At 60.0% G+C, this 113,877-nt stretch carries 101 protein-coding genes and 2 pseudogenes (1 of these 103 running past the window's edge); 47 read left to right on the forward strand and 56 right to left on the reverse strand.

Annotated features, from left to right (window positions below):
- A pseudogene (locus E3O56_RS05705) lies at positions 1-134 on the reverse strand (polysaccharide lyase family 7 protein); the annotation flags it as partial.
- Positions 135-444: 310 nt separating this feature from the next.
- On the opposite strand from E3O56_RS05705, the gene E3O56_RS05710 reads away from it, so the two are divergent.
- From E3O56_RS05710 to E3O56_RS05720, 3 genes are read left to right on the forward strand one after another with little or no spacing between them, the layout of a single operon-like run.
- A complete protein-coding gene (locus E3O56_RS05710; protein WP_248127967.1) occupies positions 445-2,550 on the forward strand; it encodes an EAL domain-containing protein in 2,106 nt (701 codons plus the stop codon).
- A 43-nt stretch (positions 2,551-2,593) separates the two neighbouring features.
- Positions 2,594-3,094 carry a M48 family metallopeptidase gene (locus tag E3O56_RS05715; RefSeq protein ID WP_032879017.1) on the forward strand — a complete coding sequence of 167 codons (501 nt, stop codon included), beginning with the start codon at positions 2,594-2,596 and terminating at the stop codon, positions 3,092-3,094.
- A 17-nt stretch (positions 3,095-3,111) separates the two neighbouring features.
- Positions 3,112-3,408: a winged helix-turn-helix domain-containing protein gene (locus tag E3O56_RS05720; protein ID WP_005792184.1), complete on the forward strand. Its 297-nt coding sequence runs from the start codon at positions 3,112-3,114 to the stop codon at positions 3,406-3,408.
- Positions 3,409-3,444: 36 nt separating this feature from the next.
- Here E3O56_RS05720 and E3O56_RS05725 read toward each other — a convergent pair whose 3' ends face one another.
- On the reverse strand, positions 3,445-3,897 hold the full coding sequence (locus E3O56_RS05725) for a GNAT family N-acetyltransferase (protein ID WP_248127968.1): 453 nt from the start codon (positions 3,895-3,897) through the stop codon (positions 3,445-3,447).
- 197 nt (positions 3,898-4,094) lie between these two features.
- Here E3O56_RS05725 and E3O56_RS05730 point away from each other — a divergent pair, with 197 nt between their 5' ends.
- Entirely contained in the window at positions 4,095-4,832 is a 738-nt protein-coding gene (locus tag E3O56_RS05730) for a transporter substrate-binding domain-containing protein (RefSeq protein WP_032879022.1), read from the forward strand.
- A 110-nt stretch (positions 4,833-4,942) separates the two neighbouring features.
- On the opposite strand, the gene yccS is transcribed toward E3O56_RS05730, so the two are convergent.
- The 9 genes from yccS to E3O56_RS05775 all read right to left on the reverse strand — a co-directional run bounded on the left by yccS (position 4,943) and on the right by E3O56_RS05775 (position 18,053).
- Positions 4,943-7,126: a YccS family putative transporter gene (yccS, locus tag E3O56_RS05735; protein ID WP_248127969.1), complete on the reverse strand. Its 2,184-nt coding sequence runs from the start codon at positions 7,124-7,126 to the stop codon at positions 4,943-4,945.
- 216 nt (positions 7,127-7,342) lie between these two features.
- The gene (locus tag E3O56_RS05740) at positions 7,343-8,521 is read right to left on the reverse strand and encodes an NAD(P)/FAD-dependent oxidoreductase (RefSeq protein ID WP_032879024.1); all 1,179 of its coding nucleotides are present in this window, start codon (positions 8,519-8,521) and stop codon (positions 7,343-7,345) included.
- Positions 8,522-8,680: 159 nt separating this feature from the next.
- Entirely contained in the window at positions 8,681-10,018 is a 1,338-nt protein-coding gene (gene dbpA, locus E3O56_RS05745; RefSeq protein ID WP_232289440.1) for an ATP-dependent RNA helicase DbpA, read from the reverse strand.
- Positions 10,019-10,148: 130 nt separating this feature from the next.
- Positions 10,149-11,576, reverse strand: a complete 1,428-nt coding sequence (mdtD, locus tag E3O56_RS05750; protein ID WP_032879027.1) for a multidrug transporter subunit MdtD — start codon at positions 11,574-11,576, stop codon at positions 10,149-10,151.
- 53 nt (positions 11,577-11,629) lie between these two features.
- Positions 11,630-12,502 (reverse strand): alpha/beta hydrolase, encoded by an 873-nt coding sequence (locus tag E3O56_RS05755; RefSeq protein ID WP_032879030.1) that lies wholly within the window; start codon positions 12,500-12,502, stop codon positions 11,630-11,632.
- Positions 12,503-12,716: 214 nt separating this feature from the next.
- Positions 12,717-13,454: a hypothetical protein gene (locus E3O56_RS05760; RefSeq protein WP_050549381.1), complete on the reverse strand. Its 738-nt coding sequence runs from the start codon at positions 13,452-13,454 to the stop codon at positions 12,717-12,719.
- A gap of 75 nt (positions 13,455-13,529) precedes the next feature.
- Positions 13,530-15,047, reverse strand: a complete 1,518-nt coding sequence (locus E3O56_RS05765; protein ID WP_248127970.1) for a hypothetical protein — start codon at positions 15,045-15,047, stop codon at positions 13,530-13,532.
- 247 nt (positions 15,048-15,294) lie between these two features.
- Positions 15,295-16,611 carry a TldD/PmbA family protein gene (locus tag E3O56_RS05770; protein ID WP_223017707.1) on the reverse strand — a complete coding sequence of 439 codons (1,317 nt, stop codon included), beginning with the start codon at positions 16,609-16,611 and terminating at the stop codon, positions 15,295-15,297.
- A complete protein-coding gene (locus tag E3O56_RS05775) occupies positions 16,611-18,053 on the reverse strand; it encodes a TldD/PmbA family protein (RefSeq protein WP_032879033.1) in 1,443 nt (480 codons plus the stop codon). The genes E3O56_RS05770 and E3O56_RS05775 overlap by 1 nt, the downstream gene beginning before the upstream one ends.
- A gap of 257 nt (positions 18,054-18,310) precedes the next feature.
- Here E3O56_RS05775 and E3O56_RS05780 point away from each other — a divergent pair, with 257 nt between their 5' ends.
- A complete protein-coding gene (locus tag E3O56_RS05780; protein WP_146097895.1) occupies positions 18,311-18,898 on the forward strand; it encodes a hypothetical protein in 588 nt (195 codons plus the stop codon).
- Between the two features lie 97 nt (positions 18,899-18,995).
- Here E3O56_RS05780 and betA read toward each other — a convergent pair whose 3' ends face one another.
- The 3 genes from betA to betI all read right to left on the reverse strand — a co-directional run bounded on the left by betA (position 18,996) and on the right by betI (position 23,019).
- Entirely contained in the window at positions 18,996-20,699 is a 1,704-nt protein-coding gene (gene betA / locus E3O56_RS05785; RefSeq protein WP_032879035.1) for a choline dehydrogenase, read from the reverse strand.
- A 143-nt stretch (positions 20,700-20,842) separates the two neighbouring features.
- Positions 20,843-22,315 carry a betaine-aldehyde dehydrogenase gene (gene betB / locus E3O56_RS05790; RefSeq protein WP_032879038.1) on the reverse strand — a complete coding sequence of 491 codons (1,473 nt, stop codon included), beginning with the start codon at positions 22,313-22,315 and terminating at the stop codon, positions 20,843-20,845.
- 110 nt (positions 22,316-22,425) lie between these two features.
- Positions 22,426-23,019 carry a transcriptional regulator BetI gene (gene betI, locus E3O56_RS05795; RefSeq protein ID WP_032879040.1) on the reverse strand — a complete coding sequence of 198 codons (594 nt, stop codon included), beginning with the start codon at positions 23,017-23,019 and terminating at the stop codon, positions 22,426-22,428.
- 390 nt (positions 23,020-23,409) lie between these two features.
- On the opposite strand from betI, the gene E3O56_RS05800 reads away from it, so the two are divergent.
- Positions 23,410-25,344, forward strand: a complete 1,935-nt coding sequence (locus E3O56_RS05800) for a BCCT family transporter (protein WP_228309931.1) — start codon at positions 23,410-23,412, stop codon at positions 25,342-25,344.
- A 73-nt stretch (positions 25,345-25,417) separates the two neighbouring features.
- Here the strand turns inward: E3O56_RS05800 and choV are convergent, their stop codons facing one another.
- The 3 genes from choV to E3O56_RS05815 all read right to left on the reverse strand — a co-directional run bounded on the left by choV (position 25,418) and on the right by E3O56_RS05815 (position 28,455).
- Entirely contained in the window at positions 25,418-26,596 is a 1,179-nt protein-coding gene (gene choV, locus E3O56_RS05805; protein WP_248127971.1) for a choline ABC transporter ATP-binding protein, read from the reverse strand.
- Complete coding sequence (choW, locus tag E3O56_RS05810; RefSeq protein WP_003194913.1) at positions 26,593-27,438, reverse strand: choline ABC transporter permease subunit; 846 nt, start codon at positions 27,436-27,438, stop codon at positions 26,593-26,595. Before choW ends, choV begins: the two co-directional genes overlap by 4 nt.
- 69 nt (positions 27,439-27,507) lie before the next feature.
- A complete protein-coding gene (locus E3O56_RS05815) occupies positions 27,508-28,455 on the reverse strand; it encodes a choline ABC transporter substrate-binding protein (protein ID WP_032879044.1) in 948 nt (315 codons plus the stop codon).
- A gap of 416 nt (positions 28,456-28,871) precedes the next feature.
- Between E3O56_RS05815 and E3O56_RS05820 the strand changes: the two genes are divergently transcribed.
- Complete coding sequence (locus E3O56_RS05820) at positions 28,872-30,248, forward strand: L-serine ammonia-lyase (protein WP_005792168.1); 1,377 nt, start codon at positions 28,872-28,874, stop codon at positions 30,246-30,248.
- 497 nt (positions 30,249-30,745) lie between these two features.
- Positions 30,746-31,849, forward strand: coding sequence for a GlxA family transcriptional regulator (locus E3O56_RS05825; RefSeq protein WP_005792167.1), 1,104 nt, complete (start codon positions 30,746-30,748; stop codon positions 31,847-31,849).
- A gap of 88 nt (positions 31,850-31,937) precedes the next feature.
- Here the strand turns inward: E3O56_RS05825 and E3O56_RS05830 are convergent, their stop codons facing one another.
- The 5 genes from E3O56_RS05830 to E3O56_RS05850 all read right to left on the reverse strand — a co-directional run bounded on the left by E3O56_RS05830 (position 31,938) and on the right by E3O56_RS05850 (position 35,838).
- A complete protein-coding gene (locus tag E3O56_RS05830; protein ID WP_032879047.1) occupies positions 31,938-32,201 on the reverse strand; it encodes a hypothetical protein in 264 nt (87 codons plus the stop codon).
- Positions 32,202-32,426: 225 nt separating this feature from the next.
- The gene (locus tag E3O56_RS05835) at positions 32,427-32,918 is read right to left on the reverse strand and encodes a thioesterase family protein (RefSeq protein WP_248127972.1); all 492 of its coding nucleotides are present in this window, start codon (positions 32,916-32,918) and stop codon (positions 32,427-32,429) included.
- 12 nt (positions 32,919-32,930) lie between these two features.
- Positions 32,931-33,896, reverse strand: coding sequence for an L-carnitine dehydrogenase (locus E3O56_RS05840; protein WP_078822524.1), 966 nt, complete (start codon positions 33,894-33,896; stop codon positions 32,931-32,933).
- A gap of 36 nt (positions 33,897-33,932) precedes the next feature.
- A complete protein-coding gene (locus E3O56_RS05845) occupies positions 33,933-34,820 on the reverse strand; it encodes a 3-keto-5-aminohexanoate cleavage protein (protein WP_248127973.1) in 888 nt (295 codons plus the stop codon).
- 73 nt (positions 34,821-34,893) lie between these two features.
- Positions 34,894-35,838: a choline ABC transporter substrate-binding protein gene (locus tag E3O56_RS05850; RefSeq protein ID WP_032879054.1), complete on the reverse strand. Its 945-nt coding sequence runs from the start codon at positions 35,836-35,838 to the stop codon at positions 34,894-34,896.
- 193 nt (positions 35,839-36,031) lie between these two features.
- Between E3O56_RS05850 and E3O56_RS05855 the strand changes: the two genes are divergently transcribed.
- The gene (locus E3O56_RS05855; RefSeq protein WP_005792161.1) at positions 36,032-36,976 is read left to right on the forward strand and encodes a GlxA family transcriptional regulator; all 945 of its coding nucleotides are present in this window, start codon (positions 36,032-36,034) and stop codon (positions 36,974-36,976) included.
- 68 nt (positions 36,977-37,044) lie between these two features.
- Complete coding sequence (locus E3O56_RS05860; RefSeq protein WP_103735270.1) at positions 37,045-38,223, forward strand: hypothetical protein; 1,179 nt, start codon at positions 37,045-37,047, stop codon at positions 38,221-38,223.
- A 31-nt stretch (positions 38,224-38,254) separates the two neighbouring features.
- Here E3O56_RS05860 and E3O56_RS05865 read toward each other — a convergent pair whose 3' ends face one another.
- The 3 genes from E3O56_RS05865 to E3O56_RS05875 all read right to left on the reverse strand — a co-directional run bounded on the left by E3O56_RS05865 (position 38,255) and on the right by E3O56_RS05875 (position 39,819).
- A complete protein-coding gene (locus tag E3O56_RS05865; protein ID WP_248127974.1) occupies positions 38,255-38,671 on the reverse strand; it encodes a DUF3010 family protein in 417 nt (138 codons plus the stop codon).
- A 37-nt stretch (positions 38,672-38,708) separates the two neighbouring features.
- Positions 38,709-39,323: a hypothetical protein gene (locus tag E3O56_RS05870; RefSeq protein WP_032879060.1), complete on the reverse strand. Its 615-nt coding sequence runs from the start codon at positions 39,321-39,323 to the stop codon at positions 38,709-38,711.
- Positions 39,324-39,417: 94 nt separating this feature from the next.
- The gene (locus tag E3O56_RS05875; RefSeq protein WP_005792155.1) at positions 39,418-39,819 is read right to left on the reverse strand and encodes a lysozyme inhibitor LprI family protein; all 402 of its coding nucleotides are present in this window, start codon (positions 39,817-39,819) and stop codon (positions 39,418-39,420) included.
- 218 nt (positions 39,820-40,037) lie between these two features.
- On the opposite strand from E3O56_RS05875, the gene E3O56_RS05880 reads away from it, so the two are divergent.
- The 6 genes from E3O56_RS05880 to E3O56_RS05905 all read left to right on the forward strand — a co-directional run bounded on the left by E3O56_RS05880 (position 40,038) and on the right by E3O56_RS05905 (position 47,789).
- On the forward strand, positions 40,038-41,015 hold the full coding sequence (locus E3O56_RS05880) for a dipeptidase (RefSeq protein ID WP_005792153.1): 978 nt from the start codon (positions 40,038-40,040) through the stop codon (positions 41,013-41,015).
- A gap of 52 nt (positions 41,016-41,067) precedes the next feature.
- A complete protein-coding gene (locus E3O56_RS05885; RefSeq protein ID WP_005792152.1) occupies positions 41,068-41,598 on the forward strand; it encodes a DUF5943 domain-containing protein in 531 nt (176 codons plus the stop codon).
- Between the two features lie 15 nt (positions 41,599-41,613).
- Positions 41,614-43,674 (forward strand): dimethylglycine demethylation protein DgcA, encoded by a 2,061-nt coding sequence (gene dgcA / locus E3O56_RS05890; protein ID WP_032879068.1) that lies wholly within the window; start codon positions 41,614-41,616, stop codon positions 43,672-43,674.
- A gap of 173 nt (positions 43,675-43,847) precedes the next feature.
- A complete protein-coding gene (dgcB, locus tag E3O56_RS05895; RefSeq protein ID WP_248127975.1) occupies positions 43,848-45,788 on the forward strand; it encodes a (Fe-S)-binding protein in 1,941 nt (646 codons plus the stop codon).
- Positions 45,788-47,008 carry an electron transfer flavoprotein subunit alpha/FixB family protein gene (locus tag E3O56_RS05900; protein WP_103735266.1) on the forward strand — a complete coding sequence of 407 codons (1,221 nt, stop codon included), beginning with the start codon at positions 45,788-45,790 and terminating at the stop codon, positions 47,006-47,008. Before dgcB ends, E3O56_RS05900 begins: the two co-directional genes overlap by 1 nt.
- A gap of 10 nt (positions 47,009-47,018) precedes the next feature.
- Positions 47,019-47,789: an electron transfer flavoprotein subunit beta gene (locus tag E3O56_RS05905; RefSeq protein ID WP_223017703.1), complete on the forward strand. Its 771-nt coding sequence runs from the start codon at positions 47,019-47,021 to the stop codon at positions 47,787-47,789.
- 778 nt (positions 47,790-48,567) lie between these two features.
- On the opposite strand, the gene gbcA is transcribed toward E3O56_RS05905, so the two are convergent.
- Positions 48,568-49,863 (reverse strand): glycine-betaine demethylase subunit GbcA, encoded by a 1,296-nt coding sequence (gbcA, locus tag E3O56_RS05910; protein ID WP_032879076.1) that lies wholly within the window; start codon positions 49,861-49,863, stop codon positions 48,568-48,570.
- Between the two features lie 281 nt (positions 49,864-50,144).
- On the opposite strand from gbcA, the gene gbcB reads away from it, so the two are divergent.
- The gene (gbcB, locus tag E3O56_RS05915) at positions 50,145-51,245 is read left to right on the forward strand and encodes a glycine-betaine demethylase subunit GbcB (RefSeq protein ID WP_032879077.1); all 1,101 of its coding nucleotides are present in this window, start codon (positions 50,145-50,147) and stop codon (positions 51,243-51,245) included.
- Between the two features lie 94 nt (positions 51,246-51,339).
- Here gbcB and E3O56_RS05920 read toward each other — a convergent pair whose 3' ends face one another.
- Both E3O56_RS05920 and E3O56_RS05925 read right to left on the reverse strand, forming a co-directional pair.
- A complete protein-coding gene (locus E3O56_RS05920; RefSeq protein WP_078822512.1) occupies positions 51,340-51,540 on the reverse strand; it encodes a hypothetical protein in 201 nt (66 codons plus the stop codon).
- A gap of 193 nt (positions 51,541-51,733) precedes the next feature.
- The gene (locus E3O56_RS05925; RefSeq protein ID WP_032879081.1) at positions 51,734-52,774 is read right to left on the reverse strand and encodes a low specificity L-threonine aldolase; all 1,041 of its coding nucleotides are present in this window, start codon (positions 52,772-52,774) and stop codon (positions 51,734-51,736) included.
- Between the two features lie 90 nt (positions 52,775-52,864).
- Here E3O56_RS05925 and E3O56_RS05930 point away from each other — a divergent pair, with 90 nt between their 5' ends.
- The 8 genes from E3O56_RS05930 (at position 52,865) to fdhA (ending at position 62,697) form a co-directional block, all read left to right on the forward strand.
- Positions 52,865-53,593: a TraX family protein gene (locus E3O56_RS05930; RefSeq protein ID WP_148854074.1), complete on the forward strand. Its 729-nt coding sequence runs from the start codon at positions 52,865-52,867 to the stop codon at positions 53,591-53,593.
- Between the two features lie 235 nt (positions 53,594-53,828).
- Positions 53,829-55,082, forward strand: a complete 1,254-nt coding sequence (glyA, locus tag E3O56_RS05935; protein ID WP_032879086.1) for a serine hydroxymethyltransferase — start codon at positions 53,829-53,831, stop codon at positions 55,080-55,082.
- A 22-nt stretch (positions 55,083-55,104) separates the two neighbouring features.
- The gene (locus E3O56_RS05940) at positions 55,105-56,355 is read left to right on the forward strand and encodes a sarcosine oxidase subunit beta (RefSeq protein WP_003176546.1); all 1,251 of its coding nucleotides are present in this window, start codon (positions 55,105-55,107) and stop codon (positions 56,353-56,355) included.
- Positions 56,356-56,370: 15 nt separating this feature from the next.
- On the forward strand, positions 56,371-56,673 hold the full coding sequence (locus E3O56_RS05945; RefSeq protein ID WP_027605979.1) for a sarcosine oxidase subunit delta: 303 nt from the start codon (positions 56,371-56,373) through the stop codon (positions 56,671-56,673).
- Entirely contained in the window at positions 56,670-59,687 is a 3,018-nt protein-coding gene (locus tag E3O56_RS05950) for a sarcosine oxidase subunit alpha (RefSeq protein WP_032879087.1), read from the forward strand. Before E3O56_RS05945 ends, E3O56_RS05950 begins: the two co-directional genes overlap by 4 nt.
- Positions 59,688-59,810: 123 nt before the next feature.
- Complete coding sequence (soxG, locus tag E3O56_RS05955; RefSeq protein ID WP_032879088.1) at positions 59,811-60,443, forward strand: sarcosine oxidase subunit gamma family protein; 633 nt, start codon at positions 59,811-59,813, stop codon at positions 60,441-60,443.
- Between the two features lie 10 nt (positions 60,444-60,453).
- Positions 60,454-61,311 (forward strand): formyltetrahydrofolate deformylase, encoded by an 858-nt coding sequence (gene purU / locus E3O56_RS05960; RefSeq protein ID WP_005792124.1) that lies wholly within the window; start codon positions 60,454-60,456, stop codon positions 61,309-61,311.
- A 186-nt stretch (positions 61,312-61,497) separates the two neighbouring features.
- Positions 61,498-62,697: a formaldehyde dehydrogenase, glutathione-independent gene (gene fdhA, locus E3O56_RS05965; protein WP_248127976.1), complete on the forward strand. Its 1,200-nt coding sequence runs from the start codon at positions 61,498-61,500 to the stop codon at positions 62,695-62,697.
- A 394-nt stretch (positions 62,698-63,091) separates the two neighbouring features.
- Here fdhA and E3O56_RS05970 read toward each other — a convergent pair whose 3' ends face one another.
- Positions 63,092-63,361, reverse strand: coding sequence for a hypothetical protein (locus tag E3O56_RS05970; protein WP_248127977.1), 270 nt, complete (start codon positions 63,359-63,361; stop codon positions 63,092-63,094).
- Between the two features lie 205 nt (positions 63,362-63,566).
- Here E3O56_RS05970 and E3O56_RS05975 point away from each other — a divergent pair.
- A pseudogene (locus E3O56_RS05975) lies at positions 63,567-63,701 on the forward strand (formaldehyde dehydrogenase, glutathione-independent); the annotation flags it as partial.
- Between the two features lie 89 nt (positions 63,702-63,790).
- On the opposite strand, the gene E3O56_RS05980 reads toward E3O56_RS05975, so the two are convergent.
- From E3O56_RS05980 to E3O56_RS05990, 3 genes are all read right to left on the reverse strand, one after another.
- Entirely contained in the window at positions 63,791-64,216 is a 426-nt protein-coding gene (locus E3O56_RS05980) for a DUF3757 domain-containing protein (RefSeq protein ID WP_103735260.1), read from the reverse strand.
- Between the two features lie 152 nt (positions 64,217-64,368).
- Positions 64,369-64,629 carry a hypothetical protein gene (locus E3O56_RS05985; protein ID WP_248089971.1) on the reverse strand — a complete coding sequence of 87 codons (261 nt, stop codon included), beginning with the start codon at positions 64,627-64,629 and terminating at the stop codon, positions 64,369-64,371.
- A 402-nt stretch (positions 64,630-65,031) separates the two neighbouring features.
- On the reverse strand, positions 65,032-65,490 hold the full coding sequence (locus E3O56_RS05990; protein ID WP_005792120.1) for an anti-sigma factor: 459 nt from the start codon (positions 65,488-65,490) through the stop codon (positions 65,032-65,034).
- A 136-nt stretch (positions 65,491-65,626) separates the two neighbouring features.
- Between E3O56_RS05990 and E3O56_RS05995 the strand changes: the two genes are divergently transcribed.
- Complete coding sequence (locus E3O56_RS05995; RefSeq protein ID WP_032879089.1) at positions 65,627-66,199, forward strand: DUF2780 domain-containing protein; 573 nt, start codon at positions 65,627-65,629, stop codon at positions 66,197-66,199.
- A gap of 194 nt (positions 66,200-66,393) precedes the next feature.
- Entirely contained in the window at positions 66,394-67,314 is a 921-nt protein-coding gene (locus E3O56_RS06000) for a hypothetical protein (protein WP_248127978.1), read from the forward strand.
- Positions 67,315-67,406: 92 nt separating this feature from the next.
- Here the strand turns inward: E3O56_RS06000 and E3O56_RS06005 are convergent, their stop codons facing one another.
- Positions 67,407-68,315: an acyltransferase gene (locus E3O56_RS06005; RefSeq protein ID WP_032879094.1), complete on the reverse strand. Its 909-nt coding sequence runs from the start codon at positions 68,313-68,315 to the stop codon at positions 67,407-67,409.
- Positions 68,316-68,488: 173 nt separating this feature from the next.
- Here E3O56_RS06005 and E3O56_RS06010 point away from each other — a divergent pair, with 173 nt between their 5' ends.
- From E3O56_RS06010 to creD, 4 genes are read left to right on the forward strand one after another with little or no spacing between them, the layout of a single operon-like run.
- On the forward strand, positions 68,489-68,989 hold the full coding sequence (locus tag E3O56_RS06010) for an ATP-dependent zinc protease (protein WP_103735255.1): 501 nt from the start codon (positions 68,489-68,491) through the stop codon (positions 68,987-68,989).
- Between the two features lie 8 nt (positions 68,990-68,997).
- The gene (gene creB / locus E3O56_RS06015; RefSeq protein ID WP_078822503.1) at positions 68,998-69,666 is read left to right on the forward strand and encodes a two-component system response regulator CreB; all 669 of its coding nucleotides are present in this window, start codon (positions 68,998-69,000) and stop codon (positions 69,664-69,666) included.
- Positions 69,666-71,105 (forward strand): two-component system sensor histidine kinase CreC, encoded by a 1,440-nt coding sequence (creC, locus tag E3O56_RS06020; RefSeq protein WP_032879096.1) that lies wholly within the window; start codon positions 69,666-69,668, stop codon positions 71,103-71,105. Before creB ends, creC begins: the two co-directional genes overlap by 1 nt.
- A gap of 52 nt (positions 71,106-71,157) precedes the next feature.
- Entirely contained in the window at positions 71,158-72,507 is a 1,350-nt protein-coding gene (gene creD, locus E3O56_RS06025) for a cell envelope integrity protein CreD (protein WP_248127979.1), read from the forward strand.
- A 186-nt stretch (positions 72,508-72,693) separates the two neighbouring features.
- Here the strand turns inward: creD and E3O56_RS06030 are convergent, their stop codons facing one another.
- The 8 genes from E3O56_RS06030 to E3O56_RS06065 form a co-directional block, all read right to left on the reverse strand.
- Positions 72,694-73,323: a glutathione S-transferase family protein gene (locus E3O56_RS06030; protein WP_032879098.1), complete on the reverse strand. Its 630-nt coding sequence runs from the start codon at positions 73,321-73,323 to the stop codon at positions 72,694-72,696.
- Between the two features lie 162 nt (positions 73,324-73,485).
- Positions 73,486-73,668, reverse strand: coding sequence for a hypothetical protein (locus tag E3O56_RS06035; protein ID WP_078822500.1), 183 nt, complete (start codon positions 73,666-73,668; stop codon positions 73,486-73,488).
- The gene (locus tag E3O56_RS06040; protein WP_248127980.1) at positions 73,665-74,768 is read right to left on the reverse strand and encodes a PepSY-associated TM helix domain-containing protein; all 1,104 of its coding nucleotides are present in this window, start codon (positions 74,766-74,768) and stop codon (positions 73,665-73,667) included. Before E3O56_RS06040 ends, E3O56_RS06035 begins: the two co-directional genes overlap by 4 nt.
- Before the next feature lie 63 nt (positions 74,769-74,831).
- The gene (locus E3O56_RS06045; protein ID WP_248127981.1) at positions 74,832-77,261 is read right to left on the reverse strand and encodes a TonB-dependent siderophore receptor; all 2,430 of its coding nucleotides are present in this window, start codon (positions 77,259-77,261) and stop codon (positions 74,832-74,834) included.
- Between the two features lie 207 nt (positions 77,262-77,468).
- Positions 77,469-78,437: a FecR family protein gene (locus E3O56_RS06050; RefSeq protein ID WP_248127982.1), complete on the reverse strand. Its 969-nt coding sequence runs from the start codon at positions 78,435-78,437 to the stop codon at positions 77,469-77,471.
- Positions 78,434-78,952: an RNA polymerase sigma factor gene (locus E3O56_RS06055; protein ID WP_078822496.1), complete on the reverse strand. Its 519-nt coding sequence runs from the start codon at positions 78,950-78,952 to the stop codon at positions 78,434-78,436. The genes E3O56_RS06050 and E3O56_RS06055 overlap by 4 nt, the downstream gene beginning before the upstream one ends.
- 100 nt (positions 78,953-79,052) lie before the next feature.
- A complete protein-coding gene (locus E3O56_RS06060; protein WP_005792102.1) occupies positions 79,053-79,760 on the reverse strand; it encodes a 3'-5' exonuclease in 708 nt (235 codons plus the stop codon).
- Positions 79,757-81,679 carry a putative nucleotidyltransferase substrate binding domain-containing protein gene (locus E3O56_RS06065; protein ID WP_032881191.1) on the reverse strand — a complete coding sequence of 641 codons (1,923 nt, stop codon included), beginning with the start codon at positions 81,677-81,679 and terminating at the stop codon, positions 79,757-79,759. Before E3O56_RS06065 ends, E3O56_RS06060 begins: the two co-directional genes overlap by 4 nt.
- A 245-nt stretch (positions 81,680-81,924) precedes the next feature.
- On the opposite strand from E3O56_RS06065, the gene E3O56_RS06070 reads away from it, so the two are divergent.
- Positions 81,925-82,371: a response regulator gene (locus E3O56_RS06070; RefSeq protein WP_032879104.1), complete on the forward strand. Its 447-nt coding sequence runs from the start codon at positions 81,925-81,927 to the stop codon at positions 82,369-82,371.
- Between the two features lie 162 nt (positions 82,372-82,533).
- Here E3O56_RS06070 and E3O56_RS06075 read toward each other — a convergent pair whose 3' ends face one another.
- A complete protein-coding gene (locus E3O56_RS06075) occupies positions 82,534-84,711 on the reverse strand; it encodes a malate synthase G (RefSeq protein WP_248127984.1) in 2,178 nt (725 codons plus the stop codon).
- A 267-nt stretch (positions 84,712-84,978) separates the two neighbouring features.
- Here E3O56_RS06075 and E3O56_RS06080 point away from each other — a divergent pair, with 267 nt between their 5' ends.
- The gene (locus E3O56_RS06080; protein WP_005792098.1) at positions 84,979-85,491 is read left to right on the forward strand and encodes an ACT domain-containing protein; all 513 of its coding nucleotides are present in this window, start codon (positions 84,979-84,981) and stop codon (positions 85,489-85,491) included.
- Positions 85,492-85,713: 222 nt separating this feature from the next.
- On the opposite strand, the gene rarD is transcribed toward E3O56_RS06080, so the two are convergent.
- The 5 genes from rarD to E3O56_RS06105 all read right to left on the reverse strand — a co-directional run bounded on the left by rarD (position 85,714) and on the right by E3O56_RS06105 (position 91,398).
- Entirely contained in the window at positions 85,714-86,598 is an 885-nt protein-coding gene (rarD, locus tag E3O56_RS06085; protein ID WP_005792097.1) for an EamA family transporter RarD, read from the reverse strand.
- Positions 86,599-86,725: 127 nt separating this feature from the next.
- Complete coding sequence (locus E3O56_RS06090; protein ID WP_103735247.1) at positions 86,726-87,700, reverse strand: serine/threonine protein kinase; 975 nt, start codon at positions 87,698-87,700, stop codon at positions 86,726-86,728.
- Positions 87,701-87,869: 169 nt separating this feature from the next.
- On the reverse strand, positions 87,870-89,768 hold the full coding sequence (locus E3O56_RS06095; RefSeq protein ID WP_248127985.1) for a PhoX family phosphatase: 1,899 nt from the start codon (positions 89,766-89,768) through the stop codon (positions 87,870-87,872).
- A 70-nt stretch (positions 89,769-89,838) separates the two neighbouring features.
- A complete protein-coding gene (locus tag E3O56_RS06100) occupies positions 89,839-90,603 on the reverse strand; it encodes a TOBE domain-containing protein (protein WP_103735246.1) in 765 nt (254 codons plus the stop codon).
- Positions 90,604-90,660: 57 nt separating this feature from the next.
- On the reverse strand, positions 90,661-91,398 hold the full coding sequence (locus E3O56_RS06105; protein WP_148854063.1) for a ComF family protein: 738 nt from the start codon (positions 91,396-91,398) through the stop codon (positions 90,661-90,663).
- 92 nt (positions 91,399-91,490) lie between these two features.
- Between E3O56_RS06105 and bioB the strand changes: the two genes are divergently transcribed.
- From bioB to E3O56_RS06150, 9 genes are all read left to right on the forward strand, one after another.
- Entirely contained in the window at positions 91,491-92,546 is a 1,056-nt protein-coding gene (gene bioB, locus E3O56_RS06110) for a biotin synthase BioB (RefSeq protein WP_005792092.1), read from the forward strand.
- An 11-nt stretch (positions 92,547-92,557) separates the two neighbouring features.
- A complete protein-coding gene (gene bioF, locus E3O56_RS06115) occupies positions 92,558-93,739 on the forward strand; it encodes an 8-amino-7-oxononanoate synthase (RefSeq protein ID WP_248127986.1) in 1,182 nt (393 codons plus the stop codon).
- On the forward strand, positions 93,732-94,463 hold the full coding sequence (locus E3O56_RS06120) for an alpha/beta fold hydrolase (protein ID WP_032879110.1): 732 nt from the start codon (positions 93,732-93,734) through the stop codon (positions 94,461-94,463). Before bioF ends, E3O56_RS06120 begins: the two co-directional genes overlap by 8 nt.
- Positions 94,456-95,268, forward strand: coding sequence for a malonyl-ACP O-methyltransferase BioC (gene bioC, locus E3O56_RS06125; RefSeq protein WP_248127987.1), 813 nt, complete (start codon positions 94,456-94,458; stop codon positions 95,266-95,268). Before E3O56_RS06120 ends, bioC begins: the two co-directional genes overlap by 8 nt.
- Positions 95,265-95,945, forward strand: coding sequence for a dethiobiotin synthase (gene bioD / locus E3O56_RS06130; RefSeq protein WP_078822489.1), 681 nt, complete (start codon positions 95,265-95,267; stop codon positions 95,943-95,945). Before bioC ends, bioD begins: the two co-directional genes overlap by 4 nt.
- Before the next feature lie 105 nt (positions 95,946-96,050).
- Positions 96,051-96,332: a hypothetical protein gene (locus E3O56_RS06135; RefSeq protein WP_032879113.1), complete on the forward strand. Its 282-nt coding sequence runs from the start codon at positions 96,051-96,053 to the stop codon at positions 96,330-96,332.
- Positions 96,333-96,666: 334 nt separating this feature from the next.
- The gene (locus E3O56_RS06140; RefSeq protein WP_032879115.1) at positions 96,667-98,472 is read left to right on the forward strand and encodes a phenylacyl-CoA dehydrogenase; all 1,806 of its coding nucleotides are present in this window, start codon (positions 96,667-96,669) and stop codon (positions 98,470-98,472) included.
- Between the two features lie 218 nt (positions 98,473-98,690).
- Complete coding sequence (locus E3O56_RS06145; RefSeq protein ID WP_032879116.1) at positions 98,691-99,980, forward strand: GGDEF domain-containing protein; 1,290 nt, start codon at positions 98,691-98,693, stop codon at positions 99,978-99,980.
- Between the two features lie 143 nt (positions 99,981-100,123).
- Positions 100,124-101,902: an acyl-CoA dehydrogenase C-terminal domain-containing protein gene (locus tag E3O56_RS06150; protein ID WP_078822486.1), complete on the forward strand. Its 1,779-nt coding sequence runs from the start codon at positions 100,124-100,126 to the stop codon at positions 101,900-101,902.
- A 226-nt stretch (positions 101,903-102,128) separates the two neighbouring features.
- On the opposite strand, the gene E3O56_RS06155 is transcribed toward E3O56_RS06150, so the two are convergent.
- Positions 102,129-103,028 carry a LysR family transcriptional regulator gene (locus tag E3O56_RS06155; protein WP_005792083.1) on the reverse strand — a complete coding sequence of 300 codons (900 nt, stop codon included), beginning with the start codon at positions 103,026-103,028 and terminating at the stop codon, positions 102,129-102,131.
- A 209-nt stretch (positions 103,029-103,237) separates the two neighbouring features.
- On the opposite strand from E3O56_RS06155, the gene E3O56_RS06160 reads away from it, so the two are divergent.
- The 4 genes from E3O56_RS06160 (at position 103,238) to E3O56_RS06175 (ending at position 105,653) form a co-directional block, all read left to right on the forward strand.
- Positions 103,238-104,506, forward strand: coding sequence for an aminotransferase class III-fold pyridoxal phosphate-dependent enzyme (locus E3O56_RS06160; protein ID WP_103735241.1), 1,269 nt, complete (start codon positions 103,238-103,240; stop codon positions 104,504-104,506).
- A gap of 225 nt (positions 104,507-104,731) precedes the next feature.
- Positions 104,732-105,097, forward strand: coding sequence for a type II toxin-antitoxin system RelE/ParE family toxin (locus E3O56_RS06165; RefSeq protein ID WP_032879120.1), 366 nt, complete (start codon positions 104,732-104,734; stop codon positions 105,095-105,097).
- Positions 105,081-105,401: a DNA-binding transcriptional regulator gene (locus tag E3O56_RS06170; protein ID WP_032879122.1), complete on the forward strand. Its 321-nt coding sequence runs from the start codon at positions 105,081-105,083 to the stop codon at positions 105,399-105,401. Before E3O56_RS06165 ends, E3O56_RS06170 begins: the two co-directional genes overlap by 17 nt.
- A gap of 93 nt (positions 105,402-105,494) precedes the next feature.
- Positions 105,495-105,653, forward strand: a complete 159-nt coding sequence (locus tag E3O56_RS06175) for a YqaE/Pmp3 family membrane protein (RefSeq protein ID WP_003194776.1) — start codon at positions 105,495-105,497, stop codon at positions 105,651-105,653.
- Positions 105,654-105,658: 5 nt separating this feature from the next.
- On the opposite strand, the gene pqqE is transcribed toward E3O56_RS06175, so the two are convergent.
- From pqqE to E3O56_RS06215, 8 genes are all read right to left on the reverse strand, one after another.
- On the reverse strand, positions 105,659-106,810 hold the full coding sequence (pqqE, locus tag E3O56_RS06180; protein WP_005792079.1) for a pyrroloquinoline quinone biosynthesis protein PqqE: 1,152 nt from the start codon (positions 106,808-106,810) through the stop codon (positions 105,659-105,661).
- On the reverse strand, positions 106,782-107,057 hold the full coding sequence (gene pqqD / locus E3O56_RS06185; RefSeq protein WP_032879124.1) for a pyrroloquinoline quinone biosynthesis peptide chaperone PqqD: 276 nt from the start codon (positions 107,055-107,057) through the stop codon (positions 106,782-106,784). Before pqqD ends, pqqE begins: the two co-directional genes overlap by 29 nt.
- Positions 107,054-107,806: a pyrroloquinoline-quinone synthase PqqC gene (pqqC, locus tag E3O56_RS06190; protein WP_248127988.1), complete on the reverse strand. Its 753-nt coding sequence runs from the start codon at positions 107,804-107,806 to the stop codon at positions 107,054-107,056. Before pqqC ends, pqqD begins: the two co-directional genes overlap by 4 nt.
- 11 nt (positions 107,807-107,817) lie before the next feature.
- Positions 107,818-108,729 (reverse strand): pyrroloquinoline quinone biosynthesis protein PqqB, encoded by a 912-nt coding sequence (gene pqqB / locus E3O56_RS06195; protein ID WP_103735240.1) that lies wholly within the window; start codon positions 108,727-108,729, stop codon positions 107,818-107,820.
- 71 nt (positions 108,730-108,800) lie between these two features.
- Positions 108,801-108,875: a pyrroloquinoline quinone precursor peptide PqqA gene (gene pqqA, locus E3O56_RS06200; protein ID WP_003194766.1), complete on the reverse strand. Its 75-nt coding sequence runs from the start codon at positions 108,873-108,875 to the stop codon at positions 108,801-108,803.
- Between the two features lie 158 nt (positions 108,876-109,033).
- The gene (gene pqqF, locus E3O56_RS06205) at positions 109,034-111,409 is read right to left on the reverse strand and encodes a pyrroloquinoline quinone biosynthesis protein PqqF (protein WP_248127989.1); all 2,376 of its coding nucleotides are present in this window, start codon (positions 111,407-111,409) and stop codon (positions 109,034-109,036) included.
- Between the two features lie 48 nt (positions 111,410-111,457).
- A complete protein-coding gene (locus E3O56_RS06210; protein ID WP_032879127.1) occupies positions 111,458-112,252 on the reverse strand; it encodes a carbon-nitrogen hydrolase family protein in 795 nt (264 codons plus the stop codon).
- A 10-nt stretch (positions 112,253-112,262) separates the two neighbouring features.
- Positions 112,263-113,877, reverse strand: the 3' portion of a protein-coding gene (locus E3O56_RS06215) for an NAD(P)/FAD-dependent oxidoreductase (RefSeq protein WP_032803990.1). 68 nt of this gene lie beyond the right edge of the window; the window shows 1,615 of its 1,683 coding nt (coding positions 69-1,683); its start codon lies beyond the right edge, outside the window; it ends in the stop codon at positions 112,263-112,265.

Consider the following 113,877-nt stretch of genomic DNA (forward strand, 5'->3'; position numbering starts at 1 on the left):
GTCCAGAACTGCACATCGCTGCCTTCGGCCTGGAAGTATTGATCGTTGAAGCCACTCAGCAGCCTTGGGGTGTCGATGGTCGTGGGCGGGGAGCCGACCGGAATGCTCAGGTTCCAGGTGGAGAGGTCGATCATGGTGTTGGCCTTTTACAGAGGGTGAAAACGTTGGCCCAGAGGCCTTACCGGTTCTTTATAGGCGGTGCTGGTGAAATTGTTAAACAATCGCTGGCAATTAATTGGCGTCAGAGGAATGCCAAAAAGCCATGTTGCCCATGAGCCGCGGGCTGTAGGGCCTTACCGTTAGTCGGCTTCCTGGCTTTTGTTTCAATGAGGGCATCCACGTCACTTCTGCTTTTTTGGAACCGAGGCTAGAGTGAGCCCTCAGTATTTATCCGGGTTTGGTAACAGAACTGACCGGTGCAGCTCCCCAAGGAAGAGACGTAGCATGGATTGCGCTCCACACCCAGGCGATGCCAGTTCGGTCCTTTTGGTGGTCGATGACTACCCGGAAAACCTCGTCAGCATGCGTGCGCTATTGCAGTGTGAAGACTGGCGGGTAATGACCGCCGCTTCCGGCCTGGAAGCCTTGGAATTGCTGCTGGCCCACGACGTCGACCTGGTGTTGCTGGACGTGCGCATGCCCGGTATGGATGGCTTCGAGGTGGCACGCCTGATGCGTGGCAGCCAACGCACGCGCATGACGCCGATTATCTTCCTGACAGCCACTGCCCATTCACCCGACGCGGTACTTGAAGGGTATGCCAGCGGTGCGATCGACTACCTGTTCAAGCCGTTTGACCCACTTATCCTCAAGCCCAAGGTGCAGGCGTTGCTGGATCACCAGCGTAATCGCCGCGCTTTGCAGCGCCTGAGCCATGACCTGGAACTGGCCCGCGCCTTTAATGCCTCGGTGCTGGATAACGCCGCCGAGGGCATTCTGGTGGTGGGCGAAACCAGTGTGATCGAATACGCCAACCCGGCCATTTCGCGGCTGCTCAATGCCACGATGGCCGAGTTGCAGGGGGAGAGTTTTCTCAGTTTTCTGCAAAAACCTCATGTGCCCACTTGGCTGGGCTTCCCGATGTACGAGGCGTATCGCAAGGGCCAGACGTGGCGCCAGCACGATGCCATTTTGCGTACGGGTCGCGGGCAGCAGGTGCCGGTGGCGTTATCCTGCGCGCCCTTGCCTGCCGAGCAGCAGGCGATGGTGGTGACAGTGCTGGACATGTCTGAAGTGCGCCACCTGCACCAGCAGCTGGAGTTCCAGGCCGTGACCGACCCGTTGACCGGGCTGCTGAACCGGCGGGGTTTTCATCAGGCGGTGGAGAATACGTTGCTGCGCGGCGAACGCAGTGAGCAGGCGCTGGTATTGCTGTACCTGGACCTTGATGGCTTCAAGCGAGTCAACGATACGTTGGGCCACGACGCCGGTGATCGCGTGCTGCGTTGGGTTTCTGAACAAATGCAGGCATGTCTGCGTTCCTACGACATTCTCGGACGCATTGGCGGGGACGAGTTCACCGCCTTGCTGGAGCTTGAGTTCCCCGAACAGGCTGCGAAGATCGCGGAAAAGCTGATCGAGCGAGTGTCTGTGTGCCAGCAGGTCGACGGTCTGGATGTGATGCTCGGCGTCAGTATTGGCATTGCGACGTTTCCGGATTGCGGCTCGGACCTGAGCGGTCTGTTACGGGCAGCAGATATCGCTATGTACGAAGCCAAGCGCGCCGGACGTCAGCAGTATCGTTACTACGACCAGGAAATGAACGGCCGCGCCCGTTCGCGGCTGATGCTCGAAGACAGCGTACGCACAGCCATTGCGAACAAGGATTTCACCTTGGTGTACCAACCCCAGATGTGCCTGGATGATGGGCGTCTGCGCGGTGTCGAAGCACTGTTGCGCTGGCAGCATCCGAGTGTCGGCGATGTGCCACCAGGTTTGTTTTTGCCGCTGTTGGAAGAGGCGCGCTTGATCAGCCAGTTGAGCACCTGGATCTACCAGCAAGTCGCTGCTCAGCGCCAGGCCTGGCAAGCTACCTTCGACCCTGAGCTGGTGCTGAGCGTGAGCCTGAGCAGTAGCCAGTTCAATATGCCCAACCTGGCCAACCAACTGCAGCAGGTACTGGAGCGACATGGGCTGCGTGGGCGGCAGTTGGAGGTGGAAATCGGTGAAGACTGCCTGATGAATAATCTTGAGGAGTCGACCAAACAGTTGCAGTTACTGCGCCGCATTGGCGTGCGTATAGCCCTGGATGACTTTGGTGCTGGCCACTGCTCCCTGGCCCATTTGCGCGATCTTGCGTTCGACACCCTCAAGCTTGACCCGCAGTTGGTGGCGCGCCTGCCAGGCTCGTCGCGGGATGCCGCAATGGCACGCAGCATCATCCAGTTGTGTGGGCATTTTGATGTGTTGGTGATCGCTGAAGGCGTAGAGACCCTTGAGCAAACAGAATGGCTCAAGGCCAATGGCTGCACGTATATCCAGGGGCCGTGGGCGGCGTTGCCGTTAATGGCCGAGGACGTTGCAGGCTGGTCGTACCCTCGCGGGCGTTGAATTCGCTACACTGGCGCCCGTCCCATTTGCGTTGCACACCCCCATGACTGCGTTGAAATACCTCCAGGCCTATCCCGCTGCGCTTCAGGAGCAAGTGCGTCAACTGATCGCCAAGGACCAGTTGGGTGCCTATCTGGAGCAGCGTTACCCCGAACGCCACGCCGTGCAGAGCGACAAGGCGCTGTACGCCTACGCGCTGGCCCTGAAGCAGGAACACTTGCGCAACGCACCGTCCATCGACAAGGTGCTGTTCGATAACCGGCTGGACCTGACTCATCGCGCCTTGGGTTTGCACACCACGATTTCGCGGGTACAGGGCGGTAATCTCAAGTCCAAGAAAGAGATTCGCATCGCTTCGCTGTTCAAGGAGGCCGCCCCGCAGTTTCTACGCATGATCGTGGTGCATGAACTGGCGCACTTCAAGGAATCGGACCACAACAAGGCGTTCTACAAACTCTGCCAATACATGATGCCGGACTACCATCAGGTGGAATTCGACCTGCGGGTGTACCTCACCTGGCGCGATTTGCAGGGCAAGCCCTAACCACAAGGCGACAGACCATGGATGTGAGCAAGACCAAAAGCAGCTTCTATCGCCGCCTGTATGTGGCGTATTTGATCGACAGCCAGTTGGCCAGCAGCGTCCCGGCGCTGACCGAGGCCACTGGCATGCCACGGCGCACGGCCCAGGACACGATTGCGGCGTTGGCCGACCTGGATATTGTGTGTGAGTTCGAGCAGGAAGAGGGGGCGCGTAATCACGCTGGGCATTATCGGATTCGTGATTGGGGTGCGATTGACCGGGGGTGGATCGCGGCCAATCTTGCGATGATCAAGCAGGTGTTGGGTTACCCCTGACACAGGTTGTGGCTGGACTTGCCCCCGATGAGGCCATCAAGCCCGCCGCATACCAATATGTGGAATATCGTCTTCCAGGTATTCCTCGCCCGCCACTACGAACCCATAGCGCCCGTAATACCCCTGCAAATGCGCCTGGGCTGAGAGAAAAATCGGCATTTCTGGCCAGATACTCTCAATGCGCTTGAGCGCTTCCTCCATCATTTGATGCCCCAGCCCGGTGCCCCGTGCCACCTTTGCTACGATGACGCGGCCGATCACTACGTCGTCGCCCTGGGACTCAGGGTCCAGTAACCGCAGGTAGGCCACCAGCTCATCATCTTGCCAGGCCATCAAGTGGTGGGTATCGCCCGCCAGATCCTGGCCGTCGATGTCCTGGTAAACGCATTGTTGCTCGACGACGAAGACCTCGCTTCGCAGGCGCAGGATGGCGTACAGCTGTTCCTTGCCCAAGTCGTCGTGATGTTTGCAGACCCAATCAACCGTCATGATGTGTGCTCGTATAAAGACGTGCCAAGAATAGTAAGCGCGGCGGGCGCTGGTGTCTAAAATGGTAATTTTGTGAATGGCATCAATTTGCCATCATTTGGCGCGGGCACCGCGGGTTTCTTTGTGTAATCTGCAGTGCACGCTCATTGATGAGCTACTGTTATCAGGCCACTGCCTGCCCGCCAAGGACTTTGAGCATGCCGCGATTGACTCGTGCCGTTGCTTTGATCGCCGTGTTGTTACTGGCCCAACCGGTGTTGGCACAACGCCTGCGCCTGGTGGCGGATAGCTGGCCGCCGTTTACCGATGCCACCCTGATCAATGGCGGCCTGGCCACGGATATCGTCAGCACGGCCCTGGCCCGTGCGGGGTATGCCAGTGATTTTGACCAGGTGCCTTGGGCTCGCGCCTTGAAAGGGGTGGGGGACGGACGCTACGACGTGCTGATCAACGCCTGGTACGACGAGGCCCGTACGCAGTTGGGGCAGTTTTCCGGCGAGTATTTGCTTAACCGTGTGCGCTTTCTCAAGCGTAGCGACGATCCCATTGCTTATCGCAACCTGACAGAACTGCACGACGAGACGATCGCCGTGGTGCGCGGTTACGCCTACTCGGCAGCGTTTGACCAAGACACACTGTTGCAGAAAGTGCCGGTGCACAACTTTGCCATGGCCGTGCGCATGTTGGCGGCCCGGCGCGTGCGGTTGACGCTGGAGGATGAATACGTAGCGCGTTACTACCTGGCGCGGGAATCGCCGCGGGTGCGCAATGCCGTGGCGTTTGTGGGCGAGCCCTTGAGCCAGAACAGCTTGCATATCCTGGTCAGCCTGAAGAACCCCGAACACGCGCAGATTGTTGCCGGTTTTGATCGGGAGATTGCGCGGATGAAGGCGGATGGCAGTTATGCGCGGTTGATGAAGGCGCATGGGATGTAGCGTCTGTGCGGGCCTCATCGGGGGCAAGCCCCCTTCCACAAGGGACCGGCATACACCAATCGAATGTGGGAGGGGCGGTGCGACGATTCGACTTGCCCCCCGATAGCGGCCTAAGCCGCGCTGGTGTCTTTGATCAAGTGCGCGGCCAACGTGCGCAACGGCCCCAACTGCCGACAAATCAACGCCAACTGCGTTTGCACCAACCGCTGCGCCTCATCGATCTCATCCGGCATTTGCTCCAACTCTGCCGCCAACCCTTCCTCGGCATCACTCTGGATCGCAATCGGCTGTTTGTTGGCCAGGCCGCTGGCGATCTCATCAATGCTTGCCGCCAGGCTGTTGCCTGCGCCTTCGATCAAATGCTCACGCACGTCGGCCGGTAGCTGGGTTTCGCGGTGCGCACCCAAACCCGACAAATAGCTGAGCAAGGTGTGTGACAGCACCAGAAAGCGAAAGCCTACGTCGGCCTCCTTACGAAAGTGCCCAGGCTCCATCAGCATATTCGCCAGCGTAGTGGATAGTGCGGCATCGGCGTTATGCGCGTTGCGCCGGGCCAGGCGGTAGGCCAGGTCGTCGCTCTTGCCGGCGGCGTATTGCTGCATGATCTGGCGCAGGTAGATGCTGTTGCAGGTCAGTGTATTGGCCAGCACTTTGTTCAGGCGCCGGCCTTGCCAGTCCGGCAGGAACAGGAATACCGCCAGCCCCGCGATCAGGCTGCCAAGCAGGGTATCGAACAGGCGAGGCAGAAACAGCCCGTAGCCATCGCCCACCTGGTTGAAGCAGAACAGCACCATCAGAGTGATCGCTGCAGTCGCCAGGGTGTAGCGCGTGGTGCGGTTGATAAAGAACACCAGGCCCGCAGCGATGGCGAACATCGATTGCACGACCGGGTTGGGGAACAAATCGAACAGCGCCCAGGCCACGGTCAGGCCGATGGCGGTGCCGATGATCCGCTGGCCGAGTTTGCGGCGGGTGGCGCCGTAGCTCGGCTGACAGACGAACAGGGTGGTGAGGATGATCCAGTAACCTTGGGACGCGTGGATGGCGTGTAGGGTGCCATAGCCGATGGTCAATGCCAGTGACAGGCGCAAGGCGTGCCGAAACAGCAATGACGTCGGCGTGAGTTGGGTGCGCAGGCGCGTCCACATTTCCTTGAAGTTACGCGGGGCGCGGTCCAACAGGTTGCTGTCGGTAGCGTCGGCCAGGGCATCGGGGTTGCTGGCGTCGCCCAGCAGGCGGTCAAGGGTGGACAGGTTGGCGGCCAAGGCGCGCAACGAGCGCAACAGGCCACGCCAGGCGGGGTTGCTCTGGATGCGCAGGTGCTCCAGGGAGGCGTTCAGGTCGCCCAGGGCCTCGGCGAAGCTGTCGTCATAGATGAACGGTTGGCGCAGTTGGATCGATTCGGCCAGGGTCTGGCAGGCTTTGCCTTGCTGGCGCAGCAGGCGCTGGCAGCGAAACAGCACATCGCTGTGGAAAAAGGCATCGGTCAGGGCGTTGTACGGGTAGTGAGACGAACTGGCGCGTTCGTGGATGTCCTGGGCCAGGAAATACAGCTTCAGGTAGCGGCTGACCTTCGAGCCCGGTCGGCCATTGCCGACACGGTGCAGAATGATTTCCTTGGCCGCATTCAGCGCGGCGACCACCCGGCCATTTTGCTGGGCCAGTTCCAGGCGCCGGGCTTCCACATCCAGTTGGCGGATCGGCTCGAACAAGGATGACTTGAGCTTGAGATAGCGCCCCAGCTCACGGAACAACCGCGCCAGGCTTTGCTGCACCGGCTGGTTGGAAAACAACGCCTGCCACAGCACCGACAGCACGCCGTACCAGGCGGCGCCGGCCACCAGCAGCAGCGGCTCATGCCAGAAGTCGGTGACGGCGCCGCCGCGCTGGTCCACGCCGATCATGGTATAGACCGACAGAATCAGGGTGGCCGAGGCAATCGCGCCATAGCGTTCGCCCAGCGCACCGAGCATGGTCAGGGAGAAACTGGCCAGGGCCAGGGCGATGGCAAAGATCCAGGGGGAGGGGAACAGCAATTCCACCGACAGCGCGGCGATGCTGAAACACACCAGTGTCACCGCCAGGGCGTTGAGGCGGCCCTGCCAACTGTCATCAGTCTCGGCCAGGGCACTGGCGATAATCCCCAGGAACAGCGGGATCAACAGCGTCATTTCATCCTGGTACCAACACAGCGCCATGCTGCCGGTGAGGGCGATGAACACCCGTACGCTGTAGCTGAATTTATCCAGCGCCCACAGGCGCCGCATGGACTGCTTGAACGAGGTCGATGACATGAAGTCTGGAGTCTTCCGGGACGTTGTCGCTAAATTGAGCTATCAAGGACGCCACGGCAAGTGTGCTGATCACATCCAACAGCAAATTTTTCAAGATCACTACAAAACCAATGTGGGAGGGGGCTTGCTCCCGATGGCGGTGTATCAGTAACAGATGTACTGACTGATACACCGCCATCGGGAGCAAGCCCCCTCCCACATTTTTACTGCGTTGTGTCAGGCGTATTGCGCGGCTGCGTAGCCCGACGCCCAGGCCCACTGAAAGTTGAACCCGCCCAAGTGACCGGTCACATCCAGCACTTCGCCGATGAAGTACAGGCCAGGGCTTTTCAGTGATTCCATGGTCTTGGACGACACTTCCCGCGTGTCCACTCCACCTAAGGTTACCTCGGCAGTGCGATAGCCCTCGGTGCCGGCCGGTACGAGTTGCCAGCTCCCAAGCTTTTGCGCGATATCGGCAATTTCAGCGTGGGTGTACTGCTTCATCGGTTTGGATTCGAACCAGCTTTGGGCCAGCAGGTTGGCCATCTTCTTGGTGAAAATCTCCCCCAGCAGGGTCTTTAGCTCGCTGTTGGGATGCTCGGCCTGTTGCTGTTGCAGCCAGTCATGGGCGTCATGATCGGGCAACAGGTTGATTTCCACCGTGTCGCCGGATTCCCAGTAAGACGAGATCTGCAAAATCGCCGGCCCGCTCAGGCCGCGATGGGTGAACAGCATGTTCTCGCGAAAGCTCTGGCCGTTGCAGCTCACCAGGCAATCCACTGAAGTGCCGGATAACTCACTGCACAATGGCTTGAGCTGGTCGGTGATGGTAAACGGCACCAGCCCGGCGCGGGTTGGCAGCAGTTCGTGGCCAAATTGCTTGGCCACTTGATAGCCAAAACCGGTGGCGCCCAATGTGGGGATCGACAAGCCACCGGTGGCAATCACCAGCGACTCGCAGTGCAACTCGCCGAGCGTGGTCTGCAATTGGTAGCCGCTATCGAGCCTGGCGATTTCCTCGATGGAGGTGTCCAGGTGCAGGCTCACGCCGGTCTGGATGCACTCATCGAGCAACATGCCGAGGATGTCGCTGGACTTGTTATCGCAGAACAGCTGGCCGAGTTTTTTCTCGTGGTACGGCACACCGTGCTTGGCCACCAGCCCAATGAAATCCCACTGGGTGTAGCGCGCCAGGGCCGACTTGCAGAAGTGCGCGTTATGCGAGAGGAAGTTGGCAGGCTCGGTGTACATATTGGTGAAGTTGCAGCGGCCGCCACCGGACATCAGGATCTTCTTGCCGGCCTTGTTGGCGTGGTCAATCAGCATCACTTTGCGCCCACGCCCGGCGGCGGTCAGTGCGCACATCAAGCCTGCCGCGCCGGCGCCAATGATCACAACTTCGGTCGAGCGCAAAACGGTGTCCTCATACAAATTCTGAATTGAAATACAGTCAAATGTGGGAGGGGGCTTGCTCCCGATGGCGGTGGTTCAGTCACATCTATATTGACTGAGACTCCGCTATCAGGAGCAAGCCCCCTCCCACATTTGAATCTCCATTGGTGTGCGAGATATTTACAGGATCCGCACGCGCAACGAACGGCCTTTGATCTTGCCGTCATTCAAGCGCTGCAACGCCTGCTTGGCGATCCCGCGTTCCACGGCCACGAATGCCTGGAAGTCAAAGATCGCAATCTTGCCGACCTGGGCGCCCGGAATGCCGGCTTCACCGGTCAATGCACCCAGAATGTCGCCTGGGCGGACTTTGTCTTTACGCCCGGCGGCGATGCACAGGGTGCTCATCTGCGGCAGCAGCGGGCCACCGCTTTGTGGCTTGAGGTTGTCCAGTTGGTCCCAGTTCAGCGGCGACTTCTGCAGTTGCTCGATGGCCTGGGCGCGGTGCGCTTCGGACGGCGCCACCAGGCTGATGGCGATACCGGTCTCGCCAGCACGACCGGTACGGCCAACGCGGTGGATGTGGATTTCCGAGTCGCGGGCCAGTTCGACGTTGATCACCATGTCCAGCGAGTCGATGTCCAGGCCACGGGCAGCCACGTCGGTAGCCACCAGCACCGAGGTGCTGCGGTTGGCGAACATCGCCAGTACCTGGTCACGGTCGCGTTGTTCCAGGTCGCCGTGCAGGCCGACGGCGGAAATGCCTTTGGCTGTCAGGTGGTCGACAGTTTCCTGCACTTGCTGCTTGGTGAAGCAGAACGCCACGCAGGAAGCCGGGCGGAAGTGCGCGAGCACCTTGGTCACCGCGTCCATGCGCTCTTCCGGTGAGATTTCGTAGAAGCGCTGTTCGATCTGGTCATCGGAGTGGAACGCCTCGGCCTTCACCTGCTGCGGCGCACGCATGAACTTGGACGCCAGTTGCTTGATGCTCACCGGGTAGGTGGCCGAGAACAGCAGGGTCTGGCGGCGTGGTGGGGTCTTGCTGATGATGTCTTCGATGGCGTCGTAGAAGCCCATGTCGAGCATACGGTCAGCTTCGTCGAGGATCAGGGTGTTCAGGCCGTCCAGTACCAGCGAGCCTTTGCGCAGGTGCTGCTGGATACGGCCCGGGGTGCCGACGATGACGTGAGCGCCATGCTCCAGGGAGGCGATCTGCGGGCCGAGGGACACGCCGCCGCACAGGGTCAGCACCTTGATGTTGTCTTCGGCACGGGCCAGGCGACGGATTTCCTTGGCGACCTGGTCGGCCAGTTCACGGGTGGGGCACATCACCAGCGCCTGGCAACCGAAGTAACGTGGGTTGATCGGGTTCAACAGGCCGATGCCGAAGGCGGCGGTCTTGCCGCTGCCGGTCTTGGCCTGGGCAATCAGGTCCAGCCCCTTGAGGATCACCGGCAAGCTTTGCGCCTGGATCTGCGTCATCTCGACGTAACCCAGCGAGTCGAGGTTAGCCAGCATGGCGGCGGACAGGGGCAAAGTATTAAAAGCGGTGGCGATGGTAGTCACGGGACTGGCTCTGCAAAACAAAATGTCGCGCAGTGTACCAGCCCTGTGGGATTTTCCCCGCAAGTTCTCGACGAGAAGCCCGTCAGTGCTCGATATCGTGCTCGCGGCTGACCACGCGTTTGCCGTCTTTTGGCGACAATTGCAGGAAGATCGCCGCCGCCAGCATCGCCATGATGCCCACGGTGAGGAAGGTCAACTGGAACGCGCCGAGGACACTCTCCACACCGTCATTGCCGGCCTCGGCAGTAAACCCGCCAAGCAACGCGCCGGCGCAGGCTACGCCGAGGCTGAGGGACAACTGCGCCACCACCGACAACAAACTGTTGCCGCTGCTGGCCTGGGCGTCGTCGAGGTCGATCAGGGTCACGGTGTTCATCGCGGTGAATTGCAGGGAGTTGATCGCCCCCAGCACCGCCAGCATTGCCAGCAGCAGCGGGTAGGGCGTGTGCTCGCTGACCAGGCCCATGCTCGCCAGCATGATGCCCAGAGCCAAGGTGTTGCCGGTCAGCACGATGCGATAACCGAGGCGCTCGATCAGCGGCCTTGCCACGGATTTGGCAAACATCGCCGCCGCCGCGAGTGGCAACATGCTCATCCCGGCTTCCGATGGCGAGTAACCCAGTGCCACCTGCAACAGCAGCGGTACCAGGAACGGCAGTGCGCCGCTGCCCAGCCGCGCAAACAGGTTGCCCAGAATGCCGACGGCAAAGGTGCGGGTCTTGAACAGCACCGGCGAGAACAACGGGTTATCAATATGCCCGGCGCGCAGCCAGTACGCCGCCAGGCAGGCGAACCCGCCGAACAGCAGCAATATGACCCGCAGGTGCGGCAGGTGCAGTTCGCCCAGGCCCTCCATCGCGATGGTGATCAGCACCATTGCCGCGCCGAACAGCAGGAAACCCAGGCCGTCGAAGCGCGTGCGTTCGCTGCCGCGCAGGTCGGGAATGAATTTCCACACGGCATAGCAGCCGATCATGCCCACCGGCAGGTTGATCAGGAAGATCCAGTGCCAGGTCAGGTATTGCACCATCCAGCCGCCCATGGTCGGGCCCAGTAATGGGCCGAGCAGGCCGGGGATGGTGATGAAGCCCATGATGCGCACCAACTCGGAACGTGGATAAGCGCGCAGCACTACTAGCCGCCCGACCGGCAGCATCAGCGCACCGCCCAAGCCCTGGATCACCCGTGCGCCCACCAGCATGGTCAGGCTGCTGGACAACGCGCACAGCAGCGAGCCGAGGCTGAACAGCATGATCGCGCCAAAGAAAATCTTCTTGGTGCCAAAGCGGTCGGCGATCCAGCCCGATGCGGGGATCAGCAGGGCGACGGTGAGCATGTAGGCGATCACCACCCCCTGCATGCGCAGCGGGTTCTCCGCGAGGTCCCGGGCCATGGCCGGCAGAGCCGTGTTGAGGATCGTCCCATCCAGCGATTGCATGAAGAAGGCAATCGCTACCACCCAGGGGAGCCAGCGGGCGGTCTTGGCATCGAGAGGGGCACGATTCGGCATGGGGACCCTTTTATTAGCAGGCTATGTGTTGGCGATTATGCGCCATTCGTCGCTCATTTTCCCACTGGCGGTTCGTCTAAGTCCGACAACGTTGCGTGCTCTCCGACCAGGAAATCCAGCAATGCACGGTGAACTGCCAGCGCCGCCTCCCGAGACTCCAGGTCCAGCAGGTGGCCGGTATGCTCGGCCACCGCAAAGCTGCTGCGGCCTACATATTGTTTGAACAGCTGGGCCTCGGCGGCCGGGGTGTATTCGTCCAGGGCACCGTTAAGAAAGTGCACCGGCGTCTCGATCTGTCGCAGCGCCGGCAAGTAGTTGCCATCGCCCAAGGCCAGGACCTGGTGAATGTGAAAGCGCGCCTGGCGGTACTCGGTAGTGGCCATGGTCGACAGGTGCCGATGGTTGTTGCGCTTGAGGCGCGGCGACAGGTATTTGCCGACCGTCTCGTTGAGCAGGTGGCCGACCGCAGATTTGTCATCGGCCTCGATCAACACGCGCACGCGCTCCACGTATTCGAGCATGGCCTGGTTGAGGTTGGGCGCCAGGGCCATCACCACCGAGCTTTCGATGGAGGGCGGGTTGTGCGCCAGGGTCAGCAGCGTAGAGATGCCGCCCCACGAGGCCGACACCAGATGGTTGACCTCAAAGCGTTCCACCAGGGCACGCAGGATTTGCACCTCGTCGTCCTTGGTGACCAGGTCAAGGTCGGTGTTGTGCTCGCGCGAGTAGCCGGAGAACGGCAAGTCGAACAGCAGCACATTGAAATGCTCGGCCAGGCATTTGCTGGTGCGGGCAAAGGAGCGCGTGGTGGACAGCGCGCCATTGACCATCAGTACGGTTTTTCTATGCGGATGGTTACCGAGCTGCTCTACGTGAACGTTGTAGTGTTTGAACAGCTTCTCTATGACAAAACTTCCATGGTTCATCTGAAGGCTCCAGCTTGCCCAGTCCAGGCAAGGTCATGCATCACGTGCGGGCACGTGGGTGGGGTGGCGGGATGCCATCAAGCCTTATAACGAGGAATCAGGGAGGGGACAATAGGCGGATTCGCCAAATGAGAGCACCGCAGAAAGTTTACCAGTGGGAAGGGATTTGCCTGACAGATGAGTCCACTTACAGGCAAGTCAGGCAAAGATTGATTTAAGCCAACACCAATACGGTATTTTCTTTACTGTCGAATGGTGAGTCGCCAAGAGGAACTTTGATACTCCACAAGTCGATATGGCCATCAATGACGGCGACAGAATGGCTGGAGTTGGCAAGGGTACCTATCGCTCCATTTTTTAATTCCTCAAGAGTGCCGCTGCGCATAGAGTGCTTGAGCCCAAGGCGTGTTAACGCTTCACCAGGGTGTTCTCCGTCGTTCAAGGTGTCCATTGCGGTCTTAAAGTTCTGGCTGGCCCGGTGGTCATTGTTTTCGTTCTGCGCCCGCTTTGCGCTGGCCGCATATAGAAAAACGGCATGTCGCAAGACCTTGCCGCTACCAGCGAATCCTGTGTGCTCCATGGCTTGAAGCAGTTCTTGATGGGTCAGGGTGATGCGGACATCGTCGCGCATCACTACGTCATAACCTTCAGGTGTCCGGGTTATCTTTTTATAAATACCCTCTGGATGGCTGCCGAACTTGGCCATCGCCGCCTTGATGGCTGACACCGTGACACAGTTACCTTCGGTGACTTGAAAGAAATCTCGCCATATGTTTTTTGGTCTGATGCCCGAGTCGGTGGTCGAGCGAACAATTGTACGGGCGGGGGCATCATCTTTGCGGGTGTAGGCAGCATTGAATTCGCCTTTTTCCAAGTGGCGATTGTTGATGCGACTATTATCGTAAGGGGTTGGATAGTTGAGGCCATTCAGTGGAGAGAAACCGATATTCATAGTAATTGACTCGGGGTACATAAAGGAGACTGTCGGTGAACAGGTTGTCTGAGAACTGACGGTGAGGATTTATTATTATGCGAGTTGATATCCGTGGGTGTGTACCTTCTCATCCCCAGGAAGATTTTTACCTTCCTTTATGAGCCTGCCGTTGTAGAACAGCCCACCAGCGTTACTGCCGATCAACACGGTCAGGCCATCGGCATCGCCCGCTCTTTCCATGTATTTAATAGATGAGCTCACGCCCATCCCTTCCAGAACATTTTTTACCGTACGGCCATCAATGTTGCCAATCAGTGCTGCTTCGAAACTCTGCCCAAAGGAACGCACGGGGGGCTGGAGTTGTTGACGTTTGATGTAGGCTGCGAAGATGAAGTTGGCGTCCTTTATCATGCCATCATCGTGCCCGATGAATAAGGAGTGTTGTTGGGCTTGCTCAAGTTCGTCCCGCGAGAGGGTCAATTCAAATCCGTCCCTAAAGGTGACCTGATAGGCGTTATGGGCGAATTTTACATTTGAAAAAACATCAGTTGGGCTCTGCCCGAACTTGGACATCAGCAATTTTATGACATCGGCGTGGGTTGAAGTCTCACCTTGAAAGACAAAAGGTCTTTGCGTATAAAACCCGGTGACCAGGTTATCTGGTTTCTGTCCATTTCGTTTGGCAGAAAGCTCCGGAAGTTCATGGTCGGCCTGAACATCACCTTCAGTGGGAAGGGGTTCGAGCGTGAAGGTGGGAGGTGTTGATATCTGAGGGACCGCAATAGGCGTGGGCATGGAGGTGTGGGGGGCCTTGAGGACAATAAAGCTTTCTATCCATTGTGGTACTTTTTTCTTGTGCCCGTAGTTTTCCATAAAGCCGTCATTAATCATGCCGCGCTTACTCGAAAATACCTTCATTGCCGGTACGGCTACCTGGTTCCCTACGTCCTGAGACCACACATGCTGTAGTTGGTAGTCAAGCCCTAAAAGCTTTAAACCCTCGTACCCGCTGATCCCGTAATCAGAAGAGCTCAGAACAGCACCAAAGCTGTGTTGGTGAATATGGGTGCGATAATCGATTTTTCTGTAGTTGTATTGTGCTTCAAGGTGCTTGCGTTTATTCATGATCGCAAAAATAAAGCGTGCATCTTTTAGCATGCCCTCATCGTCGCCCGCAAACTTGGCATGGTGGGTAGCCAGTGCTAGTTCATCGTTGGATATATGCAGTTTGAAGTCGTCTTTCATGGTGATGTTGTAGCCGTTTCCGGTGTCCTTGACTTCATCAAAAATACTCAAGGGGCTCTGGCCGAGGCCCGACATGGCGGCCTTAATTACCGCCACCCAGTCATCGTGGTCATAACGGCCAAAGTAGGGGTATTTTTCATAGGTGGCATACAAGCCAGTCCACAAGTTACTGGGTGGGGCGCCTCTATCTTTTCCTGACATGACATGTGTTGCGGATGTTTCGGTAGGCACGGCGCGGAGGAGGTGTGAAGACAATAGTTTGTTTTCAGCGCTCGACGTGTTATTTGCGGATTTGCCCCTTGTTTGTGAATAGCTATTTACGCTCGACCGATGACTGCCGGTGGGCGTCGAAATGCTCAGGCTCATAAGTATGCTCCGCAGTTGATAGTGGGTTGCCCGCAAATGAATCACTGTTGTAAGTGTCCTGTTGCTGCAATGCGTTCCCGCTATAGGTGAGAGGATAGGTTACAGAGAGTGACCTCGATTGGTTTTGGATGCAGGATAAATCCGGCCTTGGGTCGGTTTGTACGCAGGAAGGGAAATAGCCGGACACTTATATAACTAATGGCAGCCGGAGTGGCTGCCATTAGTTTTTACGCGGGCTGTGAAAGTTTCACAGCGTCAAGGTCAGGCGCTTGACCAAGGCACCCGGCAGCAGGTTGGAGGCGGTATTGCGCTGGCTGTAAGTGCTGGCCGAGAGCAACAACTCCCGATCAGCGGTCAGGGCCTCAAGTTGCGAGCCGAGCAACTGATAGACACTGTCATCAAAACGCATGGTGCTGACCGGCGCCTTGATTTCGCCGTTTTCCACCCAGAACGTGGCGAAGCGCGTCATGCCGGTCAGGCGCGCCGCTGGCAGGTCGGAATAGTTCAGGTACCAGAGGTTGCTGATATATAACCCGGTGCCCAACTGCTTGAGGATATCGGCCTGGGCCAGGCTGCCTGCCGCCATTTGCAAGGCGCTGGGCGACTCGTCGCTGCTGGCGCCGTTGGTGCTCAAACCGTATTCGGCGGCGCTGCGAGAGTTGATCAACTGGCCCTCGGCCTTGCCTGCCCGGATCAGGGGCACATCCCCGCGCGGGTAGCCTTCGGTGGAAAACGCCTGGCTCAGGGAACCGCTGATCTGTTCATTGATTGTCACCAGCGGGCTCAGTGATTGTTCACCGGCATACAGGCGCTGCAACGAACTGCCTTTGCTGGCGATGGCCTGGGCCGAAAAACCACCCCAGGTAATGATGCTGATGATTTCTTCCAGCGCTGGCGGTGCAAGGTAGGCACGGTATTGGCCGGGCGCCAGCTTGTGCAGCGGCCGCCCCAGAAACGCCAGTTGCTCGCGGGCCTGTTGAAAGCGTGCGGCAAATTCGGCGCTGTCCCAAGTGTGCCCGGCGTAGCTGGCCTTGACCGCTTCGCCATTGGCGTGGAACAGGCTGAAATCGAAGTTGAAGCTGTTGGCGCAATGCCAGCCGAACGCGCCCGAGGAACTGGCGAAACCACGGCTGATGGGGCCGGCAGCGTAGAAGCCGACCAGGTCGACGCCGTCGGCAGACTGGCTGATATCGTCCAGCACCTGGTCCAGGGCCGGCAGCGGCCGTCGCTGTTCGTTGCTGCTTTGCCAGGCGTTGTGGTTGAGCAGCAGGTACGGATCACGTGGCAGCAGCGGCAGGGTTTCACGCAGCTGTTGCAGGGCATCGGCCAGACGCTGGCGATCCAGTGCCGCCTCGCCGGACAGGGTGATGCCCAGGTCGGCGTGGCGGCCATCGTTGATTAGCTTGAGGTTCAGGCTGGCCTGTTGCACTTGGCCGGCCTGGCGCACCTGTGCGTGGTTAAAACGCACGAACTCGGACGATTCATCCGCGTAACCCAGGTGGAACTGCTCCTTGTCGGTGACGGCCTGCTTGAGCCAGTCCACCAGTGCCTTGAAGTGGTTCATCAGGCATCGCCCCCAAATACGTCAATGTTACTGAATACACAGGCCGGCGACGCATGGCCGACGCGGATCACCTGGTTGGGCTCGCCCTTGCCGCAGTTGGGCGTGCCCAATACCTTGAAGGTGCTGGCGTCGCCGACCGCGCTGAGGTTGCGCCAGAATTGCGCGGAAATTGCCCGATAGTTGGGGTTCTTCACCACGCCCTTGAGTTCGCCGTTTTCGATCAACTGGCCCCACTCGCAACCGAACTGGAACTTGTTGCGCGCATCGTCGATGGACCACGAACGGTTGGTCGACATCAGGATGCCGTTTTCAATGCCACCCACCAGTTGCTCCATGCTTTTATCGCCGGCCTCGATATTCAGGTTGGCCATGCGGTCGATGGGCGGGCGGTTCCAGCCGCAGGCGCGGCTGTTGGCAACGCCTGGCAAGTCGGCGCGAAATTGCGACAACGCACCGCCCAGGGGCTTGAGCAGCAGGCCATCGCGGATCAGGAATTGCTTGCTGGCGCGGGTGCCGTCGTCGTCATGGCTGTAGCTGGCGAGCTGTTCGGGGATGTCCGGGTCGAAGGTCACGTTAAGCAGCGGTGAGCCGTATTGCAGATGGCCGAAGTCGCTGGCCTTCACAAAACTGGTGCCGGCGTAGTTACGCTCGTCACCGAGGATGCGGTCGAGTTCCAGCGGATGGCCGATGGACTCGTGGATCTGCAGGATCATCTGGTCGGGCATCAGCAGCAGGTCACGTTGGCCGTGGGGCGTATTGGGTGCGAGCAGCAATTGCAGGGCTTCGTCGGCCACCTTGCGGGCGGCGCCCACCAGGCCAAAGCGCTGGATCACACCGGCACTGCCTTGCTGGCCGAAGTTGGTACCGCCCAGGGTGCGGGTCTGGCTGTCGTTGCCGTCGAAGGCGGTGACACTCAGGCCAGGGAAGACGAAGCGCTGAGCCTGGCGCAATTGCGCGCCGGCGCTGTTGAGGTAGATCTGCTCAACATGGGTGGTGCCCAGGCTGACTTCCCAAGTCACCAGGCGTTCATCCTTGGGCACGGCGGCAGATTCATCGCCGAGCAATTGGTAGCAGTCGCTCAGGGGTGGGAAGGGCTGATCAAGGTCCGGAGACAGGTAGTCGGCGACTTCATTGGAAACCGGCTGCTGGTGCAGGTCGAGCAGGGCGTGGGGCTGGATCATCCGGGCTTGCTGTTCGGCGCGCTCAAGGGCCGCTTGCAGGCCGGCAAGGGAAATGTCGTTGGTCGCGGCATAGGCTTCCACGCCATTGAGACGCACGGTAAGCATGGCGCCTTCATCGTGGCTCAGGTGTGGTGGCTCGGCGACGTTCTTGCGTACCGACAGGTACTGACCGGATTCGCGTACGTAGCGCAGGGAGAAGAATTCGGCACGGGTGCGCAGGGCACTGAAGTGCTGTTTGAGCCGCTGGTGGTTGTCGAACATTCGGAGAACCTCCTTGTAGTGGAGCGCTGAGGCAGCAGTGGCAGCGTGGGGTGTGAGTGCGGCATCAGGGTAGGCGGGTGTGGAGGAGGTATCAAGTTTGGGGCTTCGGCTTAGATAATTATGTGCTTTCTTATTGGGTTCTTATTCGTAAATAGACTACCTGGCTGTTAGTTTTCACAGGTGGCGGCATCTGTTTAATTATGTAGCTTTAAGATGTGCGGCAGAGATTGCCGCGTTTATTTAATAAGGTGAATTTTATGAGCACGGATCGTGGAAAGTCATTTATAGCTTCGGTGTGGGTAGAAGGCGTGCCCGTAAGTTTTTCTAAAGTCGAAGATAGTCACGGAACACCTCGTAATAAAGAATGGAAATATATGTGCGCGAATTCTCACGCTGATGAGCCTGCGCAGATATATTTCAGGTATAGACATGATCACTATGTTTTATTTTTTAGGGGGGGTGGAGCAGCCGGTGCTGGGTGTATCGGCTCGGTCAGGGAGACATCAGGAACGACCCTGGGTGGCGCTTCTACACATGATTTCCTCTGTGGGGGGGAGCCGGATGATGATTCTATGTATGTTTATTTGCTCAACTCTGCTGGGGAGCATGTCACACTCGATCACCTTAGCCAAGATGAAGTAAAAGTGGGTATGCATTTCCATTTTCCGAAAACCTTTGCCAAGACTACTTATTCACTTTGTTTGAAGGAGAAAAAGAATGTTTTATCACAATGGTGGGCCCACCTAGTGGCCGTAGGCGCAGGTATAGTTCCAAGTAATCCAATTTTTACACTGAAAATTTTGGAGCGTAACGCCGCTTATTTAAGCCAACCCAATGAAGTATGAAGTCTTGGCAATTTTCACATAGCCCGAAGGGGTTAGTGGCCGTGGTGTTGCAGGAGCGAGTAAGACCAGATGTCCCCTCGCTCCTGCATTAGCAGTATCAGTGCGCAGCCGGCCCTACTTCACGCATCGGCTTGCCACGCACCGGCGCATCGCCTGCCACGTAGTAGTCGGCGGTGCTGCGCGGCAGCGGCTTGCGGCCACGGATCTTGTCGGCGATTTTTTCGGCGATCATGATCGTCGGCGCGTTCAGGTTACCGGTGGTGATGATCGGCATGATCGACGCATCGACTACACGCAGACCCTGCATGCCATGCACGCGGCCTTCGCCATCCACTACGGCCATCTCGTCGGTGCCCATCTTGCACGAGCAGGACGGGTGGAACGCTGTTTCGGCGTGCTCGCGGATGAACTTGTCGAGCTGCTCATCGGTTTGCACTTCAATACCCGGGCTGATTTCGCGGCCACGGTATTGATCCAGTGCCGGCTGCTGCATGATTTCACGGGTCAGGCGGATGCCATCGCGAAACTCCTGCCAGTCCTGCTCGGTGGCCATGTAGTTGAAGAGGATGCTCGGGTAGTCCCGTGGGTTCTTCGACTTCAGTTGCACGCGGCCACGGCTTGGCGAACGCATGGAGCCCATGTGTGCCTGGAAACCGTGCTCTTTCACACCGTTGCTGCCGTTGTAGTTAATCGCGACCGGCAGGAAGTGGTACTGGATGTTCGGCCATTCGAATTCCGGACGCGAACGGATAAAACCGCCGGCTTCGAACTGGTTGCTGGCGCCAATGCCAGTGCCGTTGAACAGCCACTCGGCACCGATGGCTGGCTGGTTGTACCAGAGCAGCGACGGGTACAGCGACACCGGCTGGGTGCACGCATATTGCAGGTACAGCTCAAGGTGATCCTGCAGGTTTTCGCCGACGCCCGGCAGGTCGTGGACCACCGGGATGTCGAGGCTTTCCAGCAGCTTGGCCGGGCCGACACCGGAGCGTTGCAACAACTGCGGCGAAGCGATTGCACCGCTGCACACCAATACTTCTTTACGCGCACGGGCTTCAACGCGCTCTTCGGCGGCGCCGATCAGGTAGCGCACGCCAACGGCACGCTTGCCTTCGAACAACACTTTGTCGGTAAGGGCATGGGTGACGATGGTCAGGGTCGAACGCTTTTTAGCCGTGTCCAGGTAACCGCGTGCGGTGCTGGCGCGACGGCCATTCGGCGTGACGGTACGGTCCATCGGGCCGAAGCCTTCTTGCTGGTAACCGTTCAAGTCTTCGGTCCGCGGGTAACCGGCTTGTACGCCGGCTTCGACCATGGCGTGGAACAACGGGTTGTTGCCCGCTTTCGGCGTAGTCACGCTGACCGGGCCTTCGCCACCGTGGTAGTCGTTCGGGCCAATATCGCGGGTTTCTGCCTTGCGGAAATACGGCAGGCAATCGAGGTACGTCCAGTCTTCCAGACCGGGCAGCTTCGACCAGTTGTCATAGTCCATGGCATTGCCACGGATATAGCACATGCCGTTGATCAGCGAAGAACCACCCAGGCCCTTGCCGCGCCCGCACTCCATCCGGCGACCGTCCATGTGTGGCTCTGGATCGGTTTCGTAGGCCCAGTTGTAGCGGCGGCCTTGCAGCGGGAAAGCCAGGGCGGCGGGCATCTGGGTACGGAAGTCGAGGCGGTAGTCCGGGCCACCGGCCTCCAGCAGCAAAACGGTGACGCCTTCGTCTTCGGTCAGACGGGTCGCCAGGGTGTTACCGGCGGAGCCGGCACCCACAATGATGTAATCGTATTCTTGGGACATTGGATGCACCCTCTTTGAAGTCTAGTCAGGTCGGGCCTCATCGGGAGCAAGCCCCCTCCCACATTTGATCGGGTTCACACAGTCAAAGGTGGGAGGGGGCTTGCCCCCGATGGCGGCCTTACAGGCAATACAAGGCTCGGGTGTTAGAACACCGAGGCGTAATCGCCCAGCTCAACCTGTACTGATTTGATGCGGGTGAAGTTGTTCAGCGAGCTGATCCCGTTCTCACGGCCCACACCGGATTGCTTGTAGCCACCGACCGGCATCTTGGCGTCGGACTCGCCCCAGGCGTTGATCCAGCAGATACCCGCTTCCAGTTGATGAATCACGCGGTGGGCGCGATTCAGGTCCTTGGTCACCAGGCCGGCAGCCAGACCGAAGTCGGTGTCGTTGGCGCGACGGATCACTTCTTCTTCGGTCTCGTAGGTGAGGATGCTCATCACTGGGCCGAAGATTTCTTCACGCACGATGGTCATGTCATCGGTGCAGTCGGTGAACACGGTCGGAGCCACGAAGGCGCCTTTGGCGAAGTCGCCATCGGTCAGGCGATCGCCGCCGCACAGCAGGCGGGCGCCTTCTTCCTTACCTTTGGCGATGTAGCCCAGCACGCTTTCCATGTGGGCGAAGCTGACCAGCGGGCCGAAGTTGGTGTTGTCGTCCTGCGGGTCGCCGACACGGATGCGCGCAACGCGCTCGACAATCTTGGCTTCAAACGCAGCTTGCAGATGCTTGGGCACGAACACACGAGTGCCGTTGGTGCAGACCTGGCCGGAGCTGTAGAAGTTGGCCATCATCGCGATATCGGCGGCGCGATCCAGGTCGGCGTCTTCGAACACGATCAGTGGCGACTTGCCGCCCAGTTCCATGGTCACTTCCTTGAGCGACGAGCTCGAGGCGCTGGCCATGACTTTCTTGCCGGTGTCGGTGCCGCCGGTGAACGAGACTTTCTCGATGCGCGGGTGCTCGGTCAACCAGGTGCCGACTTCACGGCCGCTGCCGGTCAGTACGTTGAACACACCAGCCGGAACGCCGGCTTCGGTGTAGATCTCGGCCAGTTTCAGGGTGGTCAGCGAGGTGACTTCGCTTGGCTTGAAGATCATCGCGTTGCCTGCGGCCAGGGCCGGGGCGGATTTCCACAGGGCGATCTGGATCGGGTAGTTCCACGCGCCGATACCGGCGACTACACCCAGCGGCTCGCGGCGAGTGTAGACGAAGGAGGTGTCGCGCAGCGGGATCTGCTCGCCTTCGATGGCTGGCACCAGGCCTGCGTAGTATTCCAGCACGTCGGCGCCGGTGACGATGTCGACGTACTTGGTTTCGGAGAAGGCTTTACCGGTGTCCAGTGTTTCCAGGGCGGCCAGTTCATCGTTGCGCTCGCGCAGGATGTCGACAGCACGACGCAGGATGCGCGAACGCTCCATGGCGGTCATGGCAGCCCAGATTTTCTGGCCCTTTTCAGCGCTGACCACGGCACGCTCGACGTCTTCTTTCGTGGCGCGTTGCACTTGGGCGAGAACTTCACCGTTAGCCGGGTTGATGGCTTCGAAGGTGGCATCGCTGCCAGCGTCGCTGTAGCCGCCGTCAATGTAGAGTTTTTGCAGGTCGAAACGGGCCATAAAGTCCTCGCAAGTGCATAAGTGGTTGGCGTTACCCGCCGTACAGTGGGCCATGGAGTTGTGGCAACACTGAGCGACGGACGTTCAGGGGTTGAGCGTTTATAAGTGCTCTAACTCACCTGCTTGGCCAATTGGAAATCCATGTATTCGTAAGCGATCCGTTGCGCTTGCTCCGTGTCGAAAGCGTCTCCCGACAGGGCGCCGCGCAACCACAAACCGTCGATCAAAGCCGCCAGGCCGCGGGCTGCGCTGCGTGCCTCGGGTAACGGCATCGCACGGCGGAACTGGCAACACAGGTTGGAATACAGACGGTGATCGTTGATCCGCTGCAACCTGTGCAATGACGGGTGGTGCATGCTGGTGGCCCAGAAGGCCAGCCAGGTTTTCATTGCCGGGCCATTGACCTGGCTGGCGTCGAAGTTGCCTTCGATGATCACCTGAAGGTGTGCCCGTGGGCTGTCTTCCTTCAAGGCACGCCTGCGTTCGTGGACGTTCTCGATCAACGCATTCATCAGGTAGCGCATGGTCGCTGCGATCAGGCCGTTCTTGTCCTGAAAGTAGTGACTGATGATGCCGTTCGAGACGCCGGCCAGCCGCGCAATCAGCGCAATGCTGGCATCTCCCATTCCGACCTGATCGATGGCCGTCAAAGTGGCTTCGATCAACTGCTGGCGGCGTATGGGTTGCATACCGACCTTGGGCATGTAGCACCTCTCCTTAGGCCTGCCGATGGGCGATCCACGTCCGTCGGCTTGAGGGCCAGTCTATTTTGTTTTGATTGAACGTTCAATCAACAAAGAATAAGATCTGCGACAAATGGTCGCTGCCTACAGATATTTCCTACCTGCGAGCTGCAACCTCTGACACCTGCAAAAACCCTTGAAACAGGCCACTTCAGAGCCTGATCACCGCTTCGGCGGGCTCAAGAATTTTCGGGGTGTCTTTATAACACCCGTCCGTCGACTGCCGAAAAATCGATGTCCCGGGATAACCGTTGCCTTGTGTTTCTCTCTCGCACTGCCTGGAGCATCTGCGCCATGAGTTCTGCCTCTCTTATAAAGACCCCGCCGGAAAAGGTCCGGGTCAACGGTTGGGTGTTCTACACCTCCACCGCGCTGATTCTGATATTGACCGCCATTCTGATCATCGCCCCGCAGGAGGCCGGGCGCCTGCTCGGCGTAGCCCAGGCGTGGCTGTCGAAAAGCTTCGGCTGGTACTACATGGTGGTTATCGCCGCCTACCTGGTGTTTGTGGTCGGTCTGGCGTTTTCGTCCTACGGGAAATTGAAACTGGGTAGTAAGGACGACACCCCGGACTTCAGCTACGGCGCCTGGGCCGGCATGTTGTTCTCGTCGGGCATCGGCATTTCGCTGTTGTATTTCGGTGCGTCCGAGCCGTTGGACCACTACTTCAACCCGCCCGAAGGCGCAGCGGCCAGCAATGGCGCGGCACGCCAGGCGCTGCAACTGACCTTTCTGCACTGGGGCCTGCACGGCTGGGCGATCTATGCCCTGGTCGGTTTGGCCGTGGCGTACTTTGCCTACCGCCATAACCAGCCGCTGGCCTTGCGTTCGGCGCTGTACCCATTGGTGGGCGAGCGTTGGGTGAAGGGCGCGGCCGGCCATGCGGTAGACGGCTTCGGCATGTTCGTCACCTTGCTGGGGCTGGTGACCAACCTGGGTATCGGCTCGATGCAGGTGTCGTCGGGGCTGGAAAACCTGTTCGGCATGGAGCACAGCAACACTAACTTGCTGATCGTGATCATCGTGATGAGCACCGTAGCGACCATCGCTGCTGTATCGGGCGTGGAGAACGGCATTCGCCGCCTGTCCAACCTCAACATCGTGCTGTTCAGCGGCTTGCTGATTTTTGTGCTGCTGTTCGGCCCGACCCTGCACCTGCTCAACGGCCTGGTGCAGAACACCGGCGATTACCTCAACGGCATCATTCTGAAAACCTTCGACCTGTATGTGTACGAAGGCGACGCCGACAAGACCGAGCGCTGGATGGGCCTGTGGACCCTGTTCTACTGGGCCTGGTGGATTTCCTGGGCGCCATTTGTGGGCATGTTCATCGCGCGTATTTCCCGTGGCCGTACCGTGCGTGAACTGGTGGCGGGCGTATTGCTTATCCCGCTGGGCTTTACCCTGGCGTGGCTGTCGATCTTCGGTAACTCGGCCCTGGACCTGGTGTTGAACCACGGGGCGGTGGAGTTGGGCAAGACGGCTCTGGAGCAGCCGTCCATGGCCATCTACCAACTGCTTGAGCATTACCCAGCATCGAAAATTGTTATCGGCGTATCGATCTTCGTGGGCTTTGTGTTGTTCCTGACCCCGGCGGATTCCGGCGCGGTGATGATGGCCAATCTGTCCTGCAAAGGCGGCAATGTGGACGAAGATGCGCCGCACTGGTTGCGGATCTTCTGGTCGGCGGTCATTACGCTGGTGACGATCGGTCTGTTGTTTGCCGGCAACTTCGAAGCCATGCAAACCATGGTAGTGCTGGCAGGGCTGCCGTTCTCGGTGGTGCTGATCTTCTTTATGTTCGGTTTGCACAAGGCGATGCGCCAGGACGTGGCCATCGAACAGGAGCAGGCGCAACTGGCTGAACGCGGGCGTCGTGGGTTCAGCGAGCGCTTGACGGCGCTGGACCTGCAACCGAGCCAGGCCACCGTGCAACGCTTTATGGACAAGCACGTAACGCCGGCGCTGGAAGAAGCGGCGGTTGCGCTGCGTGAGCAAGGTTTGGAAGTGCAGACACTGCTGGGCAAATCCAAGCGCTGCATTGGTGTGCGCATCGAGATGGAAGAGGGCAACCCGTTTGTCTACGAAGTGAGCCTGGATGCTTACTCGTCGGCGCCGGCTGACTTGCCTGAAGAAGAGCGCACCCGTTATTACCGTGCCGAGGTGTACCTGCACAACGGGCCTCAGGAATACGACCTGATGGGCTTCACCCAGGAACAGATCACCCGGGATGTGCTCGATCAGTTTGAAAGCCATCGGCAGCTCCTTGGCCGTGTCTATAGCTGATAGTTGAAGCCTGGTGGTGCTTTGAATGTGGGAGGGGGCAAGCCCCCTTCCACATTTTGCTTTGCAGTGTTTGCTAGCCCAGGTTCTTGCCTAAGAGGGCATGGTAGAGCTCACTGTCACCCAAGATCCCCACCACCTTGTTGTTGTCATGCAACACCAGCTTGTTCCCCGTCTGGTAGCGAATCTGCAACGCATCGCGCATACCGATGTTGGAGTCCACCAGCGTCGGCACCCGGCCCAGACCTTCCACCGCTTGCCCCGGCGCCCAATTCTGCAGGCTCATCGCCACGCCATTCTGGCGTGCGCCCTGGATGGTGTTGCCTTCGGCCAGGTCCAGCCACGAGTCACCACCCGGATCAAGGCACACCGAACCGTTCACGCGCTTGCAGTTGTCCAGCGTGCGCATCAGGCTGCGTCCGCACAGCACGTTCAGTGGGTTGGTGTGGGCGACGAAGGTGCGCACATAGTCGTCCGCCGGGTTCAGCACGATCTCTTCCGGCACGCTGTACTGGATGATCTTGCCGTCTTTCATGATCGCGATACGGCTGCCCAGTTTCAGCGCTTCATCCAGGTCGTGGCTGACGAACACGATGGTCTTGCTCAACTTGCGTTGCAGCTCCAGCAGCTCATCCTGCAAACCTTGGCGAATCAGCGGGTCGAGGGCCGAGAAGGGTTCGTCCATCAGCAGGATATCGGCGTCCATCGCCAGGGCGCGGGCCAGGCCGACGCGTTGCTGCATACCGCCGGACAGCTCGTCGGGCTTCTTGTTGCGCCATTGGCTCAGGCCCACCAGTTCAAGCTTTTCATCCACCAGCGTGCGCCGTTCCTTCTCCGGACGGCCCTGCATTTCCAGGCCGAAGCTGATGTTCTCGCGCACCGTCAGCCAAGGCATCAGGGCGAACTTCTGGAACACCATGGCGATGCGTTTGGTGCGCATCATTTTCAACTCGGCGGGGGTGCAGGAGGCGATGTCGATCTGGCGACCTTCATGCTCTACAAACAGTTGGCCACGGCTGACGGTGTTGAGGCCGTTGATGCAGCGCAGCAGGCTTGACTTGCCGGAACCCGACAAGCCCATCAGCACACAGATCTCGCCTTTCTCGATATCCAGGCTGGCCTTTTCAACGCCGACAATCTGCCCGGTCTTCTTCAGAATTTCGTTACGGCTCATGCCCTGGTCCAGCAGCTTGAGCGCTTCGCGTGGGTCTTTGGAAAAGATCACGTCGACATTGTCGAATCGGATAATGCTCATGCATCACCCCCTACTTTAGCGTCGGGTTGTTTGCAGATACGGTCGAGCATGATGGCCAGCAAGACGATCGCCAGGCCCGCTTCAAAGCCCAGGGCAATGTCAGCGGTGTTCAGTGCGTTGACCACCGGCTTGCCGAGGCCGTCGGCACCCACCAGGGCGGCGATCACCACCATCGACAACGACAGCATGATGCATTGGGTAATGCCGGCGGCGATGCTCGGCATGGCGTGGGGCAACTCGATGCGCGAGAGCAACTGGCGGCGCGAGCAGCCAAAGGCTTTACCGGCGTCCATCAGCTCTTGCGGCACATCGCGGATACCCAGGTAAGTCAGGCGGATCGGCGCGGCAATCGCGAACACCACCGTGGAAATCAGCCCGGGCACCACACCCAGCCCGAAGAGGGTCAGGGTAGGGATGAGGTAGACGAAGGTCGGTACGGTCTGCATCAGATCGAGCACCGGCCGCATCATGGTGTAGAACATCGGCTTGTGCGCGGCAACAATACCCAGCGGCACGCCGATGACCACGCAGACCAGGGTGGCGAACAGCACCTGCGCGAGGGTTTCCATGGTTTCCTGCCAGTACCCCAGGTTGAGGATCAGCAGGAAGGAGGCAATGACAAACACCGTCAGGCCCCATTTGCGTTGAATAAAGTGAGCCAGCAGCGCAATCAGACCGATCAATGCCAGCGGATTGAACCAGGTCAGCGCAAACGTCACGCCGTGGATCATCGTTTCCAGTGTCGATGCGATTGCGTCGAAATAGTTGGCACCGTGTTGGGTCAACCAGTCGACGAAGGCAGCGATGTACTGGCCTAGAGGGATTTTCTGTTCAGTCAGCATGGTAGTGAATGTCCACATGCGAAGGGGAAAACATCCCGTGCCAGCGCACCGGCCCGGGGTCAGCGGGTGCTATTTGGCGAGGTAAGCTTTGACGGCATCGAGCCCTGGTTTGCCATCGACGGTGGTGACACCGGCGAGCCAGGTGTCGAGCACTTGCGGGTTCTTCTGCAGCCAGGCCTTGGCGGCGGCGTCGGCCTTCATCTTGTCGTCCAGGACGTTACCCATCAGGGTGCTTTCCATGTCCAGCGTGAACACCAGGTTTTTCAGCAACTGGCCGACGTTGCTGCATTCCTGGGTGTAGCCCTTGCGGGTGTTGGTGTAGATGGTGGCCTGGCCATAGTTGGGGCCGAACGAATCGTCGCCGCCGGTCAGGTACTTCATCTTGAAGCGGGTGTTCATCGGGTGCGGTTCCCAGCCGAGGAACACAATGGCCTGGTTGCGCTTGGAGGCGCGTTCAACCTGGGAGAGCATCCCGGCTTCGCTGGACTCGACCACCTTGAAGCCGGCGGTCTTGAGGCCGAAGGCGTCTTTGTCGATCAGTGTCTGGATAGTGCGGTTGCCGTCGTTGCCCGGCTCGATGCCGTAGATCTTGCCGCCCAGCTCATCCTTGAATTTGGCGATATCGGCGAAGTCTTTCAGGCCCTTGTCGTACAGCGCCTGTGGGACCGCCAGGGTGTACTTGGCGTTTTCCAGGTTGGCGCGCACGGTTTCCACGGTGCCGGCATCACGGTACTGCTTGATGTCGTTTTCCATGGTCGGCATCCAGTTGCCGAGGAATATGTCCATGTTCTTGCCGTCGGCCAGGGACTTGTAGGTCACCGGTACCGAAATCATCGTGGTGCGCGGTTTGTAGCCCAGGCCCTTGAGGATTTCGCTGGTGGTCGCGGTGGTGACGGTGATGTCGGTCCAGCCGACATCGGAGAAGTTGACGGTCTTGCACTGTTCCGGTTCTGCGGCGTGTGCCATGACGGGCAGACTCAGCATGGCGGCCAACAACAACGAGGGTGAACCTTTCATCGGGGTAGACTCCTGTGTCTTTTCTGGCGGCATTCGCCGCGCTTTATAAGTGTTGCGGTTGGAGCGTGCGAGAACAGCTCTGGCGCGGTGCCTTGCAAACGAGTCGAGACTGATCATGTACTAGTGAAAATCTGACGCCTACAGGGGGCGTCGTATCCAGTACAGGGAGGGTCGCATCCAGTACCGATGACGTCGCTTACAGCTTTTTCCCAAGGTAAAACTGCTGTTTTTACCCATCTGCACCGCAAAAAACGGCCACAACAGGCGTTCGCACGCGAGCGACGCTGGTGAGCATGGATGCGTCGGTGTGAGACGCCGGGGCGAGCAACAAAAGCTTGATGATGCCGCCATCTGGGCGATCTGAGCGTAGCACCTCGTTCAAGCCCGGCCCGCGCTTATCGAGGAGTTACACGTTAATGGCTATCAGCGTTTTCGACCTGTTCAAGATCGGCATCGGGCCTTCGAGTTCTCACACCGTGGGCCCCATGCGCGCCGCGGCGTTGTTCGTGCAGGCGTTGCGTGAGCGTGAACTGTTGGAACGGGTTCGGCGTGTCGAAGTGCAACTGTACGGCTCGTTGTCTGCCACTGGCATCGGCCATGGCAGTGACACCGCAACCATCATGGGCCTGATGGGCGAGTGGCCGGACGCAATCGACCCCTCGCAAATCGGCGTACGCATTCAAACCTTGCGTGAAACCGACACCCTGTTGCTGGACAGCCGCTTGCCGGTGCCATTTGTGTGGGCGCGGGACATGCGCTTGCTCGACGAGAACCTGCCGTTCCACCCCAACGCCATGACCCTGGTGGTATGGGGCGATGACGGCGAACTGCATCGCGATACCTACTATTCGGTCGGCGGTGGCTTTGTGGTGGATGAGGCCCAGGCCCGAAGCGGCGTGGCCGATATGGACCGCACCGAATTGCCTTACGATTTTTCCAGTGCGGTGGAGCTGTTGCAGCTGTGCAAGACCCACAACCTGCGCGTCGCCGAACTGATGCTGGCGAACGAAAAGACTTGGCGCTCCGAAGAAGAAATCCGCAGCGGCCTGATGAAACTCTGGCGCGCCATGCAGGATTGCGTGGAGCAGGGCCTCAAGCACGAAGGCATCCTGCCCGGCGGCCTCAATGTGCGCCGTCGCGCCGCCAAGTTGCATCGCAGTTTGCAAGAGCTGGGCAAACCCAATGTGATCGGCTCGACCTTGAGCGCCATGGAGTGGGTCAACCTGTTCGCCCTTGCGGTCAACGAAGAAAACGCCGCCGGTGGGCGCATGGTGACGGCGCCCACCAATGGCGCGGCGGGGATCATCCCGGCAGTGCTGCACTACTTCATGAAGTTCAGTGAGGAGGTCACCGAAGCCAACGTGGTCGACTATATGCTCGGCGCGGCGGCGGTAGGTATCTTGTGCAAGAAGAACGCTTCGATCTCCGGTGCTGAAGTCGGCTGTCAGGGTGAAGTAGGCTCGGCTTGCGCGATGGCCGCAGCTGGCTTGGCGGAGATTCTAGGTGCCACGCCGGAGCAGGTGTGCAACGCCGCTGAAATCGGCCTGGAACATAACCTCGGCCTGACCTGCGACCCGGTCGGCGGCCTGGTACAGGTGCCGTGTATCGAGCGCAATGCGATTGCGGCGGTGAAGGCCATCAACGCGGCGCAAATGGCCCTGCGCGGCGACGGCCAGCACTTTATCTCCCTGGACCGGGTGATCCGCACCATGCGTGATACCGGGGCCGATATGCATGACAAGTACAAAGAGACATCACGCGGTGGGTTGGCGGTGAGTGCGGTTGAGTGCTGAGACCCAGTCGCCTGCATCGGGGCTTGCCCCCTCCCACACTTGATTTGTGAACACCTTCAAAATGTGGGAGGGGGCTTGCCCCCGATAGCAATAGTGCAGACACAATTGCTCATAAAGTGAACACCAGATCAAAAAACGCCACCTTTTAGCGCGTCGCAAACAGATAAGTAGCTACCAAACGATTTCCCTCTCGTCACCTGCGCATTGTGCTTTGGGTGACAGACACGTCCTACGCCCGCAAAGCGCCTTCCCACAAGTGCTACCGATTTGCTCACACGCTTTGAGTAGCACCCTTCTCACGTCATATCCCGCACCCCACGCGCGGGCTTATATAGACGCATCAACAGGTCGTTTTCAGGAGTTATTGAATAGCCATTCAATTTTCGGCATGGCATTTGCTCTGTCAATTCAAAGCCTCTCTCCCCTCGCAGGGGATGAGCGCAATAACAAGAGCCTCGCCTGAGGCCATCACCCGCTTTGTGTGAGGAGATACCGCGATGACGTCGTTCAACTCCGGGGCCCAACCCCAGAACCGTGCGCCTCAATCCATCGGCTTTTTGCTGCTGGACAATTTCACGCTGATTTCACTGGCGTCGGCTGTGGAACCCCTGCGCATGGCCAACCAGTTGTCCGGCCGCGAGCTGTACCGCTGGACAACCCTGAGCGTGGACGGCAACCAGGTATGGGCCAGCGACGGCCTGCAAATCACCCCGGACGCCTCCATGCACAAAGCGCCGGCGTTGGACACGGTCATCGTCTGCGGCGGTGTGGGTATCCAGCGCACGGTCACCCGTGAGCATGTGTCGTGGCTGCAAAGCCAGGCGCGTCAATCCCGTCGCCTGGGTGCCGTGTGTACCGGCAGTTGGGCGCTGGCTTGCGCGGGTTTGCTCGACGGTTTTGATTGCAGCGTGCATTGGGAATGCCTGGCGTCGATGCAGGAAGCCTTCCCGCGCGTCGCGATGAGCACGCGTCTGTTCACGCTCGACCGCAACCGCTTCACCAGCTCCGGCGGCACTGCGCCGTTGGACATGATGCTGCACCTGATCAGCCGCGACCACGGCCGTGAATTGTCGGCTGCCATCTCCGAGATGTTCGTCTACGAACGCATCCGCAACGAACAGGATCACCAGCGCGTGCCGCTCAAGCACATGCTCGGCACCAACCAGCCGAAGCTGCAGGAAATCGTCGCGCTCATGGAAGCCAACCTGGAAGAGCCGATCGACCTGGATGAACTGGCGGTGTATGTCGCCGTGTCGCGCCGCCAGTTGGAGCGGCTGTTCCAGAAATACCTGCACTGCTCGCCGTCGCGTTATTACCTCAAGCTGCGCCTGATCCGTGCACGGCAGTTGCTCAAGCAAACACCGATGTCGATCATCGAAGTGGCGTCGGTGTGCGGGTTCGTGTCCACGCCGCACTTCTCCAAGTGCTACCGCGAATACTTCGGCATACCGCCACGCGATGAACGTGTCGGCTCCAACACTACCCAGCAAGTGGCGATGATGCCGATTCCGCAGGCACTGGTGTTGTCACCGTTGTCGGGGCCGATGTCGGCGTTGAGCCAGGCCAGAAACGAGTCGACGTTTGCCAGTGTAAGGCTCTAAACCGAGTCGTCTGCATCGCAGGCAAGCCAGCTCCCACCTTGGAATGCGTTCTCCTGTGGGAGCTGGCTTGCCTGCGATAGCTCTATTTTCAGGCGCCGGAGTTCTGTTTGAATTGCATCAGCGCCGGCAACAACTGCTTGTCGATCGCCTGGCGTACCGCCGGCAAAATCGTCGCACTGCCGCTGTACATTTTTTCAACCATGCCCTTGAGCGCCTTGGCCCGCGCCTCGCTCAAACCGCGCACCGCACATTCACACGCCTGCTCGGCGGTGGTACCGCTGGATACTTCAAAACCCAGCGAGCGCAGTTGGCTCAGCAGGTCATCCTGGTCAATCAAATCCGCGTGCATCATGACGTTTATCCTAGTGTAGGGAACAGGGATTGACCTGGATTCTGGTTGGCCCCCGCTGGGTGGGCAAGAGCAGAATCGAGCAATGGCTTGGATGGCTATGAACAGGTCGTTTTCGGGTCACTTGGCAATACGGTTAATAGGCACACTGATCCCAGGCACGCAGCTTGACGGTTTGGTCACCCTCCAGATGCACAGCTCACACAAGGCCCCTCTGCCCCGATCCAGTCACGGCTGGCCCGGGGCTTTTTTTGCCGGTAAACCGATGACACGGCCAAGCAGGGCGGGCCTTGGCAGCTCGGCCTGTGCAGCGCTGATCGCGGCGAGCCGTTGCAGCGTGGCCTCGGTGAACGGCGTAGCTTGCGGCCCGGCCAGATCGACGTGCAGCAGCATCTGTTCATTGCCGGCCAGTTCCTTGTCATCGTGCACCCGGTGCAGGCTGTGATACAGGTGCAGGCGCTTGGCGTCATGGGCGATCAGTTGGGTGTGCACTTCAACCTCGGCGCCCAGTTTCACTTCGTGCAGGTAGTTCAGATGCAGCTCCAGGGTGAACAATGAGTGGCCGCTGGCTTCACGGTTGTCGCTGTCCAGGCCCAGGGTGTCCATCAGCGCGTCGGTGGCGTAGCTGAAGATCAGCAGGTAGAACGCGTCGCGCAGGTGGCCGTTGTAGTCCACCCAGTCGGGAAGGACTCGGGTGGTATAGGTGGTCAATGCGGGCATTATCGGTTCCCTTTATTCGGCGAAGGTCATGCCGTGCCGGGCCTTGGTGGTTTTCACCGCCTCAAGCACTGCCAACAGGCAATCATCACGATAGCGCTCCAGCGCCGAAATGCTGTGTTGGCCCAACTGATCGCTAGTGCCATCGACAACGTCGTCAATCAGCTTGTCGGTCAGCTCCGGTGCTGGCAGGTAGGTCCATGGCAACTGCAACGCCGGGCCGAATTGCGCCATGAAGTGCCGCATACCGGCATCACCGCCTGCCAGGGTGTAGGTGAGGAAGGTACCCATGAACGACCAGCGCAAGCCGGCGCCAAAGCGAATCGCGTCATCGATTTCGCCGGTGGTGGCCACGCCGTCATTGACCAGGTGCAGCGCCTCGCGCCACAACGCTTCGAGCAGCCGGTCGGCAATAAAACCGGGCACTTCCTTGCGCACATGCAGCGGGCGCATACCGAGGGATTCATACACCTTGATGGCCGCCTGGATCGCTTCAGGCGCAGTGCGCTTGCCGCCCACCACCTCCACCAAGGGCAGCAGGTAAACCGGGTTGAACGGGTGGCCGACCACGCAGCGTTCCGGGTGGGTCGAACCTTCATAGAATTCGCTTGGCAACAGCCCGGACGTGCTCGAACCGATCAACGCATTCGGCTTGGCCGCCGCGCTGATCTGGCTGTGTAACTGCAGCTTGAGCTCCAGGCGTTCCGGGGCGCTTTCCTGAATGAAGTCGGCGTCCTTGACGCACTCCTCGATGGTGCTGACAAAGCGCAGCCGATGCTGGGAGGCACCCGCTGCCAGGCCTTGTTTTTCCAGCGCACCCCAAGCATTGGCGACGCGTTTGCGCAAGGCTGCTTCGGCACCGGGGGCAGGGTCCCAGGCGACCACATCCAGGCCGTGGGCGAGGGCACGGGAGACCCAGCCGCTGCCGATAACACCGCTGCCCAAGGCAGCGAAGGTTTTGATGTCAGTGATAAAGCTCATTGGCACATTCCTAGAGAGTTCGGGGATCCCACATGTTTAACCGCGTTTGGTCAGGCCCATCTTGATTCGCCCCTCGGCCGGGGTCATGACCCGCGCACCCAGCCGGCTGAGGATTTCAATGGCGCGTTCCACCAACTGGCCGTTGGTGGCGAGCACGCCTTTGTCCAGCCACAGGTTGTCTTCCAGGCCCACCCGTACATTGCCGCCCAGCAGCACCGCTTGCGCGGCCATCGGCATTTGCATGCGACCAATCCCGAACCCTGCCCACACCGCGTCGGCGGGCAGGTTGTCGACCATGGCTTTCATGGTGGTGGTGTCGGCCGGCGCGCCCCAGGGAATGCCCAGGCACAGTTGGAACAGCGGGTTATCGAGCAGCCCTTCCTTGATCATCTGCTTGGCGAACCACAGGTGGCCGGTGTCGAAAATTTCCAGCTCGGCCTTTACGCCCAGGGCCTGGATACGCTTGGCGCCGGCCCGCAGTTGCGCCGGGGTGGACACGTAAATGGTGTCGCCGTCGCCGAAGTTGAGGGTGCCGCAGTCCAGGGTGCAGATCTCCGGCAGCAGCTCCTCCACATGCGCCAGGCGGGTCAGTGGGCCGACCAGGTCAGTGTTGGGGCCGAAGTCCATCGGGTTCTCGCCGCCACCGATTTCCAGGTCGCCGCCCATGCCGGCGGTGAGGTTGACGATGATGTCGATGTCGGCCTCGCGGATGCGTTCCATCACTTCACGGTACAGGGCTACATCGCGGCTGAATTTTCCGGTGTGCGGGTCGCGCACATGGCAGTGCACCACGGTGGCGCCGGCCTTGGCGGCTTCTACTGCGGCGGCGGCAATTTGTTTGGGGGTGACCGGCACGTGCGGGCTTCTGGCGGTCGTGTCGCCAGCACCGGTGAGTGCGCAGGTGATGATGACGTCGTGGTTCATGAGGCGGTTCCTTACAGGCGTGGTGGTGCCGTTCGCGGTCGCAAGTGGCCGCGAAACGGTGATTCGGAGAAGGTTATTTGCTGGTGAGTTTCAGGTTGGCGGCCGCGGGTTTGCCATCGAACGTGGTCACGCCCTCCAGCCAGCGCTGCTGGTCTTGAGGGTGATCCTTGAGCCACTGCCTGGCGGATTCCAGGGCATCCTTGTGATCGAGCAGCGGCTGCATCATGCGGCTCTCGTCGGCGGCGGTGAACGTCAGGTTGGTCAGCAGCGTGTGCACGTTGGGGCACTGCTCGGCGTAGGTTGGCGACGTGACGGTCCATACGCTGGCCCGGCCTTCGTTCGGCCCCAGGGCGTCTTCGCTGCCGGTGAGGTAGGTCATCGCCACATTCACGTTCATCGGGTGCGGCGCCCAACCAAAGAACACCACGGCTTCCTTGCGGCGCACGGCGCGGTCCACGGCGGCCAACATGCCGGCTTCGCTGGACTCCACCAGTTGGAACTTGCCCAGGCCAAACTGGTTCTTGGCAATCATCGCCTTGATCTGGGTATTGGCACCCGAGCCAGGCTCGATGCCGTAGATCTTGCCGCCCAGCTCTTTCTGAAACCTGGCGATGTCAGCGAAGGTCTTCAGGCCCTTGTCCGCCAGATAAGTCGGCACCGCCAGGGTGGCGCGCGCGTCTTCCAGGCTGGGTTTATCCAGGACCTTGACCTGCCCGGCCTCGACAAACGGCGTGATGGTCTGGGTCATCAGCGGGTTCCAGTAGCCCAGGAACAGGTCCAGGCGTTGGTCGCGGATACCGGCGAAGATGATTTGCTGGGAGGCGCTGGTTTGTTTGGTCTTGTAGCCGAGGCCGTCGAGCAGCACTTGAGTCATGGCGCTGGTGGCGATCACGTCGGTCCAGTTCACCACGCCCATGCGTACGTTCTGGCATGAAGCGGCATCCGCTGCCATGGCGTTAGTGCTCAAAACGGCGCTGGCGCTGAGTGCAAGTACGCAACGGCGGATCAGTCGGTTCATGGTGGGTCCCTCGGCAGGTCGTTATTGTGGGGGCCGGTGTCTTTGTGCACCGTGACGCCACGTTACGCAGCTTGGCGAACCACAAAGCGCACGACGGCGACCGGCTCTTGCACTGCAGCGACCTGTCCCCTTGAATCCGTGCATCAACGGGAGTATCACAGTGCCACGCTGCCCGCCCCACGAGAGCGCCACCATGTCCCAGGATTTCTACTTCTTGCTGATGCCGGGTTTTTCGGCCATCGGTTTTATCTCGGCCTTGGAACCGTTACGGGTCGCCAACCGCTTTCGTGGCGAGTTGTACCGCTGGCACATATTGAGTGCAGATGGCGGTGCGGTGCTGGCGAGCAACGGTATGTCGGTCAACGCCGACGCCGCGCTGGAGCCGCTGGAAAAAGGCGCCACATTATTAGTGGTGGCCGGTTTCGAGCCTTTGCAATGCTCTACCCCGGCGCTGGAGCATTGGCTGCGTCGCCTCGATCACGACGGCGTGACCTTGGGCGCCATCGACACCGGCGCCTGTGTGCTGGCCGAAGCGGGGCTGCTCGATGGCCACCGCCTGACCCTGCACTGGGAAGCCATCGACGCCTTCAAGGAAGCCTATCCGCAGTTGAGCGTGACTCAGGAACTGTTCGAGATCGACCGTCGCCGCATTACCTGCGCCGGCGGCACCGCGTCCATCGACTTGATGCTCGATCTGATCGCCCAGGCCCACGGCTCGGAACTGGCGGTCCAGGTCTCGGAGCAATTCGTGCTCGGCCGTATACGCCCACGCAAAGACCACCAGCGCATGCAGATCGCCACGCGCTACGGCATCAACAACAAGAAACTGGTGCACGTGATCGGCGAAATGGAGCAACACACCGAACCGCCCCTGAGCACCCTGGCCCTGGCCGACGCGATCAAGGTCACCCGGCGTCAACTGGAGCGCCTGTTTCGTCTGCATCTGAACGACACCCCGAGCAACTTCTATCTCGGCCTGCGCCTGGAGAAAGCTCGGAAACTGCTGCGCCAGAGCGACATGAGTGTGCTGGAGGTGAGCATTGCGTGTGGGTTTGAGTCGCCGTCCTATTTCACCCGCAGCTATCGCGCCAGGTTTGCCAAGTGTCCTAGGGAGGATCGGCGACGGGAGGTGGTTTGACGGACAATTATAGTCAATTATACTTATCGCTATAATTTATAGTCCTTTCCATAATTGAGTATAAAATCATGTCCACGCACAGCGGCTTTGTGTTTCGCCGCCCCACCCTGGCAAGCAGTATTGCCGATGGCCTGGTGGGGGCCGGTATTCAGGATTTCACCTCCGGCCTGTTTCTTGCGGCGCCCCGACGCACGGGCAAAAGCACCTTTCTGCGCGAGGACCTGATTCCGGAATGTCAGCTCCGGGGCTGGCTGGCGGTGTATGTCGACCTGTGGGCCAACAAGGAAAAAGACCCCGCCGAGCTGATCGCGAGTGCCATTGCGGGGGCGTTGGTGCCGTTTGAAAAGGGCATTCGCAAACTGGCAAAGAACATTGGCATCGAGAAACTAAGCTTTCTGCGTACGCTTTCCTGGGACTTTACCAAGCCACAATTGCCTGTCGGTGCGACGCTGACCCAAGCGTTGGAATTGCTCCATAGGGCTGCAGGAAAACCCGTTGTGCTGGTGATTGACGAAGCACAGCACGCATTAACCACCGAATCAGGTATCAATGCGATGTTCGCGTTGAAGGCTGCCCGGGATCAGCTCAACCAAGGCCGTTACGAGGAGGGCAGCGGTTTGCGCCTGGTGTTTACCGGATCCAATCGCGACAAGCTCGCCCATTTGGTATTGGGTAAAAGCCAGCCATTCTTCGGTTCCAGCATCACGCCGTTTCCGCTGCTGGGCAAAGCGTTCACCCAGGCCTACACCGTGCACCTCAACGCGCACCTGGCCAAGAACAACCAATTCAACGCGGCTGATATTGATGAGGCGTTTGAGCGGGTAGGTCGGCGTCCCGAGATGTTGCGCACGATCATCGGTGAAGTCGCATTGGAGCTGGGCGAGGCGAGCAATCTGGGCCAACTGCTGCACAGTCGTGCAGAACTGCTGCGCGCGGGTGTATGGACCGAGTTCGAAAGCGCCTGGAACGCCCTGACCATCCCTCAGCGCGCCGTGCTGGAGGTGATGGTGGAGCGTTCTCAAAACAACGAACCCTTCGCGCCATTCACCGATAGCACCCTCACGGCTGTCAGCAAGGCGCTGGAAAAGATGGGTAGCGACGTGGTGCCGGGTACCCAGACCATCCAGGCCTGCATCGATGCCCTGCGCGATAAGGAACTGGTGTGGAAGTCGAGCCGAGGCGGCTATGCCCTGGAGGACAAAACCTTCGGTGACTGGCTGCAACACAAAAGCCCTGCACCGCGCTAAAAGGCCGGCTCCTAAAGAGAGCGGGTGTGGCTTATTTCTTTACCAGGGCCGAGCATGCCGCCTTGTAGGCTTCATGCTGGTACTTGTTCAGCGTCGCGGGCAGATCAAAGGTGTGCTTCTTGTTCTGTGCATTGATGGTCTGCGGCGACAGCAGCATCACCTCCACCCCGTCCAGCAACTGAAACACCCCTTCAATCTTGAACGTCGTCGGGCCGCCGGCAAACTCGCCTTTTTTGCTGCGCTTCTTGATCGCGATACGGGTAATGGCGTTCGCCTGCACGAAGGCCTTTACCTGGGCGGCGAAGGCTTTGACGTTGGCCGCTTCATCGTCGTCATCAAGGGCGATTTTCTTGGTGGCCAGGGCGATGTGGGTCAGTGCCTGGTTGTCCAGAGCGGCGAGGGCGATGATGGCTTCGCTGCCTTTGATTTCGATGCCGCAAGTAGTCATGGAATGCTCCGCGCCCCAGAAAATGCTCATGGGTAAGTTATTTATCGGGGCGCATGATACCGCCAAGCTCAAACAGCTTCTTTACGGTTTCGCTCATGGGCTGCATTTGAGAGATCTCAATGTGCAATTTCAACAAACTGGCTTTCTTGATTTCTTCGTCGAGTTCATTTTGGCGCTCGTTTGGCCCGTGGATTTTTTTGCGCCAGCCGCTTAGGCCAAATACGGTTAGCCATGATGCGACGAGGGCGTATATGACGAGGGCGATCAATGAAAGCGCCTCTCGAGCACGTACGAAGTTAAATACAAGATCGAGGGTGTCAGGATCAGCAGGTTTGTAGCCGGCCTTCAGCTCTGACTGGATTTTCAATGCAGCTGCTAAAAAATCCGGATCGTTATTTAATTTCTTTGAAAGCTGCGGGATATAGTCTTTCTCGGTGTCACCCTCTTTAAGAGCGGTGATGCGGTTTTCGAATAATCTCTGATTATGCTGGTTTGAAAAGTTGTCCAGAGACGCGTTGGTCTGTACTTCGATTCGATAATCCAGGTAAGCCAATGACAGGATGGCAAACAGCGCGCCGCCGAGCATCAGCAAGCCGCAAACAGCGGCAAATTTGTACAGGTTGTCGGTGGGAGGGGTAGGAAACCATTGCATTGTTCAGTACTCATCCTTGAGAGGGAAAGCATCGTTAAATTTGACGAGCGCGCAAAAGCAGCGTGGGACTTGCTTGGCCAATAGGGTGCGCAAATCACTCCTGCCCAATCGACTCCAAAAACTCCGACCGCTCATCACTCATCCGCGCCAGGCAATCATTCTGCGCAATCGCATACTCCTTGCTGCCATTGACCGCCGGGAAGGTGTCCACCGCGCAATCGGCATCGCGCAGTTTTTCCCATTTCTGCTGGGCGTCCTTCAGACGGGCGGTAATGTCGGCCAGTTTGGTCTTGTCGCTGCCGTAGGTTGAAGCCATGCGCTCCAGCAGGCCCTGATAGTTATCCTTGAGCAATTGCTCGGCGGTGGTTTTGTTGTAGGCGGCGCAGGCCAGGGTCTGTTTGTCGTTTTCGATGCCGTCGCACGGCGTGCTGTCGGTGTCTTCGGCTGCGTGAACGCCGGTTGCGATGAGTGCCAAAGCCAGGAAAATCGATTTCATTGCGCCGTCTCATATCACGTGATGCGCAATTCTGGCTCAAGCGTAAGACAAAGAACAGTCGCCCGTCAGGCATGTCTGCACAGCCTTTGTCGTGGATTGACGCTTTCGGCAATTCCCCTGTCGTTTTTGCACCCGGCTCGGGTTGTCCCTGGGCATATGCTGGCCCCAAAGCGCCGGCAGACGATTCGGCGCATGAATCGCCAATAAGGGGACGCCTGATGAGCCCAGCCGAGTTGCACGCCGACAGCATCGTTATCGACGGTCTGATTATTGCCAAGTGGAACCGCGACCTGTTCGAAGACATGCGCAAAGGCGGCCTCACCGCCGCCAACTGCACGGTGTCGGTGTGGGAAGGCTTCCAGGCCACGATCAATAACATCGTCGCCAGCCAGACCCTGATCCGCGAGAACAGTGACCTGGTGATCCCGGTGAAAACCACCGCCGACATCCGCCGTGCCAAGGAACAGGGCAAGACCGGCATCATCTTCGGCTTCCAGAATGCCCATGCGTTTGAAGACCAGCTCGGCTATGTCGAGATCTTCAAGCAGCTCGGCGTTGGCGTGGTGCAGATGTGCTACAACACCCAGAACCTGGTGGGCACCGGCTGCTACGAGCGCGACGGCGGGTTGTCGGGCTTCGGGCGCGAAATCGTCGCCGAGATGAACCGTGTCGGCATTATGTGCGACCTGTCCCACGTTGGTTCCAAGACCAGCGAAGAAGTCATCCTCGAATCGAAAAAGCCGGTGTGCTATTCCCACTGCCTGCCGTCCGGGCTCAAGGAACACCCGCGCAACAAGTCCGATGAAGAACTCAAGTTCATCGCCGACCACGGTGGGTTTGTCGGCGTGACCATGTTCGCGCCGTTCCTGGCCAAGGGCATCGATTCGACCATCGACGACTACGCCGAAGCCATCGAATACACCATGAATATCGTCGGCGAAGACGCCATCGGCATTGGCACCGACTTCACCCAGGGGCATGGCCAGGATTTCTTTGAAATGCTTACCCATGACAAGGGCTACGCCCGCCGCCTGACCAGCTTCGGCAAGATCATCAACCCGCTGGGCATCCGCACCGTGGGTGAATTCCCCAACCTCACCGAGACCCTGCTCAAGCGTGGCCACCCCGAGCGCGTGGTACGCAAGATCATGGGCGAGAACTGGGTCAACGTCTTGAAGGACGTCTGGGGCGAATAAGCCAGACACCTATCGGCAACACCACAACGAATTTTTCTGGAGTTAAGTTTCCATGGCCAAGATCGCCCCGCAATTGCCAATCGAAGTCGACAGCGAAACCGGTGTCTGGACCTCCGACGCCCTGCCCATGCTGTACGTGCCGCGCCATTTCTTCGTCAACAACCACATGGGTATCGAAGAAGTGCTGGGCGCTGATGCCTACGCCGAGATCCTCTACAAGGCCGGCTACAAATCCGCCTGGCACTGGTGTGAGAAAGAAGCCGAGTGCCACGGCCTGGAAGGCGTCGCGGTGTTCGAACACTACATGAAGCGCCTGTCGCAACGTGGCTGGGGCCTGTTCAAGATCCAGGACATCGACCTGGATAAAGGCACCGCCAGCGTCAAGCTTGAGCACTCGGCGTTCGTCTACGTGTACGGAAAGGTCGGGCGCAAAGTCGACTACATGTTCACCGGCTGGTTTGCCGGTGCCATGGACCAGATTCTTGAGGCCCGTGGCAGCAAGATCCGCACTGTCGCCGAACAAGTCTACGGAGGCTCCGAAGAGGGCCACGACGATGGCCTGTTCACCGTCAAACCGTTGTAAGCCGAGGACCGTGCCATGGCTTTCGAAGCAATGTTTGCGCCGATCCAGATCGGCAAGCTGACCATCCGCAACCGCGTGCTCAGTACCGCCCACGCCGAGGTGTATGCCACCGACGGCGGCATGACCACCGACCGCTATGTGAAGTACTACGAAGAGAAAGCCAAGGGCGGTATCGGCCTGGCGATCTGCGGCGGGTCCTCGGTGGTGGCCATCGACAGCCCCCAGGAGTGGTGGAGTTCGGTGAACCTGTCCACCGACCGCATCATCCCGCACTTTCAGAACCTGGCCGACGCCATGCACAAGCATGGCGCCAAGATCATGATCCAGATTACCCACATGGGCCGTCGCTCACGCTGGGACGGCTTCAATTGGCCGACCCTGATGTCGCCGTCCGGCGTGCGTGAGCCGGTGCACCGTGCCACCTGCAAGACCATCGAGCCGGAAGAAATCTGGCGCGTGATCGGCAACTACGCCCAGGCGGCGCGTCGTGCCAAGGCCGGTGGCCTGGATGGCGTCGAGCTGTCTGCCGTGCACCAGCACATGATCGATCAGTTCTGGAGCCCGCGGGTCAACAAGCGTACCGACGAATGGGGCGGTAGCTTTGAAGGCCGCATGAAGTTCGGCCTGGAAGTACTCAAGGCCGTGCGTGCCGAAGTGGGCGATGACTTCTGCGTGGGCATGCGCCTGTGCGGTGACGAGTTCCACCCGGACGGCTTGTCCCATGAGGACATGAAGCAGATCGCCAAGTATTACGACGACACCGGTATGCTCGACTTCATCGGCGTGGTGGGCTCGGGGTGCGACACCCACAACACCCTGGCCAACGTGATCCCGAACATGAGTTACCCACCGGAGCCGTTCTTGCACCTGGCAGCCGGGATCAAGGAAGTGGTCAAGGTTCCGGTGCTGCACGCGCAGAACATCAAGGACCCGAACCAGGCCACGCGCATCCTCGAAGGCGGCTATGTGGACATGGTCGGCATGACCCGTGCGCACATCGCCGACCCGCACCTGATTGCCAAGATCAAGATGGGCCAGATCGACCAGATCAAGCAATGCGTGGGCGCCAACTACTGCATCGACCGCCAGTATCAGGGCCTGGACGTGCTGTGCATCCAGAATGCCGCGACCTCCCGTGAATACATGGGCGTGCCGCACATCATCGAGAAAACCACCGGGGCCAAGCGCAAGGTGGTCGTGGTGGGCGCAGGCCCCGCTGGTATGGAGGCAGCACGTGTCGCCGCCGAACGCGGCCACGACGTAACCCTGTTGGAGAAAAAAGAGTTCATCGGCGGGCAGATCACCACCGCTTCGAAAGCGCCGCAGCGCGACCAGATCGCCGGTATCACTCGCTGGTACCAGCTGGAGTTGGCGCGCTTGAAAGTCGACCTGCGCCTGGGCGTGGCGGCGGATGCCGAGACCATTCTGGACCTGCGTCCGGACGTGGTGGTGCTGGCGGTGGGCGGGCATCCGTTCATCGAACAGAACGAACATTGGGGCGCCGCCGAAGGCTTGGTGGTGAGCAGTTGGGATGTGCTTGACGGCAAAGTCGCGCCGGGCAAGAACGTGCTGGTGTACGACACCATTTGCGAGTTCACCGGCATGTCGGTGGCGGACTTCCTGGCGGACAAAGGCTGCCAGGTGGAAATCGTCACCGACGACATCAAGCCCGGTGTGGCAATTGGCGGTACGTCGTTCCCGACTTACTACCGCAGCATGTACCCCAAGGAAGTGATCATGACCGGCGACATGATGCTGGAAAAGGTCTATCGCGAGGGCGACAAGCTGGTGGCAGTGCTGGAAAACGAATACACCGGCGCCAAAGAAGAGCGGGTGGTCGACCAGGTGGTGGTGGAGAACGGTGTACGCCCGGACGAGGCCCTTTACTACGGGCTCAAGGAAGGCTCACGCAACAAGGGCCAGATCGACGTCGAAGCCTTGTTTGCGATCAAACCGCAGCCGTGCTTGAGCGAGGCGGGCGAGGGGTACTTGCTGTTCCGCATTGGTGACTGTGTGGCCCAGCGCAACACCCACGCTGCGATCTACGACGCCCTGCGCCTGTGCAAGGATTTCTAAGCCGACACCGAACCAAAAAGTGGACTCGGTTCAAATGTGGGAGGGGGCTTGCCCCCGATAGCGGTGGGTCAGCTACAACAGTATCAACTGACACTCCGCCATCGGGAGCAAGCCCCCTCCCACATTCAAGGCCAGTTTCACAGTAGACCTGTGTGGTCTGTGGGAGCTTCATCATGTTGAACACCTTGTTGCCAATTCTCTTGTTTGCCGCTTTGGGGCTCGCCGTCCTCGGCGCCTTGCGCCGCATGAGCATGTGGCGCCGTGGGCGTGCATCCAAAGTCGACTTGCTTGGCGGTCTTTTGGCTATGCCCAAGCGCTACATGGTCGACTTGCACCACGTGGTCGCCCGCGACAAATACATTGCCAATACCCACGTCGCCACGGCGCTGGGCTTTGTGCTGTCGGCGCTGCTGGCTATTGCGGTGCACGGCTTCGGCCTGCAGAACCGCATTCTCGGCTATGCCTTGCTGCTGGCTTCGGCGTTGATGTTTGTGGGCGCGATCTTCATGTACCTGCGCCGCCGCAATCCGCCTGCGCGCCTGTCCAAGGGCCCATGGATGCGCCTGCCGAAAAGCCTGATGGCGTTCTCGGTGAGCTTTTTCCTGGTGACCTTGCCGGTGGCCGGGATTCTGCCCGCTGACTTTGGCGGCTGGCTGCTCGCTGCGCTGCTGAGCGTGGGCGTGCTGTGGGGCGTATCGGAAATGTTTTTCGGCATGACCTGGGGCGGGCCGATGAAGCACGCCTTCGCGGGTGCCCTGCACCTGGCCTGGCACCGCCGCGCCGAGCGCTTCGGCGGTGGCCGCTCCACTGGTTTGAAGCCGCTGGACCTCAGTGATAAAACCGCGCCGCTTGGCGTGGAAAAGCCCAAGGATTTCACCTGGAACCAGTTGCTCGGCTTCGACGCCTGCGTGCAATGCGGCAAGTGCGAAGCAGCGTGCCCGGCGTTCGCTGCCGGCCAGCCCCTGAACCCGAAAAAGCTTATCCAAGACATGGTCGTCGGCCTGGCCGGTGGCACCGATGCCAAGTTCGCCGGTAGCCCATACCCAGGCAAACCGGTGGGCGAACACGGCGGTAACCTGCATCAGCCGATCGTCAATGGCCTGGTGGATGCCGAGACGTTGTGGTCGTGCACCACATGCCGCGCCTGCGTGGAAGAGTGCCCGATGATGATCGAGCACGTTGACGCCATCGTCGACATGCGCCGCCACCTCACCCTGGAAAAAGGTGCCACGCCGAACAAGGGCGCCGAAGTCCTGGAAAACCTGATTGCCACCGACAACCCTGGCGGTTTCGCACCGGGCGGTCGCCTCAACTGGGCGGCGGACCTGAACCTGCCGTTGCTCAGTGACAAGGGCAGCTGCGAGGTGCTGTTCTGGGTCGGCGACGGTGCCTTCGACATGCGCAACCAACGCACCCTGCGGGCGTTTGTCAAAGTGCTCAAGGCGGCGGGGGTGGACTTTGCGGTACTTGGCCTGGAAGAACGCGACAGCGGTGACGTAGCGCGGCGTCTGGGCGATGAAGCAACTTTCCAATTGTTGGCCTCGCGCAATATCCAGACGTTGGGCAAATATAGCTTCAAGCGCATTGTTACCTGCGACCCGCACAGTTTCCATGTGCTGAAAAACGAGTACGGCGCCTTCAACGGCAATTACTTCGTACAGCATCACAGCACCTTCATGGCCGAGTTGATCGGCGACGGCGCGCTCAACCTGGGCCAGCACAAAGGCAGCAGCGTGACCTACCACGACCCTTGTTACCTGGGCCGCTACAACGGCGAATACGAGGCACCGCGCCAAGTGCTGCGGGCGTTGGGCATCGAGGTCAAGGAAATGCAACGCTCAGGCTTCCGTTCGCGCTGCTGTGGCGGTGGCGGCGGCGCGCCGATCACTGACATTCCCGGCAAGCAACGTATCCCCGACATGCGCATGGAAGACATCCGCGAAACCGGTGCCGAACTGGTGGCCGTGGGCTGCCCGCAATGTACGGCGATGCTTGAAGGTGTGGTCGAGCCGCGGCCATTGATCAAGGATATTGCCGAGCTTGTGGCCGACGCTTTGCTTGAAGACCCTGTGCCGGCAAAAGCGCCTAAACGTGAACCCGCGGAGGTGCATTGATGAGCGACATTATTCGCCGTGACCCTCGGGCCGAATGGATCGCCCGTAACCGTCTTCACCCCTTGCACGCGGCCATGCAGCCCGTGCAGCAGAGCTGGATGGGCCCCAACGGCATCATTCGTAAAAACGTGCACGGTGTCGGTTTTATCGGCCCCAACGGCATCAAACGTATCGACCGCAGCGGCGCCCAACAGGGCGGTGCGGCCAAGCGTACGGCGGCGGTGGAGGTACAGTTGCCACTGCATCAGGTGCCAACGCCCGCGTTCTACATCAGTGTGGTGCCGGACATGGTCGGTGGCCGCTTGAGCAGCCACGACCGTGACTTGCTTGGCCTGGCCAGGCAACTGGCTGGCAGCGACGGCGCGGTGCTGGCCGTGGTGTTTGGCGAACACAAGGAAAACACCTTCGCCACTGCCGGTGTCGATCGCCTGCTGGTACTGGACGGCCACGCGTTCGACGGTTATTCACCGGAGCAACGCGTACAAGGCCTGCGCGCTGTGGATAACCAGTTCAATCCGCGCCACTGGCTACTGCCGGACAGCCGCAGCGGCGGCGGTGAATTGGGTCGGCGCTTTGCCGCCAGCCTCAAGGAACGCCCGGCGACACGCGTTTGGCAAATCAAGGGCGATGAGTGCATCGGCCGTGCGGGGGCGGGCCAGCAAGATTTGGCCCGGCCGCTGCCGCGCCTGATCCTGGCGGCCGTTGAGTGTGCCGACCCGGTCAGCGAGACCCGGCATGAGGTACTGCCCGTAGAGTTATCCACAAGCCTGGCGCGCAGTTTGTCGCGTATCGAGGACCTGGGGGCGGTGGCGGTGGATCCTGCGGCGATTCCCATGGCCGAAGCGGAATTCATTTTCTCCGGTGGCAATGGCGTGAAGGACTGGGCGCTGTTCCACCAGACCGCCGCAGCCCTGGGCGCCACCGAGGGCGCGTCGCGGGTGGCGGTGGACGATGGCTTCATGGCGCGTGATCGTCAGGTCGGCGCCAGCGGCACCTGGGTCACGGCGCGGGTGTACGTGGCCGTGGGTATTTCCGGGGCGATCCAGCACCTGCAAGGCATCGGGGCCTGCGACAAGGTGGTGGCGATCAACCTCGACCCGACCTGCGACATGATCAAGCGTGCCGACCTGTCGGTGATCGGCGAAAGCGCCGCGATTCTGCAAGCCTTGATCGATGCGGTGCAGGCCTACCGCAACGGCGCCAAGCGCGATGCAGCTTAGGGACATGACCATGACAACCACTGTAATCAGCTTGGTATCCATCGGCGCCCACCCCACTTCCGGGCGCCCGCGCCGTGCGGAGCAGGACGCCCGCGCTGTCGAGCTGGGCCTGCAAATGGCTGGGGATAAGTTGCAGGTGCTGCACGCCGGCGATATCAACGAGCCGACCTTGCGTAGCTACCTGGGGATGGGGCTGGCGCAACTGCATGTATTGGAACAGCCGCCCGGCGCCGATGCCTTGCCGGTACTCAGTGAATACCTGCATGACGCCGGCGCCCAGGTGGTACTCACCGGCAGTCAGGCGGAAACCGGCGAAGGCTCGGGCATGTTGCCGTTTTTGCTGGCAGAACAATTGGGTTGGCCGTTGATTGTAGGGTTGGCCCAGGTGGAATCCATCGACGCGGGCGTCGCCCATGTACTGCAAGCCTTGCCTCGCGGCCAGCGGCGGCGCCTTAAAGTGCGCCTGCCGTTTCTGGCCACCGTGGATAACGCTGCGCCCAAACCGCGCCAGAGTGCATACGGCCCGGCGCAACGTGGCGAACTGGCGGCCCATGAGGTGGAGATCGAACAGGACGAGTTATTCACAGGCGCCCTGCTGCAACCGGCCAAGCCAAGGCCCAAGCGTCTTAAGGTGATCAAGGCCAAGAGCGGCGCCGACCGTATGAAGGCTGCCACGGCCAAGGCCAGTGGCGGTGGTGGGCAGGTGCTCAAGGGTGTGAGTGCTGAAGAGGGCGCTCAGGCGATTCTCAAGCTGTTGATTGAAGAGGGTGTCGTACGCTGATCCGCTGTGGGAGGGGGCGCGCTCCCTCCCGCATGAGTTCTGCGGTTTACCCACAATCGCTGTTGATCCGCTTGTGGATAACCTGTTCGCGGTTGTCCACACCCCCTATGTATCAAGCCTTGCAGCCCTCTGTACGAAAAATAGCCAGCCTAAACTGCGGTTTTTCCAGGAGTTTTCCCGGTTGGCAGTACTGACTTGCCCCCAAAGTCTGTTGGCGCATCTGTGGATAAGATGTTCGCTATCTTCTGTAAGCCATGTAAACAAAGGCTTTCAGGAGGTTGATCGAAATTCGATCAGTTTCGGCTTTTTTCTGCATTGAAACCCCGGGAAGCCCGATTTATGCAGGGTTTGTGCGCTTTTCCACAGGTTGGATAAAGTTGCCCCCAAAGTCTGTTGGTGCATCTGTGGATAAGGTGTTCGCTTAGTGCTGTAGGCCATATGAATCAAGGTCTGCACAGATATGATCAATAAATGATCAGGTAAGGATGGATCCCTTGGTTTCAAATAAGTCACGGATTTTCTTGATTTAATTTAAGCCGCACACCGACTTGCCCACAATTGCTGTGGGTGGCTTTGTGGATAAGTTGTTGGACAAAGGCTGGAGGGCAGGGTGTTAGCGGTCTGCGCGAGAGTTGATCAAATAGTAGGCAGCGTCTGCTTGAAGTGTGGGAGGGGGGGCTTGCTCCCGATAGGGATGGCTCAGCTTGCACATGCATTGGCTGATACTCCGTTATCGGGAGCAAGCCCCCTCCCACATTTTTGATCCATAGGGCGTCAGTTACTCGTGTGCAGCCACACCTTTGAGGTACGGAGCAGGCGCGGCCCCCAAGTTGTTCAACATGCGCTCGCTGTACCAGTCCACAAAGTTCACCACGCCAAACTCATAGGTCTTGGAGTACGGGCCAGGCTGGTAGGCGGTGGAGTTGATGCCGCGCTGGTTCTCCTCGGCCAGGCGACGGTCCTGGTCGTTGGTGGCGTCCCACACCTGGCGCATGCGCTCCACATCGTAGTCCACGCCTTCCACGGCGTCCTTGTGCACGATCCACTTGGTGGTGACCATGGTTTCCTGGGCGCTGATCGGCCACACGGTGAACACGATGATGTGGTCGCCCATGCAGTGGTTCCACGAATGAGGCAGGTGCAGGATGCGCATCGAGCCCAGGTCCGGGTTCTTGATGCGGCCCATCAGTTTGGCGCAGCCCTGCTTGCCGTCCAGGGTCATCGACACTGTGCCCTTGAGCAGCGGCATACGCACGATGCGGTTACGCAGGCCGAAGCTGGCGTGGGCGTAAGGGATCTTCTCGGCATCCCAGGCGGCGGCGGAGGCGGCTACGTGGTCCTTGAACGCCTGGTCGGCGCGCGGGTCGGTGACGTCGTCCCATTCCAGCAGGGTTTTGAGCAGTTCCGGGTGCGACGCGTTGCAGTGGTAGCACTCGCGGTTGTTTTCCAGCACCAGCTTCCAGTTGGCTTTTTCGAACAAGGTGGTCTGGATCGCCACCTTGGTGTTTTCCATGTCGTAGGGTTCCATGTAATGGCTGAGCGTCGACAGGAAGTCATCGATGGCCGGCGGGGTCTCGGCCAGGCTGATGAAAATGTAGCCGCCGGCGGTCTTCACGTTTACCGGTTTCAAGCCGTACTGCTTCATGTCGAAGTCGGCGCCCATCTCGGTACCGGCGAACAACAGGCGACCGTCCAGTTCGTAGGTCCATTGGTGGTAGTGGCAAACCAGTTTGGCGACCTTGCCCTTTTCGCTGGTGCACAAGCGCGAACCACGGTGGCGGCAGACGTTGTGGAATGCATGCACCACGCCTTCGGCGCCACGGATCACGATGATCGGGTTCTTGCCCACTTGCAGGGTCAGGTAGTTGCCCTTGGTGGGGATTTCGCAGGTCATGCCGGCAATCAACCACTCTTTCTGGAAGATCTCCTGCATGTCGATATCAAACAGCCGCTCATCAGAGTAGAACGGCTGTGGCAGCGAAAAGGTGCGCTCGCGCTCGTGCAGCATTTGCGCGGTGGCCTTGCGTGCGGGTTCCAGCGGATCGCCCAAGCTTAAGGTTGCGGTGACGTCCATCGTGTGTGTCCTCATGGCCATTCTGTGTGGCCGGCGAATAGTGGCTGATCAGGTTTGCAGCAAGGCGTAAAGAACGCGTCTTTGTTGGGAGCGAGTGTGGGCCCGGCGTTGGGTCGAACCTTATCCATGGGCGACATGGCCCAATCTGATCCCGACGCGCAAGGCCCTGTCTTTGGGGGCTGGTCGCCGTAAGTATGTGAATGTCGCAGATAGGTAAATGGGTGGCCCCGGCGTTACGCAGAATCGCCACCATAAGGCCGACGTCGGCGGTGGAGAACAACATGTCTAGCAATTTCCTGAATCCGGTAACCACCCAGACCTGGGCCAATGGTCGGCACATCGTCCGTTGCGTCAAAGTCATCCAGGAAACCTGGGACGTGCGCACCTTCTGTTTTATGGCTGACCAGCCGATCCTGTTCTTCTTCAAGCCCGGGCAATTCGTCACCCTGGAGCTGGAAATCGAAGGCCAGCCGATCATGCGCTCCTACACGATCTCCAGTTCACCGTCGGTGCCTTACAGCTTTTCGGTAACCATCAAGCGTGTACCGGGCGGGCGTGTGTCCAACTGGCTGCATGACACGCTGCACGAGGGCCAGGAGCTGGCGGTGCACGGCCCGGTCGGGCTGTTCAACGCGATCGACTTCCCCAGCCCGAAAGTGCTGTACCTGAGCGGCGGGGTGGGGATCACCCCAGTCATGTCCATGGCGCGCTGGTTCTACGACACCAACGCTAATGTCGACATGACGTTTGTTCACAGTGCGCGTTCACCCAAGGACATCATCTACCACCGCGAGCTGGAGCACATGGCGTCGCGGATCGACAATTTCAGCTTGCACCTGATTTGCGAAAAGCATGGCCTGGGTGAACCCTGGGCCGGCTACCGCGGTTATCTGAATCACAAGATGCTGGAACTGATGGTGCCGGACTTCCTGGAGCGCGAAGTATTCTGTTGCGGCCCGACGCCTTACATGAGCGCAGTGAAACGCCTGCTGGAAACCGCCGGTTTCGATATGGCGCGTTATCACGAAGAATCCTTTGGTGCTACGCCGCCGGAAGCGCGGGCTGACGCCGTGGAGCAGGCCGAGCAAGCGGCGGATGCGCCGGAAATCGACCTCGCGGATCTGCACCAGGTGGAGTTCATCGCATCGGGCAAAAGCATTCGGGTGGCCCCCGGCGAGACTGTCCACGCAGCAGCTGCCAAGCTTGGCCTGTTGATCCCCAAAGCCTGCGGCATGGGTATCTGCGGCACGTGCAAGGTGATGAAGCTGGGCGGGGAGGTGGAGATGGAACACAACGGCGGGATCACCGAGGAAGACGAAGCTGAAGGCTACATCCTGTCGTGCTGCAGTGTGCCGAAGGGCGATGTGCGCATCGAGTTCTAATACCTCGCACATTCCCACGCAGGAACGTGGGAATGTGCGGTCGGCTGTGCGCCGAGGGTCATGAGTCTTCGGCGCGTGCTTCCAGGAGTAACGGTTACTGCGCGTAGATATGCACGACGAAATGCTGGCCTGATGCTGTCAATTCATAGGCTTTATCGTAGATCCTCAACGTCCTCGAAGGTTCGCGGATGGTGTCCCCGACTTTGGCGTACTTCCTGAACTCATCCCAGTCAATCACCGTGGTGCTGATAGTGCCATCGCTTTGCAGGGTGTTGCCGTTGCTTTGATATTCCATGATTAAGCTCTCCATTGGATTTACGTTTCCAGCCGATTATTCGGCGGGTAGCGAACCCGGAAAGTGGCGGTTATGACTGCGTTTTCCTTCCGGGTACCAAGAGGCTAGTCAACGAATATCCAGCGCGCAGCTGTCAGAAATATCAAAAAACAGACTCGGCAATCGGCCAGTATTCGCTGGCCGAATTCCCACGTTAAGCCCTCATGACTTCCCTGATATCGGCGGCTAATTCTCGTACACGCTCTTCTTCTGTGTCCCACGCACACATGAATCGCGCCCCACCTTTACCGATAAAGGTGTAGAAGCGCCAACCCTTGGCTGTAAGCCCCGCAATGGCTGGCTCCGAGAGTTGCAGAAATACGCCGTTGGCTTGCACAGGGAACATCAATTCCACGCCGGGGATGTCCGCAACCAGGCTGCTGAGCAATTGCGCGCAGTGGTTGGCGTGGCGTGCGTGCTTGAGCCAGGCATCGTTTTCCAGCAAGCCTACCCACGGGGCGGACAGGAAGCGCATCTTTGATGCCAACTGGCCGGCCTGTTTGCAGCGGTAGTCGAAGTCTTCGGCCAGCTTGTGATTGAAGAACAGGATGGCTTCACCCACCGCCATGCCGTTCTTGGTGCCGCCAAAGCACAGCACGTCCACCCCGGCTTTCCAGGTCAGGTCGGCCGGTGAGCAACCCAGGAACGCGCAGGCGTTGGAGAAGCGGGCACCGTCCATGTGCAGGTTCAGGCCCAGCTCTTTGCAGGTGGCGCTGATGGCGCGGATTTCTTCCGGGGTGTACACGCTGCCGACTTCGGTGGCCTGGGTCAGGGTGACCACGCGCGGTTTGGGGTAGTGGATGTCCTGGCGCTTGAGGGCGATCTCGCGGATCGATTCCGGCGTCAGCTTGCCGTTCTCGGTGCGTGCAGTGAGCAGCTTGGAGCCATTGGAGAAAAACTCCGGTGCGCCGCATTCGTCGGTTTCAACGTGGGCGGTTTCCGAGCAAATCACGCTATGGTAGCTCTGGCACAGCGAGGACAGTGCCAGGGAGTTGGCGGCGGTGCCGTTGAAGGCGAAGAACACTTCGCAGTCGGTTTCGAACAAATTGCGGAAACCGTCGGCGGCGCGATGGGTCCACTCGTCATCACCGTAAGCGCGTTGATGGCCGTGGTTGGCTTGTTCCATGGCGGCCCAGGCTTCCGGGCAGATGCCGGAATAGTTGTCGCTGGCGAATTGTTGGCTCTTGTCGGTCATGGCCCATTCCTGTGGTCGATGTTGGTGCGCACTTTAACCAAGATTGTCAGGGGCGCGCACGCTCTGTAAATGCAAAGTCGTTGGGGAATTATGCACGGTACTCATACCTTGCCTGTCGGACGTGTCCGAGATGGCGCTTTGGACTTACTCAAGTGGCTGGCGCTGCTGAGCATGGTGCTCGATCACCTGCGCTATGTGGGGTTGAGCCTGGATGGGCTGTATGTGCCTGGGCGCCTGGCGTTCCCGTGGTTTTGCCTGGCGATTGCGGCCAATTTGCACAGGGCCCGGAACGCTCCGGTGACCGGCCATCGGCGCTACCTGGGGTGGTTGCTGCTGTTCAGCGTGATCAGCGAAGTGCCTTATCGGATGTTCATCGAAGATGCCGATACCTTGAACGTGTTGCCGACTCTGGCGCTGGGCCTGCTGGTTGCCCGAGGTTGGCAGCAGAAGGCGTTGGTTGATCGAGGATTGGCGCTGATCGCTGTCACAATAGCAGCTGTGTTTTCAACCCAGTTGATGTTCGGTTTCTTTGGTGTATTGCTGCCACTGGCGATGCTGTTGGTGTTTCGCCGGCCCTGGTATTTCAGCGTGCTGCCGGGTTTGGTCTGCGTCGCCGCGAATCAATGGCAGATTCTGCTCAATAGCGGCACGCCTGTGGCGCAGTTGGGGTTGGCTGCATGTCTGATTGCGCCGCTGGCAGGATTGGTCTTATTGCGACATGGCAAAAACGCCAAGCCACCCGCCATGCGGCGCTGGGCCTATGCCCTGTATCCCATGCATTTTCTTCTGTTGCTACTCGTTCGCAAGCTCATCGCCTGACCCCTGTGGGAGCTGGCTTGCCTGCGATGCAGACACCTCGGTCTGCCAGTTGCACCGCAGCGATGCCATCGCAGGCAAGCCAGCTCCCACACAAGCTTTGCACATTCTTCAGTCCATGTCGTAAACGCACCTTTGCGTGGCGTGCGCAGGCATTTGACCTGTACGCGCCAGCCCTACCATCGCATCAAAGGGCCCTGCGAGGGCTTCAACAATACGAAAGGCTGGGAGAGACGCGATGTTCAGCAAACAAGACCAGATCCAGGGATATGACGACGCACTGCTGGCGGCCATGAATGCCGAGGAGCAGCGTCAGGAAGACCATATCGAGCTGATCGCGTCGGAGAACTACACCAGCAAACGCGTGATGCAAGCCCAAGGCAGCGGCCTGACCAACAAGTACGCCGAAGGCTACCCGGGCAAGCGCTACTACGGTGGCTGCGAGCATGTGGACAAGGTCGAGGCCCTGGCCATCGAGCGCGCCAAGCAGCTGTTCGGCGCCGATTACGCCAACGTGCAGCCGCACTCCGGTTCGTCCGCCAACAGCGCGGTGTACCTGGCGCTGATCAATGCCGGCGACACCATTCTGGGCATGAGCCTGGCCCACGGCGGTCACCTGACTCACGGTGCCAAAGTGTCGTCCTCGGGCAAGCTGTACAACGCAGTGCAATACGGCATCAACACCGACACCGGCCTGATCGACTACGACGAAGTCGAGCGCCTGGCGGTCGAGCACCAGCCGAAGATGGTGGTGGCCGGTTTCTCTGCCTACTCCAAAACCCTGGATTTCCCACGCTTCCGTCAGATTGCCGACAAAGTGGGCGCGCTGCTGTTCGTCGACATGGCCCACGTCGCCGGCCTGGTGGCCGCCGGCCTGTACCCCAACCCGCTGCCCTACGCCGACGTGGTCACTACCACTACCCACAAGACCCTGCGCGGTCCTCGGGGCGGCCTGATTCTGGCCAAGGCCAACGAAGCGATTGAAAAGAAACTCAATGCTGCGGTGTTCCCCGGTGCCCAGGGCGGCCCGCTGATGCATGTGATCGCCGGCAAGGCGGTGTGCTTCAAGGAAGCGCTGGAGCCCGGCTTCAAAGCGTATCAGCAACAAGTGATCGACAACGCCCAGGCGATGGCCGAGGTGTTCATCAAGCGTGGCTACGATGTGGTCTCCGGCGGCACCGATAACCACTTGTTCCTGGTCAGCCTGATCCGTCAGGGCCTCACCGGCAAAGACGCGGACGCCGCCCTCGGTCGCGCCCACATCACCGTCAACAAGAACGCCGTGCCGAATGACCCGCAGTCGCCGTTCGTGACCTCGGGCCTGCGCATCGGCACTCCGGCGGTGACCACCCGTGGTTTCAAGGTGCCGCAGTGCATCGAGTTGGCTGGCTGGATCTGCGACATCCTCGACAACCTCGGCGACGCCGATGTCGAGGCCAACGTGGCCAAACACGTGTCTGCCCTGTGCGCTGATTTTCCGGTTTATCGCTGAGCGCGGTTTTGGAGTAATGACTATGCAACGCTACTCAGGCTTCGGCCTCTTCAAGCACTCCCTCAGCCATCACGAAAACTGGCAGAAAATGTGGCGCACGCCCACGCCGAAAAAAGTCTACGACGTGGTCATCGTCGGTGGCGGCGGGCATGGTCTGGCGACCGCCTACTACTTGGCCAAGGAGCACGGCATCACCAACGTGGCTGTGGTCGAGAAAGGCTGGCTGGGCGGCGGTAACACTGCGCGCAATACCACCATCGTGCGTTCCAACTACCTGTGGGACGAGTCCGCGCATTTGTACGAACATGCGATGAAACTCTGGGAAGGTTTGTCTCAGGACCTCAACTACAACGTGATGTTCTCCCAGCGCGGCGTGTACAACCTGTGCCACACCCTGCAAGACATCCGCGACTCCGAACGCCGTGTGAGCGCCAACCGCCTCAACGGCGTGGACGGCGAACTGCTCAATGCCCAGCAAGTAGCTGACGAGATTCCATACCTGGACTGCTCGAAAAACACCCGCTACCCCGTGCTGGGCGCCACCGTGCAACGTCGCGGCGGCGTAGCCCGTCACGATGCCGTAGCCTGGGGCTTTGCCCGTGCTGCCGATGCCTTGGGCGTGGACTTGATCCAGCAAACCGAAGTGATCGGGTTCCGCAAGGAAAACGGCGTGTGCATCGGTGTGGAGACCAACAAGGGCTTTATCGGCGCCAAGCGCGTCGGCGTCGTCACTGCTGGTAACTCCGGGCACATGGCCTCGCTGGCCGGTTTCCGCCTGCCGATCGAATCCCACCCGTTGCAAGCGTTGGTGTCGGAGCCGATCAAGCCGATTATCGACAGCGTGATCATGTCCAACGCCGTGCACGGCTACATCAGCCAGTCCGACAAGGGCGACCTGGTGATCGGTGCCGGTATCGACGGCTACAACGGCTACGGCCAGCGTGGTTCGTACCCGGTCATTGAGCACACCATTCAGGCCATCGTCGAGATGTTCCCGGTGCTGTCGCGGGTGCGCATGAACCGCCAGTGGGGCGGCATCGTCGACACCACGCCGGATGCCTGCCCGATCATCTCCAAGACCCCGGTACCGAACATGTTCTTCAACTGCGGTTGGGGCACCGGTGGCTTCAAGGCCACGCCGGGCTCAGGCAACGTGTTTGCTGCGAGCCTGGCCAAGGGTGAAATGCACCCGCTGGCCGCACCTTTCTCCATCGACCGTTTCCACAACGGTGCGTTGATCGATGAACATGGCGCTGCGGCCGTCGCCCACTAACAGGAGAAATTCCCTATGTTGCATATCTTCTGTCCTCACTGCGGCGAACTGCGCTCCGAAGAGGAATTCCACGCGTCCGGCCAAGCGCACATCCCGCGCCCGCTGGACCCGAATGCCTGCACCGATGAAGAGTGGGGCGACTACATGTTCTTCCGCGACAACCCTCGCGGCCTGCACCACGAACTGTGGATCCATGCTGCCGGTTGCCGCCAGTACTTCAATGCCACCCGCGACACCGTCACCTACGAAATTCTTGAAACCTACAAGATTGGCGAAAAACCCCAGTTCACCGCCAAGGCTTCTGGAGAGAAGGTATGAGCCAGATCAATCGCCTGTCCAACGGTGGCCGCATCGACCGCAATAAAGTCCTGACTTTCAGTTTCAACGGCCAGACTTACAAAGGCTTTGAAGGCGATACCCTGGCCGCCGCGTTGCTGGCCAACGGCGTCGACATCATCGGCCGCAGTTTCAAGTACTCGCGCCCTCGCGGCATCTTTGCCGCCGGCGCCGAAGAGCCGAACGCAGTGCTGCAGATCGGTGCTACCGAAGCCACGCAAATTCCTAACGTGCGCGCCACCCAACAGGCGCTGTACCAGGGCCTGGTTGCCACCAGCACCAACGGCTGGCCGAACGTTAACAACGACGTGATGGGCATTCTCGGCAAGGTCGGCGGCAAGCTGATGCCGCCGGGCTTCTACTACAAAACGTTCATGTATCCGCAATCGTTCTGGATGACCTACGAGAAGTACATCCGCAAGGCCGCAGGCTTAGGCCGCTCGCCGACCGAGAACGACCCGGACACCTACGACAACTTCAACCGTCATTGCGACGTGCTGGTCGTGGGCGCAGGCCCTGCCGGCCTCGCGGCTGCATTGGCCGCTGCGCGCAGCGGTGCGCGGGTGATCATCGCCGACGAGCAGGAAGAGTTCGGTGGCTCGCTGCTCGATTCCCGCGAAAGCCTCGACGGCAAGCCGGCCACCGAATGGGTTGCCAGCGTCATTGCCGAATTGAAAGCCCTGCCGGACGTGGTACTGCTGCCCCGCGCCACCGTCAACGGCTACCACGACCATAACTTCCTGACCATTCACGAGCGCCTCACCGATCACCTCGGTGACCGTGCGCCGATTGGCGTGGTGCGTCAGCGTATCCACCGTGTGCGCGCCAAGCGCGTGGTGCTGGCCACCGGCGCGTGTGAGCGTCCGCTGGTGTACGGCAACAACGATGTGCCGGGCAATATGCTGGCCGGAGCGGTCTCTACCTATGTGCGCCGCTACGGTGTGGCGCCGGGCAAAAAGCTGCTGCTGTCGACCAACAACGACCATGCCTATCGCGTCGCACTGGACTGGTTTGATGCGGGCCTTTCGGTGGTGGCGGTGGCTGATGCCCGTCACAACCCACGTGGCGCGCTGGTGGAAGAAGCCCGCGCCAAAGGCATTCGCATCCTCACCGGCAGCGCCGTGATCGAAGCGCGTGGCAGCAAGCATGTGACCGCTGCCCGCGTGGCCGCGATCGATGTGAAAGCGCATAAAGTCACCAGCCCCGGCGAGTGGCTGGACTGCGACCTGGTCGCCAGTTCAGGCGGTTACAGCCCGGTGGTCCACTTGGCCTCGCACCTGGGCGGCAAGCCGACCTGGCGTGAAGATATCCTCGGGTTTGTACCGGGCGAAGCACCGCAGAAACGCGTGTGCGTCGGCGGTATCAACGGTGTCTACGGCCTTGGCGATTCCCTCGCCGATGGTTTTGAAGGTGGCGTGCGTGCGGCCAGTGAAGCCGGTTTTGCGCCGGTGGAAGGTGTGCTGCCTAAAGCCTTGAGCCGTCTGGAAGAGCCGACGCTGGCGCTGTTCCAGGTGCCCCACGAAAAAGCCACTGCACGGGCGCCGAAGCAATTTGTCGACCTGCAAAATGACGTCACCGCAGCCGCCATCGAACTGGCCACCCGCGAAGGTTTCGAATCGGTCGAGCACGTCAAACGCTACACCGCGCTGGGCTTCGGTACTGACCAGGGCAAGCTGGGTAACGTCAACGGCCTGGCCATCGCCGCCCGTTCGCTGAACGTGACCATCCCGCAGATGGGCACCACCATGTTCCGTCCCAACTACACGCCAGTGACGTTCGGCGCGGTGGCGGGCCGTCACTGTGGGCACATTTTCGAACCGGTGCGCTACACCGCGCTGCAAGCCTGGCACGTGAAGAACGGCGCCGAGTTTGAGGATGTCGGCCAGTGGAAACGCCCATGGTATTTCCCGCGTAACGGTGAAGATCTGCACGCCGCGGTGAAGCGCGAATGCCTGGCGGTGCGTGACAGCGTCGGCCTGCTGGATGCCTCCACCCTCGGCAAGATCGATATCCAGGGCCCGGATGCGCGTGAGTTCCTCAACCGCATCTACAGCAACGCCTGGACCAAGCTCGATGTGGGCAAGGCGCGCTACGGTCTGATGTGCAAGGAAGACGGCATGGTCTTCGACGACGGCGTCACTGCCTGTCTGGCCGACAACCACTTCCTGATGACGACCACCACCGGCGGCGCCGCCCGCGTTCTCCAGTGGCTGGAAATCTACCAACAGACCGAATGGCCTGACCTCAAGGTGTACTTCACCTCGGTCACGGACCATTGGGCGACCATGACCCTGTCTGGCCCCAACAGCCGCAAGCTGCTGGCGGAAGTCACCGACATCGACCTGGACAAGGATGGCTTCCCGTTCATGACCTGGAAGGAAGGTTTGGTCGGCGGTGTACCGGCGCGGGTGTTCCGTATCTCGTTTACCGGTGAGCTGTCGTACGAAGTCAACGTGCAGGCCGACTACGCCATGGGCGTGCTGGAGAAGATCGTCGAGGCCGGCAAAAAGTACAACCTGACCCCGTACGGCACCGAGACCATGCACGTCCTGCGCGCCGAGAAGGGCTTCATCATCGTCGGGCAAGACACCGACGGCTCGATGACCCCGGACGACCTGAACATGGGCTGGTGCGTAGGCCGTACCAAACCGTTCTCGTGGATCGGCTGGCGCGGCATGAATCGCGAAGACTGTGTGCGTGAAGAGCGTAAGCAACTGGTGGGCTTGAAGCCGATTGATCCAAACGTATGGCTGCCGGAAGGCGCGCAGTTGGTGTTCGATCCAAAGCAGACGATTCCGATGAAGATGGTCGGTCACGTCACTTCAAGCTATGCGCACAACTCCCTGGGTTATTCGTTTGCCATGGGTGTGGTGAAGGGTGGCTTGAAGCGCATCGGTGAGCGGGTGTTCTCACCGCAGGCCGATGGCAGCGTGATCGAGGCGGAGATTGTGTCTTCGGTGTTCTTTGACCCGAAAGGTGATCGCCAGAACATTTGATAGACCGCGTCGCGGCCATCGCAGGCAAGCCAGCTCCCACAGGGGAATGCATTCCAAGTGTGGGAGGGGGCTTGCTCCCGATGAGGCCAGAACAGTCACCACAGAATTCAGGAAAGGTGCTTTATGACAGCAGCCAATGTTTACCAACAACGCCCCACCACCAGCGCCAAGGCCGAGTCGTCGCTGCACCATGCAGACCTCGCCAGCCTGGTCGGCAAGGGCCGCAAGAACGCCGGCGTGACCGTGCGTGAAAAGAAACTCCTCGGCCACCTGACTATCCGTGGCGATGGCCATGATGCCGCCTTCGCCGCTGGCGTACTCCAGGCCGTCGGCATTGAACTGCCCGGCCCGCTAAGCGTGACCGTCAACGGCGAGACCAGCCTGCAATGGCTTGGCCCGGACGAGTGGCTGCTGATCGTGCCGAGCGGCGATGAATTTGCCGCTGAACAAAACCTGCGTGCCGCCTTGGGGGATTTGCACATCCAGATCGTCAACGTCAGCGGCGGCCAGCAGATTCTCGAGCTCAGCGGCCCTAACGTGCGCGATGTGCTGATGAAGTCCACCAGCTACGACGTACACCCCAATAATTTCCCGGTGGGCAAGGCGGTGGGCACGGTGTTCGCCAAGTCGCAATTGGTGATCCGCCATACCGCTGAAGACACCTGGGAACTGCTGATCCGTCGCAGCTTCTCCGATTACTGGTGGTTGTGGCTGCAGGATGCCTCGGCCGAATTCGGTCTGAGCGTTCAAGCCTGAGGAATCGCCCATGAGCCGCGCACCCGATACATGGATTTTGACTGCCGACTGCCCCAGCGTGCTCGGCACGGTGGACGCGGTCACCCGCTACCTGTTCGAGCAGGGCTGCTATGTCACTGAGCACCACTCGTTTGATGATCGTCTCTCGGGCCGGTTTTTCATTCGTGTGGAGTTTCGTCAGCCTGACGGTTTTGACGAGCAGGCGTTCCGCGATGGCCTGGCGACCCGTGGTGAAGCCTTCGGCATGATCTTCGAGCTGACGGCGCCGAACTATCGGCCGAAAGTGGTGATCATGGTCTCCAAGGCCGATCACTGCCTCAACGACCTGCTGTACCGCCAGCGCATCGGCCAGCTGTCGATGGACGTGGTCGCGGTGGTGTCCAACCACCCCGATCTCAAGCCGTTGGCCGACTGGCACCAGATTCCCTACTACCATTTCCCGCTCGACCCCAACGACAAACCGTCCCAGGAGCGGCAGGTGTGGCAAGTGGTGGAAGACACCGGCGCCGAACTGGTGATCCTTGCGCGCTACATGCAGGTGCTGTCGCCGGAGCTGTGCCGCAAGCTGGATGGCAAGGCCATCAACATTCATCACTCGTTGCTGCCGGGGTTCAAGGGCGCCAAGCCGTATCACCAGGCGTACAACAAGGGCGTGAAACTGGTGGGGGCCACGGCGCATTACATCAACAATGATTTGGATGAGGGGCCGATCATCGCCCAGGGTGTGGAGGTGGTTGATCACAGCCACTATCCCGAGGATTTGATCGCCAAGGGCCGTGATATCGAAGGGCTCACATTGGCGCGTGCGGTGGGGTATCACATTGAGCGGCGGGTGTTCTTGAATGCCAATCGCACCGTCGTTCTTTAGATCGCTATCGCAGGCAAGCCAGCTCCCACATTCCAGGATGTGTGAACCCGATCCACTGTGGGAGCTGGCTTGCCTGCGATGAGGCCCTTACAAGCAACACAAGAAACAGCATCTGTACCCGAGCACTAACGCGCTGCCCACCCAAGCGGCAACGCAGTTCCATAAAAACAACAGCGAGGTGAAAGCATGTCTGGTAATCGTGGTGTCGTGTATCTCGGCAACGGCAAGGTCGAAGTACAGAAAATCGACTATCCCAAAATGCAGGACCCGCGCGGCAGGAAGATTGAGCACGGCGTCATCCTGCGCGTGGTCTCCACCAACATCTGCGGCTCCGACCAACACATGGTGCGTGGCCGCACTACTGCCCAGACCGGCCTGGTGCTGGGGCATGAAATCACCGGCGAAGTGATCGAGAAGGGCAGCGACGTCGAGAACCTGAAAATCGGCGACCTGGTTTCCGTGCCGTTCAACGTCGCGTGCGGCCGCTGCCGCTCGTGCAAGGAGCAACACACCGGCGTATGCCTGACCGTCAACCCGGCGCGTGCCGGTGGTGCCTACGGCTACGTCGACATGGGCGACTGGACCGGCGGCCAGGCCGAGTACGTGCTGGTGCCGTACGCCGACTTCAACCTGCTCAAACTGCCGGACCGCGACAAGGCCATGGAGAAAATCCGTGACCTGACCTGCCTCTCCGACATCTTGCCCACGGGCTACCACGGCGCCGTCACTGCCGGCGTTGGCCCGGGCAGCACCGTTTACATTGCTGGTGCCGGCCCGGTCGGTCTGGCCGCTGCTGCCTCGGCTCGGCTGTTGGGTGCAGCCGTTGTAATCATTGGCGACGTCAATTCCATCCGCCTGGCCCACGCCAAGGCCCAGGGTTTTGAAATCGTCGACCTGTCCACCGATACGCCGCTGCACGAACAGATTGCTGCGTTGCTGGGCGAACCGGAAGTGGATTGCGCCGTCGACTGCGTAGGCTTTGAAGCACGCGGCCATGGCCACGACGGTGTCAAGGCCGAAGCCCCGGCCACCGTGCTCAACTCACTGATGGGCGTGGTGCGTGTGGCAGGCAAGATCGGTATCCCTGGCCTCTACGTCACCGAAGATCCGGGTGCTGTCGAGGCCGCCGCGAAAATGGGCAGCCTGAGCATTCGCTTCGGTCTGGGTTGGGCCAAATCCCACAGCTTCCACACCGGGCAGACGCCGGTGATGAAGTACAACCGCCAACTGATGCAGGCGATCATGTGGGATCGGATCAATATCGCCGAAATCGTCGGTGTGCAGGTGATCAGCCTGGACGATGCGCCACGCGGGTATGGCGAGTTCGACGCGGGTGTACCGAAGAAGTTTGTGATTGATCCGCATAAGTTGTTCAGTGCGGCGTAATGACACCGTGTCCAGTCTGAAATAGGTTTACACCCATTTCAACCTCAAAACGCCTGATGCACCGCATCGGGTGTTTTGTATTTCAGTGCCATCGTTCATTGAACATCTGACATAGTGTTTTTGGCGTGCAATCGCAGGTAAAGCTCTGAGCAGTATCGGACTCTACGATCCGAGTGATGAACCAGGTGCTGCTTCTTGCCGCGCCTGAAATACTTTTTTAAGGGCGGTGAGCACGACAACTACCCTGACACCAAAGGGCTGCGTAAAGCCAAAGCTGAAAAATGGCGACTCTAGGGGGCAAGAGTCGCCGATTCTGTGCGTTGAGTGTCTCTGTTTCACACTGTCGTAGACTTTTAATGCTGCAAGTTGTGTTGAGCCAGTGTGTTGCATTTAACTATTTTTGTAATTTTTCTAGTTGGTGTTTGAGGATGTTTATCATTTGCGGGTTCGTTTCGGTCTTTAATTCTTCTTCTATCTTTGCTATATCTGCCTTTGTCTCAGCTTCTCCCGAACGAGTGCAGGTGATAACATCGCGGGAGTCGTTGTACTTTTGTTTCATCTTCTCAAACGCTGCCGCCTCGCTAGCTGCAGTTATAGTTTCATATTGTACGTTGCGGTAGCCAGTTGTCGAACCTATGCGGAAATCAAAGTTATATTCTTTCATTGCGGTATTCCTTATGAATGCTTGGTTTAGGGTTTGAGTGGTAATGGTATTAAGAATGCGCGTTATGGGAACCTGTCAAGGTTGACAGGTTGTTATATTTTTTTTGGAATGATGTATTGTGTTTTTACTGGAAAAAAATTTTGCTTATCTCATTGAAGATGTTTGCGGCAGTATTTTTCAAAATAAATAGCTTAGGCAGTGCGGGCGCATCTACATTGCCGAAATCGTCGGCGTACATGTGATCAGCCTGGACGATGCGCCACGCGGGTATGGCGAGTTCGATGCAGGTGTACCGAAGAAGTTTGTGATTGATCCGCATAAGTTGTTCAGTGCGGCGTAAGTGGAAAATGAACGGCGACCTTCAGGTCGTCGTTCTTGTTTGACATTCCAGGCATTCGGTGCAATTACACTATTGCTGCACCACGCTGATCAATTGAAGGTGCAGCCTGACGGTTCTTTGGCCTGGCAATCAACAGTCCAATTGCCTTCAACTGGGAGCAGTGCTTTACCTGTCTTTAGCACCATGACGGTGTTGGCTTCGCCATCCCTGCTGTTTTCTCCGGTTCCCTCGTATCGGCAGATGACAGCTGAGTCTTTGCTCTTCTTAGTGACCGGGTCGAAGCTTGCTTTTTGAAGGCGTACCGATGTGAAGACGTAGCTTGATAGATCGTTTTTTTCAGTCCATTTATCTCCGCCCACCCACTCGTTGCCGTCTGGCCCTGCGGCGGTGTAGCTGAAACCACCTCCGACCATCGGCTTTTGCTCAATTTTGGAAACTTCCGGGCAGGTAGTGGCGTACGCGGTGTTCGCAAGGAGAAAAAGTGTCATCAGACAAAGGGTGTTGTAGGTGTTCATTTTTCATACTCCTTTATGTCGTTTCGGAAAGAGTATGAGAAAGAGAAGGAGGAGGATACTGTGAAAGATGACAGTTTTTAGAAGTCGTTCTGATTAACCAATCCGAGGTTATTTCGAAGGATGATAAAAGTCGCCCTATTTGTTTTTGGAATTTACGCCTGCAAACGCCGGCTGATCACATCCAGCAAATCGCATCCATCGCGTAATGGAATGGCGCACAGCAGGGCGAAGTCCTGGAGGACGATGTTGTCGGTTTGCAGGCCCTCGCGAAACGCCAGGTTTTCCATGACTTGGGTGACCGCGCGGATGCGGTAGACGGCGGCGTCGTGGAGCACGTCAAGCGGGACCTGGGTGTCGATGAGTAGGGAGGGAGTGGTGGCGTCGTGGCCGGTGAGCGGCATGTATCGGTTCATGTTTTAAAACCCATTCAAGTAGAGGTGGGCTACACACTTGTTCGTCGCCAAACGAACTGGGTGGCAGCTGTACGCAGGTTGGCGAACCGGGAATGGAACTGGCAGACCCGAAGGTCTCCCGCGCACAGCCACCATGAAGGCAGCTATTGCGGACGCAAAAGAACCTGCAAAAAAGCAGAAGCTTTTGCACCATTCACCGGGTCGCCAAACCCGTGTCGCCATGTGGACGACGGCCGAACTATAAGCGCCATCCCTTGCCATGAGTAAGCCACCCAGGCACTGAATATCAAAATGTGGGAGGGGGCTTGCTCCCGATAGCGGTGGCTCAGTCGGTACTGCTGTGACTGGCCTGCCGCTATCGGGAGCAAGCCCCCTCCCACAAGGGTTTATGGTGTTTAGGAATCAGCGAGTGGCCAGTGCGCCCTGGTATACAGTCGGGCCTGTCGGTTGTTTGCTGATGGAGCCACCCTTGGTCTCCGAACTCACCATCAACTCCACCGGCTTGCTGATGGTTTCCTGCTGACGCGGGTTCAGGCCGATGATGCCCTCGCCGTCTTCCGGCAACAGGCCCAGCGACACCGGTGTGCCATCTTTAGGGATTGCCCACAGCTCCAGGCTTTGGTCTGGCGCCGGCGCCGTGGAGGCAATCGGCTGCACTTCAAGATAATCCTTGTGGGCCATGATTTGCGCGGCCGGCTGCTGGGTAGTGTTCACCAGCGTTGCCGCGGATTTGACGCTGTCCTGGGTGTAGAGGGCGCCGCCGATACCGGCAACCACCACCACACAGGCGCCGATGAACAGGCGTGGGCGGCTCCAGAATGGAGGCTTTTGCTCAATCACTTGGGGTTGGATCGCAGTCATAAGTCTCTTCTCGACAAATTTTGTAGTCTGTCCATGGACCCGATTATCCCGATTGGGTTCCGGGCATGGCCTGGAACAACCGACGGGATACCTAGTCCAACGCTTGCTTTTGCATCCATCTCCTGAGGTTGTATTGATGAAGATTTCACGCGGTTTTGCCCTTTCCTGCCTGCTGTCCATGGCCGCCGGCCCGGTGTTCGCCGCAGGTTTCAGCCTTGGCGATGCAGCCAACGCGATTTCCGGTATGCAGGGTGGCAACAACAAAGCCGCTGCCGCCGCACCCTCGTCCGAAACGGCCGGCCTGCTGAGCGCCCTGACCTCGCAACTGAACATCACCCCCGAGCAAGCGGTGGGCGGCACGGGCGCCATGCTGGGCCTGGCCAAGAACAAACTGAGCGGCAACGACTATTCGCAACTGGGCAACAGCGTGCCGGGCCTCGATCAATTGTCGGGTAACAACGCATTGGGCAGTCTCGGCGCTTTAAGCGGGATGCTCGGCCAGAGCGGCGGCAGCAAGACCAGCGGCCTTGATGGTTTGTTGGGTAACGTGAAGAACACCAACGACCTGAATACCGCGTTCAGTGCCTTGGGCATGGACAGTGGGATGGTAAGCCAGTTTGCCCCGGTGATCCTCAAATACCTGGGCGGGCAAGGCGCCAGCGACTCGGTGCTGGGCAAGCTTGCCCAGGCTTGGGGGGCCAGCAGTTAAGCGGCCTTCTCCAAGAGTCGCGTTTCCTATAGTTATTTCTGAATCATCTTTCATGATGCGTTGGATGTGGACGAAATAAATTGTAGTGAACCAGTAGGAACGGCAGGAAAGTTGGGTGCCACGTAGTAGTAACTTTCGCAGCATCACGTGGTGCTGTTCGAAGGTCAATCGACGAACTAACTACATGGTGCCTGATGAGTTCTATTAACCAGCTGCAAACCACACTCCAGAATATATACAACCAGGTTGGCGCCAATGTGCCGGCCAGCAAGGCTGGGCTGATCGACCACAATGTGTTGCATAACCTGGGGTTGAGCGCGAATTTGTTGCAGAACTTGCGCAACGATCTGAGTGCCGTCGCTAATGGATCGAATCCTGAGCGGGCACTCAATAACTTGATGTCTGGGCTGCAACAAATCTCGGGTTCTACCAATGCTCGGGCCAAAGAGTGGCCGGCAGACAAACTGTTGCCTGAAGGCGGCGTGCACCTTGTAAAGGGGGCGGACGGTCAACCAGAAGCAGTCACTGCTGCTAAAGAGTGGCCGGCAGGCAAACCGTTGCCTGAAGGCGGCGTGCACCTTGTGAAGGGTGCGGACGGTCAACCAGAAGCAGTCACTGCTGCTAAAGAGTGGCCGGTAGACAAACCGTTGCCTGAAGGTGGCGTGCACCTTGTGAAGGGGTCGGACGGTCAACCAGAAGCAGTCACTGCTGCTAAAGAGTGGCCGGTAGACAAACCGTTGCCTGAAGGTGGCGTGCACCTTGTGAAGGGTACGGACGGTCAACCAGAAGCAGTCACTGCTGCTAAAGAGTGGCCGGTAGACAAACCGTTGCCTGAAGGTGGCGTGCACCTTGTGAAGGGTGAGGACGGCCAACCAAAAGAGGTTGATGCATCCGGAGTGCCGCGCAGCGATTTGGCAAATGTGCCCTCGTCTGTGCAGGCTTCCGCTGACGCAGTGATTTCCAATCTCGTTGAGGTGTTGGGCGCCCAGGCTGCTGGAGGTGATATCTCGCAAGCATCAGCAAAGATGCGCACGGCTTTGGATTCCCTTTTTGACAGGACCAACCCTACGCAGGTACGAGATGCTCTGCGCAACAGCATAAATGAGCTGGCTTGAGCGGTAGCGTCGAAACAGTAGGGAGCTGCAGGAAGCAAGACACCACTATGGATTACCTTTCAAGGTCTCGTGTATGACCTTGGAAGGTTCCATCATCGTTGGCTTTCGCATTGCATGCCGTCGTTTTCCAGCAGTTCATGGATTCGACGGTCCTTTTCCGCCCAGAGCTGGTTGACCCAGTTCTGGACGGTCTGGCGAAACGCCGGATCATTCTCGTAATCCCCTTGCCACAACGCCGGGTCCAGCTCGCGGGTGCGGATATCCACAATCACCTTCGGCACCGCGCCACTGATCAAGTCCCAGAACCCCGGGATCTTGTGTTGCGGGTAGACCACGGTGACGTCGAGTACCGCGTCCAGCTGTTCACCCATCGCCGCCAGTACAAACGCGACGCCGCCTGCCTTGGGCTTGAGTAGCCGGGTAAAGGGTGAATCCTGTTGCGCGCGCTTGGCCTCGCTGAACCGCGTGCCTTCCAGGTAATTGACCACCGTCACCGGCTGGCGCTTGAATAGCTCGCAGGCCTCCTTGGTGATTTTCAGATCCTGCCCTGCCAGTTCAGGATGCTTGGCCAGAAATGCTTTGGTGTAGCGCTTCATGAACGGGTAATCCAGCGCCCACCAGGCCAGGCCGAGGAAGGGCACCCAGATCAGCTCTTTTTTCAGGAAGAATTTGAAGAACGGCGTGCGCCGGTTCAGCGCCTGGATCAGCGCCGGAATATCGACCCAGGATTGGTGGTTGCTGATGACCAGGTAGGAGGTGTCACTGCGCAGGTTCTCACCGCCGCGGATATCCCATTGGGTTGGAATGCACAGCGAGAAAATCAACTTGTCGATCTCGGCCCAGGTCTCGGCGATCCACATCACCGCCCAGGACGCATAGTCACGCGAGCGGCCCGGCGCCACCAGCTTGAGCAGGGCAAACACCATCAAGGGGCCGATCAGGATCAGCGTGTTGAGTAACAGCAGCAGTGTGACCAAACAGCCGGTGAGCAGGCGGCGCATAAATAACTCTTGGAATCTTGTGGGTGGGCCATGATAAGCAAGGTGAGTCTAGAGGCCAAATCGCAAATCAGCGGACGAATGTTTCACAATGTGCCGTGTAGGGTGGCAGTCACTAACCAAGTGCCGCGTTTGCGGTCTAGAATCCGCCTACTTCTTTCCGAGGAACTCACTTCGTGAAACTGTTATTTGCCTCCCTCGCTCTGCTGGCCCTGCCTGTCATGGCTGCCGAACCGACCCTTTATGGTCGCTACGAATACATCCAGTTGCCGGAGATCGGCGAAACCTTCAAGGCCAAGATGGATACCGGCGCGCTGACCGCCTCGCTGTCGGCCCGGGACATCGAGACCTTCACCCGCGACGGCGATGATTGGGTGCGCTTCCGCCTCGGCGGCAAGGACGCCGGCAGCAAGGTCTACGAGCACAAGGTGTCGCGCATCAGCAAGATCAAGAGCCGTGCCGACGAAGATGACGACAAGGACGAAGCCAGCGTGGCCAAGCGTCCGGTGATCGATCTGGAGATGTGCCTGGGCGACGTCAAGCGCACCGTCGAGGTTAACCTCACCGACCGCAGCAGCTTCAACTACCCGCTGTTGATCGGCGCCAAGGCCCTGCGTGAATTTGGCGCGGCGGTGAACCCGGCACGTCGCTACACTGCCGACAAACCGGACTGCTGATTGAACCCATGCCGCACATCCTGATTGTCGAAGACGAAGCGGCGATAGCCGACACGCTGATCTTTGCCCTGCAAGGCGAGGGCTTCACCACCACCTGGCTGACCCTTGGCCAGGCGGCGCTGGAGCATCAGCGCCAGAGCCCGGCCGACCTGATCATTCTCGACATCGGTCTGCCGGACATCACTGGCTTTGAAACCTGCAAGCACCTGCGCCGGTTCAGCGAAGTGCCAGTGATGTTCCTCAGTGCCCGGGATGCCGAGATCGACCGGGTGGTGGGGCTGGAAATCGGTGCCGACGATTATGTAGTCAAGCCCTTCAGCCCTCGGGAAGTAGCGGCGCGGGTCCGGGCGATTCTCAAGCGTGTTGGCCCGGGTGCGGCCCCGATGCTGTTCCAGGTGGACCTGGAGCGCATGCAGATCCACTATCGCGGGCAACCCCTGAGCCTCACGCGCCACGAGTTCCGCCTGCTGCAAAGCCTGTTGGAACAACCCGAGCGCGTGTTCAGCCGCGAGCAACTGCTGGACGCCGTCGGTGTGCCCGCCGATGCCGGCTACGAGCGCAATATCGACAGCCACATCAAAAGCCTGCGCAGCAAATTGCGTAGCGTGGCGGCACAGGCCGAGCCGATCCAGACCCATCGCGGCCTGGGCTACAGCTACAGCCCGAGCCACAGCTGATGCGCCTGGGGCTGCGGATTTTCCTGGTGTATGCGCTGTTTATCGGCCTGACCGGCTACTTCGTACTCAACACGGTGATGAAGGAAATCCGCCCCGGCGTGCGCCAGTCTACCGAAGAAACATTGGTAGACACCGCCAACCTGCTGGCTGAAATCCTGCGCGAAGATGTGAAGAACGGCACCCTGGGCCAGAGTCATTGGCCAGCGCTGCTCAAGGCTTACGGCAATCGCCAGCCGGGTGCGGTGATCTGGGGCCTGCCGAAAAACCAGGTCAACCATCGTATTTATGTGACCGACGCCAAGGGCAGGGTCCTGCTTGACTCCAGCGGTGAAGCAGTGGGCCAGGACTATTCGAAGTGGAACGACGTGTACCTGACCCTGCGCGGCGAATACGGTGCGCGCTCCACCCGCAGCGACGTGGACGATCCCGCGTCATCCGTGATGCACGTTGGGGCGCCGATTCGCGATAACGGCCAGATCATCGGCGTGGTCACCGTGGCCAAGCCCAACAGCTCGTTGCAACCCTACGTGGATCGCACTGAGCGCCGCCTGCTGTGGTACGGCGCGGGGCTGGTCATTCTGGGCCTGCTGCTGGGCGCGCTATTGTCGTGGTGGCTGACCGTCGCCCTCCGACGCCTTACTGCCTATGCCGAAGCCGTGAGCGAGGGCCGCCGCGCCGAGTTGCCGCATTATCGCGGCGGCGAGCTCAAGCAGTTGTCCACCGCCGTGGAACACATGCGCACGCAGTTGGAAGGCAAGGCTTATGTAGAACACTACGTGCATACGCTGACCCATGAATTGAAAAGCCCGTTGGCGGCGATTCGCGGTGCGGCGGAGCTGTTGCAGGGCGATATGAGCCGTGAGCAGCAGCAGCGGTTTGTCGGCAATATCGACAGCGAAAGCGCGCGCCTGCAACAGTTGATCGAACGCCTGTTGAACCTGGCCCAGGTTGAGCAACGTCAGGGGCTGGAGGAACAATCGAACATCCCGCTGGCGGTGTTGGTCGATGAGGTGCTCAAGGCCCAATGTGCGCGAATCGAAGGTGCCGGCTTGCAGGTGGAGCAGGTCATCGCCGCCGATGTGAAGGTGTTTGGCGAACCCTTCCTGCTGCGTCAGGCCCTGGGCAACCTGCTCGACAATGCGCTGGATTTCACCCCACCCGGCGGCACGCTGAGGTTCAGTGCCCAGGTGCGGCATAACGATGTTCAGGTCAGTCTGTTCAACCAGGCCGCGGCGATTCCCGATTACGCGCTGCCGCGCCTGAGCGAGCGGTTCTACTCGCTGCCACGTCCGGCCAGCGGGCGTAAAAGCACGGGCCTGGGGCTCAACTTTGTCGAGGAGGTGATGAAGCTGCACGGCGGCTCGCTGCAGATCGGCAATGTGCCAGGCGGCGTGCAAGCAGTGCTGCATCTCCACACAGTCTCCACATTGCCCACATAAATCCCCCATACCGGCTGGGCAGACTCTCCCCCATTCAAACAGGGAGAGACCCATGAACCGCAGCCTGCTTTTCAAACTTGGCGCGATTGCGCTGCTGATCCTGCTGTTGCTGATTCCGTTGCTGATGATCAACGGCATCATCACCGACCGCCAGCAACTGCGCGACGGCGTATTGATGGACATCGCCCGCAGCTCCAGTTACGCCCAGCGCCTCACCGGGCCGGTGATGGTGGTGCCGTTTCGCAAGACGGTGCGTGAATGGAAGCTCAATGAAAAGCTCAATAAACGCTACGAAGAAACCCGTGAAGAGCGTGGCCGGTTGTATTTCCTGCCGGAGCATTTCGAGCTCGACGGCAAGGTGCAAACCGAACTGCGTGCGCGGGGTATCTACCAGGCGCGGTTGTTCCATGCCGACAACCGTATCAGCGGGCGTTTTGAATTGCCTGCGCAGTTGGGAATCACCGAAGACTTTGCTGATTACCGCTTTGAGCCTGCGTTTCTGGCGGTGGGCATCAGCGATATTCGCGGCATTGAAAACGCTTTGAAGCTGGAGCTGGGTGATCAGCGCCTGGAGTTCTCGCCGGGCTCGCAGGTGGACTGGCTGGGCGAGGGCGTGCATGTGATGTTGCCGACGCAAGACGGCAAGAAACCTGCCGTGCTGGATTTCGCCTTCGACCTGCGTCTGCAAGGCACCGAACAACTGCAAGTGGTGCCGGTGGGCAAGACCAGCCAGGTGTCCCTGGCGTCCAACTGGCCGCACCCGAGTTTCATCGGCAACTTCCTGCCGGCTCAACGGGAAGTCAACGACGAGGGCTTCAGTGCCAGTTGGCAGACCTCATTCTTCTCCACCAACCTTGAACAAGCGCTGCAAAGCTGCCTGGACCGCCAGGGCTGCGAAGACTTCAACAACCGCAGCTTTGGCGTGAACTTCATCGACCCGGTGGACCAGTACCTCAAGAGCGACCGTGCGATCAAATACGCGCTGTTGTTTATCGCCCTGACCTTCGCTGGCTTCTTCCTGTTCGAAGTGCTCAAGAGCCTGGCGGTGCACCCGATTCAGTATGCACTGGTGGGTGTGGCGCTGGCGTTCTTCTACCTGTTGCTGTTGTCGCTGTCCGAGCATGTGGGCTTTGCCTTGGCGTACCTGATATCGGCCAGTGCCTGTGTGCTGTTGATCGGTTTCTACGTGTGCCACGTGCTGCGTAGCGTCGTCCATGGGCTGGGGTTCTCGGCAGGGTTGGCGGCGTTGTATGGCTTGTTGTTCGGGTTGCTCAGTGCCGAGGATTACGCGCTGTTGATGGGCTCGCTGTTGCTGTTTGGCCTGCTGGGCACGGTCATGGTGCTGACGCGCAAGCTGGATTGGTATGGGGTGGGTAAGCGCAAGGTGGAGCAAGTGCAATGATTGGGTTGCGGGAGGATCAGCAAGCGGGGGCGCAGTTGGCCTTAAGGATCGCCACCTTCCTCAATACCACCACCGTCCCCTGTGGGAGCGGGCTTGCCCGCGATAGAGGTGGTTCAGAAGCAGATGTACTGAATGACACGCCGCAATCGCGGGCAAGCCCGCTCCCACAGGGGGTAGGTATGCATGTCAGGCGGGCGGTTGGGTCTGCTGCATCGAAGGCCGCTGGCTGACCTCGGCGTACCAGGCGGCGAGCTTGGGGTTGTCCGAGCGCCACTGCATATCCGGATGGCGAAAGTCGAGGTAGCCCAGGGCGCAGGCGACGCTGATCGAAGCGATATCGAAATGGCTGGCCAGTTCGGCGATGGCGTCCTGCTCCAGCTCGGCGAGAGCGCGACGAATCTTGTTGCGCTGTTCGTCGAGCCATTGATCCCAGTGTTTTTCCAGCGGGCGCATGGCGGTCTCGTAACGCACCAGCACGGCGGCATCCATGATGCCGTCGGCCATCGAGGCCAACGTCAGGCGCCGCCAGCGCGCCGAGCCATCGCGAGGGATCAGCGGGTTGCCGACATGCTGGTGGTCGAAGTAATCGAGGATCACCCGGCTGTCGTGCAGTACTGAACCGTCGGCCAGGCGCAGCGCCGGGATCTTGCCCACCGGGTTGCCTTGCAGTACTTGGGCATCCGGGTTGACCGGTGTCGGCAGGCAAGCGTGCAGGGCCACGCGGTCCTGCTGGCCGGTCTCGCTCAGCAGCACGCGGACTTTGCGTACGAACGGCGAAGCGGGGTTGTGGAACAAGGTCATGCTGGGGGCGGACATGGGCATTCCTCGAAATGGACTGGGGCTAGCGTAGATGCTTGCGCAGTGGCTGGCGAGGGGGATTTTTGTGATCCAGAGGGCCTCATCGGGGGCAAGCCCCCTCCCACACTGGACGGCGTTCACAAATCAAATGTGGGAGGGGGCTTGCCCCCGATAGCGCCCTCAGCCGCGCCGCTTGCCCAACGCCCAAGCGCCAATGGCAGCAGGTACGCCCAACCCCACCCAACTCAAAGAATCCCACACCCCATCCCCCAGCAACGCCGCAAACAACCCGGCGGCACTGAGCAGGCCAATCCCCATTGGTATGCCAAACACTTTCCAGAAATTCGACTGCCGAGGCTTCATACCTTGGCCGCCTTGCGCCGCACGATCCACAAGTAAATGCCGCTGACCAGCACGACGATGGTCAGCACATCCAGCACTGCCCACAAGATCTTCATCGGCATCCCGCCGTAATCACCGAAGTGCAGCGGTTGGGACATGCCCATGGCGTCCATGTACCAAGGGCGCTCGGCGATGGCGGTGACGGCCAGGGTGCTGGCGTCGATCAGCACCGGCGTGAGCAGATGGGAGGTGAGGTGCGTGCTGCCTTTCATGAACACCGCATAGTGATGCTCGCTGGAGAAGCGTGTGCCGGGGAAGGCGATAAAGTCCGGCTCCATGCCCGACGCTGCCTGGGCGGCAATGCTCAGCAGCTCGGTGGCCGGTGCGCGGTGGGTCAGCGGCGGGGCGTTCTGGTAGGGTTCGATCATGGCGCTGAGGCTGTCCTGGCGCCAGGCGGCGATGATCAGGTCGGCGCAGGCGCTGATCACGCCGGTCACGCCCACCACCAGCGCCCACGTCAGGGTGACCACGCCGATCAGGTTGTGCAGGTCGAGCCAGCGCAGGCGGGTGGACTTGTCCTGGCGCACGGTGGCGAACTTCAAGCGGCGCATGAACGGCAGGTACAACACCGTGCCCGAAACAATCGCCAGCACGAACAGAAGGCCCATGAACGCCAGCAGCAACTTGCCCGGCAGGCCGGCGAACATGTCCACATGCAGACGCAGCAGGAACAGGGTCAGCCCGCCATTGGCCGCCGGGGTTTCCACTGCTTCGCCAGTGCGGGCGTCGAGCATGAAGGTGTGCGACGAGTTCGGCTCGGTGCCGGCCGTGGCGGCCATGATCGCGATCACACCGTTCTTGTCGTCTTCGTCCCACGCCAGGTACTGCATGGCCTCGCCGGGTCGATGGGCCTGGGCTTTGGCCACAAGCTGCTCAAGGTTGAGCTGCGGCGTATCGGCCGGCATCTGTGCCAGCTCGGGCTCGCTACCCAGCAGGTGGTCGATCTCGTGGTGGAACACCAACGGCAAGCCGGTGAGGGCGAGCAGTAGCAGGAATACGGTGCAGATCAGGCTGGTCCAGGTGTGGATGAAGGACCAGCGGCGGATGGTTTTGCTTTTCATTTTCGAGCCTTCAGATGCACCCAAGCCGCCCTGTGGGGCGGCCTGGTTGTTAACTCAAGCTGATCACCACTGGTAGGTGGCGCTGGCGACGACGCTGCGTTGGTCGCCGAAGTAGCAGTACGAGCCATCACAGGTGGAAATGTAGTCCTTGTTGAACAGGTTGGTCGCGTTCACTTTCACCGACGCGCCTTTAAGGCTGTTGTCGAGGCGACCGAGGTCGTAGTGCACGGCGCCGTCGAACACGGTGTAGGCATTGGCCTTGCCGGCCCAGGTATTGGCTTGGTCGCCATAGGTATTGCCGGTGTAGCGTGCGCCGAAGCCGATACCGAAACCGTCGAGGGCGCCGGTGTGCCAGGTGTAGTCGGTCCACAAGGAGGCTTGTTGGTTGGGCATCAATTGCAGGCGATTGCCTTTGAAATCGCCTTTTTGCACTTCGGATTTGGCCAGGGTATACGCCGCGATCACCTTGAGGTTTTCGGTGACGTCAGAGATGGCTTCCAGCTCCAGACCTTTGACTTTCACCTCGCCGGTCTGGTCGGTGACAGATACACCACCGGATTGGAAGCTGCTGACCAGAACGTTCTTCTGGGTCAGGTCATACACCGCTGCACTGAGCAGCGTGTTCGAGCCCGGCGGTTGGTACTTGATCCCCAATTCCCACTGCTTGCCCTCGGTGGGTTTATAGGACTCTGTAGGTGAAGCGCTGGCGTTGCTCGCCGGTTGGAACGATTCGGCGTAGGAAATGTACGGTACGAAGCCCGAGTCGAACACATAGCTCAGTGCCGCGTTACCGCTGAAATTCTTGCTGCGGTCAGTATTGGTCGCGTCGTTTTTGTTGAAGTAAGTTGTACCTTGGTGCACCCAGTCTTCACGGCCGCCCAGGGTCAGGCGCCAGTTGTCCAGCGCCATTTGGTCCTGCACGTAGAGACCGGTCTGGATGGTTTTCTGGTTGTAGTCGTAGAAAGCGCCGGAGCGTGCGGGGCGTTCAACCGGCGTGGTGTTGACCGGGTTGAAGATGTTGACTCTTCCGGCCTGCCCGTAAATCGACAAGTACGAGGTATCGGTACGCTGGTGGTCCAGTCCGAGCAGAAGGGTGTGGGTGACGTCACCGGTGGCGAAGTCGGCCTGAAAGTTGTTATCGACCGCCAATTGTCCGATGTTCTCGTCCACGTTGGTGGACGATCGATCGATATTGCCCTCAGCGTCGACCGGCGCCCAGCCATAGGCCCCCACGGTCAATTGCTGAAACGACAGTTCCGATTTGGTGTAACGCAGGTTCTGTTTGAACTGCCATGTATCGTTGAAACGGTGCTCGAATGCGTAGCCGAGTGCGTAATAGGTACGGTCGTAGAACTCGTAGTCCGGATCGCCCAGGTTCTTATGATGCGAAACGTCACCCAGCGGCGACTTGATCTTGGTGCCGACTATCGGCAGGAACTGGCTGGTAGCCCCGGTATCGTCACGGGTGAACTGTGACAGCAAGGTCAGCTTGGTATCGGTGTCGATATTCCAGGTCAGGCTCGGTGCGATGTTGTAGCGTTTGTTGTCGATGTGATCGACCTGGGTACCGGCATCGCGCACCACGCCGCCAACGCTGTAGAGAAACTGGCCTTCATTATCAATCTTGCCAGTGCTTTCGAAATTGATCTGGCGGTAGTTGTCACTGCCGTATTGCACCTGGATGGCGTGACTCGATTCAGCGCTGGGGCGGCGGCTGACCATGTCCAACAGGCCACCCGGTGGGGTCTGGCCGTAGACAGACGAGGCCGGACCGCGCAGCAAAGCGAGGCGATCCAGGTTCCAGGTTTCGGCTTTCGGGTTGGCATACACCCCGCGTGGCAGTGGCAGGCCATCGAGGAATTGCGTCGGCTCGAAGCCGCGTACGCGCATCCAGTCGTAGCGGGTGTCGCTGCCGTAGCTGGCGGAAACGATGCCAGGCATGTATTTGACCGCATCGTCGAGGTTCTGCACGTTGCGGTCTTGCATCTGCTCGCGGGTGGCCACCGAGATCGAACGTGGCGCCTCGACCAGCGCGGTATCGGTTTTGGTGCCGGCGGCGGTGCGCTTTGCCACATACCCCTCCACCGGCCCCCAAGCGCTTTCATAGCTACCCTGGCCGGTGATGTTGGTAGTCGGCAAGGCGACGACGCCCTCCGGAACCGGCACCAGGGTGTAAGTGCCCGTACTGCTTTGTTCCAACTGCAAGCCAGTACCGCGCAAGGCCTCGCGCAACGCGCTCTGTGCATCGAACTGGCCCTTGACCGGGGCCGAGGTCTTGCCGGCGGCGAGTGTCGGGTTGAGGGTCAGCGCCAGGCCAGCCTGGCTGGCGATCTGGTTCAGGGTGCTGGCCAATGGGGCTGCCGGCAGGTTATAGGCGCGCACGCTCAAGGCTTGTTCAGCAGCGATCAGCGAAGTGCTCGCCAGCGGGGCGCTGAGGGCAATGGCCAGGGCTAACAGACTGGGACGCAACAAGGTGTCTAGCGTGCGGGACATAAGGGCGGCTCCTGAATGGAAATATTTCTCAATTGCTTAGGTGCCGAGCGAGAATCGGAAAGTGATAGGGCTGGGTGAAACTATTTTTTTGGCGGTGTGTTTCAGGGCCTCATCGGGAGCAAGCCCCCTCCCACATTTTGATGTGTGAGTACCTTCCAATGTGGGAGGGGGCTTGCTCCCGATGGCGATTGCCCGGTCACCACAGAACTAAGGCTTGGCAGCTACAGTCACCCACCACGGCGTGTGCTGCTTGATCTGCACCGGCAAGGTCGGCAACAGCGCATTCAACGCCAGCGTGGTGTCGTGCAGGGGGAAGCTGCCGGTGATGCGCAGGTCGGCCACGTTGTCATCCACGCCCAGGTGCCCGGTGCGGTAGCGGCCCAGTTCTTCGATCACATCGCCCAGGCGGGCGTTGTCGACCACCAACATGCCGCGGGTCCAGGCGTCGGTGGCGGGTGTCACGGCCAGCAGCGGGCCAAGGCCATCGCTGCGCATCAACACTTGCTGGCCTGCTTTGAAAACGTGCTCCTGATGCAGCGCTTCAGGCTGGGCGGCTACGGCGGACTGCAACACGCTCAAGCGCGTAGCGTCGTCTTCGCGCTTGACGATAAACCGGGTACCCAGCGCTCGCAGGCTGCCGTCGCGGGTTTGCACATAGAACGGGCGTGAATCGTCGTGGCCGGTTTCGACGAGGATTTCGCCCTCCTGCAACACAATCAATCGGCGCTGTTCGTCGAAGCGCACATCTATGGCGCTATGGGTATTGAGGTTGATGGAAGTGCCATCGTCCAGTTTCAGTGTGCGTTGCTCGCCGGTGGCGGTGCGCTGGTCGGCCAGCCAGTAGTGGATCGGCACGTAACGCTCGCCGGCAAACAAGCCCAGGCCACACACCAGTACGATACTCGCCAGGCCACGGCCCAACTTGCGTACGCGCTGGCGAATGCCGTGGCGCGATTGCAGCAACGCCGCCCGGGCCGGGCCGGCGGCCACGCTGAAGCGCTGATCGAGCATGCCCAGTTGGCGCCAGGCACGGGCATGTTCCTCATCGCTGGCCAGCCATTTGGCGAACTCTTGCTGTTCCACCGCGCTGCCGTCGCCCGAGTCCAGAGACAGTTGCCAGGCAATCGCGGCATCCAGCACCCGTGCCGAAACCGGTTTGGAGCCAATGGGTGTCACGAGGGCTCGCCATACAGCGCGATGTAGCACTGACGTATACCTTGGGCCAGGTACTGGCGCACACGGGGCACCGACACACCGAGGCGCTGGGCGATTTCTGCGTGGCTCAGGCCGTCGAGGCGGTTGTAGAGGAACGCGGCGCGGGCCTTGCTCGACAGCTTGCCGAGCAGGCGGTCGATGGCCTTGAGGTCTTCAAGGATCAGTTGCTGTGCTTCCGGCGAAGGGTGTTCGCTTTCGGGGATCAGCATCAATTCGGTGAGATACGCCTGTTCCAGAGCGGCTCGACGGAAGTAGTCGAACAGCAGGCCCTTGGCGATGGCCACCAGGAACGCCCTGGGTTCACGGGGCTCGCGCAAGCCGTCGCGGCCCAGCAGGCGCATGAAGGTGTCCTGGCTCAGGTCTTCGGCGCGGCTCGGGCAGGCTACATTGCGGCGTAGCCAGGCCAACAGCCAGCCACGATGGTCGCGATACAACGCGCCAACAAGCTCACTGTGTGGGGTCTGGACCGACGACAAGGCATCACCGAATAAATAGTAGGTTTAAACTAACGAGAATTATTCGCGATTGTGTCAGAGGCGTGGGGTGGGCGCAATTAGCGTCTGTCGGGAGGTGACATTAAAACGATGGCGCTTGTTGGCGCCGTTTCCACTGGGCCAAACGCTCTTGCAGCGCGTGGGGCGTGTCGATCTGCTGCTGCCGTGCACGGCTGAACAGGATCAGCATCAGCTCCGCTGTGACCAGTGCATCGGCGCTGGCGTGATGACGCTCGCCGACCTGCAGCTGGAAATGCTTGACCCAGTCGTCCAGCCCGGCCTCGCGCAGCGTGGCGTCGGGGCACAAGAGCGGCGCCAGGTCGGCCACGTCGAGAAACGGGTGGGCCAGGCGATAACCCAGGCTGTCCTTGAGCGCCCGGCCCAGCATGTGTTGATCGAACGGTGCATGGAAGGCCAGCAACGGGCTGTCGCCCACGAATGCCATGAAATCCAGCAGTGCCTCGGCCGGGTCGCTGCCGGCGGCAATCGCACTGGGGCCGAGACCATGAATCAATACGCTGGGGCTGAGTTTGGTGTCGGTGCGTTGCAGGGTGCGTTCGAATAGTTGCGAAAAATCCACCGCACCGTCCTCGATCACCACGGCGCCGATGGACAGCACCTGGTCACGGTTTAGGTTCAGGCCGCTGGTTTCCAGATCCACCACGACCCAGCGTTGGTTGCGCAACGAACCATCGCCCAATGCGCAAGGCTTGGGCAGTTGTTCCAGGCGCTGTTGTTGCGCGGCATTCAGCCCCGGTTTTTGCTTATGAAACCAGCCGAACCAACTCACAGTTGATACCGCAAGGTCAGGCTGCTTTGCAGGCGCTGGGCCTGGCGCAGGGATTCACGCAGGATGCGTCGGTCGAGGTGGTTGAGGCTGTCGGGGTCGACGCGGTTGGAGTAGGGCTGGTTCTCGCGGGTCTGCAATTGGTGCTGCTGCATACGGGTTTGCTGAATGAAGTGGTAGGCCTCTTCGTAGGCCGCGCCATCCAGGGGCTCGATCACTTGCTTGTCGACCAACTGACGCAGGCGCTCCAGGGTGTTGTTGGCGTGGATACCATTGGCCAGGGCGAGCAGGCGTGCGCCATCGACAAAGGGGGTCAAGCCCTGCACCTTGAGATCCAGGGTGGCCTTTTCGCCGCCCTTGCGGGTCAGCACGAACTCGCGAAAGCGTCCCACCGGCGGGCGCTGGCGTAATGCGTTTTCGGCCAACATGCGCTGGAACAAACGGTTGTCCGCGACCTGATCGAGAATGCCCTGACGCAGTTGCTCGCAACCACGCTCGTCGCCCCACACTGCACGCAAATCAAAATAGATGCTCGAGCTAAGCAGGTTCTCCGGCGTCGCCTCGCGAATAAACGCGCCGAAGCGCCGCGCCCACTCCACCCGGGACAAGCACAGCTCGGGGTTGCCGGCCATGATATTGCCTTTGCACAGGCTGAAGCCGCACAGCGCCAGGCTTTGATTGATGTGCTGTGCCAGGGGAAGCAGCCGCTCACGGATCTGGGCAGCTTCGACTGCGTCCTTGGCCTCGAACAGAATGCCGTTGTCCTGGTCGGTGTACAGCGTTTGCTCGCGGCGGCCTTCGCTGCCGAAACACAGCCAACTGAATGGCACGCCGGGGTCGCCTTTTTCCGCCAGGGTCAGCTCGATCACCCGGCAGACGGTGTGGTCGTTGAGCAGCGTAATGATGTGGGTGATCTGGGTGGACGACGCGCCATGAGCAAGCATACGTTCCACCAACTGACCGATTTCACCGCGGATTGCCACCAGGTTGTCGACCCGGGGCGCGTTGCGGATAGTGCGAGCCAGGTGCACCAGGTCCACGCGTTGCAAAGAGAACAAGTCACGCTCGGACACCACGCCGCAGAGGCGCTGGTCTTTGACCAGGCACACATGGGCGATATGCCGTTCGGTCATGGCGATAGCGGCGTCGAAGGCACTGTGGTCCGGGCTCAGGAAGAACGGCGCCTGGGTCATATGGCCGTCAATGCCCTGGCTGAAATCGCTGGTGCCGTCGGCCACCACCTGGCGCAGGTCACGCAGGGTAAAGATGCCCAGGGGCGCCTTGTGTTCGTCCACGATCACAATGCTGCCGACCTGTTGCTCGTGCATCAACGTGACCGCTTCACGCAACGGCGTGTGCGGGCTGCACGTCACCGGGTGGCGCATGGCCAATTCGCCCAGGCGGGTATTCAGGGAGTATTGGGTACCGAGGGTTTCCACGGCTTTTTGCTGCACTTGCTGGTTGACTTGGTCGAGCAGGCTACTGACACCACGCAAGGCAAAATCACGAAACGGGCTGGAAAGGGCAAACAGCTTGATAAACGCCGGCTTGTTCAGTTGCAGGCAGAAGGTGTCTTGCGCGGCTTTATGTTCGGTGCGGGTCGCACGTTCACCCAGCAATGCGGCGAGGGGGAAGCACTCGCCGGTAGTGATTTCGAAGGTGGGATCTGGCGAGTCTGGCCGCTCGCCAATCACCCGGCCCTGTTTGACGATATAGAAATGCTCGACCGGCCCGCCCGACGGTTTGAGGATGCTCTCGCCCTGGCCATAGAAGCGCAGTTGGCACTGTTCCACCAGAAAGGCCAGGTGCGCCGGTTCCATCTGGTTGAACGGCGGGAAGCGTTGCAGCAATTGCAAGGTGCCGTGGATGTTCTGCAACACAGCAGTTTTACCCGCCTGTTCGAATGCATCAGCTTTACTCATAACAGTGACCGCAGTTTTTTTGTCGTTATCGTGCTGCATGGTCGACTCCTGCACCGCGGGTGCCCATTGGACGTAAGTCTAGGTCGGTGAAAACGCTGCAAAACTAGGGAAAAACCTTACATGACTATCGTCCAAACCCCGTAGAACGCCCACTAGGCAAACTTTCCGACGAAGTGCACATTGTTCGACCTTGCACAGATGTCTGACGAGTGCTGGGAGATTGATTTAGAACTGCTGAGAAACGTATGTCCGACCACGATATTTTGAGTGATGCCGAGCGCGAGGCGCTGAGCGCCGTGATGCTCGAGCCTGATTTACCGCCCCAACGCGTATTGATCGTGGACGACGACAAGGATGCGCGTGAACTGTTGGCGGAAATCCTGGGGCTGGACGGTATTCGTTGCTTGACCGCCGACAGTGGTGAGGCGGCATGGGATTTGTTGAAATCGAGCGGCTCTATCGGTTTGCTGATCACCGACCTGCGCATGCAGCCCAGCAACGGCCTGGAGTTGATCCGTCAGGTGCGTGAGTCGACCCGGGCGGCGCTGCCGATCATCATCATGTCGGGTGACGCCGAAGCGCCGGATGTGATCGATGCGATGCACTTGAGTGTGGTGGATTTCTTGCTCAAGCCGATAGATAGCGTGAAGTTGGCGAAGTTGGTGAAGCGGGAGTTGGGGATGGCTTCCTGATTTTTGTGATGCTGTGATGGCCTCATCGGGAGCAAGCCCTCTCCCACATTTTGAACTGCGAACACTTTTAGAATGTGGGAGGGGGCTTGCTCCCGATTGCGCCAGTTCAGTCATCCTCAACCCAACTAAAAAGCCCTGATCTCTCGATCAGGGCTTTTTCATTTACAGGCCGTTTTTAGCCTTGAACTCCCGACGCCTGCGGTGCAACACCGGCTCGGTATACCCATTGGGCTGCTTGGTCCCTTCAATCACCAACTCCACCGCTGCCTGGAACGCGATATTGCTGTCGAAATCCGGCGCCAACGGACGATACAACGCGTCCCCGGCATTCTGACGGTCCACCACCGGCGCCATGCGCTTGAGGCTTTCCATCACTTGGTCTTGGTTGACGACGCCGTGGCGCAGCCAGTTGGCAATGTGCTGGCTGGAGATACGCAGTGTGGCGCGGTCTTCCATCAGGCCCACATCGTTGATGTCCGGTACTTTCGAACAGCCAAGCCCCTGGTCAATCCAACGGACCACATAGCCAAGGATGCCCTGGGCGTTGTTGTCCAGTTCATTGCGGATCTCTTCGTCCGACCAATCGGTGTTGCTGGCCAGAGGAATGGTGAGGATATCGTCCACCGAGGCGCGTTCGCGCTTGGCCAGTTCGGCCTGGCGGGCAAATACGTCGACCTTGTGATAGTGCAACGCGTGTAGCGCCGCAGCGGTCGGCGACGGTACCCAGGCGGTGTTGGCACCGGCCAATGGATGGGCGATTTTCTGCTCAAGCATCGCCGCCATCAGGTCGGGCATGGCCCACATGCCTTTACCGATTTGTGCACGGCCTTGCAGGCCGGTGCTCAAGCCGATATCGACGTTCCAGTTTTCGTAGGCGCCGATCCATTTTTCCGCCTTCATGGCGGCCTTGCGCACCATCGCCCCGGCTTCCATGGAGGTGTGGATTTCGTCGCCGGTACGGTCGAGGAAGCCGGTGTTGATAAACACCACGCGCTCGCTGGCGGCCTTGATGCAGGCCTTGAGGTTGACCGTGGTACGGCGCTCCTCGTCCATGATCCCGACTTTGAGCGTATTACGCGCCAGGTTCAGCACCTCTTCGATGCGACCGAACAGCTCGTTGGTGAACGCGGCTTCTTCCGGGCCGTGCATCTTCGGTTTGACGATGTACACCGAACCTGTGCGGCTGTTCTTGCGCGTGTTGTTGCCATTGAGGCTGTGGATCGCCGCCAGGCTGGTGATCAGGCCGTCGAGGATGCCTTCGGGCACTTCGTTGCCGTCTTTATCGAGGATCGCATCGATGGTCATCAGGTGGCCAACGTTGCGCACGAACAACAGCGAACGGCCGTGCAGGGTCACGTCGTTACCGTCGATGCCGGTGTAGACGCGATCAGGGTTCATGGTACGAGTAAAGGTCTTGCCGCCCTTGGCCACTTCTTCGGCCAGGTCGCCCTTCATCAGCCCGAGCCAGTTGCGGTAGATCACCACCTTGTCATCGGCATCCACGGCGGCAACGGAGTCTTCGCAGTCCATGATGGTGGTCAGCGCGGCTTCCATCAGCACGTCTTTGACGCCGGCGGCATCGGTCTGGCCGACCGGAGTGCTGGCGTCGATCTGCAACTCGAAGTGCAGGCCGTTGTGTTTGAACAGGAGCGCAATCGGCTCGGCCGCGGGGCCCTGGAAACCGATCAACTGGGCATCGTCACGCAGGCCGCTGTTGCTGCCGCCTTTGAGGCTCACGATCAGCTTGCCGTCGACGATCTTGTAGCCGGTGGAATCGACGTGGCTGCCCGCGCTCAGCGGTGCGGCTTCGTCGAGGAAGGCGCGGGCGAAGGCGATGACCTTGTCGCCACGCACCTTGTTGTAGCCCTTGCCCTTTTCGGCGCCGTTGGCTTCGCTGATGGCGTCGGTGCCGTACAACGCGTCATACAGCGAGCCCCAGCGCGCATTCGAGGCGTTGAGGGCGAAGCGCGCATTCATCACCGGCACCACCAGTTGCGGGCCGGCCATGCGCGCGATTTCGTCGTCGACGTTTTGCGTCGAGGCCTCAAAGTCTGCGGCTTCTGGCAGCAGGTATCCGATGTCTTGCAGGAAGGCTTTGTAGGCCACCGGGTCGTGGGCCTGGCCGGCGTGAGTCTGGTGCCAGGTATCGATCCGCGCCTGGAAATCGTCGCGTTTGGCGAGTAGGGCTTTGTTCTTCGGTGCCAGGTCGTGGATGACCTTGTCGGCACCGGCCCAGAACTGGTCGGCAGTAATGCCGGTACCGGGAATGGCTTCGTTGTTCACGAAGTCGAACAGGACTTTGGCGACCTGCAGGCCACCGACTTGAACGTGTTCAGTCATTGCTTGCCTCACTCTGCGGAGCTTATGCGCTTTTTCAGATTTTCATTATGTAGTGCACGGTTGGGCATACTACATGATGACTTGCGGTTGTGAAAATTAGACTAAATACGTCGTTTAGCGACCCACTTTGGTCGTACGGTCACAGCGGAGAATCGGATGTTCTCAAAAAACTATTGGATTGTTCCAGATAAATATAAAAATGGTACACGATTTGTTTTCGAGGGCTCCCGGGTCCACCTTGTAGATTGAATTCCAGAGGGCTTCGCCATGGACCATCTTGTACTCACAATTATCGCTGCCGACAAACCCGGCCTGGTTGAACGCATCGCGCAGAACATTGCTGCCCACGGTGGTAACTGGCTGGAAAGCCGCATGGCCCACATGGCTGGGCAGTTTGCCGGGATCCTGCGGGTCAGCGTGCCGACGGAGCAACGTCAGGCACTGGTGGGCGCGCTGGAAGACTTATCCACACACGGCATACGCGTGCTGGTGGGCGAGGGCAGTACAGGGCAGGCGGCAGTGTCCAAATCGATTGTGATGACGCTGGTGGGCAATGACCGCTCGGGCATCGTGCGCGAGATTACTGCGCTGTTGAGCCAGCAGGGTGTCAACGTGGAGCGCTTGAGTACCGATGTACGCCCGGCGCCCATGAGCGGGGACCCGTTGTTCAACGCCGAGGCTTTGTTGCAGGTGCCGTCTACGTTGTCTCTGGAGCGCTTGCAGGAATCGCTTGAGACCTTGGCCGACGACTTGATGGTGGAACTGCGCAACGAGGAATAACCACCCACAAGGTTATGCATGGAAATCTTGCATGGGCCTGTGGATAACCTGTAGAGACCCGGCGCCAGGCCACGTCGGCCGGACTTCTCCGTCAGCTGAGCAAAAAACGAGCAGTTTCAAGGGCTTGTGCACAAATGGCGGGGATCAGGTTGTGGATAACCTTGGGGTGAAACGCTGCAAGCCACGGGCGCCGTGGCTTGCAAAGGTTTGTGCGTTATTTGATCAGCGTTTGCGCACCGTCAGCCATGCATCCACGCTGTAGATCACCAGCCCGGCCCAGATGAAGGCGAAGGCAATCAGCGTGGCCGGCGCCAGGTGTTCGCCGAACAGCAATACCGCTTCCAACAGCACCAGGGTCGGCGCCACGTATTGCAAAAAGCCCAGTGCGGTATAGGGCAAATGCCGTGCTGCGGCGTTAAAGCAGACCAATGGAATCAGGGTTACCGGACCTGCGGCCACCAACCACCAGGCTTCGGAGGTGCTCCAGAATTCCAGTTGTGCACTGTGGGCCGATGGATTGAACAGCAACCAGGCGACGGCAATCGGCACCAGCATCCAGGTTTCCACCACCAGCCCCGGAAGTGCCTTGACCGGGGCCTGTTTACGGATCAAGCCGTAAAAACCGAACGTCAACGCCAGCGCCAGCGACACCCATGGCAAGCTACCCACCTGCCACACTTGTTGCGCCACACCGACCGCCGCCAACCCCACCGCCACCCATTGCAGGCGGCGCAGGCGTTCACCGAGTATCAACATACCCAACAGTACATTCACCAGCGGGTTGATGTAGTAACCCAGGCTGGCTTCAAGCATGCGCCCACTGTTCACCGACCACACATAGGTCAGCCAGTTGGCCGCGATCAGCGAACCGCTGAGTGCCAGGATCGCCAGGCGCTTGGGGTTGTCACGCAGTTCGCGAAACCAGCCAGGGTGCTTCCACACCATCAACAGCAAGCCGCCGAACAGCGCTGACCACAGCACGCGGTGCACGATGATCTCGGCGGCGGGCACGCTGGCGATGGCTTTGAAATAGAGCGGGAACAGACCCCAGATGACGTAGGCGCTCAGGCCCAGGATGTACCCCTTGCGAGGGTTGGCGGCTTGCATTGCAGAATCCTTGCTTAGGCAGCTAACAAAGCGCGATTGTAAGGATATTTGTCAGACAATGGGGACTTGCTTGGCAATGGGGATTTTTATGTGGGAGGGGGGCTCGCTCCCACATAAAGCAAAGCAGTCAGAAGAGTTTTAGCGGTTCTTCATTGAGCGCCGACAGTTGCTCACGCAACGCCAGCACCTGGTCGCCCCAATACCGCTCGGTGCCAAACCACGGGAAGCTGTGGGGAAACGCCGGATCGTCCCAGCGCCGTGCCAGCCAGGCGCTGTAGTGCATCAGGCGCAAGGCGCGCAACGGTTCGATCAGGGCGAGTTCGCGGGGGTCGAAATCGTGGAACTCCTGATAGCCGTCCATCAGTTCCGACAGCTGGCCCAGGCATTCCTGGCGGTCGCCAGCGAGCATCATCCACAGGTCTTGCACCGCCGGGCCCATGCGGCAGTCGTCGAGGTCGACGATATGGAACATCTCGTCGCGGCACATCATGTTGCCGGGGTGGCAATCGCCGTGCATGCGGATGTTCTTGTGCGGCGTGGCTTTATAAACCTCTTCCACACGCTTGAGCAGGTCGCGGGCCACGGATTCATAGGCCGGCAACAGGCTTTTGGGAATGAAGTTGCCTTCGAGCAAGGTGTTGAGGGAATCGTGACCGAAGTTCTTCACGCCCAGGGCTTCGCGATGTTCGAACGGGCGGGTTGACCCCACGGCGTGCAAACGGCCGAGCAACTGCCCAAGGCGATAAAGCTGGTCGAGGTTGCCTGGCTCCGGCGCGCGGCCGCCACGGCGGGGAAACAGGGTGAAGCGGAAACCTGCGTGTTCGAACAGGCTCTCGCCGTTGTGAATCAGCGGGGCCACCACGGGCACTTCGCACTCGGCCAGTTCGAAGGTAAAGCGGTGCTCTTCGAGGATCGCCTCGTTAGTCCAGCGTTGGGGCCGGTAGAACTTGGCGATCAGCGGTTCGGCGTCTTCGATGCCCACCTGGTACACGCGGTTTTCGTAGCTGTTGAGCGCCAACACGCGCGCATCGCTGAGAAAGCCGATGCTTTCGACGGCGTCGAGGACCAGATCAGGGGTGAGTGTTTCAAACGGGTGAGCCATGCGAACTCCTGCGCGCAGCAGGGCGCCGCGTCCGGCCGGGTATGGTAACGCACCGGGGCTGGGATAGGTGGTGGCTGTGCTATTGCAATCGGGGGCAAGCCCCCTCCCACATTTGAATGTATTCGCAATTCAGAATTGTGGGAGGGGGCTTGCCCCCGATGAGGCCCTGTCAGGCGCCTACGATCCCGCCATCATCCCGCCGAATCGCCATCACCGACGAACGCGGCTTGCCGTTCGGCAGATGTTCAGGCCAAGTCGAACCACCGGTTTCTCCCGGATGCTGAATCCCCACAAACAACGTCTTCTGATCCTGCGCAAAGCTGATCCCGGTGACCTCACACGCCACCGGCCCGACCATGAAACGGCGGATTTCCCCGGTGCTCGGGTCGGCACACAGCATCTGGTTGTTGCCCATGCCGGCAAAGTCGCCCGCGTTGCTGTAGTCGCCGTCGGTGAGGATCCACAGGCGCCCGGCCTTGTCGAAGCCCAGGCCGTCGGGGCTGTTGAACATGTTCTGTGGGTTGATATTGGACGAGCCGCCCTTCGGCGTACCACCGTGCACGCCCGGGTTTCCGGCCACTACGAACAGGTCCCAGGTAAAGTCTGTGGCGCCGTGGTTATCGGCGTCGGCTTTCCAGCGCAGGATCTGGCCGTAGACGTTTTTCTCTCGCGGGTTGGGGCCGCCCACCGGCTGGCCGTCTTCGCCGCGCTTGGCGTTGTTGGTCAGGGTGCAGTAGACCTGGCCGTCGGTGGGGCTGACGACGATCCACTCCGGGCGGTCCATGCGCGTGGCCTTCACTACGCTGGCGGCCAGGCGCGCATGGATCAGCACCTCTGCCTGGTTTGCGAAACCGCTGCCGGCGTCGATGCCGTTTTTGCCATGGGTGAGTTCAACCCATTGGCCTTTGCCCTTGGGATGATCGGCGTTACCGTCGCCCGCATCGAAGATGGCCACGTACAAGGTGCCGTGGTCGAGCAGGTCTTTGTTGGCTTTCGGATTGCTGTGGTTGATCTGATCGCGGCTGACGAACTTGTAGATGAACTCGCCGCGTTCGTCGTCGCCCATGTACACCACGGCGCGGCCGTCGCGCGTTTCGGCCAGCGCCGCGTTTTCATGTTTGAAGCGGCCCAGGGCCGTGCGCTTGACCGGAGTGGATTGCGGATCGAACGGGTCGATTTCCACCACCCAGCCATGGCGGTTGAGTTCGTTGGGGTTCTTGGCCATGTCGAAGCGTGGGTCGTGAGGGTGCCAGTTGATGTCTTTGCTGGCGGCCACTACGCCGTAGCGTTTCTGCCCGGCGTCGAACGCTTGCTGCGGGTTGCTGCTGCCGAAGCAGTCGGTGAAGTTCTCTTCGCAGGTCAGGTAGGTGCCCCACGGTGTCTTGCCGTTGGCGCAGTTCTGGAACGTACCCAGGACTTTCTTGCCGGTTTTGTCGGCAGTGGTTTTCAACCAGTCATGGCCGGCAGCGGGGCCGCTCAAGCGGATTGGTGAGTTGCCATGGATGCGCCGGTTGTAGCGTGAGTCCTGGACGAACTGCCAGGTGTCGCCCTTGCGCCGTACTTCGATCACCGACACGCCCTCGCTGGCCAGGGCCTTGCGTACCTCCTCGGCCGATTGTGGCGCGCCGCCGTGGGCGTAGAGGTAGCGGTAGTTGGTGTATTCGTTGTTGATCGCCATCAAGGCGCGGTTGTCGTCGCCCGGGAACGGAAACAGGCTCATGCCGTCGTTGTTGTCGCCAAATTGCTGTTCCTGGGCCTTGGCCGTGCCATTGCCCGACGGGTCGAAAGCCGGGGCGTTCTTGTGCAGCGGCTGGCCCCAACTGATCAGCACCGAAGCACTGTAGCCAGGGGGCAGGGTGATGGTGTCGCTGGTGGCGGCGGCGATGCTGGTAAAACCCAGCAGCGGGCTGGCGGAGGCAGCATTCACCGCCAGGGCGCTGCGGCTCAGCAGGTTACCGCCGAGGAACATCGCGGCGCCGCACAGGGCGCCCGCGCCGATAAAGCGACGGCGGGTCAGGCCGACCATTTGTTCAAGGTCAGTGGCTTGGTTTTCTTCTAATAGGCTCATCTCAGGCTCCCGCGATTTTTGCAGATACCTTAAGGAGCGGTTGTGACCAAATTGTTGCAGCCTGAAGACGTTATACCGGGGTCCCGAGCAGCACATTGCTGGGTGCGAATTGCACCTGGATCGGCTGGCCCTCGGCAGCGTTGAGTACCAGGAGTGCAGCGGGCGGTGCCAGCGCGCATAACACTTGGCCGTTGGGCAAGGCGATACGCACCTCGCTGGGGCCATCCTTGGCGTCGAGAATCGTCTCGATCACACCGCTCATGCAATTGTGTCCAGGTGTTTCTGGGTGCCCGATCGCCCGCAACTCCAGCCATCCCGCTTTGATCAGGGCGACCACCTCCACGCCGGCCTGCAGCTCCAGCCGTTGGGTGCTGTCGTGGGTAATCTGGGCGTCGAGGTACAGGTCGCCGGCCAGTTGCAGGCGAATCCTGTCGTTGCGGCCCTGGCTGTCGATGGCGATGACCTGGCCGTGCAATTGGTTGCGTGCACTGGTGCGCAGCATCAAGCGGCCGAGCAGGTTGAAGTCACTGGCCGCTTCGTCCGAACCGAGCAGCTCGGCCTGCAGCACTTGCAGGCGCTGATAAAGGCGCAGCACTCGTTCACCTTCTTGCGTCAGCTTGGCGCCGCCACCGCCTTTGCCACCGACGCTGCGTTCCACCAGCGGTTTTTGCGCCAGGTTGTTCAGTTCATCGATGGCGTCCCAGGCGGCCTTGTAACTCAACCCCGCACTTTTGGCGGCACGGGTGATGGAGCCCTGCTCGGCGATATGCCCCAGCAAGGCAATGCGTTGGGGGCGACGGATGATGTGCTGGCTGAGTGGGCTGGGCAGAGACATGGGCATACGCTTGGATGAGATAAGCCGACGTTGCCGCCCTGAAGCAGGGGAGTCAAGTCAGGGGCCGGGTTTGGGGGTGCGGGCCAGGCAGTAGACATCGACCTGGCGTGCGCCGGCGCCCATCAATAACCGCGCCAGGCTGTGGGCGGTAGCGCCGGTGGTGAGTACATCGTCCACCAGCGCCAGGTGTTGCCCTGCGACTTGAGCGCCGGGCGCCAGGGCAAAGGCGTTGAGCAGGTTACGCTTACGCGTCTTGGCGTCGAGGTCTTGCTGCGCCACGGTTTCAAGCGGGCGCAGCAGCGCGTGCTCATTGAGGGGAATGTCGAGCGCGCTACTGAGCCAGCGAGCCACCATCTGCGCCTGGTTAAAGCCGCGTTGGCGCAGGCGTTTGCGGGCCATGGGGACCGGCAGTAGATAGTCGGGGCGGTTGAGTTCGGCGTTATCGAAGCGGTGCTGCAGGTGCTGCCCCAGCAGGCGCGCCAGCATGTGGCCCAGCGGCCAGCGAGCCTGATGCTTGAAGCGGCTGACCAGGGTGTCGATGGGAAAACTGTAGGTCCAGGGTGCGATCACCTGGTTAAAGGCCGGAGGGTGTTTTTGGCACTGGCCGCAGATCAACCCGTCCATCGGCAAAGGCAAGGCGCACTGTTCACAATGCTCAAGCAGCCATGGCAGTTCTGTTTCGCAGGTATTGCATACATTTTCGGCGGAGTCTGTGCATTCGTCACAGATCAGACAGATCTGTTTGTTTTTTAACCAGATGTAAACTTGGTGTTTGTGCTCAGGTTGACAGTGCATGAATCTTCCTTAAATATGCCGAGCATCCGTGTCGTGCCTGTGGGTATTGCCCTTCCCGCAGCGTTAGCCAAAGCATAATCAAGGAATCGCCCATGAGCGCCAGCACCTCTGCCACCCTGCGTCACGACTGGTCTTTGGCCGAAGTCAAAGCCCTGTTCGTGCAGCCGTTCAATGACCTGTTGTTCCAGGCGCAGACCGTGCACCGCGCGCATTTCGACGCCAACCGCGTGCAGGTATCGACCCTGCTGTCGATCAAGACCGGCGCCTGCCCGGAAGATTGCAAATATTGTCCGCAGTCGGGTCACTACAACACCGGCCTGGAAAAAGAGAAGCTGATGGAGGTGCAGAAGGTCCTCGAAGAGGCCGCCCGCGCCAAGGCCATCGGCTCGACGCGCTTTTGCATGGGCGCGGCGTGGAAACACCCGTCGGCCAAAGACATGCCCTACGTGCTGGAGATGGTCAAAGGCGTAAAGGCCATGGGCCTGGAAACCTGCATGACCCTGGGCCGTCTCGACCAGGACCAGACCGAAGCGCTGGCCCAGGCCGGCCTGGATTACTACAACCATAACCTCGACACATCGCCAGAGTTCTACGGCTCGATCATCACCACCCGTACCTACAGCGAGCGCTTGCAAACCCTGGCCTACGTGCGTGATTCGGGGATGAAGATCTGCTCGGGCGGCATCCTCGGCATGGGCGAGTCCCTCGACGACCGTGCCAACCTGCTGATCCAACTGGCCAACCTGCCAGAGCATCCGGAGTCGGTGCCGATCAACATGCTCGTGAAGGTGGCCGGTACGCCGTTGGAAAACGCCGAGGACATCGACCCCTTCGACTTCATCCGTATGCTGGCGGTGGCGCGCATCCTGATGCCGCAATCCCACGTGCGCCTGTCCGCTGGCCGCGAAGCCATGAACGAGCAGATGCAGGCCCTGGCGTTTTTTGCCGGTGCCAACTCGATCTTCTACGGCGATAAATTGCTGACCACCGCCAACCCTCAGGCTGACAAGGACATGCAGCTGTTCGCACGCCTGGGCATCCTGCCCGAAGCTCGTGAAGAGCACGCCGATGAAGTGCATCAGGCGGCGATCGAGCAGGCGCTGGTGGAGCAAAAGAGCAGCGAGCAGTTCTATAACGCCGCTGTTTGATCGAGGCCAGCATGTCTTTTGATCTCGCCGCGCGCCTCGCGGCCCGCCGTGCCGAACATCTTTACCGTCAACGCCCGCTGCTGCAGAGCCCTCAAGGGCCCGAAGTGGTGGTGGATGGCCAGCCATTGCTGGCGTTCTGCAATAACGATTACCTGGGCCTGGCCAATCACCCGCAGGTGATCGAAGCCTGGCGTGCCGGGGCGGCCCGTTGGGGCGTGGGTGGCGGCGCTTCGCATTTGGTGGTGGGCCACGTCACGCCGCACCATGAGTTGGAAGAAGCCCTGGCTGACTTGACCGTGCGCCCGCGTGCGTTGCTGTTTACCACCGGCTATATGGCCAACCTGGGCGCGGTCACGGCGCTGGTGGGGCAGGGCGATACGGTGCTGGAAGATCGCCTCAACCATGCTTCGTTGCTGGATGCCGGCTTATTGTCCGGGGCGCGGTTCAACCGCTACCTGCATAACGACGCGGGCAGCCTGGCCAAGCGCCTGGAAAAGGCCACCGGCAGTACGCTGGTGGTCACCGATGGTGTGTTCAGCATGGACGGCGACCTGGCCGACCTGCCAGCGCTGGCCCGGGAAGCCAGGGCCAAAGGTGCCTGGCTGATGGTAGATGATGCCCATGGCTTTGGCCCGCTGGGCGCCCATGGCGGCGGCATCGTCGAACATTTTGGCTTGAGCCAGGACGATGTACCGGTGCTGGTTGGCACCTTGGGCAAAGCCTTCGGCACCGCCGGGGCATTTGTGGCAGGCAGTGAAGACTTGATCGAAAGCCTGATCCAGTTTGCCCGGCCGTATATCTACACCACCAGCCAGCCACCGGCACTGGCCTGCGCCACCCTCAAAAGCCTGGAATTGCTGCGCAGCGAACACTGGCGGCGTGAGCACCTCAATGGGTTGATCCGCCAGTTCCGTCGCGGTGCCGAGCAGATGGGCCTGGCATTGATGGACAGCTTTACGCCGATCCAGCCGATCTTGATTGGCGACAGCGCCCGGGCGTTGCGTCTGTCACAGATGCTGCGCGAGCGTGGGCTGATGGTGACTGCAATCCGCCCGCCGACTGTACCGGCCGGCAGTGCAAGGTTGCGCGTGACATTGACGGCGGCGCACAGCGAAGCGCAGGTGCAGCTATTGTTAAACGGATTAGAGCAATGTTTCCGGTTGTTGAACGCAGCGGAGCCCGACCATGCGTGATCGCCTGATACTGCTGCCCGGTTGGGGTCTCGGTGTGTCGCCGCTGGAACCGTTGGCCGCGGCACTGCAGGGCCTCAACGAGCACCTGCGGGTACAGATCGAACCCTTGCCGGCGCTGGATTCCAGCGATCTGGATGAGTGGCTTGACGAGCTCGATGCGACGCTGGCGGACGACGTCTGGCTCGGGGGCTGGTCCCTGGGCGGGATGCTTGCTTCGGAGCTGGCGGCACGCCGTGGCGAACGTTGCTGCGGTTTGCTGACCCTGGCGAGCAACCCGTGTTTCGTCGCCCATGATGGCTGGCCCCACGGGATGCCCGCCGAGACCTTCGATGCGTTCCTGGCGGGCTGCCACGCCGACTCCCAGGTCACCCTCAAGCGCTTCGGCCTGTTGTGTGCCAAGGGCGCGCAGGAGCCTCGCGGGCTCTCGCGCTTGCTGGTCAGCGGTGCGCCGCATACCGCCCCCAGCGTGTTGATGCCCGGCCTGGAGCTGCTGGCCCAACTGGATACCCGCGCGGCCTTGCAGGCATTTCGCGGGCCGCAGTTGCATCTGTTTGCCGGCCTGGATGGGCTGGTACCTGCCGAAGCTGCCAGTGACCTGCTGGCGTTGCTCCCGGATGTAGAAGTCGGCCTGATTGAACAGGCCGGTCACGCGTTTCTTCTGGAAGACCCCCACGGTGTAGCGGGGGCCATCCAGGCTTTTTTGCATGAGTGTGTTGATGACTGACTTATCCCACCCTTGTTTGCCGGGTGCCTTGCCGGACAAGCGCCAGGTTGCTGCCTCGTTCTCCCGTGCAGCGGCCAGCTACGACAGCGTGGCCGAGTTGCAGCGCGCAGTAGGGCATGAGTTGCTCCGCCGTTTGCCCAGCGCGCTTTCGCCACAACGCTGGCTGGATATGGGTTGCGGCACAGGGTATTTCAGTCGCGTGCTGGGTGAGCGTTTGCCCGGGAGCGAGGGCGTGGCGCTGGATATCGCCGAAGGCATGCTCAACCACGCGCGTCCGTTGGGTGGCGCCGCGCATTTCATGGCTGGCGATGCTGAACGCTTGCCGCTGAAGGCTGACAGCTTCGAGCTGCTCTTCTCCAGCCTCGCCGTGCAATGGTGTGCCAACTTCGATGCAGTGCTCAGCGAAGCTCAGCGCGTATTGCAACCTGGCGGTGTGTTGGCGTTCGCGAGCCTGTGCGTGGGTACCCTGGATGAACTGCGCGAAAGCTGGCGAGCGGTAGACGGCTTGGTTCACGTCAATCGCTTTCGCACCTTCGAGGCTTATCAGCAGTTATGTGCGGCCAGCGGCTTGCGGGTGGTGAGTCTCGCGCGACAGCCCCATGTGCTGCATTACCCGGATGTGCGCAGCCTGACCCACGAGCTCAAAGCGTTGGGCGCCCATAACCTCAACCCCGGCCGCCCCGGCGGCTTGACGGGGCGCGCGCGGATTGTTGCACTGGTAGACGCATACGAGCAGTTCCGTCAGGCTCAGGGCCTGCCCGCCACGTATCAGGTGGTGTACGCCGTACTGGAGAAACCGCTATGAGCGTCGCGTACTTCATCACCGGCACCGACACCGATGTGGGCAAGACCACTATCGCGGCCGGCCTGTTGCATGCTGCCAGGCTCGCGGGCAAAAGCACGGCCGCCGGGAAGCCGGTGGCGTCGGGGTGCCGGTTGACTGCCCAGGGCTTGCGCAATGCCGATGCCCTGGCGTTGCTGGCCGAGTGCTCATTGCCGCTCAGTTATGCCGAGGTCAACCCGGTGGCATTTGAGCCGGCTATCGCGCCGCATCTGGCTGCGCGCGAGGCGGGCGTGGGGCTGACGGTGCAATCGTTGCTCAAGCCGATGCAACAGATTCTGGCTCGTGGAGCCGACTTTACCTTGATCGAAGGGGCGGGCGGCTGGCGCGTGCCCTTGGCCGATCAGGCCAACCTGTCTGACCTGGCCATCGCGCTCAAATTGCCGGTGATCCTGGTGGTGGGTGTGCGCCTGGGCTGCATCAGCCACGCGTTGTTGACCGCCGAAGCGATCGCACGGGACGGCTTGCCGCTGGCCGGTTGGGTGGCGAATATCATCGATCCCAAGACCTCCCGTCTGGAAGAAAACCTCGCCACCCTGGCCGAGCGCTTGCCGGCGCCCTGCCTGGGGCGCGTGCCGAAGCTCAAGGATGCCGGTGCCGCCGCCGTGGCGGAGTACCTGGAGTTGGACCTGCTTGACTGATTTTGGCTATCGCAAGGCATTATGCCATTAGTGTTTTTGACGGGCCTTTTGCCGGGATGTCTGCTTCAATCCACCTTCACGATTCTCTCAAGGCAGGCTTAAGCCATGGAAATCTCTGGAAGCAGCGCGTTTTATTCGGGCCTGAGCAGTATTCAGACCGGGCAGAGCCGTGTCGACCAGGCGGCCGGCAAGATTGCCAGCGCCGCAACAGCCCAGCCATCGGCCGCGCAAAGCGATCGTCTGCAAGCCAATGACCGCGCCCAAGCGTCAAACTCGGCGAGCAATATGGTGGAAATGGCCCAGGGCAAGTTTCAAGTCGAGCTGGGGGCAAAAGTCGCCAAGGCTTCGGATGAAATGCTCGGTACGTTGATCGATACCTACGCCTGATCCCCTGCTGAACTCAATTAAAAATGTGGGAGGGGGCTTGCTCCCGATGCGGTGTATCAGCGTGCCCATTCATAGCTGACCTACCGCTATCTGGAGCAAGCCCCCTCCCATATTTGCCTGTGCCTGGCCCTGAGCTAGTTCTCTATTCGTTTTTTGCAGTGGCATCCCGCCGCAGGCCTTGCCGTGCCTGGCGATGACCTGCGTCAAGACAAACGGCATCTGGCCGACGCTTGACAACCCTGGGTCGTAAACGTATGTTTCAAACACCTGTTTGACCGCCATAACAAATCCACGCGGTTGTTCATCCCAGATACATCAGCAGAGGTTTATCGCTATGCCTGACTACAAGGCCCCCTTGCGTGATATTCGCTTCGTTCGTGACGAACTGCTCGGTTATGAAGCGCACTATCAGAGCCTGCCGGCTTGCCAGGACGCTACCCCGGACATGGTCGACGCCATCCTCGAAGAAGGCGCCAAGTTCTGTGAGCAAGTCCTGGCACCGCTGAACCGCGTGGGCGACATCGAAGGGTGTACCTGGAGTGAGTCAGGCGTTAAGACCCCTACCGGTTTCAAAGAAGCCTACAAACAGTTCGTCGAAGGCGGCTGGCCGAGCCTGGCCCATGACGTGGAGCACGGCGGCCAAGGCCTGCCGGAATCCCTGGGCCTGGCCGTGAGCGAAATGGTCGGCGAAGCCAACTGGTCGTGGGGCATGTACCCTGGCCTGTCCCATGGCGCGATGAACACCATTTCCGAGCACGGCACCCCCGAGCAGCAAGACGCTTACCTGACCAAGCTGGTGTCGGGCGAATGGACGGGCACCATGTGCCTGACCGAGCCACACTGCGGTACCGACCTGGGCATGCTGCGCACCAAGGCCGAGCCTCAGGCTGACGGTTCCTACAAAGTCTCCGGCACCAAGATCTTCATCTCGGCCGGTGAACACGACATGGCCGACAACATTGTCCACATCGTACTGGCCCGCCTGCCGGACGCACCGGCCGGCACCAAAGGCATCTCGCTGTTTATCGTGCCCAAGTTCCTGCCCAACGCCGATGGTTCAGTGGGCGAGCGCAATGCGGTCACCTGTGGTTCCCTGGAACACAAGATGGGCATCCACGGCAACGCCACCTGCGTGATGAACTTCGACGCAGCCACCGGTTTCCTGATCGGCCCGGCGAACAAAGGCCTGAACTGCATGTTCACCTTTATGAACACCGCTCGCCTGGGCACTGCCCTGCAAGGCTTGGCCCACGCCGAAATCGGCTTCCAGGGTGGCCTGAAATATGCGCGTGATCGCCTGCAGATGCGCTCCCTGACCGGCCCTAAAGCACCGGACAAAGCCGCTGACCCGATCATCGTGCACCCAGACGTACGCCGCATGCTGCTGACCATGAAAGCCTTCGCCGAAGGTAACCGCGCGATGGTGTACTTCACCGCCAAGCAAGTGGACATCGTCAAGTACGGCACCGACGACGAAGCCAAGAAACAGGCCGATGGCCTGCTGGCATTCATGACCCCGATCGCCAAGGCGTTCATGACCGAAGTCGGCTTTGAATCGGCCAACCACGGCGTGCAGATCTACGGTGGCCACGGCTTCATCGCCGAGTGGGGCATGGAACAGAACGTGCGCGATAGCCGTATTTCGATGCTGTACGAAGGCACCACCGGCATCCAGGCCCTGGACTTGCTCGGCCGCAAAGTACTGATGACCCAAGGCGAAGCGCTCAAGGGCTTCACCAAGATTGTGCACAAGTTCTGTCAGGCCAACGAAGGTAACGACGCGGTTAAAGAGTTCGTTGCACCGCTGGCGGCACTGAACAAAGAGTGGGGCGAGTTGACCATGAAGGTCGGCATGGCCGCGATGAAAGACCGCGAAGAAGTCGGTGCCGCTTCGGTGGATTACCTGATGTACTCCGGCTACGCGTGCCTGGCGTACTTCTGGGCCGACATGGCGCGCCTGGCCGCCGAGAAACTGGCTGCCGGTACCAGCGAAGAGGCGTTCTACACCGCCAAGTTGCAGACCGCGCGCTTCTACTTCCAGCGCATCCTGCCGCGTACCCGTACCCACGTGGCGACCATGCTGTCGGGCGCCAACAACCTGATGGACATGAAAGAAGAAGACTTCGGCCTGGCTTACTAAGCCTTACCGGTTCTTTCTGCAACCGCCGCCTCTTTCGGGACGCGGCGGTTTTTTTTGCCCTCCTACAGAGTACGGGCATAAAAAACCGCAGTAATGCACTCAGGGATTACAACCCGCTGCCGTTACAGTAGTGGCAATGTGATACGTGTCAGCCCGGTTGTGCTTAACTGGCTGCATAAAGGCACAGTGCCATTATTTTGCGGGTCGGAGTTTTACCCTTGTCACGCGTGTCTGCTGTACGTTTCAGTCATTTCCTACCTTCGCTGCTGCTGTTGCTGGCCGGGCTTTCGGCTGCGTACGTCAAGGACCTCAACGTCTTCTTCACCTCGCTCTTCAACGTGTTGCCGACCCTGGTCCTGCTGCTCGGCGGCGCGTACTGCGCGGTCTATCGGCGCCAGCGTGAACTGTTCCTGATGATCACGGTGTACGTCGCCTATTTCCTGCTGGATACCCAGACCGATTTCTACCGCGACAATGGACGCGTGCGTGACGACGCCGCGGTGGTGTTCCACCTGTGTTGCCTGCTGTTGCCGCTACTATTCAGCATCTACGCGCTGTGGCAGGAAAAAACCCATCTGTTCCGTGACTTCGTCGCCCGCTGCGCGGTGTTGCTGGCGGTGGGCAGTGTGGCGCTGGCCCTGGAGCAAAGTTTCCCCCAGGCTTTGCTGGGCTGGTTGGCGGAGATTCGCTGGCCGATGCTGCATGGCGCGTGGATGAGCCTGATCCAGCTGTCCTATCCCATGTTCCTGATCGGCTTCCTTACCCTGGCCGCCCAGTATTGGTATCAGCCGCGCCCGCTGCACGCCGCCCAATTGGTGGGGTTTTTGGGCCTGTTCTGGATGTTGCCGCAAACCTTCATCCTGCCGTTCACCCTCAACATCATGTGCAGCCAAGTGATGTTGATGATTGCTGCCGGTGTGGCCCACGAAGCCTATCAAATGGCGTTCCGCGACGAACTGACCGGCTTGCCGGGACGACGCGCCCTCAACGAACGCATGCAACGGCTGGGGCGCAACTATGTGCTGGCGATGAGTGACGTTGATCACTTCAAACGTTTCAACGACACCCATGGCCACGACGTGGGCGACCAAGTGCTGCGCCTGGTGGCGAGCAAGCTGTCCAAGGTCAACGGCGGCGGGCGCGCCTACCGGTATGGCGGTGAAGAATTTGCCGTGGTGTTTGCCGGCAAGACCTTGGATGAATGCATGCCGCACCTGGAGGAGATTCGCGAGATCATTGCCGGCTACGCCATCAAGTTGCGTAACCCGGATCGTCCTCATGACGACCACCAAGGCCGTCAACGGCGTGCGGGCAGCGGAGCCTCCAGCGTGTCGGTGACGGTCAGCATCGGCGTGGCCGAGCGTCAGGCCGAGCAGCGTAACCCTGAAGAGGTGCTCAAGTCCGCCGACCAGGCGCTGTACGCCGCCAAGGGCGCCGGGCGTAACTGCGTGATTGCGGCCGGGCAAACCCGTCGTGGCGCGGTGCGCACGCAAAGCGCTGCGGGTTGAGTCAGCGCGCTGTATTTACTGTGACTTAAAAATACCAGATAGTCACAAGCAGACCCTATGTGTCTGAAAAGTTGTTCGGGTACACTCGGGGTCTGTAAAACCGATCCTATCGAATCACTTTTCATGTTCCCACGAGGTTTGCCATGGCTGATTACAAAGCGCCGTTGCGTGATATGCGCTTCGTCCTCAACGAAGTTTTTGAAGTCGCCAAGACTTGGGCCGAACTGCCGGCATTGGCAGACACCGTTGATGCCGAAACCGTTGAGGCGATCCTCGAAGAGGCCGGCAAGGTTACCGCCAAATCCATCGCGCCCTTGAGCCGCGGCGGCGATGAGCAAGGCTGCCATTGGACCGACGGCGCGGTGCGTACCCCGGACGGTTTCCCCCAGGCTTATGCGACCTACGCCGAAGGCGGCTGGGTGGGTGTGGGCGGCGATCCGACCTATGGCGGCATGGGTATGCCCAAGGCGGTGTCGGCGCAGGTTGAAGAAATGATCAACTCGTCGAGCCTGGCATTCGGCCTGTACCCGATGCTGACCTCCGGCGCCTGTGTCTCGATCAACACCCACGCCAGCGAAGAGCTCAAGGCCGCGTACTTGCCGAAGATGTATTCCGGTGAGTGGGCAGGTTCCATGTGCTTGACCGAAGCCCATGCCGGCACCGACCTGGGCATGATTCGCACCAAGGCCGAGCCTCAGGCGGACGGTTCCTACAAGGTCAGCGGCACCAAGATCTTCATCACCGGTGGCGAGCACGACCTGACCGAGAACATCATCCATCTGGTGCTGGCCAAACTGCCGGATGCACCGGCGGGGCCCAAGGGCATCTCGCTGTTTCTGGTGCCCAAGTTCATGGTGAACGCCGACGGCAGCCTTGGCGCGCGCAACCCGGTGACCTGCGGTTCGATTGAACACAAGATGGGGATCCAGGCGTCCGCGACCTGCGTGATGAACTTCGACGAAGCCGTGGGTTATCTGGTCGGTGAGCCTAACCGTGGCCTGGCGGCGATGTTCACCATGATGAACTACGAGCGTCTGGGGGTGGGCATCCAGGGCCTGGCCTCCGGCGAGCGCTCCTATCAGAACGCGATTGAATACGCCCGCGACCGCCTGCAAAGCCGCTCCCCGCTGGGTGCACAGGCCAAGGATAAAGTGGCAGATCCGATCATCGTGCATCCGGACGTACGCCGTATGCTGCTGACCATGAAGGCGGCCAACGAAGGCGGTCGTGCGTTCTCCACCTACGTGGCGACGCAGTTGGACATCGCCAAGTTCAGCGACGATGCGCAGGCGCGCGAGCGCGCCGATAACCTGGTGGCGTTGTTGACACCCGTGGCCAAGGCGTTCCTCACCGACCTGGGCCTGGAAACCACTGTGCTCGGCCAGCAAGTGTTTGGTGGCCATGGCTATATTCGCGAATGGGGCCAGGAGCAGTTGGTGCGTGACGTGCGCATCACCCAGATCTACGAAGGCACCAACGGCATTCAGGCGCTGGATTTGATGGGACGCAAGATCGTCGGCAGCGGCGGTGCGTTCTACACGCTGTTCGCCGATGAGATCCGCCAGTTCATCGCTGAATCGGGGGCCGAGCTGGCCGAGTTCACCACGCCGCTCAGCGCAGCGGTGGATAACCTGGATGAATTGACGGCCTGGGTACTGGACCGCGCCAAGAGCAACGCGAATGAAATCGGCGCAGCGTCGGTGGAGTACTTGCATGCATTCGGCTACATGGCCTACGCCTATATGTGGGCGCGCATGGCCAAGGCCGCGTTGGGCAAAGAGGCCGAGGAGGCTTTCTACGCCAGCAAACTGGGGACTGCACGTTTCTACTTTGCCCGTCTGCTGCCGCGTATCCATTCGTTGAGCGCGTCGGTAAAAGCTGGTAGCGAATCGCTGTTCCTGATGGATGAAGCACTGTTTTAAGGGCCTGTAGGGCGTGTAAGCAATCTCTTACATGACGTGCTGCTAATCGTCCTCTATCGCCAAATTGGATCCACGGATAATCTACTTCACATGGACGTCGCGCAGGAAGCGCAAAGCAACAACACGGACACGTAGGATTCTGCCAGGACGGCGGAGTGAAATGGATGTCAGGGAAACAGTCTGCAAAGCCCCGCTTCGGCGGGGTTTTCTTTTGCCCGCGAAAAAGTCAGGCGCTTGCCTGCGGGGCATTCATCACGTCTTCCAGCAGGGTGCGCAGCAATGCGACGGTGGCCTGTTGGCGTTGCACATCGCGGCAGACCAGCCCCACCTTCAATGGCACCCTCGGTTCGCTCAAGGGTTTCCACAAAAGCGCCTGGCTGTTGTGTTCGTCCTGGGAACGCCCCGGTAGCACCGTCGCCAGCTTGGTGTGGGGCAGGCTGTCGAGTATTCCCACCATGGTGTTGAGCTCCGCTTGCACCTGCGGGCGCCGCCCCAGGTTGGCCAACTGGCCCTGCCAGATCTGCCTGACTTGAAACTCCTCCCCCAACAGCAGCATCGGTAACTCGGCAGCTTGTTTGAGCGAGACTTTCTTGAATTCGCGCAGCGGATGGTCGTCGGGAATCACCACCTTCAACTCATCTTCATACAGCAGCACACCGTGCAGGCCTGGCTGGCGTGGTGGCAGGTAGCTGATGCCAATGTCGAGGGAGCCGTTGAGCAACCGCCGCTCAATCTCAAGCCCCGTCAGCTCGTAAATCTGCACCACCAAATGAGGCTGGGCCTTGCGCACGCGCTCAAGCATTTGCGGCACCAGGCTGGTGTGCACGGTTTGCAGCACGCCGATGGCCAGGGTCCGCATGGCCTGGCCCTTGAAGTTGCGTAGCGCTTCGACGGCTTGCTGCATGCCATCAATGAGCGGCAACGCGTGGTTGTATAAGGTGTGCGCCGCCAGGGTCGGCAGCAGCCGCTTGCTGCTGCGTTCGAACAGACTTACATCAAGGTTCTGCTCCAGCTGGCGAATCTGTTGTGACAAGGCCGGTTGCGAGATCGAAAGACGCTCCGCAGCACGCCCTACGTGGCCTTCCTCATACACCGCGACGAAATAACGCAGTTGCTTGAAATCCATAAGGCTTACTTATCGAAAAAGCTGGAAAATCGAAATGGCCGCTGGCCCCCGAGACGCCTAGTCTAGCGCCTATTCGCAGGGCTTACAGGGCCGGATCGGACAATGAACAGCGTTTTTGTTGATAGCGTTTACATAGGCAAGGCAAAAAAAACTCAGGTGCAATGGTCCGGCCGTAACCACCAAGGTCAGGTTGCCAACGGGGGTAAGTTGTGAATCTGTTCAACATCCGCCGCCCCGCCCCGAGCCTGGATGACCTGATCCAGGATGCCCCACGCGACACGCATTCAACCGAGCATTTGATGCCCACTGTGGCGCGCCCACCTCAAGTGTTTGTGCGAGGCCAGGGCTCGTGGCTGTGGGACAGTGATGAGCGTGCCTATATGGACTTCAGCCAAGGCAATGCCGCCAACAGCCTGGGCCATAGCCCACAGGTATTGATCAAGGCCCTGGCTGCGCAAACCCAGGCGCTGATCAATCCCGGCAATGGCCTGCATAACCGTGCCCAACTCAATCTCGTCGAGCGCCTTTGCCAGCATACCGGCAGCGACCAGGCTTACCTGCTCAATAGCGGCGCGGAAGCCTGCGAGGCGGCAATCAAACTGGCGCGCAAGTGGGGGCAACTGCACCGTGGCGGGGCCTATCGCATTATCAGCGCCAGCAACGGTTGCCATGGACATGGCTTCGCTACGCTAGCCGCTTCGGCTGGTACCTTGGTAAACCGCTTCGAACCGCAATTGTCGGGCTTCAGTCACGTTCCCTTCAATGATCTTCCCGCCCTGCATGCTGCCGTGGATGCCCAGACGGTGGCCATTCTGCTGGAACCGATCCAGTGCGAAGCCGGCGTGATCCCGGCGACCGAACACTATCTCAAAGGCGTCGAGCGGCTGTGCCGCGAACTGGGGATCCTGCTGATCCTCGACGAAGTGCAAACCGGCATGGGCCGCTGTGGCACCTTGCTTGCCGAGCAACAGTACGGCGTGCATGCCGACATCATCACCCTGGGCAAGGGCCTGGGCGGCGGTGTGCCGTTGGCGGCGCTGCTGGCACGGGGCAAGGCCTGTTGCTTTGAAGTGGGTGAGCTGGAAGGTACCCATCATGGCAATGCATTGATGGCCTCGGCTGGGTTGGCCGTCACCGATACCGTGCTTGAGCCCGGTTTTCTTGAGCATGTACGCGTGTTGGGCTGTCACCTGGGCGAAGGGCTTGCCCGTCTGGCCTATCGCTACGGCCATGGCCCATTGCGCGGGAATGGCCTGATGTGGGGGCTTACCTTGTCGGATGATTCTGCGGATGCGGTGGTAAAAGCCGCGCTGCAAGAGGGACTGATCCTCAGCGCGCCGCAACCCGACTGCCTGCGCTTCACACCGGCGCTGACGGTGAGCAAAAGCAACATCGACGAAATGCTCCTGCGCCTGGCCCGCGCCTTCTCACGGGTGCGCACCGCGCAACTGCAATGCCGAAAGGGCATTGCTGTTTAACCGTCCAATTCCTGAACCGTCTCGCGGTATACGCGGCGCCCTCAGCCTGATTCTTTTGGCTGGGGGCGTTTTTTTGCCTGAGTAATTTCTGGTGTGAAAACGTTTATTGAGTCTCTTTGGAAACGATGGCTTTTTAGCGAGCGTCGGCAAGGACTGCCGGAGGGGCACGACGTGCTCGACTTTTAATCTATACCACTGGGTGGTATGTTTTAGGAAGGGATCTCCATGAGGCTCAGGTTGTTCAAAACAAGGCGATTTGCCGAGGCGGCCACTAAAGTCTGGATCTGCGATTCTGAGTTGAGGAAGGCGTTTGGCGAAATGTTGAGGGGGCAGGCAGATAATCTGGGAGGTGGTGTCTGGAAAAAACGTCTCAACCAGAATCGGCATCGGTCTGTTGTATTGGCCAAGGGCAGGCATTATTGGGTTTATCAGTTTCTGTTCGCGAAGCAGGATCAAAGCAATATAACGCAGAGCGAACTTGTCTGGTTTCGAACACTTGCCAAAACTTATGAAGGGTTAAACGAAGCACAGATTCAGCGCATGCTGGATCTCAGGGAGTTTGTGGAGATACATCATGACCAAGAAGTATAAAAGTGAGGCGCTTGAGTCCATTCATCAGTCTGCCGAAGCGCTTCATGCCATCGGCGCCATCAGCAAAACCACGCTTCGAGAATATGATGAAGCATGCTTATCTGCCATGCCGGACCAAATCCCTGCCGAACAGATCAAGCAACTGCGTGAAAGCAGCCATGTCAGCCAACCTGTATTTGCCCGCTACCTGAACACCAGTGCTTCCACGGTCAAAAAATGGGAGTCGGGCGAGAAACGGCCCAGCGGCATGGCACTCAAGTTGTTGAGCGTCGTGAAGAAGCATGGTCTGCAGATTCTGGCGTGAGATGGCCCGATGCCAGAATCCACTGAACCCTCACGAGCCGCCAATGTCGATTAGCTACACGGCTCACACGAGCCGATTTTCTGGAGCTGACCCATGGACATTATTCGTATCATCATCGCTATTCTGCTGCCGCCACTGGGTGTGTTCCTGCAAGTAGGCTTCGGCGGTGCATTCTGGCTGAATATCCTGCTGACCCTGTGCGGTTACTTCCCTGGCATCATCCACGCGGTGTACATCATCGCCAAGCGTTGAAGCCCTCAGCCTTTTGCAATGAGCCGTGAGTTGCGCTCATTGCGAAAGGCCAGTTGCTCGATGGTCTGGGTGGCATGTTCGGCTTCTTCCCGTGCCTGCAGGATGATGCCGTGCTGCTCGGACTTACTGCATACAGGGTCGGCATTGCTGGCGTCACCGGTGAGCATGAACGCCTGGCAACGGCAGCCGCCGAAATCCTTTTCCTTTTCATCGCATGAGCGGCAGGGCTCGGGCATCCAGTCGTAGCCGCGAAAGCGATTGAAACCAAACGAGTCGTACCAGATGTGCTGCATGCTGTGGTCGCGCACATTGGGAAACTGCACCGGCATCTGCCTCGCGCCGTGACAGGGCAGGGCGGTGCCGTCCGGTGTCACCGTCAGAAAGATGCTGCCCCAGCCGTTCATGCAGGCTTTCGGACGCTCTTCATAATAATCCGGTGTCACGAAGATCAGCTTGCATGGATGACCCTCGGCTTCCAGTTTGGCGCGGTATTCGTTGGTTATGCGTTCGGCGCGCACCAACTGGTCTCGGGTCGGCAACAAGCCCACACGATTAAGCTGCGCCCAGCCGTAGAACTGGCAGGTGGCGAGTTCGACAAAATCCGCTTCCAGCGCGATACACAGCTCGATGATGCGGTCGATCTTGTCGATATTGTGCCGATGGGTGACGAAGTTCAGCACCATCGGGTAGCCGTGTGCCTTGACCGCACGGGCCATTTCCAGCTTTTGCGCGAAGGCTTTTTTCGAGCCGGCCAGCAGGTTGTTCACCTGTTCGTCGCTGGCCTGGAAACTGATCTGGATATGATCCAGCCCGGCTTTTTTGAAGTCGCTGATTTTCTGCTCGGTCAGGCCGATACCGGAGGTGATCAGGTTGGTATAGAAGCCCAGCTTGCGGGCCTCGGCGATCAGTTCGGCCAAGTCCTGTCGCACCAGTGGTTCACCCCCGGAAAACCCCAGCTGTGCGGCACCCATCTCGCGGGCTTCGCGAAACACCTTGATCCATTGCTCGGTGCTCAGCTCTTTGCCCTGCTCGGCGAAATCCAGCGGGTTGGAACAGTACGGGCACTGCAGCGGGCAGCGATAGGTCAACTCGGCGAGTAGCCACAGCGGCAAGCCGATGGCGGGTTTTTCAGGCAAGGGTGATCCAGTGCTCAGCACGGGCGACCTCCATGAATTGCTCGATGTCTTCACCGAGCTCCGGTACGCCGGGGAATTGTTGGTCCAGCTCGGCGATGATGGCTGCCACGTCGCGCTCGCCGTCGATCAAACCGCCGATCAACGCGGCGCTGTCGTTGAGCTTGATCATGCCTTCCGGGTAGAGCAACACATGGCCTTTTTGCGCAGGCTCATACTGGAAACGGTAGCCCTGGCGCCAGGTCGGTATTTTGCTGCGATCAAAGCTCATAGGGTGATCCCTTTATGCCACACCCGCTGCTCGGTCACGCTGTGATAGGGCGGGCGTTTGAGTTCGTAGGCCATGCTCATTGCATCGAGCATGCTCCATAGAATATCCAGTTTGAACTGGAGAATTTCCAGCATGCGCTCCTGCCCCTCGCGGGTGGTGTAGTGCCGCAAGGTGATCGCCAAACCATGTTCCACATCGCGACGAGCCTGGCCCAGGCGGGTGCGGAAGTATTCGTAGCCGGCCGGGTCGATCCACGGGTAGTGCTGCGGCCAGCTGTCGAGGCGCGATTGGTGGATCTGCGGCGCGAACAGCTCGGTCAGCGAGCTGCTGGCAGCTTCCTGCCAACTGGCGCGGCGGGCGAAGTTGACGTAGGCGTCCACCGCGAAGCGTACGCCGGGCAGCACCAGTTCCTGGGAGCGCAGCTGGTCCGGGTCGAGGCCAACGGCCTGGCCCAGGCGCAGCCAGGCTTCGATACCGCCGTCTTCCCCCGGTGCGCCGTCGTGGTCGAGCAAACGCTGGATCCACTCGCGGCGGATCTCACGGTCCGGGCAGTTGGCCAGGATCGCGGCGTCTTTCAGGGGGATGTTCACCTGGTAATAGAAGCGATTGGCGACCCAGCCCTGGATCTGCTCGCGGGTAGCGCGGCCTTCATACATCGCCACATGGTAGGGGTGATGGATATGGTAGAAGGCGCCCTTGGCCCGCAAGGCTGCTTCGAACTCGGCGGTCGTCAGCGGTGTGTCAGTCATTTCAGTGGCTCCTACAATTCAATGCTCATGCCGTCGTACGCCACTTCGACATTGCGCCGCACCAACTCGGCTCGCTCGGGGGAATCTTCATCGAGGATCGGATTGGTATTGTTGATGTGGATAAGCACCTTGCGCTGCTTGGGCAACTGCTCCAGCACTTCGAGCATACCGCCCGGGCCGTTCTGCGCCAGGTGGCCCATCTCGCGACCGGTGCGGGTGCCGACGCCACGGCGCTGCATTTCATCGTCATCCCACATCGTGCCGTCTATCAAAAGGCAATCGCTGCCGCCCATGATATCCAGCAGCGGCGCGTCGACCTTGCCCAGGCCCGGGGCGTAGAACAGTTTACCGCCGGTGCGCAGGTCTTCGACGATCAGGCCGATGTTGTCACCAGGGTGCGGGTCGAAGCGGTGCGGCGAGTAGGGCGGCGCTGCGCTGCGCAACGGCAGTGGGGTGAAACGCAGGTTGGGGCAGGCCGGGATGGTGAAGCTGGCGTCCAGTTCGATGCGGTTCCAGGCCAGGCCGCCGTTCCAGTGGGTCAGCATGGTGAACAACGGGAACCCGGTGCTCAGGTCTTCATGGACCATGTCGGTGCACCATACCTGATGCGGGCAGCCTTCCCGCAGGCTCAACAGGCCAGTGGTGTGGTCGATCTGGCTGTCCATCAGGATGATTGCGCTGATACCGGTATCGCGCAGGGCGCGCCCGGGTTGCATGGGCGCAAAGCCCTGGAGTTGCGCGCGGATATCCGGCGACGCGTTGCACAGTACCCAATTCACACCGTCGTCGGAGATCGCGATGGACGACTGGGTGCGCGCCTGGGCCCGCAGGCTGCCATCGCGAAAGCCTGCGCAGTTCACGCAGTTGCAGTTCCACTGCGGGAAGCCACCGCCGGCGGCGGAACCTAGAATCTGGACAAACATGATCTCTCCATCAAGCGCAGCTCAAAACAAAAACGCCCCGGGCGAACCGAGGCGTTGTATTACTCAGCCAATCAACGGCTGGCGAAGTACATGGTGACTTCGAAACCAATACGCAGATCAGTGTAAGCAGGTTTGGACCAGGTCATATTCTTACTCCTATCAAGGGATGGGACGTTCACTACCAAGTAATACATATAGTCCACCTCCCACTGGAGATGTTCAGATATTGCTGCGCAATGTTACGCAATTCTTTTCAAGTTAGCGCTGTCTCGATGGAAAAAGCCTGTTGCAGGGTTGGCAACGATCATTGTGCCGCTTGCCAGTCATCGCTGATACGCGGGCCGTTAGCCACGCAACGCCAGCCGCCTGCTGCTTCAAGGAGTTGTTGGGCTGCGTGCTGCAAGTCCTCGCGTGTGCGGCTTTGGATCAGGTGTTGAAGTTGATCCAGGTAACTCGACGAATGACCCGCCAACTGCGCGTGCCAAAGCAAATCGGCGGCTTGGCTGACGGGGAGTGCCTGCGCCGTGAATTGCTGCGCAAGAGGCTGATTGCCCACGTCTGCGCTGCGTTCGATCAAAGACGGCAGTTGTTGCAGGAAGGCTTGCAGGTGTTCGGCGATCCTGCCCAGTGACAGGCTGGGCGATTGCACGCCAAACAACAGGCCGGTTTGCCCGTTGACTTGTCGGATGCCGCTGAACACGGCGTAGCCGATTTGCAGCTCAACTCTCAAACGTTGGTAGAACGGGCCCTGGAGCATATGCCCGAGCAGTCGCCAGTTGGCCTCATCGACGAGAGATTGGCTCGGCACTGGACAAAAAAGCAGCAGCGCAGCGTCGCTGGATGCGGTGTTCACCGGGTGCCAAATCCGCTGCCCGTTGAGAACTTCAGGTGTGCATTGAATGTTGGCCGGCTGCCCTGGCAAGCGGGCGGCGGCGATTTTGATCGCCGCTTCACAGGCCGCAGGCAAACCCGCACCCAGCCCCTGCCAGTGAGCAGTGGACCACGACGCTGGTGTCTCCGAGGAGTCGGCTGAAACACCGACGCAGCAAGCTGGCAACGCCTTGAGAAGTTCGCGAATGGCGATCATCGGCGGGGGCGTCGGTGATGACAGATGTGCATCCGAGCTGCTCAGGCTGCGCGCCAACGCTTCGAGCACGGCCGGCATCGGTTCGTGAAGGCCGTGCATGTTCACCCGCCAATCGTTGCCAATGGTTTCGCAAGACAACTCGACACCCGCTTGACGGGCTTGCTCGCGCAGCGGCTGCAACAGGTTTTCCAATCCGGCGGGTACGGCAGCGTCAAACCGCCAATGCAGGTACAGCGCGCCTTCGTCGGTGTCATCCGCCAGTGCGTTGCTGAAGGTCAGCGCCGATAACTCCCTCCGGCCCCGTAAGCGATCCTGGGCAAAGGTACGCAAGCCCCGATGGGCGCTGGTTTGGCCGCGGATCAAACCGGCGCGTTCTTCCTTGGCCGGCGGACGAAGAAAGGGGTTGCCCGGTGGGAGTTGCCAACTGTGTTCAGACGCGGGCAGATGCAGCGATGCAAGCATGGCCTTGAGGGCTGCAATGCCTTGATCCGACAGGTCTTTGCTGTCGTCGCGAGCCAATGTCAGGGCGCCTTGAACCTGCTGTTGACGCGCATTGAGCAAGGCAAGCTCTTCACGTAATGGATTCCAGTCGCTGTGTGCGAAAAAGCTCAGCCAGTCATACAACAAGGCTTCGATCTGCGTCGCCGGTTGGTGGTCGCTATCGAGGGTAACGTCGATATCCAGCACCGCCTGGTCCGCGTAGTGGTACAGCACAGACGCATGCAGCGCGCTGGCCAGTTGGCTAGCTTTCAGTTCGGCCAACAACCCGCCCGACGCCGAAGCGTTGAGCCAGGTGCAGAGAAACTCCAGTGCTTGGCGGGGGGCGTTACAGATGATGACCTGATGCAGGTGCTGGCTGGCGGTGTGTTGATAGCTGCGTGCCTGGCCGTGCATCAGGGGTGGTGGTGCGGTTTGCGGGTGCAGGGGGCCGGCAATCAGTTCGTCACCGAACTGCTGGGCAAGGGTTTGCAAATCTGCCAGCGATTGCGGACCGGCGAGGCTCAAGGTCATCTGCCCGCTTTGATAGAAATGCCTATGGAATTCGCGCAAGGCTTGCTGAAAATCGTCGCTTTCCACCGTCAGGCTGTCGCGGTTGCCGGCATGGAATCCTCGCAGCGGGTGATCGGCCGCTAAACCTTGCAACAACGCAACTTGGTGTTGTGCCCTGGCGTCCTCGGACCAGGCCACGAACTCCGCGTGCAGCACTTCGCGTTCACGTCGTTGATCGTCGAGCGTCAGGCGTGGATGAGTCACCATGTCTGCCAACCGCGCCAGCCCGTCAGCGAAGGCCGACACCGGCAGCTCAAAGAAATACTCGGTGGTTCGCTCGCGGGTACTGGCATTGACCTGCCCACCGAGGCGCTGCACGTAGGCCATCAATCCTTCCCCGGCCGGAAAACGCTCGGTACCGAGAAACAGCAAATGCTCAAGAAAGTGTGCCAGCCCCGGCCAGGCCAATGGCACATCGTGACTGCCGGCCGCCACGCGCAGAACGGCTGCACAACGCTTCAAGCGCGGCGCATGGCGCAGGGATACTCGCAGGCCATTGGCCAGGGTCAGATGAACGGGGTGAGGGTGAACCGGCGCAGGCATGGGCACTTCCGAGGCGTGAGAAGTGCCTATGCTAGCAAACCCGTGGGGTCAGGGCTTGTGCAGCGCGCCGTAGAGTTCGGGGCGGCGGTCTTGCAGGTAGTGGTTGGCGGCGCGGGCGCTGAGGATTGACTGGCGATCCAGGGTGCCGACGATCAAGGCTTCGTCCAGGCCGGCCTGGGCGATACGTTGGCCATCCGGTGCGGCAATGCTGCTTTGTCCACAGTAATGAATCTCGCCTTCGTGCCCGCAGTAATTGGCATAGGCCACAAAGCACTGGTTTTCAAACGCCCGCGAACGCACGGTGACGTCGGCGACAAAATCGAACGGCACCATGTTGGCGGTGGGCACCAGAATCAGTTCGGCGCCGGCCAGGGCCAGACGCCGGGTATTCTCCGGAAACTCCAGGTCGTAGCAAATCAGAAACCCCAGCTTCCAGCCGTTGAGTTCTACCACCGGAAAATCATCGTCGCCTGCGCTGAACATGGCGTGATCCAGATCGCCAAACAGGTGGGTCTTGCGATAGTTACACAGGCGCTGACCCTCGGCGTCGATCAACTGGACGGCGTTGTAGATCTGCCCATCGTCAGCCCGCTCCGGATAGCCGTAGAGAATGGCCAGCCCGGCGTTTTGCGCGATCTCGGCAATGGCTTGGGCAGACTCCCCATCCCGCGCCTCGGCCAACGCGCCAACAGCTTCGGCGCCGATGTTATAGCCCGAGAGAAACATCTCTGGCAGCACCAGCACATCGGCGTCGGATGCCTCTTGCGCCAGTTGGCGCAGGCGCTGGATATTACCGGCCACATCCAGCGGCAGCGGCGGGCATTGGTACAGGGCGACACGCATGTTCAGCTCCTTACTCGGCCAGGGCGATTGGCCCGATTTCATCGAACACATCGCCGGGGCCCGGGTTCTCTGGGTGGGTGCTGCCACCGAAGTGAGTCATGATGCCCCACACCGCGTTGAGCGAGGTTTGTACGGCGCCTTCGACCCACGCGGGCGTCCACGATACGTCGTCACCGGCGATGAAAATCCCGCGTTGTTCGGCGGGCATGTCTTTTTGCATGAAGTGCGCGTACATCCGCTGGTTGTAGCGATAGTGGCCGGGCAGTGCACCTTTGAAAGCCCCGAGGAAGTGCGGGTCGGCTTCCCAGGAAACCGTGATCGGGTCGCCGATGATGCGTGCCTTGATATCGACGTTGGGGTAGATCTTGTTCAACGCGTCCAGGGCCAGCTTCACCCGCTTGTCGATAGGCTGGGGCAGCATTTTCAGGGCGTCGCTCATCCACGAGTAGGAAAGGCAAATCACCCCCGGCTTGTCGTCGCCATTATCGAACAGATAGGTGCCGCGGGTCAGGCGGTCGGTGAGGGTCATGCTCATCAGGTCGCGGCCGGTTTGCGGGTCTTTGTCTTTCCAGAATGGGCGGTCAACCATCACGAAGGTTTTCGACGACTGCATGTAGCGCGTGCGGTCCAGAGCCATCCACATTTTTTGCGAGAACAAGGTTTCGTCGCATTCAATCTGGGTGGTCAGCAGCCAGCTTTGGCAGGTGGTCAGCACCGCGGCGTACTCGCGGGTATCACCGTAGTTGTCAGTGACGGCGAAACGGCCATCGGCCGCATGAGCAATGCGTTTGACCCCTGCCCGTGGTGCGCCTCTATGCAGCGAGCTGAGGCTGGTGCCGGCCGGCCAATGGGCGCAGCGCTCCGGCACATGACGCCAGATGCCCATGGGCACTTGCGCTACGCCGCCAACGACCAGGTGTTGATGGTCGTCGCAGTTGGTCATCACCACGCGGAAGATTTCCAGCATGGAGTTGGGGAAGTCCGAGTCCCAGCCGCCGGTGCCGAAGCCGACCTGGCCAAACACCTCGCGATGATGGAACGACAACTTGGCAAAGGCCTTGGAGGTTGCGACGAAGTCGTAGAAGGTACGGTCATCCCACAGCGGCACGAGCTTGTTCCACAGTTCTTTGAGCCGCGGTACATCACGGTCGCGGATCGCCTGCTGGATATCGCCGAACTGCGAGCCGGCTTCCAGTGCATCGGCCCAGGCATCGGCCACTTCCTGAAACAGCGCAGGCAAATCGGAGAGTTTTTGTGCGTAGTGGGTCTGGCCTTCCAGATCAATCACAGTGCTGCCGGACGCCGGGGTCAGCGGGTTGGGAAAGGGTTTGGTTTCCAGCCCCAACTTGTCTACGTAATGGTAGAACGCCGTCGACGACACCGGGAAACGCATCCCGCCCAGCTCGGCGATGATGCCTTCGGCGCCTTCGAAGGCCTGGGAGCGCAAGCGGCCACCCATCTTCGAGGCTTCATACACCACTGGCTTGAGCCCCAGCTTCATCAGCTCGTAGGCCGCGACCAAACCAGCGATACCGGCACCCACGATCGCCACTTCGGCCCCATGGTTGGCGGCGGGAATACTGCCCAGCCCGGCGGGGTGCTCGATCCAGTCATCAAATGCGAAC

The organism is Pseudomonas sp. W2Aug9, from assembly GCF_023127755.1.
GTDB classification, from domain to species: Bacteria; Pseudomonadota; Gammaproteobacteria; order Pseudomonadales; family Pseudomonadaceae; genus Aquipseudomonas; species Aquipseudomonas synxantha_A.

Excerpts from the sequence above, each read along its gene's own strand:
- E3O56_RS06005 (WP_032879094.1), bottom strand. The coding sequence starts at position 68,315 with ATGCGCCGCCTGCTCACCGGCTGTTTGGTCACACTGCTGCTGTTACTC.
- dgcB (WP_248127975.1), top strand. The coding sequence starts at position 43,848 with ATGTTGAACACCTTGTTGCCAATTCTCTTGTTTGCCGCTTTGGGGCTC.
- E3O56_RS05775 (WP_032879033.1), bottom strand. The coding sequence starts at position 18,053 with ATGTTCGACAACCACCAGCGGCTCAAACAGCACTTCAGTGCCCTGCGC.
- E3O56_RS05710 (WP_248127967.1), top strand. The coding sequence starts at position 445 with ATGGATTGCGCTCCACACCCAGGCGATGCCAGTTCGGTCCTTTTGGTG.
- pqqC (WP_248127988.1), bottom strand. The coding sequence starts at position 107,806 with ATGACTGACACACCGCTGACGACCGCCGAGTTCGAAGCAGCCTTGCGG.
- E3O56_RS06040 (WP_248127980.1), bottom strand. The coding sequence starts at position 74,768 with ATGAAAAGCAAAACCATCCGCCGCTGGTCCTTCATCCACACCTGGACC.
- E3O56_RS05940 (WP_003176546.1), top strand. The coding sequence starts at position 55,105 with ATGCAACGCTACTCAGGCTTCGGCCTCTTCAAGCACTCCCTCAGCCAT.
- E3O56_RS06095 (WP_248127985.1), bottom strand. The coding sequence starts at position 89,768 with ATGAGCCTATTAGAAGAAAACCAAGCCACTGACCTTGAACAAATGGTC.
- fdhA (WP_248127976.1), top strand. The coding sequence starts at position 61,498 with ATGTCTGGTAATCGTGGTGTCGTGTATCTCGGCAACGGCAAGGTCGAA.
- E3O56_RS05720 (WP_005792184.1), top strand. The coding sequence starts at position 3,112 with ATGGATGTGAGCAAGACCAAAAGCAGCTTCTATCGCCGCCTGTATGTG.
- E3O56_RS05840 (WP_078822524.1), bottom strand. The coding sequence starts at position 33,896 with ATGAGCTTTATCACTGACATCAAAACCTTCGCTGCCTTGGGCAGCGGT.
- creB (WP_078822503.1), top strand. The coding sequence starts at position 68,998 with ATGCCGCACATCCTGATTGTCGAAGACGAAGCGGCGATAGCCGACACG.
- E3O56_RS05875 (WP_005792155.1), bottom strand. The coding sequence starts at position 39,819 with ATGAAATCGATTTTCCTGGCTTTGGCACTCATCGCAACCGGCGTTCAC.
- yccS (WP_248127969.1), bottom strand. The coding sequence starts at position 7,126 with ATGTCATCGACCTCGTTCAAGCAGTCCATGCGGCGCCTGTGGGCGCTG.
- E3O56_RS06070 (WP_032879104.1), top strand. The coding sequence starts at position 81,925 with ATGTCCGACCACGATATTTTGAGTGATGCCGAGCGCGAGGCGCTGAGC.
- E3O56_RS05900 (WP_103735266.1), top strand. The coding sequence starts at position 45,788 with ATGAGCGACATTATTCGCCGTGACCCTCGGGCCGAATGGATCGCCCGT.
- E3O56_RS06155 (WP_005792083.1), bottom strand. The coding sequence starts at position 103,028 with ATGGATTTCAAGCAACTGCGTTATTTCGTCGCGGTGTATGAGGAAGGC.
- pqqF (WP_248127989.1), bottom strand. The coding sequence starts at position 111,409 with ATGCCTGCGCCGGTTCACCCTCACCCCGTTCATCTGACCCTGGCCAAT.
- E3O56_RS06210 (WP_032879127.1), bottom strand. The coding sequence starts at position 112,252 with ATGCGTGTCGCCCTGTACCAATGCCCGCCGCTGCCGCTGGATGTGGCC.
- E3O56_RS06150 (WP_078822486.1), top strand. The coding sequence starts at position 100,124 with ATGGCTGATTACAAAGCGCCGTTGCGTGATATGCGCTTCGTCCTCAAC.
- E3O56_RS05830 (WP_032879047.1), bottom strand. The coding sequence starts at position 32,201 with ATGATGCACGCGGATTTGATTGACCAGGATGACCTGCTGAGCCAACTG.
- E3O56_RS05990 (WP_005792120.1), bottom strand. The coding sequence starts at position 65,490 with ATGACTGCGATCCAACCCCAAGTGATTGAGCAAAAGCCTCCATTCTGG.
- bioC (WP_248127987.1), top strand. The coding sequence starts at position 94,456 with ATGACTGACTTATCCCACCCTTGTTTGCCGGGTGCCTTGCCGGACAAG.
- dgcA (WP_032879068.1), top strand. The coding sequence starts at position 41,614 with ATGGCTTTCGAAGCAATGTTTGCGCCGATCCAGATCGGCAAGCTGACC.
- pqqB (WP_103735240.1), bottom strand. The coding sequence starts at position 108,729 with ATGTTTGTCCAGATTCTAGGTTCCGCCGCCGGCGGTGGCTTCCCGCAG.
- E3O56_RS05835 (WP_248127972.1), bottom strand. The coding sequence starts at position 32,918 with ATGCCCGCATTGACCACCTATACCACCCGAGTCCTTCCCGACTGGGTG.
- E3O56_RS05945 (WP_027605979.1), top strand. The coding sequence starts at position 56,371 with ATGTTGCATATCTTCTGTCCTCACTGCGGCGAACTGCGCTCCGAAGAG.
- dbpA (WP_232289440.1), bottom strand. The coding sequence starts at position 10,018 with ATGCTGGCTAACCTCGACTCGCTGGGTTACGTCGAGATGACGCAGATC.
- E3O56_RS05825 (WP_005792167.1), top strand. The coding sequence starts at position 30,746 with ATGACGTCGTTCAACTCCGGGGCCCAACCCCAGAACCGTGCGCCTCAA.
- E3O56_RS05925 (WP_032879081.1), bottom strand. The coding sequence starts at position 52,774 with ATGACCGACAAGAGCCAACAATTCGCCAGCGACAACTATTCCGGCATC.
- E3O56_RS06170 (WP_032879122.1), top strand. The coding sequence starts at position 105,081 with ATGACCAAGAAGTATAAAAGTGAGGCGCTTGAGTCCATTCATCAGTCT.
- bioF (WP_248127986.1), top strand. The coding sequence starts at position 92,558 with ATGTCTTTTGATCTCGCCGCGCGCCTCGCGGCCCGCCGTGCCGAACAT.
- E3O56_RS05850 (WP_032879054.1), bottom strand. The coding sequence starts at position 35,838 with ATGAACCGACTGATCCGCCGTTGCGTACTTGCACTCAGCGCCAGCGCC.
- pqqD (WP_032879124.1), bottom strand. The coding sequence starts at position 107,057 with ATGAGCTTTGATCGCAGCAAAATACCGACCTGGCGCCAGGGCTACCGT.
- bioB (WP_005792092.1), top strand. The coding sequence starts at position 91,491 with ATGAGCGCCAGCACCTCTGCCACCCTGCGTCACGACTGGTCTTTGGCC.
- E3O56_RS06165 (WP_032879120.1), top strand. The coding sequence starts at position 104,732 with ATGAGGCTCAGGTTGTTCAAAACAAGGCGATTTGCCGAGGCGGCCACT.
- betA (WP_032879035.1), bottom strand. The coding sequence starts at position 20,699 with ATGTCCCAAGAATACGATTACATCATTGTGGGTGCCGGCTCCGCCGGT.
- glyA (WP_032879086.1), top strand. The coding sequence starts at position 53,829 with ATGTTCAGCAAACAAGACCAGATCCAGGGATATGACGACGCACTGCTG.
- E3O56_RS05930 (WP_148854074.1), top strand. The coding sequence starts at position 52,865 with ATGCACGGTACTCATACCTTGCCTGTCGGACGTGTCCGAGATGGCGCT.
- E3O56_RS06135 (WP_032879113.1), top strand. The coding sequence starts at position 96,051 with ATGGAAATCTCTGGAAGCAGCGCGTTTTATTCGGGCCTGAGCAGTATT.
- gbcB (WP_032879077.1), top strand. The coding sequence starts at position 50,145 with ATGTCTAGCAATTTCCTGAATCCGGTAACCACCCAGACCTGGGCCAAT.
- E3O56_RS06120 (WP_032879110.1), top strand. The coding sequence starts at position 93,732 with ATGCGTGATCGCCTGATACTGCTGCCCGGTTGGGGTCTCGGTGTGTCG.
- E3O56_RS05860 (WP_103735270.1), top strand. The coding sequence starts at position 37,045 with ATGTCCACGCACAGCGGCTTTGTGTTTCGCCGCCCCACCCTGGCAAGC.
- mdtD (WP_032879027.1), bottom strand. The coding sequence starts at position 11,576 with ATGCCGAATCGTGCCCCTCTCGATGCCAAGACCGCCCGCTGGCTCCCC.
- E3O56_RS06105 (WP_148854063.1), bottom strand. The coding sequence starts at position 91,398 with ATGCACTGTCAACCTGAGCACAAACACCAAGTTTACATCTGGTTAAAA.
- creD (WP_248127979.1), top strand. The coding sequence starts at position 71,158 with ATGAACCGCAGCCTGCTTTTCAAACTTGGCGCGATTGCGCTGCTGATC.
- E3O56_RS05755 (WP_032879030.1), bottom strand. The coding sequence starts at position 12,502 with ATGAACCATGGAAGTTTTGTCATAGAGAAGCTGTTCAAACACTACAAC.
- bioD (WP_078822489.1), top strand. The coding sequence starts at position 95,265 with ATGAGCGTCGCGTACTTCATCACCGGCACCGACACCGATGTGGGCAAG.
- E3O56_RS05730 (WP_032879022.1), top strand. The coding sequence starts at position 4,095 with ATGCCGCGATTGACTCGTGCCGTTGCTTTGATCGCCGTGTTGTTACTG.
- E3O56_RS06080 (WP_005792098.1), top strand. The coding sequence starts at position 84,979 with ATGGACCATCTTGTACTCACAATTATCGCTGCCGACAAACCCGGCCTG.
- E3O56_RS05865 (WP_248127974.1), bottom strand. The coding sequence starts at position 38,671 with ATGACTACTTGCGGCATCGAAATCAAAGGCAGCGAAGCCATCATCGCC.
- rarD (WP_005792097.1), bottom strand. The coding sequence starts at position 86,598 with ATGCAAGCCGCCAACCCTCGCAAGGGGTACATCCTGGGCCTGAGCGCC.
- E3O56_RS05845 (WP_248127973.1), bottom strand. The coding sequence starts at position 34,820 with ATGAACCACGACGTCATCATCACCTGCGCACTCACCGGTGCTGGCGAC.
- E3O56_RS06075 (WP_248127984.1), bottom strand. The coding sequence starts at position 84,711 with ATGACTGAACACGTTCAAGTCGGTGGCCTGCAGGTCGCCAAAGTCCTG.
- E3O56_RS06140 (WP_032879115.1), top strand. The coding sequence starts at position 96,667 with ATGCCTGACTACAAGGCCCCCTTGCGTGATATTCGCTTCGTTCGTGAC.
- E3O56_RS05970 (WP_248127977.1), bottom strand. The coding sequence starts at position 63,361 with ATGAAAGAATATAACTTTGATTTCCGCATAGGTTCGACAACTGGCTAC.
- E3O56_RS06100 (WP_103735246.1), bottom strand. The coding sequence starts at position 90,603 with ATGTCTCTGCCCAGCCCACTCAGCCAGCACATCATCCGTCGCCCCCAA.
- gbcA (WP_032879076.1), bottom strand. The coding sequence starts at position 49,863 with ATGGACGTCACCGCAACCTTAAGCTTGGGCGATCCGCTGGAACCCGCA.
- E3O56_RS05905 (WP_223017703.1), top strand. The coding sequence starts at position 47,019 with ATGACAACCACTGTAATCAGCTTGGTATCCATCGGCGCCCACCCCACT.
- creC (WP_032879096.1), top strand. The coding sequence starts at position 69,666 with ATGCGCCTGGGGCTGCGGATTTTCCTGGTGTATGCGCTGTTTATCGGC.
- E3O56_RS05995 (WP_032879089.1), top strand. The coding sequence starts at position 65,627 with ATGAAGATTTCACGCGGTTTTGCCCTTTCCTGCCTGCTGTCCATGGCC.
- E3O56_RS05760 (WP_050549381.1), bottom strand. The coding sequence starts at position 13,454 with ATGAATATCGGTTTCTCTCCACTGAATGGCCTCAACTATCCAACCCCT.
- E3O56_RS05985 (WP_248089971.1), bottom strand. The coding sequence starts at position 64,629 with ATGAACCGATACATGCCGCTCACCGGCCACGACGCCACCACTCCCTCC.
- E3O56_RS06030 (WP_032879098.1), bottom strand. The coding sequence starts at position 73,323 with ATGTCCGCCCCCAGCATGACCTTGTTCCACAACCCCGCTTCGCCGTTC.
- E3O56_RS06000 (WP_248127978.1), top strand. The coding sequence starts at position 66,394 with ATGAGTTCTATTAACCAGCTGCAAACCACACTCCAGAATATATACAAC.
- E3O56_RS06065 (WP_032881191.1), bottom strand. The coding sequence starts at position 81,679 with ATGAGTAAAGCTGATGCATTCGAACAGGCGGGTAAAACTGCTGTGTTG.
- E3O56_RS05880 (WP_005792153.1), top strand. The coding sequence starts at position 40,038 with ATGAGCCCAGCCGAGTTGCACGCCGACAGCATCGTTATCGACGGTCTG.
- E3O56_RS06175 (WP_003194776.1), top strand. The coding sequence starts at position 105,495 with ATGGACATTATTCGTATCATCATCGCTATTCTGCTGCCGCCACTGGGT.
- E3O56_RS05725 (WP_248127968.1), bottom strand. The coding sequence starts at position 3,897 with ATGACGGTTGATTGGGTCTGCAAACATCACGACGACTTGGGCAAGGAA.
- E3O56_RS05765 (WP_248127970.1), bottom strand. The coding sequence starts at position 15,047 with ATGAGCCTGAGCATTTCGACGCCCACCGGCAGTCATCGGTCGAGCGTA.
- E3O56_RS05780 (WP_146097895.1), top strand. The coding sequence starts at position 18,311 with ATGAGCACGGATCGTGGAAAGTCATTTATAGCTTCGGTGTGGGTAGAA.
- E3O56_RS05855 (WP_005792161.1), top strand. The coding sequence starts at position 36,032 with ATGTCCCAGGATTTCTACTTCTTGCTGATGCCGGGTTTTTCGGCCATC.
- purU (WP_005792124.1), top strand. The coding sequence starts at position 60,454 with ATGAGCCGCGCACCCGATACATGGATTTTGACTGCCGACTGCCCCAGC.
- E3O56_RS05870 (WP_032879060.1), bottom strand. The coding sequence starts at position 39,323 with ATGCAATGGTTTCCTACCCCTCCCACCGACAACCTGTACAAATTTGCC.
- E3O56_RS05770 (WP_223017707.1), bottom strand. The coding sequence starts at position 16,611 with ATGAACCACTTCAAGGCACTGGTGGACTGGCTCAAGCAGGCCGTCACC.
- choV (WP_248127971.1), bottom strand. The coding sequence starts at position 26,596 with ATGAGCATTATCCGATTCGACAATGTCGACGTGATCTTTTCCAAAGAC.
- E3O56_RS05815 (WP_032879044.1), bottom strand. The coding sequence starts at position 28,455 with ATGAAAGGTTCACCCTCGTTGTTGTTGGCCGCCATGCTGAGTCTGCCC.
- E3O56_RS05980 (WP_103735260.1), bottom strand. The coding sequence starts at position 64,216 with ATGAACACCTACAACACCCTTTGTCTGATGACACTTTTTCTCCTTGCG.
- E3O56_RS05920 (WP_078822512.1), bottom strand. The coding sequence starts at position 51,540 with ATGGAATATCAAAGCAACGGCAACACCCTGCAAAGCGATGGCACTATC.
- E3O56_RS06045 (WP_248127981.1), bottom strand. The coding sequence starts at position 77,261 with ATGTCCCGCACGCTAGACACCTTGTTGCGTCCCAGTCTGTTAGCCCTG.
- choW (WP_003194913.1), bottom strand. The coding sequence starts at position 27,438 with ATGCTGACTGAACAGAAAATCCCTCTAGGCCAGTACATCGCTGCCTTC.
- E3O56_RS05820 (WP_005792168.1), top strand. The coding sequence starts at position 28,872 with ATGGCTATCAGCGTTTTCGACCTGTTCAAGATCGGCATCGGGCCTTCG.
- betI (WP_032879040.1), bottom strand. The coding sequence starts at position 23,019 with ATGCCCAAGGTCGGTATGCAACCCATACGCCGCCAGCAGTTGATCGAA.
- E3O56_RS05950 (WP_032879087.1), top strand. The coding sequence starts at position 56,670 with ATGAGCCAGATCAATCGCCTGTCCAACGGTGGCCGCATCGACCGCAAT.
- betB (WP_032879038.1), bottom strand. The coding sequence starts at position 22,315 with ATGGCCCGTTTCGACCTGCAAAAACTCTACATTGACGGCGGCTACAGC.
- soxG (WP_032879088.1), top strand. The coding sequence starts at position 59,811 with ATGACAGCAGCCAATGTTTACCAACAACGCCCCACCACCAGCGCCAAG.
- E3O56_RS05885 (WP_005792152.1), top strand. The coding sequence starts at position 41,068 with ATGGCCAAGATCGCCCCGCAATTGCCAATCGAAGTCGACAGCGAAACC.
- E3O56_RS06090 (WP_103735247.1), bottom strand. The coding sequence starts at position 87,700 with ATGGCTCACCCGTTTGAAACACTCACCCCTGATCTGGTCCTCGACGCC.
- E3O56_RS06035 (WP_078822500.1), bottom strand. The coding sequence starts at position 73,668 with ATGAAGCCTCGGCAGTCGAATTTCTGGAAAGTGTTTGGCATACCAATG.
- E3O56_RS05715 (WP_032879017.1), top strand. The coding sequence starts at position 2,594 with ATGACTGCGTTGAAATACCTCCAGGCCTATCCCGCTGCGCTTCAGGAG.